This window comes from Streptomyces sp. NPDC029836, from assembly GCF_055574495.1.
In genome coordinates this window covers 1-112,288 of the sequence record NZ_JBVHZI010000001.1, presented here as the reverse complement: position 1 = coordinate 112,288, position 112,288 = coordinate 1, and the positions used below count along the sequence as shown (strand labels likewise).

Here is a 112,288-nt window from a genome sequence, read left to right as displayed (position 1 = left end):
CCACGAAATGGCCGTTGAGGACGAATCCGAGCAGGCTCGCGCGCAGTCGGGGGCAGGTGCCCTGGCGCAGGGAAGTCATGTCGTGGTTGGCCAGGCCGTTCATGTAGAGCGCGAAGACGCGCTCGACGGCCCGACGGTCGAGGGGGACGTGCGTGGGAGTGGGTGTCGGAGTGGGGCTGGGTGTGGGAGTGGGGCTGGGGAGGGGGATCGGTGGGACGGGTGTGGTGGGAGGGGGAGAGGAGGGAGACGGGGACGGCGTGGGGGACGGGGAGGCGTGAGCGGGCGCCCCGTAATCGGTCGCGCCGCTTCGACCGGCATCGTCGTCGGAAGAGCCGGAATCCGGCAACCACCACGGAATCGCCAGCACCGCGGCCACGACGACCCCCACCAGACGGACCAGGAAGTACCCCCACCGCCGTGCCGGCCGCCCGGTATCCGACACCAAGGGGGTCAGCCTTTGCGATGCGGGGCGGGCGTCCGGCAGCGCGCCCAGCCGCAGCGTGGACGCGGCCGTCCCGGCGGGCGCCGGCCGGGAACTGCCCGCTCCGTCCGCCGGTCCGCCGAGCAGGTCGTACGCCTCGTCGGCGGTGAGGCGCCGCGCCGGGTCCTTGCGGAGGAGGCCCGTGAGCACGCGGGTCAGTTCCCCGGCGCGGACGGCGGCGGCCGGCTCCTCGGTGGCGACGGCGACGAAGACCGCCCAGGAACCGGCGCCACCGAACGGAGGGTGCCCCTCCACGGCGGTGAACAGCGTCGCGCCCAGCGACCACAGATCCGATGCGGCGGTCGCCGGGAAGCCGCGCACCTGCTCGGGGGACATGTAGGCCGGGGTCCCCATGACCGCCCCGGACCGGGTCAGACCGGCCTCGCCCTCGACCGCGGCGATCCCGAAGTCGGTCAGCACCACCCGGTCGCCTTCGAGCAGCACGTTGGCGGGCTTGATGTCCCGGTGGGTGACACCCGTGGCGTGCACGGCTCGTAACGCGTCCAGGACCTGCCGGCCGATCCTGGCGACCCGGGCCGGCGGAAGCGGGCCGTCCTCCTTGACCAGATCGTCCAGGGACCGGCCGTGGACGAGTTCCATCACGATCCACGGACGGCCGTCGTCGCCGGCTATCCGGTCGTGGACGGTGATGACCCCCGGGTGTTTCAGCCGGGCGGCCGCGCGCGCCTCGCGGTCCAGGCGGTCGATCCAGGCCTTGCGCTGGGAGGCGTCGAGGTCGTCGGGGAGCCGGAGCTCCTTGAGGGCGACCTCCCGGTCGAGTTGCTCGTCATGGGCCCGCCATACGGTCCCCATGCCACCCTGGCCGAGCAGTTCGGCCAACCGGTACCGGCCGGCCAGCAGTCGTCCGCGATCGTCAGTCACGCCCGGAAACCTAGCCCAACGCGCCTGATCGCGAGGACGCGCCCCCGGCCCGACTGCCGTGCCACCGCGCCGGTTTCAGCCTGCCCGCGACCCCGTTCCGTACGCCCGGGACGGTGGGGGACGACTGCGCCGCGGCCCTGTCGCCGGTCCGTGGAACGACCCCGCCTCCGTACGGGACGACCGTACGGAGGCGGGGAGCGGGCGGTGGTGCGGGGTGATCAGGTGCCGAGCGGGGCGCCGCGCCACTGCTGGTTGGTGTGGGCCGGGGCACAGTCCCAGATGCCGAGGCGGGTGCCGTTGCCGGTGGCCCAGCCCAGCGCGTCCAGACACTTGCCGGAGTGGACGCTGCGCAGCAGGCCGTCCGGCAGGAGTTCCCACTTCTGGTTCAGGCCCTGGTGGCAGGTGTTGAGCCCGATGTGGGAACCGTTCTCCGTCTTGGCGTACTGGACGTCCATGCAGCGGCCGAGGGCGCGCACGGTGCCGTCGCTCTCCAGCCGCCAGGCCTGGGCATCGGTGCCGTTGCACTGGTACAGCTGGATCGCGGCGCCGTCCTTGAGGCTGCCGCCCTTGACGTCGACGCACTTGCCGGAGTGCACGCCGGTGATCTGACCGGAGCCCGGGGGCGGCGGCACGCTGCAGTAGATCTCGACGAGCACCTGGTAGTAGCCGTTGCCGCCGATCGGGTTGGCGGCCGGACCGGCCGAGCGGGCGCAACGGGCGGTCTGGTAGCCCTCGTTCACGGCGGCGCCGTAAGCGCTGTTCCATGCGGCGTCGACGGCGATGTTGTACGGGCCGTAGCCGGTGCCGAGGAAGTACTTGGGGGCGGTGGGCGCCAGTGCGGCCGCGGTGGCGGCGGTGCGCGCCGCGGCGACGGCGGTCCCGCTCGCGGTGCTGCTCGCCGCGGCGGGCGCGGCGAGCAGGGTGGTCGCGGCGAGGAGGGCGGTGGCCGTGGTCGACAGCCATCGAACCAGCTTCACTCCGGGCTCCTTTTCGGTTACGTGGTGACGGTGCGGGAACATGCGCCGCCGGGGCCCCGCGCGGTCGTTTCGAACCCTAGCCGCGAGCCGCTCCCGCGCAGTCTCACGCAGGTATCAACTCCGGCCACAGTTCGGCTGGTTGACCGCTGACCCGGGAGAACACCGGATGGGTATCGTCCGGGAACCGTGAAGATCCCCCCGGGCCTCGACGCCCTGTCCGCCTCCCTCGCCGCGCATCCCGTGGTCAACCTCTGCGGCCCCCTCGGCAGCGGGAAGAGCGCACTGGCCCGGCGGCTGCCCGTGGCCGCCGCCGTCGATCTGTGCGGGCTGCCGGCCCCGGTCGCCGCGGAGCGGGTACGGGCACTGCTCGCCCGGGCCGCGCCGGAGGGCGGGGTGCTGCTGATCGACAGCGTGGACGGCCCGGGCCAGGCCGAGGCCGTGGCAGCGGTGCTGGGGAAGTCCCGCCCGCCGGGGTCTCCGGGAGACTCGGGCGAGGGGCCGGGGCGGCCGTGCCGCCCGTCGGAACCGCCGACGGTCCTGGTGGTCAGCCGGCGGCCGTTGCGCGGGCTGCCCGGCTGGGCGGACCGGCGCGCGCCCTCCCTCGTACCGCTGCGGCCCTGGCCGGACGCGGACGTCGAGGACCTCGTCCGGGAGGCCGGCCTGGAGGACGAGGAGGCCGTGGCGCTCGCGGTGCGGCTCGCGGGCGGTCACCCCCTGCCGGCCGCCCTGGTCAGCGGGGAGCTCCTCGCCGGAACCCCCACCGACGCGCCCGGCGCCCTCGCCGACGCGGTGGTCGAGGAGGTGCTCGGACGCCTCGACCGCGAGCGACCCCGCGCCGGCGGCCGAGGCCGGCACGCGCTGCGTTTGCTGGCCACCGTGGGCGCCGGTGACGAACGGTTGCTCACGGCGGGGCCGGAGGTGTTCTCCGCGCTGGCGGCGCTGAGCCTGGTCCGGCGGGGGCCGCTCGGGCTGGCGGTGCGCGAACCGTACCGGTCGCTGTTCGAGCTGGCCTACGCCTGGCGCCGGCCGCAGGCCCACCGGGACGTCCGGACCCGGGCGGCCGGCTACCGACAGGCACTGCTCACCGAACGCCGGGACCCGCGCGAGCAGGCACAGATCGTCGAACAGGGCCTCTTCCTCTCCGGCGAACCCACCCTGCGGCAGTCGCTGTTCCCGCCGGTCGAGGACGGTGCGCGGATCCGGCCCGCCCGCTCCGGCGACGCCGATGACATCGGACGGCTGATGCACCGCTGGGCGGTCCGCAACGGCTTCGACCCGAGGCGTTCGGAGCGGGTCACGGAGGGCTGGCTGGCATCCGCCCCGACCGCGTTCCACCTGGCCCGGGACCGGGACGGGGAGCCCGTGGCGCTGGCCGCCCTGGTACCCGTCGGCCCGGACACCGTCGACCGCATCGAACCGCTGCTCCAGCAACACGCGCCGGACCTCCTCGTACCCCGGCCGGCGGCCGGAGCGGAGCGCGACGCCCATGGCCCCGGCGGCGGTTCGGGCGGCGCGGGCGGGCTGTTCCTGGGGGCGGCGTACGGGTCGGACGCGGGCGCGCACGCGCAGATGCTGCGCCACATCCTGGTGCGGGCGACCCTCGCCGGCCACCTCCTGGTCTCCACGGCGAGCCCGGAGTACCAGAGCCTGCTGCACGCGCTGAGTTTCCGCCGGCACGGCGGCATCCGGGACGACGTCTACCGGTGCGGGCGCCGCCCGGAGGTCTACAGCCAGGAGTTCACCGCCGCCGGCCTCGCCGGGTGGATCCGCCGCCTCGGCCCCGGTCCCGCCGCCGCAGGGACCGTACCGCCACCCGGGGCGGGGCTCGCGGCCCTGCCGGGCCAGGACCTGCCGACCCTGATCGGACGGGCCCTGGCCCGGCTCCGGGTCCCGGGCGGCCTCGCCGGGAACCCCCTGCTGGCCCTGCCCGAGCTCTCCTCGCCGCCCCGGCTGCGGGCCTGGCTGACCGACCGCGTGGCCGCCCTCGCCGCGTCCTCGATCGACGCGGACGGGGAGGCGGGCGCCATCCTCGCCGCGTACTACCTGGGCCGGTCCCGCACCCACCACCAGATCGCCCGGGGGCTGCACCTCAGCCGCGCCACCTACTTCCGCCGGCTCCGCCGCGGCCTGACCCTGCTCGCCGCCCAACTCCCACCCGGTCCGAGCCCCCACGCGGCCGGGGCCGGCGGCTGAACCTCCGTGCATCCGTGCCGAGTTCGCCGGGACCCGAGCTCACAGCAACCGCCTGACCAGGCGCAGCCCGCGGCGGGTGAACGGTGGCTGTGCCAGGCGGAGGGGGTGTCCACCACGAGGGACTTGTGCACGACGGGTTTGAGGTGGGAGAAGGCCCGCCAGGAGTGCACGCCGTGTCCCCCGCCGAATCGAGCGGGACGATCACGCGCGCCGCCGGATGCTGACCCTGGCTCTCGACGGCCTCGCCGCGGCCCGGACCGCAGTCGCCACCGTGGTCCTCACCCCCGGTTGCCGTCGGCCCCCGGACCGGCCGACCCGCACGGCGGGAGCCGGCCCCGTATCCGCGCCCGTGCTCCGGCCGAACCGCGTACCCTCCGTCATTGGAACCCGGCGGAGTCGCCCGTACGAAACGGGCGTTCGTACGCTCACCATGACGGTGGTCGTTGTGCGACCCCGCGGCTCCGAGCCCATAGTCTGGGGCGATCATGAGGGTGGAGACGGGCCCGGTACTGGGAGGACAGCGGTGGACACGGCGCGAGAAGTGGAGACCGCGAGCGTCGCCGACCTGGTCAGGGCGCTGTCGGAGGGTCAGAGCGGCGCGCTGTGGCGACTGCGGGATCCGGCCCGGCAGATGGACGCGAACCTGGTCCGCCACCTCCCCGGCGCCGGGGGAGAGGCATCCACCGAGGACGAGGTCGACGTCATGCTCGTCGTCGTCGCGGGCGACGGCGTCCTCACCCTGAACGACGGGACGATCCAGTTGCTCCCGGGACGTCTCGCCCTCCTGCCCCGCGGCACGCCCCGCGCCCTGCTGGCCGGCCCCAAGGGGCTGGTCGTCCTCACCACCCACCGCAGACGCAGCGGGATGACCATCGGACAGCCCGTTCCCGCCGCGCCACCGCACCAGTGCGCGCTACACCTGGTCTGCGAGCGGTGCCACCGCCACGCCATAGAGGTGGACGCCCGCTACTGCAGCGGATGCGGCACACGACTGCCGCAGCGTCGGCCGGGGAACTGACCCGCGTCCCAGCGGGGAACCGGCCCGCGTCCCAGGCGTGGCCGACTCGCGAACCGGTCGGGGTGCCCGAGGGCGGGGCCCCTTTCGTGACTCGGCCCGTCGACGGGTGTCGAGAACGACCCACCGGCTCCGTCCTCGGTATACCGGTGGCTCGGTATAACCGGTGGCCTCGCAGGGCACTCGCAGCGCAGAGGGAGAACCGCCATGACGCTTCAGCGGATGGACAACATCGGCATCGTCGTCGAAGACCTGGACGCCGCCGTCGCCTTCTTCACCGAACTGGGCATGGAGGTTGAGGGCCGGGCGCGGATCGAGGGCCTCTTCGCGGATCAGGCCGTCGGGCTCGACGGAGTCCGCAGCGACATCGCGATGATGCGCACCCCCGACGGCCACGGCAAGCTGGAACTCGCGCAGTACCACACCCCTGCAGCGATCGACGACGGATCGCGCACCCGCCCGCCGAACACCCTGGGCGCGCACCGGGTCATGTTCGCCGTCGACGACCTCGACGACACCCTCGCCCGCCTGCGGGCGCACGGCGCCGAGCTGATCGGCGAGGTGGCACGGTACGAGGACGTCTACCGCCTCTGCTACCTCCGCGGCCCCTCGGGGATCGTCATCGCCCTGGCCGAACGGATCGGCTGACGGTTCGCCGGGGCTGATCCGGAAGCAGTCCGACCCTCTCGTTCGAGCGCCCCGCCGCGCCGCCGGTAGGCTCCCCGGATTCTTCTTTTCGTCCTCTTGACGATATGGCGGCGCCTCGTTATCGTCTCATTGACGAAATCGAGGGGGTCCACCATGGCCGACATCACCAGGCGCTTCGGCTGGCGCCATCTGCGCTCCGCGCCCACCGCGCACATCCGCCACCACAAGCGCGGCCGACTCGTCCACGACGGACGCGGGCTCAGCTTCTGGTACCGGTCGCTGTCGGCGGCGCTCTCCGAAGTGCCGGTCGACGACCGGGAGCTGGCCATGGCGTTCCATGCCCGTACGTCCGACTTTCAGGACGTCGCCGTGCAGGCCACCGTCACCTACCGGATCAGCGACCCGGCCGAGGCCGCGGAACGCATCGACTTCTCCGTCGATCCGGACACCGGAAGCTGGCGCGGGGCGCCGTTGGAACAGATCGCCACGCTCCTCACGGAGACCGCGCAACAGCACACCCTGGACGTACTGGCCCGGACCGCGCTGGCCGTCGCCCTCGTGGACGGCGTCGCCTCCGTACGGGAGCGGGTCGCCGCCGGTCTCGCCGCCGAGCCCCGGCTCCCCGACACCGGCATCGACGTGGTGGCCGTACGGGTCGTGGCGATCCGCCCCGAGGCGGAGGTGGAGCGCGCCCTGCGCACCCCCGCCCGCGAGCAGATCCAGCAGGAGGCGGACCGGGCCACCTACGAACGGCGGGCCGTCGCCGTCGAACGCGAGCGCGCCATCGCCGAGAACGAGCTGGCCAGCCAGATCGAACTGGCCCGACGCGAGGAACAGCTGGTCGAGCAACGCGGCATCAACACCCGCCGCGCGGCCGAGGAGAACGCGGCCGCGGACGGCGTGAGGACGGAGGCCGAAGCGGCCCGCAAGGTACGCCTCGCCCGCGCGGAGGCCGAAGCGGCCCGCGAGACGGGCGCGGCGCGGGCCGAAGCCCAGACGGCCTGGCTCCGCGTGCACGACGAAGCCGCCCCGGCCACACTGCACGCCCTGGCGGCGACCCGACTGGCGGAGAACCTGCCGCGCATCGAGAGCCTCACGCTGTCCCCGGACGTCCTCACCGGGCTCCTCACCAGGCTCGGACGCCCGGAAGGCGGCACGGGAGCGTGAGCCTGGCCCCGCGGGCGGTGCTCGTGCACCGCAGGACCGAGTACGAGGAGCTGCTCGCCCGACACGGGACGCACGGGCAGGCCGCGTTCTTCCTCTCCAGCCGGGGCCGGACCATCGACGAGGTGGTCCGCCGCCACGACCGCACGCGGCAGGCGCTGCGGGAGGTGGCGGCTGCGGTGCCGCTCACCTGGCGCAACTCGCGGGTGGAGCGGGCCGACCTGGACCGCTTCCTGTTCGCCCCGGAGGACGTGGTGGTCGTGGTCGGCCAGGACGGCCTGGTCGCCAACACCGCGAAGTACCTGCGCGGGCAGCCGGTGGTGGGCATCGACAGCGATCCCGGGCGCAACCCAGGAGTCCTGGTCCGTCACCGCTGGACCGACGCGGGAGCCCTGCTGCGGGCGGCGACCACGGCCGGGAGCCGGACCGAGGAGCTGACCATGGTCGAAGCCGTCGCGGACGACACCCAGCGCCTCCTCGCGCTGAACGAGATCTACCTGGGCTCCTCCGGCCACCAGACGACGCGCTACCGTCTCGGCGCCGACGCCGAGGAGGGCCCGGGCGAGGCCCAGGCCTCCTCCGGGGTGCTGGTGGGGACCGGCACGGGCGCCACGGGCTGGTTGCGCTCCCTGTGGCTGGAGCGCGGCGCGCACGCGGGCCTCCCCGCACCCTGCGACCGGCGGCTCCTGTGGTTCGTACGCGAGGCCTGGCCCTCACCCACGACCGGAACGACGAAGGTCGCCGGCGAGTTGGAGCCGGGTCAGGGGCTGCGGTTGACCGTGGAGTCGGACCGGATCGTGGTCTTCGGCGACGGGATGGAGAGCGACGCCCTGCAGTTGACCTGGGGCCAGAGCATCCGCCTGGGCATCGCGGACACGTCACTGCACCTGGTGACGTGAGCCCCTTCGCCCGACGGCCTGTCGCGACTCGGGGGCCGAGGTGCTCCCGGCCGGCGCCGCCCCCGGATCGAGGCCGTGCCGCCTCGGCCTTCGGGCGAGGGACGGTGACGGCTCCGGGAGCGTCGGGACCCGCTGAAAGTGCCGTCCGTCGACAGCGCCGCTGCCGCGGAGATCACCCGATCAGCTCGTGCGGGTCAACGGTTGCCCGGCGAAGCCCACCCCGGCCAGCCCCTGGGCGATGAGGTTGCGAATGTTGCTGTGATCGGTGCCGTTCGGCGTGGCCAGCACACCGCGGTAGTGCTCACCGAAGGCCAGCAGCGCCTCCTCGTCGGTCAGCCCTTCCAGCAGGGCCAGGCCCAGCGTCTTGCAGGATCCCTCGTTCTCACCCGCGGCGTTGTCCAGCCCACCGTTGCGGAACGCCTGCGGCTGATACGCGTAGTGCGCGGCGACGAAGGCCAAGGTGTCGGCGAACTCGTGCTCACCCGAGGCAAGGCTCGCACGCAGCGAGTTCAGATCAGTCATGTCGGCTCCCCTGGCTTGAACGGACGATCCGATCGCCGTCCGTAACCGGACGACACTATCCCCCGTGGAAACTCCGCACGAAACCGACCTCCGAGGCACCGTCGTGCTCCGAGACCGCGCGCCCCTCCTCACCGGTGATTCCCGCGAACGTCCCGCCGAAGGCCCGGATCAGCTCGATCCGGTGGGGTTTCCGGAAGCGCCCGAGAACGGTGACCGCCACGGGCTCAGGCCCATCCGGCCCGTGGTCCCGAGGTCCACCGCGTGCTCCAGTTCCAGCGTCAACCGGGGTGCGCCCGGCTTCGGAACGACCTCCAGGACCCAGCCCTCGGCGGCCGGCCCGCCGCCGGACGTCACCAGGTTGCGCCAGAGCAGCCCCGTGGAGGCCGCCTGTCCGGGCCGCAGCACCACCTTCGGCGGCGCCGGCTCGGGGTCGTCACCGCCCGTCGCCATGACCCCGTTGCTCCCCGGCGCCACCGACACCTCGACCGGTCGCCGCTCCCGGTCCAGTAGCCGCACCTCCGGATAGCCCTCCAGCTCGTAGACGCCCGAACCGCAGTTCAGGAGCTGTACGTCGGCCACGCGCACCCCCATGGCGGCGTTCCCCTCGCCTTCCATGAGGCGCACCCCGCCCTCGGGGCAGGGGACCGGTTCCGCGGACGGGTACGCCTCCCCGAGCGCCTCGAAGGTCGCACCGCACCCCGACACCAGCCCCGCCAGAGCCAACGCCCCCACCATCAAGCCGACTTGCCTCGCCCACCCCTGTTGCCCCATCCGGCGACCCTACGTCGCTCGGCGTTGATTCGCGCGCCCTGCCCCGACCACGGGCTGGGGACACCGCCAAGGCCGACCGCCTGTCCAACCCCGCGCCGCCGGCACGGCCCGAGGCCGCTCCGGGAGGCAGGGCGACGAGCCCGTAGTCGGCCCTGAGGAGAGCTGTCACTTGCGCCAGAACAGGTGGTGCGTCACCCCGCTGGAGCTGGGAACGACATCGAGGTGGAACCGGTCGAGCAGCTCATCGGGGGACTCCCAGAGCCGCACTCCGGACCCGAATTCCACCGGTGAGACCGCCACGTGCAAGGCGTCGACGAGGTCCGCGTCGAGAAACTGCCGGATGGTGGTGGCCCCGCCGCCGAGTCGGACGTCCTTGCCCCGCGCCGCCTGCCGCGCCATCTCGAGGACCGTGACCGGGTCGTCGTCGACGAAGTGGAACGTGGTGTCGGAGAGCGTGAACGAGGGGCGCTCGTGATGGGTCATGACGAACACCGGGGTGCGGAAAGGGGGCTCGTCACCCCACCAGCCCTGCCATTCATGGTCCTGCCAGGGCCCGCGCTGGGGCCCGAACTTGTTCCGGCCCATGATCTCGGCGCCGATGTCGCGCGCGTAGTCCCGCGTGAGGTAGTCGTCCAGGCCACGGCTCCCGCCGGGGGCGGTGCGCATGGGCCAGCTCGCCGTGGCACCGGCCCAGGCGAACAGCCTTCCCGGATCGACATGACCGAACGGCCTCTCGAAGGTCTGGTCGTCCCCGGCACCGATGCCGTCACGCGAGACGTTGAAGTTCTGGACTCTCACCAGCTGAGCCATGCGTTCCTCCTGTGAGGGGGCGACGACGCTCGATTGAGCTGCCGGCCGGCCGGCGGACGGTGCGATGACGTCATCCCGTGGGAACATTCTGGCCCCCGTACCACCGCTCCGCGATGATCCCCGGTGCGCGCGCCACCGGCTCCCGCCCCCGTGCGACCGACGGAACCGCCCGCTGCCCCCCCGCCCGTAGGGGCCGCGAACGCGCCGAGGAGACGACGGTTCGGCCCGGACCCGGCCGCTGTGCCTATGGTTCCCGCATGCGGGGCGCCCTTGTCTTCACCGCCCGGCGGTGCCGGTTCGCCGCCGCAGCCTGCCTCATCGGCGTCGGAGCCGGGGCGTGCGGCGCCCTGCTGCTCCTGATCCTGCGCACCGTGCAACACCTGGCGTTCGGGTACGCGCAGGGGCCCTTCCTGGAAGGCGTCGAGGCGGCGTCGGCATGGCGGCGCGTGGTCGTCACGGCGTCGGCCGGCGTGGTGGCAGGCGCGGGGTGGTGGCTGCTCCAGCGGTACGGACGTCCCCGCGTGGAGATCCGGCAGGCCCTGCGGATGGAGCGGCCGCGGATGCCCGCCCTGACCACGGCCGTCCACGCGCTGCTCCAAGTGGTCACGGTCGGTCTGGGCTCACCCCTCGGGAGGGAGGTCGCGCCCCGTGAGGCGGCCGCGCTCCTGGCGACCGGTGTCACCCGCCGGGCCGGCCTCAGCCCGTCGCAGAGCCGGGTCCTCGTGGCGTGCGCGGCGGGGGCGGGCCTCGCGGCGGTGTACGACGTCCCGCTGGGAGGCGCCCTCTTCACGCTGGAGGTGCTCCTGGGCAGCTGGGCGATCGGCGCCGTGGCGCCGGCCGTGCTCACAGCCGCGCTGGCGACCCTGATCGTGCGCGTCGCGGTACCGGACGGGCAGGCCTACCAGCTGCCGGAACTGCCCTTCAGCGGCTCGCTGCTGCTGTGGGCGGTGCTGGCAGGACCGCTGGTGGGGGCGTGCGCGTACGGATTCTCCCGGCTGACGGCGGCGTCGAGCGCCCGGGCCCCGCGCGGCAGCGCCCTGCTGGTCACCGCCCCCGCCGCCTTCCTGTGCCTGGGGCTCCTCGCGGTGCCGTTCCCGCAACTGCTCGGGAACGGCAAGGGCCCCGCCGAGGTCGCCTTCACCGCCGAGCCCTCCCTCGCCCTGGCGGCCGTACTCCTGGTCCTGCGTACGGTGGTCGTCGCGCTGTGCCTGCGCGGAGGTGCGTACGGTGGCCTGCTGACGCCGTCGTTCGCCAACGGCGCGCTGCTCGGGATCGTGGCGGGCAGGCTCTGGGAGCTGCTCTGGCCGGGTACCGTCCTCGGTGCCTACGCCGTCGTCGCGGCGGGGGCCTTCCTGGCGGTGTCCCAGCGGATGCCCATCACGGCGATCGTGCTCGCGCTCGAATTCACCGGAGCACCCCGGGAAGCGGTCCTGCCCCTGCTGTTCGCGGTCGCGGGCGCCTCGGGGACGGCGGCGTTGCTGCGCCGTCACTGGGCCCGCCCCCGCCGCGCACGGGGTACGGGGCGGGGGTAGCCGGCGGGGTGGGCGGGTGCCCGCGCGGCCTACGCTTCGTCGCCCTTGTCGTTCCAGCGGGGGTCTTCCCGCCATTCCTTGTTGCGGTCGTCCACGGTCCGCAGGGCCGAGGAGGCCTGCTCGCGGGTGGCGTAGGGGCCGAGTCGATCCGGCCCGGGCCCGTTCACGACGCTGCGGGAGACCGTGTCGAAGTACCACTCGCCGGATTCGGGCTCACTGTTGCTGTTCATGCTGATCATGCTGCTCCGGATCGGCACGTCCAAACACAGGTCCGAAGGCGGTCCGGACGCTGCGGCTCTCCGCCGTCCCGCTCAACGCCGTTCCGCCGGGTGGGACGGGCGGCGCATCTCACTGCGGCCCTGGTCGATGAGCCGTCGTCCCGCCGTGCGGAGTCGGGGGTCCATCAGTGCCTTGCCGTCGGCTTCCTGCTTCATGCCGCGCAGTACCTTGACTCCGCTGCTGAGCTTGCCCATCGAGTCCTCCTTCGGAACGGACGCGTGCACCGGCCCTTCCCGGCACGCGGTGTGCCGTGCGCAAACCAGCACGTAGACGTTATTGCCTGCACAAACCAGACAAAACTCATATCGGATGAACGATGTGTGCTCGCGGTCGGCGGGTCGGCCACATCGTCGGCCACATCACCGACCCAGGGCGTGCGGGGCCCGCATTGCTGGGTAGGCCGTGTGCAGCACGTGGCGCGGCACCGGGCACCCGGACATCGCCCGGAAGATCATGAAGTCATGCGGAACCGTCGGGAGTCCGCCCAAGATCACAGGAGCTGACGGATGTCGAACGACCGAGCGGGACAGCCGGCGAGTGGCGTGGACCTCATCGACGTGTCCCGTGTGGTGACCGCCTACTACGCCCTGCACCCGGACCCCGCCGATCCGGCCCAGCGCGTCAGTTTCGGGACGTCCGGACACCGGGGTTCGTCCCTCGACACGGCGTTCAACGAGGACCACATCGCCGCGACGAGCCAGGCCATCTGCGAGTACCGGGACCGGCACGGCGTGGACGGACCGCTGTTCCTCGGCGCCGATACGCACGCGCTGTCCGAACCAGCCCGGGTCACCGCCATCGAGGTGTTCGCCGCCAACGACGTGAACGTCGTCATCGACACCTCCGACGGCTACACCCCCACCCCCGCCGTCTCCCACGCCATCCTCACCCACAACCGCGGTCGTACCGGCGCCCTGGCCGACGGCGTCGTCGTCACGCCTTCGCACAATCCGCCCGGCGACGGCGGGTTCAAGTACAACCCGCCCCACGGGGGGCCCGCCGGGTCCGAGGCGACCGGCTGGATCCAGGACCGGGCCAACGAGATCATCACCGGCGGCCTGAAGGACGTACGGAGAATCCCGTACGCACGAGCCCTCGCGGCCCCCACCACCGGGAGGTACGACTTCCTCGGCGCCTACGTCGCCGACCTGCCCTCCGTACTCGACCTGGACGCCGTCCGGGCGGCGGGCGTGCGCATCGGCGCCGACCCGCTGGGAGGCGCCTCCGTTGCCTACTGGGGGCGCATCGCCGAGGAACACCGCCTCGACCTGACCGTCATCAACCCGGAGACCGACCCCACCTGGCGGTTCATGACGCTGGACTGGGACGGGAAGATCCGGATGGACTGCTCCTCCCCGTACGCGATGGCCTCACTGATCGAGGCGAAGGACCGCTTCGACCTCACGACCGGCAACGACGCGGACGCCGACCGGCACGGCATCGTCACACCGGACGGCGGCCTGATGAACCCCAACCACTACCTCGCCACCGCGATCGACTACCTCTACCGCCACCGCGAGGGATGGCCGCGGGCCGCGGCCATCGGCAAGACGCTCGTGTCGTCACGGATGATCGACCGGGTGGCCGCCGACCTCGGCCGCGAACTGGTCGAAGTTCCCGTCGGGTTCAAATGGTTCGTGGACGGTCTGGCCGACGGCGCCCTCGGCTTCGGCGGCGAGGAGTCCGCGGGCGCGTCGTTCCTGCGCCGGGACGGCTCGGTGTGGACGACCGACAAGGACGGCATCCTCCTCGCCCTGCTCGCCTCGGAGATCCTCGCGGTGACGCAGCAGAGCCCCTCGGAGCGGTACGCGGCGCTCACCGCGAGGTTCGGCGCGCCCGCGTACGCGCGGATCGACGCACCGGCCACGCGGGAGGAGAAGGCGGTGCTCGCCCGGCTCTCCCCGGACCAGGTCACCGCGGACACCCTGGCCGGTGACCCGGTCACCGGAGTCCTGACGAACGCCCCGGGCAACGGAGCCCCCTTCGGTGGCCTCAAGGTGAGCACGGAACGGGCCTGGTTCGCCGCCCGGCCCTCGGGTACCGAGGACGTGTACAAGATCTACGCGGAATCCTTCGACGGTCCCGAGCACCTCGCCGAGGTCCAGCAGGCGGCCCGGTCCGTCGTGTCGGCGGCCCTCTCGTCCTGACCGTCGGCAACCGCCCGGGCGGCCGGGAGCACCGTGCCGGGCCGCCCGGTGGCGTTGTCAGTGCCGGGCCGCATGATGACCTTCATGACCGAAAACAGTGCCCTGCTCTCTCCTGCCGCCTACGTGGAGGCCGTGACCACCGCCCTGGCGGCCTCGGCCGCGTACTACGGCGACGGCACCACCCCGCTCGGCGACGACGAGTACGACGGGCTGCTGCGCGCCATCACGGCGTACGAGGAGGCCCACCCGGACCAGGCCCTGGCCGAGTCACCGACCGGGAAGGTCGCGGGCGGGGCGGTGCAAGGTGACGTACCGCATTCGGTGCCGATGCTCTCCCTCGACAACGTCTTCGACGCCGACGAGCTCGCCGAGTGGGCCGCAGGTCTGGAACGGCGCCTCGGGCACCCCGTGGCCGGATGGTGCGTGGAGCCGAAGCTCGACGGCCTCGCGGTGGCCGCCCGGTACCGGGGTGGTCGGCTCGTCCAGGTCCTCACCCGCGGTGACGGGCTGGCCGGCGAGGACATCACCCACGCCGCCGACGCCGTCCTGGGTCTGCCGCGGGTGCTGACCAAGCCGATCGACGTCGAGCTGCGCGGCGAGGTGCTGCTGACGACCGCGCAGTTCGAGGAGGCCAACCGGATCCGGCTCGCCCATGAGGCCACACCCTTCGCGCACCCGCGCAGCGGAGCGGCCGGCACCCTGCGGGCCAAGGACCGCGCCTACCGGATCGAATTGACCTTCTTCGCGTACGGCGCGATCGGTCTGGACGACCTCGGCCACGTCGCTCTTTTGGACACCCTGGCCGCGCTCGGCGCGAACACGGCCGCGGCCACGGCCGCCGCGCCGATCCGGTGCGAGACCGTGGAACAGGTGCAGGAACGCATCGACGTGATCGCCGGCCTGCGCGGGGACCTGCCGTTCGGGATCGACGGTGTCGTCGTCAAGGCCGACACGGCCGAGGACCAGCGGCAGGCCGGCAACGGCTCGCGCGCCCCCAGATGGGCCGTGGCCCGGAAACTGGCGGCCGAACACAAGGTGACGCGCCTGCTGGCGGTGGAGTGGAACGTGGGCCGGACCGGGATCATCGCCCCGCGCGCCGCCCTGGAACCCGTGGTCATCGACGGGGTGACGGTCACCTACGCCACGCTGCACAACCCGTCCGACATCACCCGTCGCGGCCTCATGATCGGCGACCAGGTGTTCGTGTACCGGGCCGGCGAGGTGATCCCCCGGGTCGAGGCACCGCTGGTCGACCAGCGCACCGGGGCCGAGAGTCCCATCGCCTTCCCCGAGTCGTGCCCGCGCTGCGGCGACGCGATCGACAGCTCCGAGCAGCGGTGGCGCTGCGTGCGTGGGCGAAGCTGCCAGGCCGTGGCCTCGGTGATCTACGCGGCCGGCCGGGACCAGCTCGACATCGAAGGTCTCGGCGGCACGCGCGCGATCCAGCTGGTGGAGGCCGGCCTGGTCAAGGACATCGCCGACCTGTTCACGCTGACACGCGAGCAGCTCCTCGGTCTGGAGCGGATGGGGGAGACCAGCGCCACCAACCTCCTGGCGGCGATCGAGACCGCCCGCGGGGCCTCGCTGAACCGCGTGTTCTGCGCCCTCGGGGTCCGTGGCACCGGGCGTACGATGTCCCGCCGCATCGCCGCGCACTTCGGCTCGATGGTGGCGATCCGAGCCGCCGACGCGGACACCCTGGCCGGGGTCGCCGGCATCGGTACCGAGAAGGCCCGCGTCGTCGCGGCCGAACTCCTCGAACTCGCCCCGCTCCTCGACAGGCTCCAGGCCCAGCGGGTCGGCACGCAGGTCACCGAGCCGCAGATGGCCGCGCCCGACGCGGGCGACGGCGACGAGGACGCGGCCGGCGGCCCGCTGGCAGGGCAGGCCGTCGTGGTGACCGGCTCCATGACCGGGCCCCTCGCGCTGTTGTCCCGGAACGAGATGAACGAGCTGATCGAGCGGGCCGGCGGAAAGGCGTCGTCGTCGGTGTCCAAGCGCACCACCCTCCTGGTGGCGGGCGAGAAGGCCGGCTCCAAGCGCGCCAAGGCCGAAGAGCTGGGCATCCGCATCCTCGGCCCCGAGGAATTCGCCGACCTCGTCGCCGACCTCCTTCCCGTCGGCTAGTGCGCACTGGTCGGCGGCTCCCGGCAGTCCCGGGCGTCGGCGCGTCGCAAGGGTGAAGCGCGCGCGGTCGGGATCGGGGACGCCCGGGCTCGAAGACCCGACGAAACCGGTTGCCGTCGCGGCGATGAGTCCGCCGTCGCCCGCAGGTCTACCTTCCGTACGGGACGACCAACGCACCGGGAGCACGCCATGGGCCTCATCCACATCGAAATGTTCGCCACGCTCGACCTCGTCGGCCAAGCACCCGGCGGCCCCGACGAGGACCCGGACGGTTTCCCGTTCGGCGGTTGGCAGGCGCCCCTGCTCGACGAGGTCGCCGGAGCGCAGGTCGGGGCCGCGTACGAGGGCACGGACGCGCTCCTGCTCGGCCGTCGGACGTACGACATCTTCGCGGGCTTCTGGCCGCATCAGAAGGGCGGCGAGGACAGCGAGATCGCCACCCTCTTCAACAGCGTTCCGAAGTACGTGGCCTCCCGCGGCCGGCCCGACCTCTCGTGGGCGGGATCCTCGCAGCTCGGTCCGGACCTGTCCGCAGCGGTGCGCGAGATCCGGGACCGGCACGAGCACATCAAGGTCGTCGGCAGCCTCGACCTGGTCCAGACCCTCCTGCGCGAGCAGCTCTTCGACCGTCTCGACCTGTGGATCCACCCGATCGTGCTCGGCGTCGGGAAGAAGGTCTTCGACCAGGGCGCTGTGCCCACGAACCTCACCCTCCTGGAGCCGCCCGCGACCGGCCCCAAGGGCGTCGTGTACCTGCGCTACGGACTGACCGACGGCACGCCCGCCACGGGGGACATGAGCGCACCCGATCGAGGTCTCGGTCGCGACGCCTGAGGCCGTTCTCAGGCGTTCAGCCGCCAGATGGCCGCGTTCAGCGCCGCGGCGTAGGCCACCCACACCAGGTACGGGAGCAGCAGGAACGCCGCCGTACGACTCGCTCGGCGGAAGAGCGCCACCGTCACCGCGATGGCGACGAGCAGCAGGACGATGTCCAGCAGGGCGAGCCCGTACCGGCCGGCGCCGAAGAACAGCGGGGTCCACAGCAGGTTGAGCAGCAGTTGGACGGACCACCGGACGAGCGCCGGGCGCACCCCTTCCCGTCCCTGATGTCGTCCCCGTCCCCGTACCCGCGCACCGTTCGGGCGCGGGGACGGGGACGACGCGCTCCGGACCACCAGCCAGGCGGCGATCGCGATCATGGCGTAGAGGACGGTCCAGACGGGGCCGAAGAGCCAGGCGGGGGGAGCCCACCCCGGACGCTCCAGTGACCGGTAAACGGAGCCGGCGTCGGAGGAGGCCATGGCGCCAACGAACGCGACGGCGTAGGTCACGACGAGGAACCCGACGAGCCACCACCCACTGCCGGCCCGGCGTCGCGAGACGTCACCACGCGGTCCCGCCACTTCCGACCTCACCTTCTGCCGATCCGACCCGCTGCGGACGCCCGGTTCGCGCCCGAACGACGTTGTACTCCGAACCGGGGCGGCGGCCGGTCCCGACACGGCGCACGGCCCCCCTCCTGGTTTCCCGGCGGGGGGTCGCCTCCTGATCGTCAGGAAGGGCGGGCGCGAAAGGAGTTGCCCGCCGACGCCCACCGCCTCGTTCCAAAGGTCGATTGTCAGTGCCGGCTGAGAGGATTGGAGTACCAAGTCGGGAAGAGCGGGGGAGCACCTTCATGTCCGGAACCCAGAATTACATCAATCACGTCGCCCTTGTGTTGGACGCCAGTTCATCGATGTCGCACCTGAGCGGCAAAGTCGTGGAAGTCGCCGACCGACAGATTTCCTATCTGGCTCGGCGTTCGCAGGAATTGGACCAGGAAACCCGTGTCACGGTGTACGTCTTCGCCAACGAGGTGAAGTGCGTCATCTACGACAAGGACGTGCTGCGCATGCCGTCCCTGAAGCAGCTCTACCGGGTCGGAGGGATGACGGCGCTGCTGGCGGCCACCCTCACTTCGCAACGGGAACTGGCCCAGACCGCCCAGCTCTACGGCGACCACAGCTTCCTGACGTTCGTCCTGACGGATGGCCAGGAGAACGCGAGCCACCGCTGCCCGGGATCGTCCGGCAGGGACCCGCGTGCGCTGGTCCGGGCCGTGTCCACGATGGTGGAGACGCAGGCGGACAACTGGACGCTCGCCGTCCTGGTGCCCGATCAGATGGGCAAGCGTGAGGCCATGCAGTGCGGATTCCCGAAGGACAACATCGCCGTCTGGGACGCCACGAGCACGCAAGGGCTGGAAGAGGCGGGGCACGTGATCCAGGAGGCCACCGAAAAATTCATGGTGGGCCGTACGAAGGGGATACGTGGATCGCGTGCGGTCTTCTCCGCCGGGGGTGACGCCGTCAACAAGAAGGCCATAGAAGCTGCCGGACTGACCCCGGTGGACCCGTCGGAGTATCAGCTGATACCCGTCGCCCGGGAAACGGCGATCCGGGAATGGGTGACGGAAAGCGGACACTCCTACCGGACCGGTTGCGCGTTCTACCAGCTGAGCAAGTCGGAGAAGATCCAGGCGCGCAAGCAGATCGCCGTGCTGGAAAAGAAGACGGACCGGGTGTACACGGGCCCGCAGGCCCGATCCATGCTCGGACTGCCGGACTCGGAGGTCCGCGTCAAGCCGGACCACAACGACGACTTCACCATCTTCGTGCAGAGCACCAGCGTGAACCGGAAGCTCGTGCCGCAGACGCGGCTGCTGGTCATGGTCTGACGTCACCTGCACCGCGGCGCCACCGCCGACTCGCTCGACCGGGACCCACAGCTGGGACGCGGTCCGCGCCCGATCTCCACGGGCCGCGTCCGCAAGGCTCCGGGCCGGGCCGGCTCACGTACGGGTTCGAGGAGAACCACTGGGTGAACACGTCCCGCCCGCGGCGGCACCCTGGTCCGGTTCTCACTCGACCGCACGGAGCAACCTCCGGCCCACGGAGGGCGATCCGTGCGTGGTCGGGGCTCCGCTTCATGAATTCCGCACGGTCGCTCGCGCAGGATGCGAACACCTCATCGCATCTCGCACTGGAGAACGTGTGCCGAAGCACTCCGCAACCCCCTTCCTGCGCCGCAAGTCGACGGCCGCCGGCGCGGCCGGCGTCGTCCTGGCCGTCGGAGCGGGTCTGACCCTCGCGCAGGCCGCCGCGGGACAGACCGCCGCCCCCCGGCTGCCGGCCGCCAACGCGGCCTTCGACTACCAGATCGGGGGCGCGTACACGCCCCCCAGGGGAGTGAAGGTCGTTTCCCGCGACCGGTCCGCCCGGCCGGCGATCGGCCTCTACAACATCTGTTACGTCAACGCCTTCCAGACCCAGCCCGACGCCCTCGGCTGGTGGCAGAAGAACCACCCCGACCTGGTGCTGCGGGACTCCGCCAAGCGTCCGGTCCTCGACGAGGACTGGGGCGAGGCGCTCCTCGACACCTCCTCGGCCGACAAGCGCACCCGACTCGCCAAGGTCGTCGGTGAGTGGATCAAGGGCTGTGCGCGCACCGGCTTCCAGGCGGTGGAGCCCGACAACCTGGACTCCTTCTCCCGCTCCGGGAACCGCCTGACCCCGTCGCACAACGTCGCCTTCGCCAAGCTCCTCGCCGACCGCGCGCACGCCGAGGGCCTGGCCATCGGCCAGAAGAACACCGCCGAGATGCTCTCCGACCGGACGAAGATCGGCTTCGACTTCGCGGTCGCCGAGCAATGCGGCCAGTACAACGAGTGCGGGGACTTCGCGAAGGCCTACGCCAACCGCGTCTTCGTCATCGAGTACGAGAACGCCGGCTACGACCGGGCCTGCTCCGCCTGGGGATCGAAGCTCGCGATCGTCCAGCGTGACCTCCACGTCTCCGCCGCCGGCGAGCGGGGCTACCGCTACCGCGCCTGCTGAACCGCGGGGCACCCACCCCTCTGGGGCCCCGCCCACCGTCACCGGAACCCGGGAGCCGACCGCCGGAGGTACGGTCCGGCACTCCGGTTCCGGTGACGGTCCCGGCGCGGCCCGCCGGCCGCGGACGACTACGAGGGGGGAATGCGACCCTCCGCTGAAGCAACCCCGTGGGCCCTCCCGGCATCCTCAACCACGTCCACTCAAGAGGTTTCGAGCAGATGAGTGATCAGGTGGGCACAGGGGCCGACGTCGTCAGGCCGCTCCCGCAACTGCTGCGGGAGCACGCCCGGAGCCGCGGGGACAAGGTCGCCTTCCAGGACCGCCGGACCCGGCTGACCTACCGGGAGCTCGAACGCAGGACCGGGCGCCTGGCCGGGCATCTGGCGGGGCTCGGCGTGGCGCGGGGGGAGCGGGTGGCGATCCTGCTCGGTAACCGCGTCGAGGCGGTCGAGAGCCTGCTCGCGATCACCCGGGCGAGCGCGGTGGGCGTTCCCCTCGATCGGGCGTGCACGGAAGCGGAGTTGGCGCACCTGCTGGACGACAGCGGCGCCCGCGTGGTCATCACCGACCCCATCTGGCCCACGCGGTTACGTACGCTGCCGGCGGCCCGCCCCCGAACCGACCGTGGTGGTGACGGGAGACCCGCAGGGGAGCGGCGGCGCCGCACCACGGCCCCAGGACGCCGACCCATGGAGGGCCCGGGCAGCCGGCAGTCCCGCACCATCCGCAGGACCCCGCCGGAGTTCCGCTGCGCTACCAGGACCTGATCGGCACCGAACCGGCGACACCCGCCCCCGACGACCGCGGGTTGGACGACGTGGCCTGGCTGCTCCACACCTCCGGCTCGTCCGGCACCCCCAAGGGCGTACTGCTCACCCAGCGCAACCGCCTCGCGCCGGTGGCGGCCGGGCTCGTCGGTGTCCTCGGGTTGTCGCCGCAGGACCGACTGCTGTGGCCCCTGCCGCTGCACCACGCCATGAGCCAGGTGGTCTGCGTGGTGGGAGTGGCCGCGACCGGGGCGAGCGCCATGATCCCACCCCGGTTCACGGTGCCGGAGGTCCTCGCCGAACTACGCCGTACCGACGACCCGTACACCCTCCTCGGCGGGGTGCCGACCACGTACTCCGCCGGCGCGATCGAGCAATGGCTGACCGGCGCGTTCGGTCGATGACCCCGCGCGTGAGGTGAGAAGCCGCCGGATCGGGGTGATCGGCCCCGGCGCGCGCGCCGGCGAACCGTGCTCACCAGGGTGTCCCCGCCCTGCGGGCCGCGTTCCGTCCACGCGTGGGGTGTGCGGCGTCATGTCCGGCATGCGGCTTTCACCGCTGGACTTCCGCTCGATACGTGGCATCTCTTTGCTTGTCGGATCTTGCTCAACTTCACCCGGTCGGGATCAAATTGAGACAGGACCTACCAGGTGCAAACGTCCTAAGAAAGCGGCCCGACATGATCCACCGCACATACCCGGACGGTCAGCGGCCACGAACCGCGCGACGCGACCAGGGCGTCAGTACGGCGCCCGCACACAACGCTCCGGGCGACGCCCTGCTGTCCCTGCAGCGGGCGTTGCTGAACGTGCCCGCCGGCCACCACTTCTCGGACGCGCGGGTCCGCCGGCACGAGCGGCGCAACGCGCTGCACACGTTACGCGGGCTCATCCAGCTCGCCCGGCACGCGTCGGATCGGCCCGAGCTGGCATCCGAGTGGCCGGGCATCCCGCTCATCGGCATCTCCGAGCTCGTCGACCGGGTCGAAGACCCGCTGGTCCGGGCCCACTTGGTGGGCAAGATGCTCGCCACCACCGAGCGCGGGGTGCGGCTCGGGATCAGCGACCGCTCCCACCTGCCCACCCGACCGGACCTGGCCGGAGCGTTGGTCACCGTACTCGGCAACCTCGTCGACAACGCCACGGACGCCGTGTTGGACGGCCCCGGTACCGATCCGTGGATCGAGGTCTCCCTCCGTCAGGAACCGGCATCCGAAAACCGGTCCGGCACCGCGGGCGCCGTCGAACTGTGCGTGGCCGACAACGGGCCGGGCGTCGCCGGCGAGCTGCGGAACCGGATATTCACCCGCGGGTTCTCCACCAAGCCCGCTTCGCCGGAGCAGCGCCGGGGCCTGGGACTCGCACTCGTGAAGACCATCGCCGAGGAGCACGGAGGCTCGGTCGCGGTCGCCGACCGCCCGGGCGGGGGCTGCCTGTTCACCGTACGCATGCCGATGCCGATGCCGATGCCGACCTCCGGACGTCCGTCCGTGTCCGGTCGGCGGGGCGGGGAGGCCCGGTGATCGACGTACTCGTCGTCGACGACGACTTCTACGTTGCCAAGATCAACGCGCATTACGTGGCCGAGGTCCCCGGCTTCCGGGTCGCGGGGATCGCGCACAGCGCGGCGCCGGCGCTCGCCGCCGTCGAGCGGGGAGGCGTCGATCTGATCCTGCTCGATCAGCACCTGCCGAACCAGACCGGGCTGGACCTCACCCGCAAACTCCGGGCGCTGGGACTCGACGTCGACGTCATCATGGTCACGGCCGACCGACGGTCCGCCTCCGTGCGCGCCGCGCTGCGAGCGGGAGTCCTGCACTACCTCGTCAAACCGTTCACGATCGAAAGCCTGCGCGGCAAGCTGGAAGCCTACGCCCAGCTGCGCGCGGCGATCGACGACGCCGACGAGCTGGACCAGGCGCGCATCGACCGGGCGCTCGGCGCCCTGCGCGCGCCCCCCGCGTCCCGCGCCCTGCCCAAGGGGTATTCGGAGCGCACCGCCGAGCTGATCACCCACATCGTGTCGGCCGAGGACCGGCAGGTGTCCGCGCAGGAGGTCTCCGAGCGGGCCCGGATCAGCCGCTCGACGGCTCAGCGCTACCTGAAGTTCCTGTCGGAGACCGGCTCGGTGCGGCTGACCCTCCGGTACGGCGACAGCGGGCGGCCCGAGCACATGTACTCCGGGGCCTGAACCGCATTCCGGCGCCCGAATCGGCCGAGCTCATCCGCGGCGGTCGTTGGATCAATGGGAATTATCCGCTTTCCGCAGTCAAAGTGGTTTGTCGTCACAATCGGAGTGCGCCCGCGGTCATGTCCTAGCCTCCAGGAACCATCAGATTCGGAACCCGGGCCGGAATTCCCGTTCGGACTTCGGCGCCATCACGCGACAGGAAGCCGATCGGTGCTGAACCGCCTCCTCCCCCCGCCCGGGCCGGCTCGGATGCTCGCCGTCATCACCATGGTGATGAGCCTGGGTCAAGGCCTGTGGATAGCCATCAGCGTGCTCTACGCCGTGACGATCGTCCGCCTCACTCCGGGTGAGCTCGGGATCAGTCTCGGCGTGGCGGCCGCGCTCGTGCTCCTGTCCAGCATTCCCCTCGGACACCTGGCCGACCGGGCCGGGCCGCGTACGGTCCAGATGTGGTCGTTCCTCGCGCTCGCCCCGCTGACCGCGGTGCTCCTGCTGGTCGAGGGCTTCTGGGCCTACCTCGTCGTCACGTCCGTGCAGGGACTCGCCTACCGGGCGGGGAACAACGCCCGCAAGGCGATGATCGCGGCCAACGTGCCGCGGATCGACCGGGTGCGCGTCACGGCGCAGATCCGTGCCGCCATCAACGCGTCGGTCGCGGTCGGCGCCTGCCTGGCCGGTCTCGTGATCGCCTGGGGCGCTCCCGTCGGATACGGGGGCGCGCTCCTCTTCACCGCGCTCTGCTTCCTCGTCACGGGCCTGCTCACCGCCAAGGAACCGCCGGTGCCGCCGGTTCCGGCCTCCGCCGGTGCCGCCTTCGCGGTGCTCCGTGACGTACCGTTCCTGCTCTTCACCGCGCTGGACGGACTGCTCCTCACCCATGCGCTGTTGATCGACATCGTGCTTCCGCTGTGGGTCATCCAGCACACCGACGCGCCGCGGTGGATGGGCGCGGTGATCCTCGTCGTCAACACCGCTGTCGTCGTCGCGTTCCAGACGAAGGCGGTCCGGGGGACCGAGGATCCCAGGTCCGCCTCCTGGGCCGGTCTGCAGGGCGCGGGGTGCGTTGCCGCCGCCTGCGGGCTCTTCGCGCTGACCGGGGGAGCGGGGGCGGTGACCGCCTGCGTGCTGCTCGTCCTGGGCGCGCTGGTCCACGCCCTGGGCGAGATCCGGCAGGCGGCGGCGAGCTGGACCATCGTGTTCGGTCTGGCCCCCGATCACGCGCAGGGCCAGTACCAGGGGACCTACAAGATGGGCGGCGACCTGGGCAGGATCATGGCGCCGGCCGCCTTCACCTGGTTGATCATCGAACAAGGGGTCATCGGCTGGATCGTCCTGGCCGTGTCGTACGTCCTGCTGGGCGCGGCCATGCCGGTAGTCGTCGCCAGGGGGGTCCGCGAGCGCGGCGGCGACCGCCTGAATGCGTAATTCCGGAAAGATAAATGAGAAAAACGCTTCTTTCGTGCGTCAAGAGGGTCTAGAGGTTCATCGGCGCAAAGGCGCCGGCGCGGAATCGCGTTGCTAGCGTGGCCGAGTCCCGTCACCGACGCATTCGGATTTCCATGACCACAGCATTGAACACGCGTTTGGGCTCCGGTCTGCTTCGCCATGCGAGTGGGCATCCCGACCGCGTAGCCCTGACCATCGGCCGCCGCGACTACACCTACGAGGAGACCGCCCTCACCGCACGACGGTGGGCCGCCCTGCTCGTCGAAGCCGTCGGCGGCCGCCCCCGCAGGGTGGGCGTGTTCGCCCACCGCAGCGAAGCCTCCTACCTGGGCGTGGCCGCCGCACTGTTCGCGGGCGCCGCTTTCGTCCCGCTCAACCGCAAGTTCCCGGCCGACCGCACGCGTTCCATGCTCGAACGCGCCGACGTCGACGCCCTGATCGTCGACTCTGCGTCGTTGGAAGGCCTCGGCGGACTGCTGCGCGGCCTGCCGCGCAAGCCGGTCGTGCTGCTGCCCGACACCCTGCGCGGCAGGGCGGGGGACCTCGGCGACGACGTTCGGGTGCTGGACGCGGTCGACCTCGCCACGGCCGCTCCGCTGGAACCGGGCGGCCTGCCGCCGGTGTCGTCCGACGACATCGCCTACCTGCTCTTCACCTCCGGCAGCACCGGCGTGCCCAAGGGGGTTCCGGTCACCCACGGCAACGTGGGCGCCTTCCTGGAAGCCAACCAGGCGCGCTACCGACTGACGCCGGACGACCGGCTGACCCAGACCTTCGACCAGACCTTCGACCTGTCCGTCTTCGACCTCTTCATGGCCTGGGAGAACGGGGCACGGCTCTGCGCGATGGACCCCCTCGAAATCCTGGCGCCGTTCAAGTACCTGGAGCGCAACGGGATCACCGTCTGGTTCTCGGTGCCCTCCGTGGCCGCCGTGCTCCGCAAGCGCGGCGTGCTGGGACCGGGGACCATGCCCACCCTGCGGTGGAGCCTGTTCTGCGGGGAGGCGCTGCCGCGGGCCTCCGCCGAGGCCTGGCAGGCCGCGGCCCCGGGGTCGGTCGTGGAGAACCTGTACGGGCCGACGGAACTCACCATCGCCTGCACCGTGCACCGTTGGGATCCGACGACCGGTCCGGACGCCTGCGTCCACGACAACGTGCCCATCGGCCGTCCCTACCCCGGCCTGAGCACGCTGGTGGTGGACGAGCGGCTCGTTCCGGTGCCGGACGGTACGAGCGGGGAACTCTGCGTGGCCGGCCCGCAGACCACTCCCGGCTACTGGCGGGACCCCGAACTCACCGCGCAACGGTACTTCGCCCACCAGGGCCGTACCTACTACCGCACCGGGGACCTCGTACGGCTCCAGGCCGGCGAGTACGTCTGCCTCGGCCGCAACGACCAGCAGATCAAGGTCGGCGGCCACCGCGTCGAACTGGGCGAGATCGAGGCCGTGCTGCGCCGAGCGGGCGCCGTGGAGGCCGCCGCGATGCTGTGGCCGGACCAGGACACCCTCACCGCCGTGGTGACCGGGGAGGTCGACCCGGGCGCGCTGACCGAGGCGTGCGACGCCGCGCTGCCCGCCTACATGGTGCCGCGCTCGGTGCGCGTCGCCGAGGAACTGCCGGTCAACGGCAACGGGAAGGTCGACCGCGCCGCGTTGCGCCGGTGGCTCGACGAGACGGCCCCCGCACGTACCTGACATGACCGATGACCGCGCAGGAAGGGAAAGGCGAGCGACGTGAGCACCAGCGACGTGAGCAGCAACGACGTGAGCAGCAATGATGTGAGCGACGACGATGTGAGCAACGACGTGGGCCACGTCGAGCGACTCATCGCCCGGACCCTCGGCATCTCCGAGGACCGCGTCACGGAAGGACTCGAATACCAGTCGATCAGGGAGTGGGACTCCCTCGGACACGTGTCGCTGATGGTCGCCGTCGAGGGGGAGTACGGCGTCGAGGTCGACGACGAACTCATCCTGACGCTCCGCTCGGTGGCGGCCATCCGCGAGTTCGTCGCCGGTCACGCCCTCGCGGGCGACGACGCCGTCACACCGGCTCCCGAACGCCCGGGGCCGGTCACCGCACCTCTCCGGGACACCCCGCACCGAGGCCTGGAGGGGGTGGTGTTCGACGACACCGCCATCACCCACATCGACGGCGCCGAAGGAGTGCTGGAGTACCGCGGCTACAGCATCCACGACCTCGCCGGGCACGCCTCGTTCGAGGAGGTGGCTCACCTCCTCGTGTACGGCGAGCTGCCGGACGTCGCGTCCCTGGAGGTCTTCCGCAAACAGTTGGCCGCCGCCCGGGCCCTGCCGGCGCCCGTCCTCGACCTGATCCGCGCACTGGCGCACGCGCACCCCATGGAAGTGCTGCGCACCTGTGTCTCGGCCCTCGGGGCCTTCGGACCCCGTCGGACGCCCGGAACCGACGAGAGCTACGTCGAGGCGCGGGCCGCCGGAATCGAGCTGATCGCGCGGATCCCGATGATCGTCGCCGCCCACCACGCCCTCCGCAGCGGGCGGGAACCGTTGCAGCCGGCCGAGGACGCCTCGCACGCCGAGGCCTTCCTCACCGTACTGCTCGGGGAACGCCCCTCCCCGGCCGCGGTCCGCTTCATCGACAAGGGCTTCATCGTCCACGCCGACCACAGCTCCAACGCGTCGGCCTTCACCGCCCGCGTCGCCATCGGCTGCCGGGCCGGCATGACGGCCGCGCTCACCGCCGCCGTCGCCGCCTTCGCGGGATCCGTGCACGGCGGCGCCGCCGAGCGCGTCGTCGGCCTCATCGACGACGTGGGTTCCGCCGAGAACGCCGAGGCGCACGTGGCCGCGCTCCAGGGCCGCGGCGAACCGGTGATGGGGTTCGGTCACCGGGTCTACCGCACGGAGGACCCGCGCGTACGGCACCTGCGGGACACGGTCGTGGAGCTGAGCGAGGAGCGCGGCGACCGCCGCGGCCTCGACATCCTCGACGCGGTGGCCCGGGCCATGCGGCCCTACGGCCGGCACGGAGTCGCCGCCAACGTGGACCTCTACGCCGGGCTCGCCTACCGGCTGCTCGGCCTGCCCGACGACCTGGCGGTGCCGCTCTTCGTCGTGGGACGTACGCCGGGATGGGTGGCCCAAGCCCTGGAGCAGCAGGCGAACAACGTGCTGATCCGTCCGCTGCTGTCCTACACGGGGCCGCACGGTCGGACGTACCGGAACGTGGAGGAACGATGACGGACAGGGCCCCCGGAACGACCGGGCCCCGGGGACCGGCCGGCGGGAACGTACCGGTGGACCTGCCGGCCTTCGCGGCGGACCACGGCTTCGACCTCGGCGCCGTCCCCTACAGCGGACGCGTACTCCTCGAATCCCTGCTGCGTTCCGGCGATCCCGAACGGGCCGCGCTGCTGGGCAAGCGGCTGGCCCGCGGCGAGGAACCCGGCCTGGAGATGTCCTTCAGGCCCGCGCGGATCCTCGTACAGGACTACACCGGCATTCCGCTCCTCGTGGACCTGGCCGTCCTGCGGGACCGGGTGGCCGAGCCCGACCGGGTCAATCCCGCCCTGCCCATCGACGTCGTCGTCGACCACTCCGTCCAGACCGACTGGGCGGGCCGCCCGGACGCGCTCGCCCTGAACGAGGCACTGGAGATGGAGCGGAACCAGGAGCGCTACGCGTTCCTGAAATGGGCGGAACGTTCCTTCGAAGGGTTGCGCGTCACGCCTCCGGGGCGCGGCATCGTCCACCAGGTCAACCTGGAGCAGCTCGCCACCATCGTCGCGCAAGGCCCGGACGGCGTCCTCCTCCCGGACACCGTCATCGGTACCGACAGCCACACGACGATGGTCAACGGCCTCGGCGTGCTGGGCTGGGGCGTCGGCGGTCTGGAGGCCGAGGCGCAGATGTTGGGCCTGGCCCAGCCGCTGCGCGTACCGGAGATCGTGGGCGTCCGGCTCACGGGAGCGGTCAGTCCCGGCACCTCCTCCACCGACGTGGTGCTGACCCTGACGCGCAGGCTCCGCGAGGAGAACGTACGCGCCCTGATGCTGGAGTTCACCGGCCCGGGCGTCGCCGAGCTCACCGCGGCCGACCGCTGCACGATCGCCAACATGGCACCCGAGTACGGGGCGATGACCGCCTTCTTCCCGGTCGACGACGAAACCCTGGACTACTTGCGCCGCACCGGCCGATCCGGGACCGCGGTGGCCCGCGTACGGGACTACTGTCGCCGCCAGCGCCTCCTGCGCGACGGCGCGGAGCCGGTGTTCGGCCGGACCATCGACTTCGACCTCGCCGCGGTCGGCCCTAGCCTCGCCGGCCCCAGCAGGCCCGACCAGCGGATCTCCCTCGGGGAACTGCCCGCGTCCTTCGCCGCGGTGCACCCCGGCGAGGTCCGCACCGAGGACGGGGTGCGCGACGGCGACCTGGTGATCGCCTCCATCACCTCGTGCACCAGCACGTCCAACCCCAAGTCGATGCTGGCAGCCGGACTGCTGGCCCGTCGCGCGGTGGAGCGCGGCCTCACCGTCCCCGCGCACGTCAAGACGAGCCTGTCGCCCGGCTCCCGCGCCGTGACCCGCTACCTCCGGGACTCCGGACTCCTCGCGGACCTGGAGACACTGGGCTTCCACGTCGCCGGATACGGCTGCATGACGTGCAACGGCGGCAGCGGCCCCCTCAACCCCGGTGTCGGGGAAGCCGTCGACCGGGCCGGGCTGACGGTGGCCGCCGTCCTCAGCGGCAACCGGAACTTCGAGGCCCGCGTACACCCCCAAGTACGCGCGGGCTACCTGGCCTCCCCGGCGCTGGTCGTCGCCCTGGCGCTCGCCGGCAGCGTGCACGCCGACCTGGAGAACGAACCGCTCGGCACCGACCCGGAGGGCAACCCCTTCCACCTGCGCGACCTGTGGCCCCACAGCAGCGAACTCCAGCAGTTGGAGGACGCGTTCGTCACCCCGGAGGTGTTCGCGCGGGACGAGGAACCCGGCTCCTCCTGGGACGCGGTCCCGGTACCGCGGGGCACGGTGTTCCCCTGGGACGAGAACTCCACCTACATCAAGCCGCCCACCTACGTGGACCCGGCCCCGGCGCTCGGCTCGCTCACCGGCGCCCGCGCCCTGCTCGCCCTCGGCGACGACGTCAGCACCGACCACATCTCCCCGGTCGGCGCCATTCCGGCCGATTCGCCCGCCGGCCGGCACCTCACGGAGCACGGGGTCCGCGACTTCAACTCCTACGGGTCCCGCCGCGGCAACCACGAGGTCATGGCCCGGGGCGCGTTCAGCAATCCGAGGCTGCGCAACCGACTCGTCGGCGAGGGCGAGGGCGGCGGCACGACGCTGCACCTGCCCGACGGGGAACGCCTGCCCGTGTTCGAGGCCGCCGAACGCTACGCCGCCACCCGAACCCCGCTGATCGTCCTCGCCGGCCGCAGCTACGGCATGGGATCCTCGCGCGACTGGGCCGCCAAGGGACCCTGGCTGCTGGGCGTACGAGCCGTGCTCGCCGAAAGCTTCGAACGCATCCACCGGGCCAACCTGTGCGCGATGGGCATCCTCCCGCTGCTGCTGCCCGACGGTCAGGGCTGGGCGGACCTCGGCCTCACCGGGCGCGAGGAGTACTCCCTGGACCTCGACCGGGTACGGGAGACCGGCGGGGTACGGGTCGGCGCCGACGAGACGTCCTTCACCGTACGCGCCGACGTGCAGTCGGCGGGGGAGTGGGAGGTCCTCCTCGCCGGCGGGACGCTCCCGTACCTGCTCGGGCGGATGCGCGCCGAGGAGGGCGCGCGGTGAGCGTGCACCTCCTCGACCGGCTCGGGCTGCGCGGCGCGCTCGACACCGACGCGCTCACCGCCGGCACGAAGACCTTCGTGCCGGTCCACGTCGGGACCCGGGACGTACCCATCGGCACCGTCCTGGACGTCCTCGACCAGGAGCCGGGCCTGTTGCCCCCGCGCACCGGACACCTGGGCAACTGGCAGGACATCGTGGCGGGCCGCTCCGGTCCCATGGACTTCAACACGGCCGTCTGCGGCGGTGGTTACGGTTACCCGATGGTCTACGGATTCACCCGCACCGAGGCGGACACCCCGGGGGGCGACGAGGCCTACCAGCCCGGTTCGGTCATCGACCGGGGCCGCCGCCAGGTGCTGCCGCTGTTCACCTGGGACGGCACGGCCTTCGTCCGCCGTGACCGCTCCGAGCCGCTGTTCTGCCCGTTGGTGCAGACGGAGGTGGACGGGCAGCTCGTCCCGCTGGCCGAACTGCAATGGCGGCGGATGCTCGCCGTCCCGGGCTACCGCTTCGTCCAGTGGGCCGCCGTCATCACCGACAACGGCCCCCGCGTCACGGACATGCTCACCCTGCTCATCGAGCAGGCGCGGACACGGGAACGCAACCAGGCGCTCGTCGAACTGATCGGTCACGCGGTACGCCTCGACGGTCGCGTCGACCGCAGCGACCTGCGGGCCGACGGCGACGGATTCGTCCTGGACGGCTTCCGCTACCCCTCGGCCGGCGCCCTCGCCGAGGCGACGATGCTGACGGTGCGCGCCCTGGTGCGACCGCGGGAGTTCTTCGACCGGATGCCCGACCTGCCACCCGTGCTGCCCGTGATGTCGTTGCAGCTCACCAACGTGCTGTTCGGACTCCTGGACACCCACCACCCCGACACCGGGGTCGGAACTCCGGAGCACCCCTTCATCACCCACCTGCACTGGGGCGCCCGGGCCATGGCCGGCTGTCCGCCCCGCAGGAGCGGCTACCTGACCCGGCGCAGCATGGTCCGCTCGCTGCGGGCCATCACCGATCCACTGGTACGCCACTTCGACGTGGTGAACCCGACCGCGTTCGTCCTGCTCCCCGCGCAGGTGTTCATGCTGTGCCCGCCGAGTACGGCCGAGGCGGACGCCGAACGCCTCGCCGGGCTGTTCCGAGCCGTGTCGGGAGCCGCGCCCGAGGACGCCCACGCGACGACACTGACCTGGCTGGACGAGCACCGCGACGACCTGTCGGCGTACCTGCGGAGCCGGTTCCGCAGCTGGGCAGGGGTGCCCGCCGACGGGGACGTCCGCGAACCCTCCGTGCCGGTGGAGCCCGAGGGCTTCCGTTCCCTCACCTTCCGCCAGGCGTGCGCCGCGGTGGCGGCGTTCGAGGAGGTGCTGGGATGAAACTCGCCCACCACGAGGTCGTCATCGCCCTCAAGGAGCCCTTCCTCAGCAACACCGGCTCGACCACCCGGGTGCGCCAGAGCATCGTGACGCTGACCTGGGAGGGGATGGTCGGGCTCGGCACCGCCCGCAGCGCCGCTCCCGCGGACCTGGACGCCTGCGCACCCGTACTGGCCGGCGCCTCCCCGTTCGCCCTGCGCGCGGTGCTGGACCGGCTGGCACACGTGGGCCCCGCGGCCCTGTCCGCCGTGGACATGGCGCTCCACGACCTGCTGGGCAAGGCCTGCGGGCAGCCCCTGTACCGCCTCCTCGGCCTGGACGGGTTGCCGGCGGAACCCACCGCGAGGTCCATCGGAGCCTGTCCGGACGCCGAACTCGTCCGCAGGGCCGAAGAGCTCGCGCACTGGCCGATCCTCAAACTCAAACTCACCCCCGAGGACACCGGCCGTCGGGTGGAGGTGCTCCGCTCGGTCTACGACGGCCGCATCCGCGTGGACGGCAACGGTTCCTGGCCCCCCGACCGGGCCCTACGGGTCGCGGAGGAGATCCACCGGCACGGCGTCGAGATCTTCGAACAACCCGTCGCCCCCGGGTCCCCGGACGGCCTGCGCCACGTCCACGAGCGCTCTCCCGTACCGGTCTTCGCGGACGAGGACTGCCAGGGCCCCGAGGACGTCCTGAGGCTGAGCGGACGGGTCGCGGGCATCAACATCAAACTCGGCCAGTGCGGTGGTCTCGCGCGCGCCCGCGACATGATCGCACTGGCCCGCGGCTGCGGGCTGCGGGTCATGCTCGGCTCCAAGGTGGAGAGCGTCCTCGGTACGACCGCCATGGCGCAGCTGGCCGGACTCGTCGATCACCTCGACCTGGACGGCCCCCTCCTGCTCCGCGACGACCCGTTCACCGGCGTACGCGTCGATCACGGCCGGCTCGCCCTGCCGACGACGCCCGGCATCGGCGTCGCACCCCGTGAAACCCCCTACCGAGAGGACCGACATGCGGCTGCGCTGCGCAGTGCTCGATGACTTCCAGGACGTCGCCACGACGGTGGCCGACTGGAGCCCCGTACTGGACCGGGTCGACGTCACGGGATTTTCGCGGCACTTCGGGACCGAGGACGAACTGGTCGCGGCCGTCGTCGACTTCGACATCATCGTGACACTGCGCGAACGGGTGGCGTTCCCGGCCTCCCTGCTGGCGCGGTTGCCGAAGCTGCGGTTGCTGATCGCCTCCGGCATGCGCAACTCCGTGATCGACTACGCGGCGGCCGAGCGGCACGGCGTCACCGTGTGCGGCACGGGCAGCGCGTCCACCCCGCCGGTGGAGCTGACCTGGGCGCTGCTGCTGGGCCTCGCCCGCGGCATCGTCACCGAGAACAACGCCCTGCGCGGGGGCGGTCCCTGGCAGTCCACCGTCGGCGCCGACCTGCACGGCCGCCGCCTGGGCCTGCTGGGGCTCGGCAAGATCGGCAGCAAGGTCGCGCAGGTCGGCCTGGCCTTCGGCATGGAGGTGACGGCCTGGAGCCAGAACCTCACCAAGGAACGCGCCGACGAGGTCGGCGTCCGGGCAGCCTCCTCCAAGGAGGAACTCCTCACCGACAGCGACTTCGTCTCCCTGCACCTGGTGCTCGGCGACCGCACCCGAGGCCTGCTCGGAGCCCCCGAGCTGGCCCTCCTGAAGCCGACGGCCTACCTCGTGAACACCTCGCGCGCCGGCCTCGTCGACCAGGACGCGCTGCTCGACGCGCTGCACACCGGGCGCATCGCCGGCGCCGGCGTCGACGTCTTCGACACCGAACCGCTGCCCGCCGACCACCCGATGCGCACCGCTCCGCGGCTGCTGGCCACACCGCACCTGGGCTACGTGTCCCGGTCCAACTACCGCACGTACTACGGCCACGCGGTCGAGAACATCGAGGCCCACCTCGCCGGCACGCCCGTCCGTCGCCTCGGCTGACGCCCTTCCCTCCTGACCAGCCCCGCCCGTCCCCTTGGAGAACCACCGGTGAGCAGCACACCCCGCCGCATGATGAAGCTCGGCGCCTTCCTGCCCGCGCCCGGCCACCACGTCGCGGCCTGGCGCCATCCCGAGGCCCGCCCCGACGGCGGCCTCGACTTCGACTACTACCGCTCGCTCGTGCGGACCGCCGAGCGCGGAAAGTTCGACATGGTCTTCCTGTCCGACGGCGCGGGCGTCCGCACCAAGTACAAGGACGCCGACGAACTCAGCCGTCAGGGCCGCATGGTCCACTTCGAACCGATGACGCTGCTCTCCGCGCTCGCCGTCCACACCACCCACATAGGTCTGACGGCCACGTCGTCGACCACCTACAACGAGCCGTTCACGGTCGCCAGGCAGTTCGCCTCCCTGGACCACCTCAGCGCGGGCCGCGCCGGCTGGAACGTCGTCACCTCCGCCACCGACGCCGAGGCCAAGAACTACAACCTGGACCGACAGCCCGAGCACGCAGCGCGCTACCACCGCGCGCGCGAGTTCATGGAGGTCGTCACCGGCCTGTGGGACAGCTGGGAGGACGACGCCTTCCTCTACGACAAGGAGTCCGGGCGCTTCTTCGACCCCGAGAAGCTGCACATCCTCGGCCACCGGGGAGAGCACTTCTCGGTCAAGGGTCCGCTCAACCTGGCCCGCCCGCCCCAGGGCTACCCCGTCATCGTCCAGGCGGGTTCCTCCCCGGACGGCCAGGACTTCGCCGCCCGCTGGGCCGAGGTGGTCTTCACGGTGCAGCAGACCCTCGAATCGGCGCAGGCGTACTACCGCGGCCTGAAGGACCGGGTCGCGGACCACGGCCGCAACCCGGACGACGTGAAGGTGCTGCCCGGCGTGTTCATCGTCGTCGGCCGCACCCTCGCCGAGGCGGAGGACAAGTACGAGACCCTGCAGGCGCTGGTCGACCCGGTCGTGGGCCTGGGCATGCTCTCGTACCAGCTCGGCATGGTCGACCTCTCCGGCTACCCGTTGGACGGACCGCTGCCGGAACTCCCCGCGATCGAGGGCAGCACCAGCAAGCAGCAGACGATCTACGAGCAGGCCAGGCGCCAGGGCCTCAGCATCCGCGAGCTGTACTTGGCGGTAGCGGCGGGACGCGGCCACCGCTTCCTGCTGGGCACGCCCGACACCATCGCCGACCAGCTGGAGGACTGGTTCGCGAACGGAGCGGCCGACGGGTTCAACATCATGCCGGACTACCACCCCGGCGGGCTCGACGCGATCGTCGACCTCCTCGTGCCGGAACTCCGGCGCCGCGGGCTGGTGCGCACCGAGTACGAGGGCACCACGCTCCGGGAGAACCTCGGACTGCCCCGCCCGTCCCTCGGAGCGGCGGCGAGGACCGGCCGGTGACCGGCCCCAGCACCGACAGGACCGGGACGAGCACCGGCAGTACCGGCACGAGCACCGGCAGGACCGCGCCACGCACCCGGACCGGCAGGGCCGCGACCCGTCACCCACTCATCCCAGTCATCCCAGCGAGGACCTGAACCATGCCGAAAGTGCTACTGCTCTCCCGCCAGCCGCTCGCCACGCGCCCGCTGCACGACTGGTTGGACCACACCGCGGACGACATCGTGCTGGTGACGATGCCCAAAGCGGTGACGGGCGCGCAGGACGTGCTGGCCGAGCACTTCCCCCAGCACCTGATCGTCGACGACTACCACTCCTGGTCCGCGGAACGGGCGGCCGAGCAAGCCGCGCGCAGCCACGGGGTGGACCTCGTCGCGAGCAGCAGCGAGAACGACGTGCTGCGGGCCGCCCGGCTGCGGGCACGCCTCGGACTGCCCGGCCAGGGCGTCGCGTCGGCGACCGCCTACCGGGACAAGGTCGTGATGAAGCAACTGGTGGCGGCGGCCGGCATCGCGGTTCCCGCGTTCGCCCCGCTCGACAGCCCCGCGGACCTGCTGGACTTCGTGGAGGCCGAGGGGTACCCGGTGGTGGTCAAGCCCCGCTTCGGTGCCGGCGCCGCCGGCGTGTCGGTGCTGCGCGGCCCGCAGGACGTCACGGACTTCCTGGCGGGGGAGCGGACCTCGGACGTGCCCTACCTGCCGGGGCAGTGGATGGCCGAGTCCTTCGTCAGCGGCGACTTCTTCCACATCGACGGCATCATGCGCGACGGGCGGGTCGTGCACGCCTGGCCCGCGCAGTACACCAGCGGCTGCGCCGAGCGCATCCACGACGAACTGCACCTCGGCAGCGTGATGCTGGCGGCCGACGACGAGCGCACCGCCGTACTGGTCCGCATGGCGGCCGAGGTCGTGGCGGCGCTGCCCGCGGCTCCCCACCCGCTCGCCTTCCACCTGGAGGCGTGGATCGACGGCGCCGACGCCCCGGTGCTGTGCGAGATCGCCAGCCGGGCGGGCGGCGCGCTGATCGCGCAGGCCTACGAGCGGGCCTTCGGGGTCCAGCTCGCCCGCGAGGGCCTGCGGGGGCAGTGCGGCGCCGAACTGATCCTGACGGAACAGCCCTCGACCCCGGCCGCCCTGGTCGGCTGGGCCATGCTCCCCCCGGGACACGGGGAGTTCGTACCCCCCGCCGGGACGTGCCCGGTCCCCGGGACCCGGTTCGAGCTGCTGATGGAGGCGGGCTCCGAGGGCAAGGGCGTGACCCATCTCCTGGACTCGGCCGCCTCCCTGTTCGTCGAGGGACCGACCGCGGACTCCGCGCGCCGGCGCCTGATGGCGGCGATCGACTGGTGGAACGAGAACACGGCCTGGAAGTAGCCGACCCGCCCCCCACCCGAGAGGAACAAGGACCACCCTCATGTCTTCGTCCGAACACGTACTGGTCGTCGGCGCGGGCCGCGACTTCCCCGCCCGCATCCGCGACGCCCGCCCGGGTGCCAGGACCACGGTCATCTGTCAGCTGGGCTCGATCGCCAAGATCCGCCGACCGGGGGACAACGCACGGGTCCTGTGCCTGCGCGGTGACGCCCCCGATCAGGAATGGATCGACGTCGCCGCCGCCGCGCACGCCCACGACCCGTTCACCCGCATCGGTACCTTCGGGGAACGCGACCAGGACCGCTACGCGGCGATCTCCGACGCCCTCGGCCTGGGCGGCCACACCGCCCGGACGGTGGCAGTGGTGCACGACAAGCACGCGATGCGGGAGCGGCTGCGCGAGGCGGGCATCGACACCACCGCGTGCGCGCGGGTGGCCGATCCGGACGAACTGCGCTCCTTCGTGGAGGTGTACGGCACCCCGTGCGTGGTCAAACCGATCTCCAGCGCGGGCAGCGCGGGCGTCACGAAGGTGACGGACGGGACCGGGCTGGACGAGGCCTTCGAGCGCGCCCTCGGCAACCACCTCGGCCTGACCAACACGGGCGTCCTGGTCGAGGAGTTCCTGGAGGGACCGCAGTTCAGCGTCGAGGCGTTCTCCGAGGCGGGCGAACACGTCCTGGTGGCCGTCACGCGCAAGTACTCGGATCCGCGGACCTTCGTCGAACTCGGCCACGTCTGCCCGGCGTCGCTGCCCCGGGACGACGTCGCGGTCATCGAGGCGTACGTGTTCTCGGTGCTGGACGCACTCGACGTGGGGTTCGGGCCGACGCACACGGAGGTCGTCCTCACCCCCAAGGGACCGCGGCTGATCGAGACGCACGTCCGCATGGGCGGCGACATGATCCCGACGCTGACCCTGGAAGCGACCGGGGTGGACACGGACGACTGCACGGCACGCCAGACGCTCGGCGAAGCGGTGCTGCCGGGGATCCGCGCGCAGCTCGCGAAACCGGTGGAGGAGGTCCGTAGTTCCGCGATCTGGTTCGCCTCGGTGGAGTCCCGCGGCACGCTGGAGGAGATCCTCGGCCTGGAGCGGGCCCGAGCGCTCCCCCACGTGACGGAGGTGGACGCGATGGTCTCGCCCGGCGCACGGGTGGGGGAACTGGAGAGCTCGCTGTCGCGGGTGGCCTACGCCCGCGCCCTGGGGGCCACCGAGGAGGAAGCGGTCAGGGCGGCCCGGGAAGCGGTCGAGGGCCTGGAGTTCCGCATCCGGTCCGGGGCGCGGAACACCGACACGGTGTAGCGACGTACTGTGCCGCCGGTGCGCGGATGAACGTTCCGGTCATGGTTCCTGCTGGCCCCGCTGGACACCCGACGGGCCTCGGGGGCTCCGTGGGACGGTCTCCCGCGGACGGTGTGACGGTCAGGATGGCGCCCCACCGCTGAACGGCGAGCCGGCGTTCCCGTGGTCCGCGCAACGGGGTCGCGCCCTCGACTTCCGCCGCACCGGATCTCCAGCGGGATCGGTGATGCTTGTTCTGCGGCGCTGCCGTTCGCGGCCACGAGGCCGGCCACACCCCATTCTGCGACCGACCCCGGTCACGCACGACGAAGGGACACCACATCGATGCGCCTCCTCCTGATCGGTCCGCCCGGTGCCGGCAAGGGCACGCAAGCGGTGCGCCTCGCCGCCCACCTGTCGATCCCGCACATCTCCACCGGTGACCTGTTCCGCGAGCACATGGACCGGGGAACCGAACTCGGGCAGCTCGTCGGCACGCACATGCGCGCGGGCCTGCTGGTACCGGACGAGGTGACGATCGAGCTGCTCGACGAGCGTCTCGCCCGCCCGGACACCGAGCGCGGGTTCCTGCTGGACGGTTTTCCGCGCAATCGCGCCCAGGCGCACGAGTTGGACGGCATCCTGGCCGCCTCGGGGTCGCGCCTGGACGCCGTGCTCGACCTGGAGATTCCCGACGCGGAGGTGGTGGGCCGGATCGCCGGACGCCGGGTGTGCCGTCAGGACCGCGGACACGTCTTCCACGTCGAACACAGCCCACCCCAGGTGGCGGGAACCTGCACCGTCTGCGGGGGCGAGCTGTACCAGCGGGAGGACGACGGCGAGGCGACTGTGCGTAGGCGGCTGGCGGTTCATCACCGCGAGACGGCGCCGGTCCTCGACCACTACCGGGACCGGGGATTGGTGACCACCCTCTCCGCCCTCGGCCCGGTCGAGGAGGTCCTCGCCCGCGGGCTGGCCGCGATCGGCCGCAGCCGGGTCGACGTCGCAGGTGTCGCGAGCCACTGACCTGCCCGGGGAACGGGCGAGGGCCCGCCACCCACGGCGGACGTCGGTCGACCTCCGACGTCCGCCGTGCGGTGGAGGAAGCCGAGGAACCGGACGGCCGGGCATGATCAGGTCATGGACATGCCAAAGCAGCTGACACAGGCCGCCGAGGACGGCGACGCGCAGGCGGTGGCACGGCTGCTGGACGCGGGTGCCGACGCGGACGATCCGCACACGGATCGGCGTACCGCGCTTGAACTGGCGGTACGGGCGGGGCACCTGGAGGTCGTGAACCTGCTCCCTGCCGCCGGGGCCGATCCGCACCGGTGGACGGGTGAGTACAACGAGCTGACTCCGCTGCTCGACGCGGTACGCCGAGGTCACCTCGCCGTGGTGCAAGCGTTGCTCGACGCCGGCGCGCCGACCTGCGGTACCGGCGGAGAGCCTCAACGGGGAGCGGGCCCGCTCGTCATCATCGCCCAGGCGCCGCCCTGCACCGCGTACACGGTGAGCCCGCGGTTGACCGTGTCGCCGTTCCCGTCGAAGGCGACGCGGCCCGTGACACCGTCGAAGGACTGTCGGGCCACGGCTTGCGGCAGTTTCGCCCGGCTGTCGGAGGGGAGGGCGCCGCCGTTGGCCGCCGCGACGGCCTTCACCGCCTCGATCAGGCTCCACGTCGCGTCGTAGGCGTAGGGGCCGTACCAGCCGGCGGCCTCCGGGTAGCCCGCGTTCCGGTATCGGGCCAGGAAGTCCTGCCCCGCCGCCGATTCCTCGGCGGGTGCGCCGATGTTGGTCGCGAGGTCGCCCTCCGCCTTCGGGTTCGCCGTCAGGTACTGCTGGTCGAAGATGCCGTCGCCGCCCATCAGGGGCACGGTCACCCCCGCCTGCTTGAGCTGCTGGGAGAGCCGTCCCGCGGTGTCGTAGTAGCCGCCGAAGTAGACGGCGTCGGCCCCCGAGGACCGCGCCCGCGCGGCAAGCCCCGCGAAGGTGAGTTCCGCGGGATGCACCTGCTCGGTACCGACGACGGTCCCGCCGAGCTTCGTGAACTCGGTGGTGAAACCCTTGGTGAGGGTGGTGCCGTGGGCGCTCGTGTCGTCCACCACGTAGACCTTGGTCTTCTTCGCCTTGCCGTGCAGGTACTGGGCGGCCATCGGCCCCTGGTCGATGTCCGTCGTGACGGTGCGGAAGTACGTGGAGTAGGGGCGGGACGTGGTACCCGCGGCCCAGTGGGGGCCCAGCGTCAGCACGGGGTTGGTGTTGGACGGGGAGACGACGGCCATGCCCGCCCGCGCCAACGGCGGCACCAGGGTCTGGGCGACGCCCGAGTTGAAGGGGCCGACGACGCCGAGCACCTTCTCGTCCGAGACGAACCGGGCCGCGTTCGCTTCGCCCCGGGCGGGGTCGGCCACATCGTCCAGGGCCTTGATCTCGAAGGTCACGCCGGGGACGTGTCGGGTTTCGTTCGCGGTCCTGACCGCGAGGTCGGCGGAGTTCTTGATGCCGACCCCCATCGCGGACATCCCGCCGCTGAGCGGTGCGTCCACGCCGATCACCACCGTGACGGAAGACTCCGCCTTGCCGTCGCCGGCCGCCCCGCCTCCGCCGGGCGCGTCCTCGTCCCCGGTGAGCGTCCAGGTCAGAACGGAACCGGCGGCGAGGGTGGCCAACGCCGCGCCCAACACCACCGAGCGCCGGGTGAGTGCGCCCCGGCGGGCGGACGTACGGCTGCCGGTGCCCAGCTTCGTGGCCGGCATTCCGAGCGTGACGGGATCGCCTGCCGGAGGTACGGGTACGCGAGGGTCGGACGGCCGGTCCGGCGCGGGTACGGGAGGCTCGGACGGCCGGTCCGGCACGGGACGCCGCGGCGCGTCCGCGGCGGAACCGGCATCCAGGACCGTGGCGGTCCGGGGCGCGGGGGTTCCCGGCGGCGCCTCCTCCGGCGCGCTCGGAACGGAGTCGGACCCCGCCGAACCGTCCGGGACCGGAGCGGAACCGGTCCCCGCCGAACCGTCCGGGGCCGGAGGGGGAGTCACCGTCGGCCCGGAGGCCCGCAGCACCGATGCCAGCATCCGCGCCGCCTCCGCCGCGCCCACGCGTTCCGCCGGATCCTTGGTGAGGAGCGCGTCCAGCAGGGGCGCCAGCGGTCCCGCGTGGACCGGCGGCTGGTGGGGGCGGGTGAAGACGGCCACCGCGAGGGCGTGCAGCCCCTCCGCGGCGAACGGCGGGTGCCCCTCGACCGCGTGGTAGAGCGTGGCGCCGAGCGCCCACAGGTCGTTGGCCGGGGTCGGACGCTTGCCCTCCAACTGCTCCGGAGGCATGTACTGGGGCGTTCCGATGACGATCCCGCTGTGGCTCAGCTTGGTCGTGGCGTCGGCGAGGTGGGCGATGCCGAAATCGGTGAGGACGACGCGGTCCTTGGCCAGGAGCACGTTGTCCGGCTTGATGTCGCGGTGGATGATCCGTGCCGCGTGCGCCTCGGTGAGCGCGTCGAGCACGGCCGCGCCGATCTCGGCCACCCGCTGCACGGGCAGTCGGCCCCGGCCGCGCAGGGCCGCGGCGAGGGATTCCCCGCGGATCAACTCCATGACGATGACGGGGGATCCGTGATGCTCCACGACATCGTGGATGGTGATGATCCCGGGGTGGCTGAGAGTGACCGCTGCCCGCGCCTCGCCGGTGAACCGCCTCAACAACGCGGCGCGGTCGCCGTCGTCCATCCCCGGGGGGAAGAGGATTTCCTTGACGGCGACCTCACGGTCGAAGAGCTGCTGGTCAAGGCCACGCCACACCCGGCCCATACCGCCCTGGCCGATGCGTTCGACGAGCTGGTACCGGCCGGCGATGAGTTCGGAATTCTGCTCGGTCACGCGCACACTCTAGGTCCTGATGAGCCGGTCGGGTGACGAAAGAAGTGGCTTGATCAGGCACCCGACGACGTGGACGCCCAGTACGGGCCCAGCGCGCCGGATGGGGGCGACCCGCGGCGTCGCCCGACGTCAGCGGTGTTCGGCGGCCATGGCGTCGAAGGTCTCCCGCATCATCCGGTCGATGGCTCCGGGCCGGCCGATCAGGGAATCGAACAGGTCGGCTAGCGTCCACAGCACGAGGCCGTGCACCAGAGCCTCCTCCGGCGGAACCGGCCCGTACCCGTCGCGCCACGCCACGGTGTCCATGCCCATCGCGGCGGCCATGAGGACACCGGTGACCATCGGCACCTGAGCCGGGTCCGCCGTCTCGAAAGCGGGAAGTCTCCGGATCACGGCGGGGATCAGATCGCTGAGAGGATCCAACCGGTTCTCGCCACCGGCTTGTTCGGCGATCAGGTACCCGGTCAGCACGCCCACCAGGAAGACCGTGCCCCGGGACACCTCCTCGCGCCCGTACGCCTCCACAGCGGCCCCGATCCGCCGCCGCGCCTCCTGACGCTCCTCGGCCGGTGTCCGCTTCTCCAGGACACGGTACGAGTCCCACGCCGCACGGATCGCCTCGTCCACGACTACGCCTTCATTGGTCATGGAGCGACGGTATGCGAGACGAGGCACCGGCCGGGACCGCGCTCCGGCGTCCCGGACGTGGCGGTCACGCCACGAACCACTCTTCCTGCGGTCGCCGGGACGGTGATGTTGCCGTTCCGGCAACTTCCGTAGGCCCCCGGCACGGTCCGACGCATCATCGACGGCGCGCCCTCCCCTCCCGGGACGGGTCGGACGGACGTTTCGTGCTTCGGCACGACACGACGAGCAACAGGAGGATTCCGGTGACGGAAAACGACGGGCACGGCCGAGACGGCGGGCACGACGAGGAGGCGGCGGACACGATGTTCGAGCCGGCGGGCTGGGACGAGCGGTACGCGGGACAGGAACGGTTCTGGAGCGGTGAGCCCAACCCGCAGCTGGTCGCCGCCGCCGCCCGTCGGACGCCGGGGACCGCGCTCGACGTCGGATGCGGTGAGGGCGGTGACGTCGTCTGGCTGGCGGGCCAAGGCTGGCGCGTGACGGGGGCCGACTTCTCCGCCGAAGGCCTCGCCCGCGCCGCCCGCCACACCGAGCAGGCCGGCGTGGCCGACCGCGTCGACTGGTGGCAGGTGGATGCCCGGACCTTCGACGCCGGTGGCCGTTCCTACGACCTGGTGACCAGCCACTACCTGCACGCCCCCGACGGAGGCATGGTCGAGGTGACCCGCCGGCTCGCGACGGCCGTCGCCCCCGGTGGCCTGCTCCTGATCGTCGGGCACGCGCCGTCCCACGTGTTCTCGCACCTCTCCGCGAGCCACCGTACGGCGATGTTCCTGGCGGCGGACCTCCTCCCCGGCCTGCCCGACGGCTTCGAGCCCGTCGTCGTGGAACAGCTCGCCCGCACCCTCAAGCGGGACAGCGGCCCGATCGAAGCCGAGGACTCGGTCCTGCTCGCCCGCCGCACCGGCCACTGACGCCGGCGGCTCCGGCAGCGTCATCCGGCTCCGGGTTCGACGGCCGTGAGGGTGGTGGTACCCGCCGACAACGCGGCCGGTCGTGGTCCTCGGTACGGCGTGGCGTCCATCGCCTCACGCCCGGCCGACACGGGCCCCGCCACACCCGGTCGCCGGCTCCGGGCGGGCGGGGGACAATGGGAAAGACGGACTCCTTCTGGGGTGAATCGGTTGCGTTGGAAGCGTCCCGGCACACCGGCAGTTCGGTGGCACACGTCGTCCCCTGTCGCAATGCGGAGCGTCCGATTCCGTCGTGACCCGCACCTCAGCCCACCACAGGCGTGAGGAAGCTGGAAATGAACAAGCGCACTGCTGTCATTCTGAGTGCACCCGTAATGGCCTGTTCGCTGGCCCTTGGTCCGGCTGTGGCCGCCGCGTCGGCGGCCACACCGTCGGCGCTGCCGGCCGCACAGTGCTTCGTCGAAGCCAAGCCGGGCGACGCGACCAAGTCGATCGTGACCGGCGAAGGCTTCAACAAGGGGACCAAGGTCACCGTCGACCAGACGGACGGTACCGGTGGAGTGCTCGTGACCGTCGGCGAGGACGGAAAGTTCTCCGTCGCCGACCAACCGAACGGGAAGTACACGGCTGCCGGCGGCGGTTTGAACGCCACCTGCCTGGGCGGCCAAGCGGCCCAGGACGCCGTCAACAAGAACGCCGTCGACGCGGCACGCAAGGCCGGGGCCACGGAAGGCTTCACCATCGGCAAGGAGCTGGCCCAGGCCGGCAACTGCGACGCGAAGCCGAAGCCCAAGCCGCTCGCCCAGGGTCTCGTCCCCGACGCGGCCTCCCAGAAGGCGGCGAAGGAAGCGCACGACGCCGCCTTCGACTCCGCCTTCAACGCGGCGATCAAGCGCTACTGCACCGACTAGATCAACACGAAGCGCCCCTCGGACGGCCCGACCCTGCGGACGAGGTCCGGGCAGGTCCGCCCCGGTTCGCAGGGTCACGGTCGGCGGTACGCAGGATCACCGACGATCACCCGACACGCTCCCGGCTCGCACAGGCGAGCGCCTTGCGGATCTCGGTGACGGGGTCGCCCTCGTGGTACGACCGCTCGCTCGTCTCGATGTGGTCCACGAGGTGGAACAGCGGTTCGACCAGCGTCAGCGACCGTTCCGGCGCCGACCCGGGCACCGACTCCCGCCATACGGACCCAGCAGGCCGAAGTACTCGCCACCGTGGGTGAGATGAACGCTGACCGTACGACCGCTGGTCTGTGGCATCCGGGCAATCTCGCGCCTTCGGCCCCGTCCACGCGACCCATTTTCCTCCGCGCCGCCGACGGGACTCGAACGCGACCGCACCGACCGAACGCACCACCACGGCGGGGCGCCGGCGGCGGAGGCGACCGGAGTGCCCCCGCCGCCTCTGCGAGGAACTGCCAAGGGCGCTGAGGAGCGAAGTTGATCATGTTTGCCCAAAGCGGCCAAAGTCTTTGACGCTCGCGCGAACGCAGTGCTCTACTCCCTGCCATGACGACTTCGACCATGCTTGCGCCGGCCCCGATCATCGACGAGACGGTCCGGCTCCTGACCGAACACTACGTCTTCCCCGAAATAGCCCAGGAGCTCGCCGACCTGCTGCGACGACGCCTCGCCGAGGGCAGTTATGACGTGGACGACGCCGAGGAACTCGCCCGGTTGGTCACCACGGATCTGCAGTCCCTCAACGGCGACAAACACCTGAGGCTGAAGCACCACGTCGACCAGGTCCCCCCGAAGCGGGGGGCGGCGAGTCTGGACGCCATGCGCCGGGACTTCGACACCTCGCTGGGCGGTGTGCCCCGGGTGGAGCTGCTCGACGGCGGGGTGGCCGTGGTGGAGCTGGCACCGATGCTGTTCCCCCTGGAGTGGGCGGCCGAACCGCTGGGCGCCGTGCTCACCCTGGCCTCCCGCGCCGCGGCGCTCATCATCGACCTGCGCGCCAACCGGGGCGGCGACCCGGACACGGTCGCCTTCGTCTGCGGCTACCTCCTCGACGAACGCACCCACCTCAACACCATGCACTGGCAGGGGGACCGGCGCAGCGAACAGTCCTGGAGCCCGCCGCACGTGCCCGGCGCGCGCTTCGGTGGCAGCAAGCCGTTGTACGTGCTGTGCAGCGAGAGCACCTTCTCCGCCGCCGAAGAGCTGGCGTACGACCTCCAGCAGTTGGGCCGCGCCGTGGTCGTCGGCGAGCGCACCCGCGGCGGCGCCCATCCGTGCCAGGGCTGGACGGTGCACCCGCACCTGGAAGCCACCGTCCCCGTCGGCCGCGCCGTCAACCCCGTCTCCCACACCAACTGGGAGGGCACGGGCGTGCAGCCGGACGTCCCCTGCGCCGCCGCTGACTCCCTCACCGAGGCCCACGCGCTGGCCCTCGCCCGCCTGGCCGGCTGACCACCGGCGCCGGGTGGCTTGAGCAGGGCCTTCGCACCTCCCTGGGCCCCCGGCGGGTCGGGCCGGCAAGGCGGTGGCGACGGGAGCGTCGCCGGTCAGGTCGCCGTCAGGTCGCGGTCAGGACGAGGACGGCCTGGTCGTCGTCGATCTCCTGGCCGCCGGTGAAGACGCGGAGGGCTCCGATGACGGTCTCGATGGTGTGCTGTGCGCTGGGGTCGCTTCGCATGTCGCTGAGTGCCCCGGCCAGGCGATCGTCCCCGAACAGCTCACCGGCGCCGTTGCGGGCCTCGGTGATGCCGTCGGTGTAGAGCAGCAGGCTTTCGCGGGGGAGCAGGCGCAGACGGTGCGCCGTCACTTCGGGATCAGCGGAGATGCCCAGGAGGGAACCCGGCGCTTCGACGGAGTGCGCCGCGCGGTCGGTGTCGAGATGTATCGGGTGGGTGTGGCCGGCGCGTACCAGTTCGATGTCGAGGCCTTCCCCGGTGGGGGTGAGCTGCCCGTAGACGAGGGTGACGAAGCCCGTGCCGTGGCTGTCGGGCCGCTTGACGAGAGCGCGGTTGATGGCGTGGACGACCGCGCCCGGGCCCGGCAGGAGGGGGGCGACGGCGCGGGCGGTGTGGCGCACCAGGGCGGTGGTGGTGGCGGCGGTGGCGCCGCGCCCGCAGACATCGCCGAGCATGAAGGCCCAGCGCCCGTCGTCGAGCGGGAAGACGTCGTAGAAGTCCCCGCCGATGTCCAGGCCCTCGCCGGCCGGGTGGTAGTAGGTGGCGACGTCGGCGCCGGGTACGGCCGGTACGTCGGGCAGGAGCAGTCCGGCCTGCAGATCCCGGGCCAGGGTGACGCGGTGGGTGTAGTCACGGGCATTGCGGGCGGCCAGGGCCGCACGCCGGGCCAGTTCCTCGGCGAGGGCGACGGTATGCCCGTGGAACGCCTGGTCCCCGCTCGACAGCAGGGTCACGGCGCCGAAGGCCGCGCCCCGGTCCATGAGCGGGACGCACAGGTAGCCGGTGACACCGAGCTCGCGCCACGGACCCGGGCCGGCGGGGGGACGGCGTACGACCTCGCTGGTGCCGGAGGCCAGGACGCGGGCCACGACGTCATCGACGGCCTCACGGGCAGGGACGAAGGCGGACAACAGCTCCTGTTGCCGCTGGGTGGGCGCGGCGCAGGCCAGCCGGCGGACCCGTCCGCCCTCCACGACGTCGACCGCGCACAAGGGAGCCAGCTGCGGTGCGCAGGAGTCGGCCAGGCGCTGCAAGGTCTGGACGGCGTCCAGGTCGGTCGTCAAAACGTTGCTGGCCCGCAGCAGGAAGGCGAGGTCGTCGCGTGCCGCCTTCTCCCGGGCTTCGGCGGCCCGGCGGGCCCGTTCGGCATGATGGCGCTCGATGGCCAGCGCCGCGGTATCGGCGAAGACCCGGGCCAGTGCCAGGTCGGCTTCCTGCGGAGCGCGGGGTTCACGGTGGTACATCGCGAACGTGCCCAGCAGTGATCCGTCGCGGGCCAGGATCGGCGTGGACCAGCAGGCGGCCACGCCCGCCTTCTCGGCGAGGGCGCGGAAGTCGTCCCAGAAGGGGTCGGTGGCGATGTCGGAGACGATCACGCTCTGCCTGCGGTGGGCCGCGGTGCCGCAGGAGCCGACGCCCTCGCCGGTGGCGATCCCGTCGATGGCCCGGTTGTAGAAGTCGGGCAGGCTGGGAGCGGCGCCGTGGCGAAGGTGCCGCCCGTCGGCATCGGCCAGGAGTACGGAAACCAGCACTTCCTCCGGCGTCAGCTCCTCGATGGCGCCGGCCATGCCTTCGAGTACGTCGGGCAGCGGGGCCTGCCGGGCGATCTGTTCCAGCAGGACGCGGTGTTCGGCGGTCAGCCGTTGGGCCTGCTTGACCTGGGTGATCTCCACGCCGATGATCCGCACGCCCATCGTGTTGCCGCCGGGATCCAGTCGCGGCTCGTAGGTGAAGTCGAAGAACGCCTCCCGCGCCTCGACCCCTTCACCCAGCATCACCCGGGCATCGCGGCCGGTGTGGGCCTGCCCGGTGCGGTACACGCGGTCCAGGAGGGCGATGAAGCCCTGGCCGACCAGCTCGGGCATCAACTGCCCCAACGGCACCCCGGTACGGGTGCGGCCGATGCCGCCGATCGCCTCGAAGAACGCGGCGTTCGCCGCCTCCAGCATGTGCGCCGGGCCGGCGAGGGAGGCGAACACGGCCAGTGACTCTCCGAAGAGCGCCCGCAGATCGCTGTCCGATCCGTGCCGACCGCTCGCCTCCGCCGGCGTCCCGGAGCCCTCGGGGAAGTACTGGCTCGCTGCGCCTGTCATGTGTTCGGTCCTCTGCTCGGCAGTGCCCGGACGTGGACGCCGGTCCTGGTGTCCCGCCTGCCCGGGCCTGCGGACAGGGCCTGGGTCACGTCGTCGTACGGAGGGAAGAGCTGGTCCAGGCCGGTCAGTGCGAAGAGCCGGACGACCCGGTCGGGGACGCGGGCGAGCCGAAACGCCCGCCCGCGCGAGGCCAGTTGCTGGTGCAGCCGTACCAATTCACCGATGCCGGAGGAGTCGCAGAACGCCAGGGCCGAACAGTCGGCCACCAGCGGACCGGCCTCCGGCCCACCGGCCAGCTCCTCGTCGCCCGCCTCGCGCAGCTGCACCACGCTGTCGAAGTCGAGGTCGCCGCGCAGCGTGAACACCACCCCCCGGGCGTGCCGCCCGACCTCCACCGTGAACACGCTCAGCTCCCTCGTCCGCAGTCCCGCCACGGATGCTCTCACGGCGCCGGCGCCGCGCCGCTCGCCACCCCAGCCGCCGGCCCGGGCACGGCCGGGCCCCGACGCACGCGCGGTGGTCGGGGCCCCACGGTATGGCGGCAAGTGAAACCCGCCCGGCCGGCTAGCGACGGAAGACGTCCTTGGCCTGCTCGGCGTGCGCCTTGCTCTTCTCCGTGCCCGACATCGCGGACCTCCTCGTGTCGTACCGGTTTGGTCGTGACGCTCTCCTGCTCCTGATCAGCGCCCGCAAACCCATCCACGGCGAGTGCCCGGCCCAGCGATCGGAACCCGGCGGCGACCGGGTGTCCGCCGCGTCCACGCCCGGAGCCGGGGAGGCGAGCGGGGCGTATCCGCTGAACGGGGTGGTCGTTGACGGAGGGGAGTGGGGTCCGGTCACGTGTTCCGGGCTCCGCGCGGACGGCGCTCGCGGAGTCGAACGCTTGCCGTGACCCCTTATCGGCGGTTATGCCAACTGGACGCGGGCACGAGAGGCGTGCCGGGGGTATCGTGCCACCGGCTGACGGACGGAGGGGCTCGGTGGGTCAAGAGGTAGAGGTGGCACCGGACGCCGATGGCGTGCGGCTCATCGTGTGCACAGGCGTGTTCGAGTACGAAACACTCGGCCTCCTCCGCGACGCGGGCGCCGCTGCCGCGGCGGATCCCACCGTCCGACAGATCGCCCTGGACCTCACCGGCGTCACGCACGCCGACTCCTCGATGCTCAGTGAACTGCTCTTCATGCAGCGCACCGGCCGCCTGTACTTGGTGGGCCACGTCCCGCAGGCGCTCGATCGACTGTTCGATCTCACTGGTGTCAGGGAACTGTTCCCCCTCATCGGTCAGGGCGTCGTCGCCCGCGCGGTGTAGTCGGCGCGCACGCCCGGGGCCGTTCCGCCCGGGGCGGGTCCCCTGCGGAACGGCCCTTGGACCGGATCGATCACTGCACGTCGTCCCTCTGTGTCGGGGGTCAGGACCAGCCCAGCTCGGTGTAGACGCGGCCGGCCCGGATGCCTTCGATGGCGGCAGCGGTGTAGGGGACCACCGGCTCAGGAAGTCGTTCCGGGTCGAACCAGCCCCAGGACGTGCAGCGGTCCGGCTCGCGGAACTCGGGCGTTCCCACCCATCGCCGGGCGCGAAGGACCAGCCCCATCCGTGGTGTGGCTCCGGGCGCGTCGACCATGTGCACCACGTGGACCAGCTCCACGTCGCCCGGGTCGATCAGCAGCCCGGCTTCCTCCTCCGCCTCCCGTACCAGGCAGCTCACCGCCGACTCCTGCTCGCAGTGACCCGCGAGGAAGTGATGGGTGGAGGCGGCGAACGCGGAGTCGGGGTGGCGGAGCCCGAGGAGGACCCTGCCGTCGTCGCGCCGCAGGTAGAGGTGCACGCCGACGATGTGCGGAACGCTGCCGCTGCCTGCCCGCGACCGGGACCGTTGCGCCGCCCCCGCCCCCGCCGCTGGATCGAGGTGGGTACCGCAGCTCGCTACGGCCGCATGCCGGCGTACGAGTTCGCGCGTGGACGGGGGCATTCTGAGGCGGGGCATCGTCTCGGGTCGGAACCACGCGACCATGACCCCTTCACGGAGGTCGAGGCCGGCCGGGTCACCGGTCCACCGACCGGAGAAGACCTGGACCGGCACGGTCATGCCGTTGGTCCCGGTGGCGTGTTCCACGGCGACGGGCTCCAGTACCGACAGGGCGAGTCCGACCTCCTCCCACAGCTCACGGCGGGCCGTTGCCTCCAGCGAGACGTCGCCGGGCTCGCGGCCACCGCCCAGCAGCGCCCAGGAGCCCGGCTCCCAGATTCCGGGAACGTCGTCGCGCAGGTGCAGGAGGTAGCGGCCCCGGCCGTCGTGGACCATCGTGACGGCGTTCACCGCCTCGATCCTGCCGTCGAGACCGGAGGCGACGAGCTTGCCGCGCAGGGCCGGCGCGGTCACGTCGCCGAAGGGGCGCCAGTGCGCCCCGGAGACTTCCTCGCGCAGCGGCAGGAGGTCGGCGGCGCCGCCGACCAGGCCGAACACGAACCGGAAGTCGTAGTGCCGACGAGCCGGCTCTCCCAGGGCCGGATCGGCGTCGCTGTCGTGGATGTGGATGTCGATGGGCTCGTGCCCGTACTCGACCGTGGCGCACAGTGCGGCGGGCGGGATCCCGGCTTCCTCGTACACCCGGCGCAACGCCGTGTCGAGGAGGGTCACGTCGTCCTGTTCGACATGTCCACCGGGTACGGGGGCTTGGCCGCCGGCCCGGTGACCGATGTGCAGGGCACGCCTGACGCGGTCGATGACGACCGCGCTGCAAGTGACGTGGACCGCCGGTGCGGTCCGGCCAACGGCCGGACCGTCAACTTCCAGCGCCCTTGTCAGCGAAGCCAGTTGATCCGCTTCTGCGGGGTGTCGCACCAGGTAGGCGCTGACCAGGTCACGGATGTGGGAAGTGGAGGGCGGCAAAGTGATCTCCCGAGGAGGCGGGTGTACGGGTTGTCAGCGGGTGGCGCCATCGCGCCCGCATCCGCGGCACGACGTCCCCTCCGCATCGGCGGGCGCCGATTCAGCGCGCGGACCCGGGAGTGTGTCGGCGAACGCTGCGGCCTGGATCCGGTAGGCGTCCCGGAACTCGCCCGTGCCGGTGTTCTCGTCCATGAGCTCGGAGAACGTCCCGGACTCGGCGAGCCGACCGTCCTTCATGACGTGGATGACGTCCGCGTGACGCACGGAGTGCAGGCGGTGGGTGATCAGCACGACGGTCTGGCCGGCTGCGGCAAGTGCCCGGATCTGGTCGAAGACCCGCTGCTCAGCCGCCGCGTCGAGGGCGCTCGTCGGCTCGTCGACCACCAGGATCCCGGCGCGTTTGTACCAGGCGCGGGCGATCCCGATCAGCTGCCATTCACCGCCCGATGCCTCCTGTCCGCCCTTGTAGCCGCGCCCGAGCAGCGTTCCGAGGTCCCGGCGCAGGCCGGCGATGAAGCGATCGGCGCCGGAGAAGACCGCGGCCTCGCGTACGGTCCGGTCGTCGATGGGGACCGTGGGACGTCCGATGCCGATGTTGACCCGCACCGTGAACGGCCAGCGGAAGAAGGCCTGTGACATCAGGCCGACTCGCGCGAAGATCTGCCGGCGGTCGGCCTTGGCGGCATCGACACCGTCCCACCAGATCGTGCCGCCGCCCCCGTCGGGCAGATGGAGGCCGGCCAAGAGCTTGACCAGCGTGGACTTGCCCGAGCCGTTCGCGCCGACCAGGGCGATGACCTTGCCCATCGGGAACGACAGGGACACCTCCCTGAGCGTCGGCTCCGGAACCTCGTCCGCGCTGCCCGGGTAGGTGAACGTGACCTTCTCGAAACGGACTTCGGTCACCCGCTCCGGAAGGTCCTCGCCGGTCTCCGGGATCGCCCGGGCCTTGGCCTCCCCGCACAGGCGCTCGAAGTCGGCGACGAAGAGCGACTCCTGATGCAGGTCGGCCATCTGCACTACGAGACTGTCCAGGCTGGAGGATCCTGTACGAATGGCGAGGACAGCGGTGCCTGCCACCGCGAGGTCCATGCGCCCGCTCCACAGGAACAGGCCCAGCACGCCGTACGTGAGGAGGGTCGCGACGCCGGATGCCCCGTCGGCGACCAGCCCGATCTTGGCGGCGCTGCGCGCCAGGCGGGTCTGTTCGCGTTCGCTGGTCTCGGCCATCTGGTGGAAGTGACCGAGGAGGAACGGGCCGACCTCGTGCACCCGGACCTCCGCGGCGGCCTCCCGCTGGGTCAGCAACTGTCCCAGCAGATGTCCGGCCCGGGCGTGCTGGACGTAGGTGTGGAAGGAGATGTAGCGCTGTTTGGAGATCGTCAGCGACCTCCAGGCACTCGGCAGGGTCATCAGGACGAGCAGGGGGAACAGCCCGGCGTGGAGCACGGTCAGGACACCTGCCGCCGCGACCAGGGAGATGGCCGAGTTCATCGTGTTCGTGCAGTAACGGATCATCCGCCGGGCGGAGTCGGCTCCGTATCGGGCGGCGTCCAGCAGCCGGTGGAACTCGTCGTCCTCTATGGCCGCGAGCTCCACCCGGTGCACCAGCCCCAGATATTGCTCGGTCGCGACCCTTTGCACCTTCGGTTCCAGCTCGCCGATCGCGGCCGTGGACGCGGAGCCGAGCAGCGACCCCAGCAGGGCCACGACCGCGACGACCGCGAGCGCCGGAAGCGCGCTGGTCAGACGCGCCTTCGTGACCCCGTCGGCCAGGATGTGGCTCAAGGCACTGTTGACCGCGACCAGCCCGGCCGCCTGCGTGATCCCCCGTCCGAGCTCGGCGGTGAGAACCACCCGAAGCGCCCGGGCGTCGGCGAGGCGAGCGAGCCTCAGCCCGGTGGCGACCATCCTGGGTAAGCCCTTGGCCATGGTCCACAGGCTGAGCTTGAGCCAGGCGCCCTCGTGCCGGTCCCATCCGATGTCGTACGCCAGTTCCCCACCGAACAGCAACCGTTCCGAATCCGACACCGTCGAGGCGCCCTCGTCGAGGCCCTCCCGCCGGCTCATGCCCCGCACTCCGGCTCCACCATGGATGAGTCGCGGCGGACCCCAAGGAGGCCGGCGCGACCTTCGAAGAACGGGTTCCGGCCGCAGCTGGCGGTACTCGAATGTTCGAATCCGGACGGTTGCTTTCCGACTGTGCCCTTGGCGTCCACGGCATCCTCCAACTGGGTGGCGAGTTGGCACTGGTGCTCTAGAAACGCTTCAGGACCGAGGCCGTAACGGCCACGAATGAGTGAATACATCGAATCGATGTGCGAACAAGGTGTGTCGGGCGGTATCGGCTGAGGACCGCGTCGGCATGACCGAAGTGACGACCGCGACCGAAGTGACGACCGCGATCAGCCCCCCGTCACCGCCGAACGGTTCTACGCGCCTACGACGCTGTCGGTCACCGCGACCTGGGTGCCGCGCAACCGGCGGCGCTTGACGAGCAGCACAGCGGTGCGGGTCAGGATCATGGCCAGGGCCATGAACACGAAGGTGTTCGAGTAGACGTCCTGTCCGCTCAGCTCGTTCTCGATGCTGAACCGGATGATGCCCTGGGGGAACCAGTGCTCGGAACCGTAGGCGAACACCACGCGGGACGCGGACATCAAGGTCCAGACGATCGCATAGGCGATACCACCCCTGGTGTAGACGTCGCCGTCGGAGCCTCGGTGGGCGGGCAGCAGCATCGCGGCGATCAGGCCGCAGACGACTCCCGCACCGATACCGGCCAGCTGGAGCCAGGGGTCGTTTCCGTTCAGGGGGAGCGTGCGGACGAAGAGCGCGATCACGATCGCGATCGCGATGATCGAGCGCAGCAGCCTCATGTTGGTGATCCGGCGCGTACCCAGGTCGGTGGACAGGATGATGATCAGGATCACCCCGCTGGCGATCAATGCGGTCAGGAACGGGCTCATGGGACAACCCCTCGTTTCGATGAGTACGGGGGCGCTTGGCGGCTCGCCCGGATCTTCCCCTCCCACGCTAGGCAGCGGGAGAGCTGGACCTGGACAACCGACCGATGGACCGACTGTCCATCAACAGGTGGACACGAGCGATCGCCGGGTCCGGCGTCGGGGAACCGCAGAGTGCCGCCGAGGGCGCTCGGGCACCCGTGTCACCCGACATCGCCGGTCCGCCGGCGGGAGACCTCCACCCGCTGCGGTCACTCGTTCGGGCCCGGGCGCCTGCGGCCGCCCGTACCAGCGGCCAGGCTGGAGCGGTCAGTGTTCCCGGTAGGGCACCCGTGTCCGTCTCGACCGGGGGTGGCGAGCGGATGAGAGGACTGTGGCATGGCGAAGGCGTATCTGGTGGGCAGCGGCATCGCATCGCTGTCGGCGGCGGCGTTCCTGATCCGTGAGGGGAACTTCACCGGGCCCGACATCCTGATCCTGGAGGAGCAGGGTCGCGACGGCGGCAGCCTGGACGCGGCCGGATCGCCGGAGACCGGGTACACGATGCGCGGCGGGCGCATGTTCGAGATCCACTTCGAGTGCACGTACGACCTGCTCACCTCGATTCCCTCGCTGGACGATCCGTCGAAGTCGGTCACCTCGGACACCTTCGCCTTTCACGAGGACTTCGCCTGGGACGACCACGCCCGGCTCGTCGACGCCACCGGCAAGGTCGTTGCCGCGCACTCCATGGGCTTCACCGAGCGGGATCGGTTGGAACTGATCAAGTGCTCGGCGACCCCGGAGAGCCGTCTGGACGGCAAACGGATCACCGACTGCTTCAGCGAGGGGTTTTTCACCACGAACTTCTGGTGGATGTGGTGCACCACCTTCGCGTTCGAGCCCTGGCACAGCGCGATCGAATTCCGCCGGTACCTGAACCGGTTCATCCACCTGTTCAAGACCTTCGACTCGATGTCGGGGATCTACCGCACCCGCTTCAACCAGTACGACTCGATCGTGCGGCCCCTGGTGAAATGGCTCACCGACCAGGGCGTCACCATCCAGCTCGACACCCGCGTCACCGACCTCGCCCTGGCCGACGGCGACGGGTTGACCGTCACCGCCCTCACCTGGGTCCGGAACGGCAAGGCCGAGACGCTTCCGGTGAGCGGGGACGACCTGGTGATGGTCACCAACGGTTCCATGACCGCCGGTTCCACACTCGGCTCCACCGACAGCGCCGCACCTCTGGACACCTCCGACTCCAGCGGTGCCTGGCAACTGTGGCAGTCCCTCGCCGACAAGCGCCCCGGCCTGGGAAATCCCCGCGTCTTCAACTCCTCCATCGCCGAATCCACTTGGGCGTCGTTCACGGTCACGACGAAGGACCCGACGTTCTTCGAGCTCATGGAGAAGTTCTCCGGCAGCGAGGCCGGCAAGGGCGGGCTGATCACGTTCAAGGACTCCAGTTGGCTGCTCACCATCGTCCTCAACCACCAGCCCCACTTCCGCGACCAGCCCGAGGACACGTACGTGTGGTGGGGCTACGCCCTCTTCCCCGACAACAGCGGCGACCACGTGACCAAGCCGATGCGTGAGTGCACCGGTAGGGAGATCCTCGACGAGGTTCTGCACCACCTGCCCTTCGACGCCGACGCCACCTCCGTGATGTTGGACCGTTCCACCGTCATTCCGGCCCTGATGCCGTACATCACCAGCCAGTTCCTGGTCCGCAAGGCCGGCGACCGGCCGCAGGTGGTTCCCGAGGGGTCCACCAACCTCGCCTTCATCGGCCAGTACGCGGAGGTCCCCGACGACGTCGTCTTCACCGTCGAGTACTCCGTACGCACCGCCTGGACCGCGGTCGCCCGGCTCCTGGACCTCGACAAGCAGCCCCCGCCCGTCTACCAGGGCCGCCACGACCCGAAGGTGCTCGTCGAAGCCCTCGCCACCATGCACCGCCACTGACCCCGCCCCCACCCGGTGACCTTCACGGCGCCGGCCAACACCGGCCGGGGGGCCACGCCACGCCCGTCCCGGACCTCGCCCCGCCGTGCTGCCCGGCCCTGGTGGTGCTTGTCACCCGTGCGGACCGGCGCCGAGGACGCTGACGGGTTCGGGCGTGTCATCCCCACCGGGCGAGGTGCGGGGCGTTGGATCAGGCAAGACCCACGCCAAGCCCCAGTTCGCCCGGAGGCTCCATGTCGAAAAGCGGTGCGCCCCGCACCGACGCTCCGCGTGACGTCCCGGCGCGGGCGTCGCTCGTTCTGGCGTCCCTGATCACCGTTGCGTCGGTGGCCAACCTGAACCTGTCCGTGGCCAACGTGGCGCTGCCCGCGATCGGGAAGGCCTTCGACTCCTCGCAGACCGCGCTGAACCTGATCGCCGTGGGGTACTCCCTCGGCCTGGCCGCATCGGTGCTCTACCTGGGTGCCGTCGGCGACCGGCACGGGCGCAAGCTGTTGCTGCTCCTCGGCACGGCCCTGTCCATCCCCGCCTGCCTGCTCGCCGCGTTCGCACCGAACGACACCGTTCTCGCCGCGGCCCGGATCCTCGGCGGGCTCTCGGCCGGCATGGCCTACCCGACCACGCTGGCGCTGATCACCGCACTCTGGACGGGACCGGCGCGAACGAAGGCGATCGCCCTGTGGTCGGCCCTGGGCGGCGGCATCTCCATGCTCGGGCCGGTGATCGCGGGCGCGCTGCTCGAACGCTTCCACTGGGGGTCGGTCTTCCTGGTCACCCTGCCACTCGCCGTGGTCGCGCTGGTCATGGCCCTGCTGTTCGTCCCCGCACACGCCAACGAGTCGGCCGAACCGGTGGACGACCTCGGTGGCATCCTGTCCGTCCTCCTGGTCGCGGGCCTGGTGCTGGCGATCAATTTCGCCGCCGTCCCCCGCCAAGGGGCGTCGGTCGTGGGCCTCGTCGTGATCGCCCTGACCGCCGGAGCGGCGTTCTTCCGGCGTCAGCGCCGGGCTCCCAACCCGTTGTACGACCTCCACATCGCCGGCCGGCGCACGTTCTGGGTCGCCGCGTGCGCGGGAATCATCGTGTACGGCTCGATGATGGGATCGGCGTTCATCAGCCAGCAGTACCTGCAGAACGTGCTCGGGTACAGCCCCGTCGAGGCCGGCGCCGCCATCCTGCCCCTCGTCGTGATGATCGTGCTCGTGGCGCCGCGGTCCGCGAAGCTGATCGAGACGCGCGGCGCCCGCACGACCCTGCTGATCGGCTACGGGTCCCTCTTCCTGGCCTTCGCCTGGATGTTGCTGTTCTGGGGCGAGCACAGCAGCTACTGGCACATCGGCCTCGCCTACGTGCTCATCGGCACCGGCTCCGGCTTCGCCGGGACGCCCGCATCCCACTCGCTCACCGGATCGGTGCCCGTACGACGGGCAGGCATGGCCTCGGGGACCGCCGACCTGCAACGGGATCTCGGCGGGGCCATCATGCAGTCCATCATGGGCGTGCTCCTCACCGCCGGCTACGCCTCGGCCTTCAGCGCCGCGGTCGCCGCCTCCCCGGAGAGCAAGCAGGTGTCGGACCAGGTCCGGAGCGAGCTGACGAAGTCGTTCGCCTCCGCCGGTGAGGTCGCCCGACAGCACCCCCAGTACGCCGACCAGATCGTCGCGGCAGCGCGCCGGTCGTTCCTCCACGGCGACGACTGGGCGTACGCCGTCGGCCTGGCGGCGATCGCGATGGGCGCGCTACTGGTCTTCCTCATGTTCCCGCACCGGGAAGCCGAGCGGGAACTCCTGCGGCGCTACGAGACCGAGGACTCCACCGCCGCCCGTGCCGAGCCGAGAGCCTGAAAGGTCGGCCGGCCGCCGGGTGTCCCCTCACAGGGGGCGCGGGCCGGGACGGAGCGGCCGCACCCAGAGGCACGTCGGCCCTCCGGATGGTTGCGACAGCGGGGGACGCGGGGAGTGACGGCCCGTTCAGCCAGCCACTTCGTGTCCTCAGTGGAGGCCCCCGGGCTCGCCTGCCCGGCGCCCCCGCTCGCCGGAGGGCGCGGGGGCGTCTCCGTAGGTGTAGGCGGAGCGGACGTGGCCGTCCTGGGCGTGGACGATGACCTGCGCGGGGGCGTGTGCGAGCGCGTGGCGCCGTGCCGAGTCGATCGCGTCCTTCTGCGTCCGGTGCGGCTCGTGCAGAAGACGACGTCCTTCCCGGCCTTCGACCTGCCACTTCACGCCGGCTGCCGCCGCCCGCTCCCCGGACGGTGAGACGTGGTAGACGGTCTGTCTCGCTGCCATGGTCCCTCTCCTCGCCTCGCCGGTCCGGCGGGCGTCGCGACCGCCTTTCGGCACACCAAGGCCGTTCGCGGTCACCCCCGTGGCCGGGGCCGGCAGCGGTCGTCCGGAGCCGTACCACCGCCGTACGCCCATTGTCCCACCGCGCCCGGTGGGACGGCCCACGTCATGGAGACGGGCGGAACAACACTCCCGAGGCGGGTGACCATGGCCAGGGCGGGCAGGCGCAAGATGCTCGGGACCCACGAACAAGGGACACCTCATGTCCAGGACACCGAAACCGTCCCAGCCGGCGCACGGCGAGGGGCCCAGCCGCCACCCGGGTACCGAACAACACGGTTGGTCACCGGATGTCGACAGCACGCACACGCAGGAAAACCCGAGCGCGCACCGCTCCTTCCACCCGGAGAAGTACGCCCCGAAGCCCGGCCCGGGCAGGACCGTCTCGAAGGAGGAGACGAAGGGCACCGGTGCGAAGACCGGCGAGAGCAGCGGCCGCCGTGGCGAGGACCTCGCCAAGAAGGGTGACGACGGCATGCACGACCTCGGGCCCAAGGGCCGCTCCGGCCGCCCCAGCGGCACCCGGGACGCCTCCGCCGTCACGGGTGTGGACCCGCAGGACGCGTCCGACGAATCCGGCTCGCACTGAACGGCCCCGTGAAGGTGCTGCACACGCGACCGGCGGGCGGCCACCCGCCGGTCGGTCGTAGACCTCAGTTGACGCCCTGTCGGACCAGTAGGCGTGCCGGCATGCTGTGGGTCATGGACACGCATGAAGGGCACAATGCCGTGGCGGTCATCACGGCCTGGGGCGAGTACGACGCGGACACGGTGGGACCGCTCGAATCCCGGTTGGCCGCGGCCGCCGCGACCCACCGCACCGTGGTCCTCGACACCGGTGCCATGACCTTCGGCGATTCCTCGTTCCTCAATCTCCTCCTCAAGATGCACCGCATCACCCAACTACGCATCGCGGCCCCCCAACCGCAGCTCCAGCGGCTCCTGCGGTTGACGGGCGCGGACCAGGTCCTCGACGTGCGGTCCACTCTGGAAGACGCGTCCAGGCCCTGAGCGCGCGCGAGCGTCCCACCCGGCGCCGCCCTCGCGCGGCCTGTCAGGTACCGGGCAGGATGTCGTCCGGGTACGGCAAAACGGGCCGGGGCGGCAACCGTACGGTTGCCGCCCCGGCCCGGACGCTCGCGTGATCCCCGCGAGATGCCCGTCAGGCGTCGTGCGGCCGGCCGTAGTAGCCGCCGACCTGGCGGTGGTAGTCCTCGTTGCCGAGGTGGATGTCCTTGTCGAACTCGGGAGCCGTCTTGATCTGCTCCTTGGTCCGGTCGACGTAGATCTTCTGCTCGTCCGTGTCGACGCGGCTGACCGTGCCGGCGGGGAGGAGGACTTCCTTGCCGAAGATCCAGGGCCCGGTGTCGACCACGATGTAGGCGGAGCCCATGTCCTCGGAGTGCTTGTCGACCTTGCCGATGGCGCCGTCCGTGGCCTCGACCTTGTAACCCGTCAGATCGGCACCGGCCAGGTGGCCGGCGGTTTCGCGGTAGCCCCACACGTTCTCAGTCATACAAATTACCCCTTCATTGATTTTCAGTGCCGATCTTCCGGGTCGACGTTCTGATGCCCTCGAAACTCGGGCACCGTCAAGACTCCGGAAGTGCGGCACCGTCAAGAACTCGACTGCCCTCGCCAGTCCTCTCCATGCTCCACGTATCGGGCTTCTGGATCGGAAGACCCTGGGGAGATACTTCTTGAACGGGAGAGCGGGTGGCTGCCGATCCGTCGGACGTAGCCGGTTCCCGACCGTGCCGTGACATGACTGTGGGCCCCTCTCGGCGAGAGGGGCCCACAACGGGCCGTTTGAGCCCGCCTACCAGCGGTACCAGCGGCCGCTACCTCCCTTGGGGCGGGCGACGAAGCCGACCAGCCACAGCACCAGGACGGCGATGGCGACCCACCAGAGGATCTTCACCGCGAATCCGGCACCGAAGAGAATCAGGGCGAGCAGAAGAACGAGAAGCAGGGGAACCATAGTTATTACCTCCGAGACGCCTTCCGTCCGGCACCTGCCAAACCATGCGCGCGAAACTTACCTGTTTCTTATCGGCGCAGGCGGGAAGCCGAGCTCCTCGCTGGCTGAGGGGCTCGGCTCACCGGATCGCTGGTTCTCCCGTTTCAAGTTCCTGTTCGGGGACAGGCGAGTGGAGGCAAGGCGAGTTCCTATGACGAGGAGTGATGGTTGTGTCGGCTGACGAGAAGACCCAGGCGAAGACCGAGCAGGCCAAGGGCAAGGTCAAGGAGACCGCGGGCCGCGTGGTCGGCAACGAGAGCCTCACCGCCGAGGGCCGTGCCGATCAGGCAAAGGGCGACGCCCGCCAGGCCAAGGAGAACGTGAAGGACGCCTTCAAGCGCTGACGCCACAGCCTGGCAACTGCCGGGCGTGGGGGGGGGGGGCCCCCCCCCCGGGGGGGGGGCCCCCCCCCCCCACGCCCGGCCTCCGGTCGTCTCCCCGGACGGCCACTACGAGGACTCCCGCTGGAGTTCAGTGGCCCAGTCCGAATCCATACGCCATCAGCTCGACAACGGGGTGCGCGGCCTGAGCCTGGACACCCACTGGTACGAGCGCAGTAAGTGGCTCTGCGTCATCAGCTTCGGCAGCGACTGCTACCCCAGTGACGTCCACCTCTGCCACGGCGAGTGCAAGACCTTCGCCGGGGTCACCTACGCTCTGCCCAGGCAGTCCTTCCAGGGCAGCATGCAAACCGTGGTGGAGTTCCTGGAGGCGAACCCCCAGGAAGTGGTGAGCATCTTCCTTGAGGACTACGTCAGCGCCCAACAATTGGGGAACTCGCTCGGCCGGGTACGCGGCCTCGATCAGCTGCTCTTCCGCCCCGACGCGTGGAACGTGCGCCAGCAGGGCTGGCCGAGGATGACCGACCTCGTTGGCTCCGGGAAGCGCCTGTTGATCTTCAGCGACGAGCCCGACCGTGAGCACCTGGGCGTCATGTACGACAAGGCCTGGACCGTCAGCAACTTTTGGAGCCTCGGCGACCTGGGCAACGACGTCTCCTGCGTCAGCCGATGGTCCGACGTACCGCTGGACCGTCAGGAACCGGGCTTCCGAAGGCTCTTCACCATGAGCCATCAAAGGAACGTGCCCACGGTGATCAACGCCGTACTCGACAACGGGACCAAACTGCGGGACCGCATCAGCGAACGATGCCGTCCGGCGGCCGGTGGACGCGACCCGAACTTCGTCTCGGTCGACTTCCACAAGCTGTCCGACGGCAGCGGCCACACGCCGGCGTCGATCGTCGCCGAACTCAACGCCCGGAACTGAGACCTGCCGGCCGTCGTCCCCAGCGGCCGGGGGCGTCGGACCGCTCGCCGCCGTAGCGCCGACGCCCGCTGTCAACGTCCTGACCGGCTCAGCCGCCCTCGCGGGCAGCACGCTGACCCGGACCGGCACCCCGGCATCGGGAGGCACCGCGACCCGATCACGGTGGCAGGCCCGACCACGGCGACGACGACGAGTACGGGGACCGGGAGGACGACGCGGCCGCCCACCACTGACGGCCCCGCGTCCGGACCCCTCCCGTGGGCCCACGGTCCACCGTGCATCAGGTCAGTCGGAAGACGGGGCCCTTCGGCGTGAAGGGGAGACCTGCGCCCTGCGGGATCAGGTAAGCGTGTTCGCGGCGGACGCGCAGGGTGTCGCACCAACCATCGGTGATCACCAGGAGGGGCGCCTCGGGAGGGAAGTCGTCGGCGCGTTGCAGCAGGTCGATGCCCGACTGTAGGACCGTGCCGCCCCGGCCGCGGACCCGGACCCGACCCGCGATCTCCGTCGGCGGCACGTAGCCCGCGTCGTACGGTGCCGCGTCGCAGAAGACGACCCGCGCCGCCGGAACGTCGCGGGCCTCGGCGTACGAGGCGATCGCTCCCAGCGCCTTGCCCAGCAGCGCGGCGTTCATCGAACCGGAGGTGTCGAGGACCACGCCGAAGGTGCAGCGGGCGATCTCCTCGGGCGGGAAGTACCGGCCCGCGCGCGGGATGTCCGGGGTGGAGGCCTGGCGGCGTGCCGGGCGGGCGTAGGACCGTACGGCCTGCGGCTTCGGCACGTGCTCGTCGAACCAGCGGGCGAGCCGGGCGTCCCACGGCACCGGCGGGTGGGCCAGGGTCCGGATCTCCTGGACGAGCCCGGCCGGCAGCAGGCCGCGCCCGCCGCGCTCGTGCAGGTCGAAACCCTGCACGAGGCCGCGCCGGTAGAACTCGTCGAGATCCGTGTACGGGCGCCCTGCGCCGTGCGCGAGGGGCTCGCCCAGGATGTCGCCGGCGCCCGTGCCGCGCAGGGTGGCCAGGCGCCGCATCCGGCGCAGGTCACCGGCGATCCGGTCGTACACCTCCTCGACGGAGAGCCCGCGCAGCGCCGGATCGTGCAGCAGTCCCTCGGGCATGCTGCCGATCCGCATCTCCACCAGCCAGTCGTTGACGACGTAGTCCGCCGCGACGTTGTGCAGGAACGGGTCGCGCGGGCCCCGGCGCTCGCCGTGGCGCAGGGCGGCGTGCAGCATCTCGTGGGCCAGGATGAACCGCCACTCGTCGTCCTCGAAGCTGCGCAGCGGGTTGATGTAGATCTCCCCGGCGCCGGCGCTGACGGCAGCGATGGAGATGTCCTGGGCGCGGGCCAACTCGGCGTCGGCGACGACGGTCAGACCGGCGGCGAGCCCGCCGAGCAGCGGGTACGAGGACACGAACCAGTTCAGGGCCCGGTCCCAGGGGCGCTGTGCGACGCGTTGGCCGGTGGTCCGGTCGAGGCGGCCCCCGGCCACGTCCATGGCGGCGGAGACGCTGCGCGTCAGCGCGGCGGCGAAAGCGGTCTGCCAGTCCGGGACGGCGGTGTTCCAGGTGCGCCAAGTGGTCAGGACCTGGTCGGGTCCGCGCCCGGCGGTGCCGCAGTGCTCGTAGGCCGGCGGTATGCCGTCGCGGCGCCAGCGGGCGGCGAGCTCGTCCTCGTCGCCGCCGGGGTACTCGGCGGGCAGATGGTCGGGGGCGCGGCCGACGGGGAAGGTCAGCAGGAAACGGTTGACGACCGTGCAGCGTGCGGCGAGGTCGAACGGGTCCGGCTGGGCGCGGTCCTCGTCCGGGGCGGCGGGGACGTGGCCGAACCCGAGGTGCAGCAGGGCGTGGGCGATCGCCCACGCCCACTCGCGGGGTTCGGCCCGTCGGGTGGGGTGGGCGTGGACGACGCCGTTGGAGGTGACGGCGGCCAGGCCCCCGGCCGGGGACTGCGGGCAGCCGGCCTCGCGGCAGACCTTGCCGTGGAGGGCGCCGAGGGCAGGGTTCTGCTTGACCAGGGCGAGGCCCTCGGCGAAGGCCTGGCCGGCCGGATCGGGCTTGGCGGCGGCCTTCGCGCGGGACTTGCCGCTCCGGCTCACCGGCGGGCCTCGACCAGGCGGGGCATGTCGCGGGCGGCCTCGATCAGGAACCATCCGGGCAGCACGGGAAGGCCGTCGGCGTCGTCGGCGATGACGGTCTGGGCGACCTCGACGGAGATCTCGGCGAGTTGCACGAGGAGCGACTTGAAGCGGTACGTGTGCTGCCGCAGGGCGGGGGAGACGTGTTCCTTCCGCGCCGGGAGTTCCTTGAGGAGGCGCCCCCGGAAGGCTTCCGCGAGGTAGTAGAGCAGGTCGCGGTCCTGGAGCCGGGTGGGCCACGAGGCGTCGCCCTTCAGGATGGCCTCGATGCCGAAGGTGTGACGGACGATCTTGGCGTAGCCGCAGAAGGAAACGGCGTGAGCGGGGGTCAGGGTGCCGTGGGCGACCACCTTCAGGGTCTGCTCCTCCAGCGCCGGGCCGAAGGAGTGCAGGGCGTCGGACAGCATGTGCCAGGAGCGCGGGGTGGAGAAGGGCTCCTCCGTCTTGGGCGGCTGCGACCAGAGGTGGTCGGGGCGGTCGGTGAGGTAGTCGATGACCCACGGGTGGATGCCGTGTTCGCCGGCCCACACCAGCCAGTCCTCTGCGGACGCCTGGAGGTGGATGTGGGTGAGGCGGTTGACCAGGGCCGAGGCCATGGGCCGCGCCAGTGCGTTGTCCGTGGCGCGGTTGCCCGCGCCGATGACGATGGAGCCCGCGGGCAGTTCGTAGGAGCCGATCCGGCGGTCGAGGATCAGCGAGTAGAAGGCCTCCTGGACGTCCGGACCCGCAGCGTTGAGCTCGTCGAGGAACAGGCAGTACGGCTCGTCGCGGGCGATGGCCTCGGGCGGGCAGAAGACGGAGCGGCCGTCGCGGATCTGCGGTACGCCGATCAGGTCCTCGGGGGCCAGCTGCGTACCGAGGAGGCTGACGCACTCCAGGCCCAACGAGTCGGCGAACTTCCTGACGAGCGAGGACTTTCCGATGCCGGGCGCCCCCCAGAGGAAGACGGGCCGCACGGTGGCGAGGCCGAGCAGCAGTTCGGGAATCTCGGCGGGGGTGACGGTGACGGCAGCCTGCACGGGCGGGGACGTCCTTCGGGGTGGGGCGGCGTCTGACGCGGCCAGTGTGGTCACACCGCACACCGCCCGGCATCCGGTTTTCCCGTGGGCGGTAGGCGGTCAAGGCGGGTTCGGATGCCCGGGTTCGTGGGCGGGTGACGTCGGACTCACCGCCGCGAGGGACGGCGGCCGAACCCCGGCCATCCCCTGATCCACCCGGACCGATGCCGGGGATCGTCGAGCATCCGAGGGGCGATCCGTACCCGTCCGCCGCAGGGCGCGGTCGCCGGCATCCATCGCTGGGGGCAACGACATCGAGCCGCTCGCAGTCCCGTGGGCAGACCCCCCGGAACGGCTTCTTCCCCGTATCCGCGGTGACTTGCTGGAACGTATCTTCGTGAGCCAGGATGAGGGCCTTCAACGGGTGGTTACCCGTCAAGAAAAAGCAAAACATCACATCAGGTCGCGGTAGCGCCCGATCATGCGGCCCCGGGCCCCGCCGACGCTTCCGATGACACGGCCCGGACCATGACATCCCTCATCGGATCGGGGTCGGACGGGCACGCGCGGAACGGAAGCGTGAGCCGCGGAACGTGGAGAACGCGTCGGGCACGGACACGAGCGAGGAGCGAACTGCGCGCGGCCGGGGAGCCCTGAGCAGTGAGGACACGCTGATGGAGCGCCGCCAAGGCAGCGCTGCGTCAGCGGAACAGGACTGGGGGCATGGTGGGGTATTCCCGCGAGATGAAGAGGCATCGCGACGAGCTGTTCAAGGGGGTCGCCCCGGTCGCACCCATGCAACCGGCCGCCTTGCTCACCTCTCTGTGTACCTATCTGACGCAGAGCAGCGGACGTGAGGTACGCCTCATCCTGCAGGCGTTCCCGCCCGACACGGTGAGCGGGCTATGGATCGACATGGGCGACCTCGATCTCGTCGCGGTGGAGGCACAGACCTCTCCCGTGCACCAACTCGTCATCCTCGGCCACGAGTTGTGGCACCGCAAGGAGGGCAGCTGCGGCCACCACGGCATGGTCACCGGGGTGGCGGCCGCCGCACGCGTGCTGGGCGAGCGCTGGGACCTCAGCGAAGCCGTGATCCGCGTCGCCGCGAGGACCGACGGGGGCCTCGAGGAGGAGCGCCGCGCCGAGCTGTTCGGACGCATGCTCGCGACCAAGTTCCGCCCCTACCTCGACGGAGCTCCCGACCGCCTCGCCAACGACGGCGTGGCCGGCCGCATCTGGGCCTCGCTGGAAGGCTGATCCATGGAAACCGGCGTCAACTACTACGTCCCCGCGGGCGTGGTGTTCCTCGTGCTGATCGCCAAGCTCCCCGCACTGCTGAGGGGCTGGCGGCTGCCCATGGTGCGCACCGTCAACATCGCACTGGCCCTGGGCTGCGCCGTGTTCACGTTCTCCGCCCCGCCCACGATCATGCTGGTCAACCGACTCACGGGCGTGAGCAACTTCTCCGCCCCGCTGGTCTACGTCATGCTGTCCGCGTTCTCCTGCAGCTTCCTGGTGCTCATCGAGAATTGGCGCGCGGACTCGCGCCACCAGGCCGTGGCACGGCGCCGGGTACGCCGCTGGAAGCTCGCCTACACCCTGGTGGGCTTGATCATCATCGCGTGTTTCGTCCTGGGTGAGGCGCCGGACGAACGACTGCGCGACTTCGACACCTACTACTCCGCCACCCCGTTCATCCGAGAGATGATCTTCACCTACCTGCTCGCCCACTGTGTGGCCGTGGGAGCGGCCACGGTGGTCACCTGGAAATGGTCGCTCGACATCAGGAAGGACGCTCGCAAGGAATCGGCGACCGCGCAGGTGAGGTGCCTGTGGGCCGGCCTGTTGACCCTCGCCGTCGGCTTCCTCCTGGAGCTGATCTTCGGAATCGTGAAACTCACCGGCGCGCTGACGCGGTCGCCGCTGCTCAACGAAGGCGTGGCGCCCCTCATCTCGCTCGCCGCGTTCGTGATCTCCGCGGGCTTCCTCATCCCGGTGTTCGGGCAGCGCGTCATCGAACGTGTTTGGCAGCCGTGGCGGACCTACCGCACGCTCAACCCCCTGCACCGCGTCGTTCGACCACCGAACCCCGACCCCGCCCATCCGGCGCTCCTCGTGCTGCCTTGGCACGCCGGACCGGAGCAGCGGCTGGTCCACCGCGAGACCAGCATCCAGGACTGGATACTCGGACTGCGCCCGTACTTCGACGACGACGTGCGCGAGCGGGCCCACCTGCGGGCGGTGGAGGACGGAGCATCCGGCGCGAACGCGGTCACCGCGGGCCTGGCCGCCATGGTGCGCAGCGCGGCCGACAGCCGCGGCCGTGGCGAGAAGGCCGAGAGCGAGGAGAACGGGCGCGCGGTCTCCGCGTACCGTGCGGCGGAAACGCAGTACCGCGACCTTCCGGAACGGCTGTCCCGCGCACTGTGATCAGGGAGCGGTAGCCGCCCGGGGCCCGGAGCTGTCAGCCGGTCGCGCCGGGCAGAGCCGCGAAGGTCGCGCAGGCCGACCGCGAGGACACCGCCCCTTCCACCGCGAGTTCACCGTCGATGGAGATCGTGCACTGGAGCCAGCCGTCGGGATGCTCGGGGTTGGACGTCGTGATCGTGAGCATGGGCATCGCGCCGATGCCCGACATCACGACGTCCTGCTTCCACGGCGTGACAACGCCCGTGACCTGCTTCTCCTCGCCCTTGAGGGGGTCGCCGACGGCATAGGTCACCTCGAAGGACCCGGTGCCGGTCACCTCATAGGTGACCTTCGTCCCGCGTTTGCGCCGGAAGGGGAGAAACTTGCTGGTCATGTGCGGCCTTTTGGAAGCGGGCAATGCGGAACTCCCCACCATCCTCGCATGAGCCGCCGAGACGCCCCGGACAACGGCCATGGGCCTGGTCAGGCGCCGGTGACAACCGCTCACCCGACGGCCACGACCTGCTCACCAACGGGATCGAGCCCTGGACGTTCCGACGGCACATCAGCGGTGCGCGATGAGGACGGCCGCGGTGTCGTCATCGAGTCCGTGACTACTGAACCGGTGCAGATCGCCCGACAACAGCGTGGGAATCTTCTCGTCCGGCTCCGTCGCCCACGCGGCAAGGCGTTCGTCGAGCGGGAAGAACGCACCATGGTCGTCCCGTGTTTCGCTCACACCGTCGGTATACAGCAGGAGACGGTCACCCGTCTGGAAAGCGACTTCCTCCACCACGTGCTCCTCGTCCACCGCGACGGGAAGGTTGATCGGCAGCGACGGCTCACGGAAGGAGATGTACTCCGTGCGCCCGTCGTGCTGGCGTACCGGCGGCGGATGACCGCAGCTGAGCAGACGCACCACGGGCAGGTCGTCGGGGATCTCGGCCAGCAGGACCGTGGCGAACCGGTCCGCCACGGCGGTGTCCCCGCGGGCGGCGTACCGCTCCATGCTGGTCTGCAGGCTGCGGGCGATCGCAGGCAGGTCGGGCGCGGAATAGGCCGATTCGCGAAACGACGCCAAGAGCACCGCCGCCGTCTCCACCGCACCCAGCCCCTTGCCCTGCACATCGCCGATCATCACGCGCACCTTGCCCGGCACCTGCAGCGCCTTGTAGAAGTCGCCCCCGACATGCGCGCCGGCCACGGACGTCTCGTACAGCAGATACAGATCCAGACGCCCCAGACGGTCGGGCAGCGGATGCTGCATCGCCCGCTGCGTCACCTCGGCCACTTCCCGCATCCGCCGCGCCTCACGCTCGTACCGCCGCCGCTCCGTACTCGTCCAGGCGGCCACGGCGCTGAACACCATCATCAGCACCAGCCCGGCCAGGCCCGCCGGGAGGAAGGGCTCCCCGCGAGCCGCGTCCAGGCCCGTGTTGACCAATGCACCGACCACCCCGAACGCCATGGTCGCGACCGCGCCCCACGCCACGGCGGCCAGCCCCGGCACGATGAACAGGAAGGCGTCATAGCGCTCCTGTGGCGGTGTGCACAGATCGGTCACGGCGGACGCGGCGATGAGCAGCAGCGGCAGAGCGCGCACGAGACGATAACGAGCGCTCGTTGAGCGGGGGGTGGTCACAATGGTCATCCTCACCCCCACTGACGTCCGCGACAGGTTGCGACTCGAAGGGGCGACATAGCACGCCTGCCGCGCCGCGGATCGAGGCTGTCCAGGACGGCTGGCCGCGGACGCCTCGTGGCGCGGGGCACGGGGCACAGGGCACGGGGCACAGGGCTCTCGCTCAACGCATCGGCTCTGCTCCGGTCTGGACGAGGAAGTCGGTCAGCACGTCGGCAAGCCGTTCGGGCTGGTCCTCAGGGATGAGAGTTGACGAGGCGGCGATCTCGACAAGTCGGCTCCACGGGTACAACTCGGCCAAGCGGGGGCCGTGCTCACGTGGCATCAGCCTGTCCTCGGTCGCCCAGACGACCAGTACCGGGCGGTCGAACGAACGCAGTCGCTCGCTCCAGGCCAACAGTGTCCTGCGGTCCGGTGCCCCGGTGGCGAACTTGGCCAGGTCCTTGCGAATGGCCCTGCTGCGGGTGGCGGGAGCGAACCAGTCGTCCAAGATCTCGTCGGGGATCCCGCGGACGCTCATACCGCCGTACCCGGCCCGGTTGTGGCGGAACGCGGGGATCCCCATGAGTCGGGTCAGGAGCCAGACGCCGCCGGGGACCCTGCACACCTGGGCCATGGCCTTGGCGGGTCCGGGGGGAAAGTTGTCGAAGGCCTCGCAGGCCACCAGCACGAGGCGAGCGATGCGCTGGTCCCGTCCTTCCGACACCAGGAATTGGCCCCCGCCCCAGTCGTTGAGCACGAGGGTCACCTGGTCGAGGCCGAGCCGTTCGATGAACTCGCCCAGGAGGAGGGTGACGCCGCGCTGGGACAGGTCGGCATCGGCGTTCATCGGCCGGCGGTGCCCACCGAGGGGCAGGGTGGGCAGGACGCAGCGGTATCCGACCAGCAGCGGCACCACCTTGCGCCACTGTGTCTCGTTCATCGGCATACCGTGGGCGAACACCAGCACGGGCCCCTCGCCGCCGGTGTCCTGATAGTCGACTGACCCGGACGACAGCTCGATCCTCGGCATGGGACCCCCACTTGATAGATTGTTCTACTGCAAGCATGAAGGCAGGGAGAGCAGAGGGCAATGGGACGATCAGACACGCGAGCCAGGATCCAGGGCTCCGCCACGATGCTGTTCCGCCGGCACGGCTACGCGGCGACCGGTCTCAAGCGGATCGCGACAGAGGCGGAAGCGCCGTTCGGCTCGATCTATCACTTCTTCCCCGGTGGCAAACAACAGTTGGCCGAGGACATGATCCGCACGTCCGGACCCGAGTACGGCCGCATGGTCATGGCCCTGCTGGACAGCGTGCCGGATCCTGCGGAATCCCTCGTGCACGCCTTCGAGGCGGCGGCGCACGACCTCGCCGCGGCCGACTACGCCGACGCATGCCCCATCGGGACGATGGCATTGGAGGTCGCCAGCAGCAACGAGGTGCTGCGCGCGGCGACGGCAGAGGTCTTCGCGGCATGGGTCGACACCGCGGCGCACTGGTTCGGCCGTTGGGTCGACGATCCCGAGACGGCACGATCGCTTGCCCAGTCGATGGTCATGATGTTGGAGGGCGCCTTCATGCTCAGCCGGGCCGCGCGCGATCCGGAACCGCTACGGGTCGCCGGTCGATCGATGGCCGACCTGCTGCGCACAGCTGTCGCGCGGACCACGGGCGGCGCGTCTTCGGGCTCATGAGCCGCTGACACTCCGGGCGGCGCGGGCCCGGGGCCGACACGGACGGGATCGGCGCCACGGGCGAGGGAGCAACCTCGCACCAACCGGCGCCGGGCGACGGCACCCTCACCAGCCGCCGGAGCCGGGCCCCCCTTTGAACGGGCCGACGACTTCATCCGTGATCCAGCCCCCGTAGAAGTCCCCCGGCTGCGCCCTCACCGGTTCGCCATCGACCCAGCAGCCGCCGACCCGGGACGGGTAGAACGCGAAATGGCCGGTGATCGAGGCAAATCCAGGGGTGGGGGACTCGTAGCTCCACGCCGCGTCGGGCGAGACTCCCGCGTCCGCCACGGCCAGACTCCAATGGGTGGCCACGCCCTTCCACTCGCAGAACGTCGTCGAACCGGAACGAACAAGGAGCCTCAACAGGGTGTCGTCCGCCGGGATGTAAAAGACCGGCGGATGACTCGTCTCCAGGACGCGCAGGGCACGACGGGTATCGGCAACCCGCACTCCGGCGTGTACGACGACCACATGGCGTTCGTCCGTCTCCACCCGGGGCGGACGGGGATGGTCCCACACCGACTCGGTCCGGCGGTCCGCGCCCTCAGATCCGGTTCGCACGCCCGTCCCCTCCCCGGCCGTGACGCGGCAGAGCCTCGCGCGAGGATTCCGCGCCGGAGAGCCGGTCCACCAGCGCCCCGACGACCACTGCGGGGTCTGCTCCCGGCGGCAGGGCAGGCGGCCTTCCGATGGCGGGGCGCTCGGCGAATCCCGTGTCCAGGTGCGGTGGGCGAAAGTCGTACACCCTGAGCCGCTGCCCCCTCACCTCGCGCCTCAGCACCTCCAACCAGCAACCCAGTGCCGCCTTGGCGGCGGCATAATCGGCTGTGCCACGCATCGGAGCGTCCACGATCGCCCCCGTGACCGCGGCCAGGAATCCGCCCTCCGCCACGCACGAGACCGCTGACCGCAGGACCGCCGCCGGGCACAGCGCGTTGACCTGGAAGATGTGTTCGGCTACCGCGTCCGACACCTCCCGCGCCGAACCGAAACCCGCCACACCGACCGTGACCAGGACGCCGTCCAGACCCCCCAGCCGCTCCCGTGCCCACGGGGCGAGCGCGGCGCAGCCATCCGTGTCGTACGCGTCCACCCGGCGTGCCGGACGCCCGCCCAGCCGGCCGGCCCGATCGTCCAGCCGCCGGGAATCGCGTCCCGCCAGGGCCACGTGGGCGCCGCGCGCGGAGAGTTCCTCGACGGCAAGACCACCGAGAACCCCCGTGGCGCCGACCACGAGAATCCGGACGCCTTCCATGCTCCGGCCGGTCATCGGCGACCACCGGAGCCGAGTTCGCTCCGCAGGCCTGCAAGGTCCCAAGGTTCCATCGCAGCGCTCCTGCCCGTACGAGACCAGGTGCCATCAGTATGGGAACCCCGTCCACTGCGAGCATCTTGCGGCGTTTGTGCAGCGATTCGGCGCACGGCGGGCATTCCGAGGCCCGTTGGGATTCCAGCTTCTTCCTGCCGCGAGGTCCAGACGCCAACGAGTCGCTGACTGCCCTTCGGGCAACCGTGGCCGTGGTTGGTCACACGACCCGGTGTCGTCTCATCTGCCGCGGCCACCACGGCCTACTGGACGGTGAGGGCGTAGCTGTCGCGCTCGGGTGCGCCGACGCGGTCGTGAACGGTCGAGGAACACGTCAGCCCACCCCGAGACCGACCGCCAGCGTCAGTTCGAGGACCCGGTGCGGCGATCCGAGATCGGGGAACAGCTCCCGCAGCTGCGACATCCGGTACCGGACGGTCTGGGGATGGACGAACAGCGCCGCCGCCACCTCGTCCCGCCTGCCCTGGTGCAGCAGCCACGCCCGCAACGTCTCCTCGAGCCGCCGCGAGGTCCCGTCGGGCAAGGTCCGCAACGGTGCGAGGGCTCGGGTACGCAGGTCTGCGAACGCGTCCGCGTCGGCGCTCAGTACCAACTCGGGCAGGTGGTCCTCGGTGTCGCGGATGCCGGGGGAGAGGGAGCGTGCGCGTACGGCTCGTGCGTACGAGGCGGACGCCCGCGTCCACGGCCGGGCCGGGCCGACCACGGCGGCACGGTCGGGCAGCTGCCTCAGGAGGTGTGCTCGGTCGGCGTCGGGGACGAGCAGCACGCCGGAGGCGTCCGGCAGATCGTCGAGGACCAGGGTGCCCGGGTCGAGCGTGCGGAAGGCGGGCCGAGCCTGGGCGGCGGGCAGCAGGACCGCGGTCAGCGAGGTCGGCGGCTGCCAACCGGCCCGCCCGGCAGCGGCTAGGAGTACGTCCGGGCCCGCGCCGGCGAGGAGGTCGCGGGCCAGCTGTTCCAGGTGGCGCTCGTGGGCCCGGCCCCGGGCGGCCAGTTCGTCGGCGTGACCCGCGGCGCTCGCGGCGGAGAGCTCGTCGATGTAGGCGAAGGTCAACTCGGCGAACTTGGCCACCTCGGCGGCGGGCAGACCTGCGGGTACGGCGCGTGCGGCCAGGCCGCGCCAGGCCACGCGGGCGCCGACCCGGTAGGCGCTGAGCAGGGCGTCCATCGAACGTCCGTCGCGGACCTCGCCGCGGCCCAGCTCGTAGGCCGCGTCGCCCGCGGTGCCGCCCGTGGCGTTCCCGCTCGCCAGGTCCAGGTAGAGGCCCAGGGCGGTGCGGACGGCCCGCCGGATGGTGGCGCCCATGCGGCCGGACAGGGCGTTGGCGTAGGGAGGGACCTCGTCGATGATCGCTTGGACGATTTCTTCGGCGGTGGTCCTCAGCGCGGCCCGAAGCGCTGTGATCGTCGTCTCATCAAGGACCAGTTCACTGGCCCTCCGGATTGCATGGCTCACTTTTTGTTCCCTGCGAACAATTCCACTGATCAGATTCACGTCCTACGGACAGGACTTTACCCCCCGAAGCGGATCAAGCTGGAGTCATGACGAGTACAGCCCTCCGCAGTAGGGCGTGGAAACTGCTGGAGATGGTCACGACGCCCTTGCTGCCGTCGGACTACCTCGACCTGGTCGTCCCACTGCGCGCGGGTGCCGACCTGCGGGGGCGCATCGAGGCCGTGCACCCCGAGACGGGTGACGCCGCGACCATCGTGATCAGACCCGGACGGGGATGGCGCGGCCACACGGCCGGTCAGTACGTGCGGATCGGGGTCGACGTCGACGGGGTGCGCCTGTGGCGTGCCTACTCGGTCACCTCGCCGACGAACCGTCGGGACGGCCTGATCACGATCGCCGTGAAGGCCATCCCGGACGGCAAGGTCAGCAACCACCTCGTACGCAGGGCGAAACCGGGCACGCTGATCCAGCTCGACCAGGCGACCGGTGACTTCGTACTGCCCGGGACCAAGCCCGCCAAGGTGCTCTACCTGACGGCCGGCAGCGGCATCACGCCGGTGATGGGCATGCTGCGCGACATCGATCTCGACGACGTCGTCATGATCCACTCCGCGCCACGGCCGCACGACGTGCTCTTCCGCAAAGACCTGCACGACCTGGTCGCGGACAAGAAGCTGCGGCTCACCGAGGTGCACACCGACACGGACGGCATGCTCGACATCGCCCGTCTCGGCGAACTCGTGCCCGACTGGGCCGAACGCGAGACCTGGGCGTGCGGGCCCGCGGGCCTGCTCGACGCCGCCGAAGCGCACTGGAGCGCACACGGCGTCGAAGAGCGCCTGCACACCGAACGCTTCCGCGCCGGCACCGTCGTCGCCGGCGACGGTGGCGAGGTGACCTTCGCCGCCACCGGCAAGACCGTCGACGCGGACGGTGCCACTCCGTTGCTGGACGTCGGTGAGGAGGCCGGGGTGCTCATGCCGTCCGGGTGCCGCATGGGCATCTGCTTCGGCTGCGTCACGCCGCTCACGGCGGGTGCCGTCCGCGACCTGCGCACCGGCGAGGTCACCGAAGCCGGGCCGGGCGTCCTCATCCAGACCTGCGTGTCCGCCGCTGCGGGCCCCTGCGACATCGAACGGTAGGAGCACCTTGACCGCCATCGACCCCACCGCCCATCTGACCGCGGAGCAGATCGAAGAGCTCGGCCGCGAGCTGGACGCGATCCGCGACCAGGTGATCGCCGGCCGCGGCGAGAGCGACGCCGCCTACATCCGCAAGGTCATCTCGGCGCAGCGCAAGCTCGAGCTGGTCAGCAGGGGCGTGCTGCTGTTCTCGATCTTCCCGCCCGCATGGGTGATCGGCACCGCCGGACTGTCCGTGGCGAAGATCATGGAGAACATGGAGATCGGCCACAACGTCCTGCACGGCCAATGGGACTGGATGCGGGACCCGAAGATCCACTCCACCACCTGGGACTGGGATCACGTCTCGCCGGCCGAGCAGTGGAAGCACTCCCACAACGAGCTCCACCACACGTACACCAACGTGATCGGCAAGGACAACGACCTCGGCTACGGCATCATGCGTGTCGACGAGGACCAGAAGTGGCACCCGTTGCACCTCGGCCAGCCGCTGTGGAACTTCATCAACGCCTGTTTCTTCGAGTACGGCATCGCCGCCTACGACCTGGAACTCGGCAAGAACCTGCACAAGCGTCGCCGCAAGAGCCCGGAGTTCCGCGCGCGGGCCAGGGCCGTCGGCCGCAAGATCCGCAAGCAGGTGCTCAAGGACTACGTGATCCACCCCCTCCTTTCGGGCCCGTCCTTCCTCCCCACGCTCGCCGCCACGTTCACCGCGAACCTGGTCCGCAACATCTGGACCCACTCGGTGATCATGTGCGGGCACTTCCCCGAAGGCGTACAGGTCTTCGAGCGCCGGTCGATCACGAACGAGACGCGCGGCCAGTGGTACCTGCGCCAGATGATGGGCTCGGCGAACATCAGCGGCAGCAAGGCCATGCACTTCATGACCGGCAACCTGTCGCACCAGATCGAGCACCACCTGTTCCCTGACCTGCCGAGCAACCGGTACGCCGAGGTCGCGGTCAAGGTGCGCGCGCTGTTCGAGAAGTACGAGCTGCAGTACGTCACCGGGCCCCTGCCCAAGCAGGTGTACTCCGCGTGGCACAAGGTCTTCCGGCTCTCGCTGCCGAACAAGAAGCCCAGGACCACGACGCCGGACCGCGAGCAGGAACTCGTCGCGGCCTGACCTTCCCCGGTTCCGGGGGGATCGGTGTACGTGCCCGTTCGCCGATGTCGCCGGCAGCGGGGCGGCCCCTGCCCCTGAGCAACGAGCATGCTCTGTCGACGGCTGCGTCGCCATGGTCCGACATGCACACGGTTGGCCGTCGACTGGCGATCCAGCTCACGTCGAGCCACTGAACCGTCCGGAAAGCATCAAGTCGCGGATTCGGCGCCGGAACCCGGCATGGGGCAGCCACTTGCACCGTGCGTCAACGACCGCTCGCCGACCTGGGAACGCCAGGGTCGCCGACAGCGCGTGGAACCGCGCCGGTCGGGCAGGCGCTCCCCATGAGGACCCGGTCCCAGCGGCACCACGACGACGCACACCCGCTGGAAGGGCGCGTCGCCATGGTGACCGGCGCCGTCCAGGGGCATCCGCGCGAGCACGGCCCAGCCACTGGCCCGACGCGGCGCCGAGGCGGTCCTGCTCGGGCTGGAGGGGAGCGGCTGCGACGGCCGGCAGCCGACCTTCCGAGACCGGCGGTCCCTAGGACGGTCACGTCACCGACGTGAACGTCCCTGCACACGAAGGGCCGAACCAGCACCTTCACCCAGGAGGACGAGCATGGCCGTACGACACCAACTGATCCATGCCACACCACACCAGGTATGGGCCGTGCTCGCCGACCCGTCGCGCTACGCGCAATGGGTGGTGGGCACCAGCGACTCGCGCCCCACCCGCGGCCGGTGGCCCGAACTCGGATCCGCGCTCGAGTACACCGTCCGGATCGGACCATGGACCGTGGCAGGCACCACTGTCGTACGCCACGTCGACGCCCCCAAGGAACTGGAACTGGAAGTCGACAGCGGCCCCATCGGCACCGCCCGAGTAGCCATCGAAGTCCGCCCCTGGGGAGACGAAGCCCTGGTCAAAGTCGATGAACACCCCTAGCGGGGCATCGGCGGCACGCTCCACAACGCCGCGGTCGACACACTGATCCAGCTACGCCACCGAAGCATGCTCACCCGACTCGCGAACGTCGTCGAGAAGTCCGCCGGACGGGACCGCGCACGAGCCTGACCCCGACCGAACGCCACCACCTTGCCGCCATCGAGACCGGGCTGCGCCACGACCAACTCCTGGAACACCGGCTGCGGACCATGCGCCGCCGGCTGCCGGCGGCAAGCCTTCTGGCTCGTGTCGCTCCATGCCTCGCGGTGCTCGCCGGCATCACGGTGCTCGTCGCCGCGATCGCGGCTGCCTCGTGCGCCCGGACTGTGGCGTTCGCCGTCGGCTGGTGGCGCACGCTCATGCCGGCTGCGGGACTGCTCCGTCAATGGAGCCGCCACCTTTCCGGAACAGGCTGACGCCCGACGGGTGAGCTTGGTGGACATGTCGGGCCTGCGTCATGCCCAAAGCGGCCGCGGCCGAGGCAATGGCCCGACGGCCGGGGACCCGAGTTCGCTCACCGGCGGTCGATTCCCGGAATGGGGGTAGGCGCCAGGTACGCGGGGTTCCGGCGCGCCGGTTCGGCGCTGCCATCGGATCCTTCCATCACCGCCGGGTGGTGGACGACGGAAAGTGACCTCTCACCATGGATCCCGTACAACAGGTGCTTCCCCCGCCCACTCCAGCGGGGGCGGGGAGCGACTTCGCCCGGCTCTCCAAGAGAATCCAGGCGGCAGGACTCATGGCTCGCCGCCCTGGCTACTACACGATCCGCATCACCACCGTGACCTTCCTCTACGCGGTGGGCTGGGCGGCGTTCGTACTGATCGGCGACAGTTGGTGGACGCTGCTCGTCGCCGGATTCCTCGCCTTCGTGTTCGGGCAGGTGGCGCTCCTGGCGCACGATGTCGCGCACCGACAGGTCTTCCGCCTGCGCAGGGCCAGCGAGCTGTCCGGCCGCATCGCCGGGAACCTCGGCATCGGCATGGGCTACGGCTGGTGGCAGGACAAGCACACCCGCCACCACGCCAACCCCAACCACGAGGACCTCGACCCCGACCTCGATCCGGACATCCTCGTCTGGACCCAGGACCAGGCGCGCACCTCCAAGGGACTGCCGCGACTGATCGGCCGCTCCCAGGCGTACCTGTTCTTCCCGTTGCTCACGCTGGAAGGATTCAACCTCCACGTGTCCGGGATCCGGTCGCTGGCGGACAAGTCCCTCAAGAACCGCGCATGGGAGGCAGGCCTCCTCTTCGCGCACCTCTCGGTCTACCTCGGCGTACTGTTCCTCGTGCTTCCGCCTGGCAAGGCGATCGCGTTCCTGTTCGTGCACCAATGCCTGTTCGGCATCTACCTGGGTTCCATCTTCGCCCCGAACCACAAGGGGATGCCGACCCTACGAGGGACGGAGCGGCCCGACTTCCTGCGGCGCCAGGTGCTGACCTCGCGCGACGTGCGGGGCGGCTGGTTCACCGACGTCATGCTCGGGGGCCTGAACTACCAGATCGAGCACCACCTCTTCCCGAGCATGCCCAGCCCGCACCTGCGCCGGGCCCAGGCCATCGTCCGCAGCCACTGCCAGGAACTCGGAGTCAGCTACCTGGAGACCAGCCTGATCGACTCCTACCGGCAGACCCTCGCCAGCCTCCACCACGCCGGCGCCCCCCTTCGACACGCCGGCGCCACCTGACCGTGGCGAGGCTCCGTATTTCCGGCCGCTGCCGTGCCCGCAGCTGTCCCGGCCACCGGCCACCATGTCGTCGATGCCGTCGCCGGAGCCGGCGAGCAATTCGTTCAGGGCATCGAGCCGAGCCGCTTGCCGACCCTCTGCTCCGCTTCGACCGGACGAGCGAGTGTTCGGACCATGGGTGACGCACATCGCCGCGCCGGGCAGGCCGGCCGGGTTGTAATTCCGTTCTTTCGCGGGAAGGAGAGCCCGCAACCCCTGGAGGCTGATGTGGCTCGCGATCGGATCGGACTGGCCGAGGTACTGGCGGCGGCGGAAGACGCCGCGCCGGTGGACTCCCTCGACGTCGTTGCGCGTAACCTACGTGACCGGTTCGCCGCACGGTACGTGTCGTTCCTGTTCGTCGACATCGTGGGACGGCGCATGCTGAGGGTCCACGACACCGCGGGCGTACCTCCGGAGGAACGCGCCGAACGGATCCCCCTCGCCGAGAGCGGCGTCTACGACGAGGTCCTGCGCAGCCAGCGCCTCGTACTGGCCGGGGACCGCGGGCGGGGGCAGCGGGTTCTCGCCCCGGTGACCAACCGCGGCGACACCATCGGTGTCCTGGAGCTGTTCCTCACCGAGGTCACCGCGGACGTGCTCGCCCAGATCGAGGAGGCCGCGCACGCGCTGGCGTACATCATCGTCACCGATCGCCGGTTCACCGACCTCTACCACTGGGGCAACCGCAGCACCACCGTCAGTCTGGCCGCGGAGATCCAGCGCCAGCTCCTGCCTGCCGCCGCCGCGTGCGAGGCCCCCCAGTTCACCCTCGCGGGCGCTCTGGTCCCGGCCGCCACCATCGCCGGCGACACCTACGACTACAGCCTCGACACCCACACCCTGCACTTGTCCATCACCGACGCCATGGGCCACGACACGAGCGCCTCCCTCATGGCCACCCTCCTCGTCAACGCCTCTCGCGGCGCCCGCCGCGCCGGCGAAGACCTCGCCGAACAAGCCCGCCGGACCCACCAAGCCCTCCTCGACCACGGCAACCGCACCTTCGCCACCGGCCAGCTCCTGCGCATAGCCCTGGACGGGAGCGGCGCCCAACTCGTCAACGCGGGCCACCCCTGGCCCCTGCGGGTGCGCGATGGGGCGGTCTGCGAACTCCGCCTCGCCGTGGACATGCCCTTCGGTGTGCGCATCCAGGGTCCCTACCGGGTCCAGGACCTCGACCTGCGACCCGGTGACCGCCTCCTGCTCCACACCGACGGCATGCAGGAACGCGAGGCCGAAGGGGTCGACCTTCCCGCCCTCCTGCGCAAAACCGCCGCCGAGCATCCACGCGAGGTCGTGCGCACCCTGGTCGGCGCCGTCACCGACGCCTACGACGGGAAACCGCCCAGAGACGACGCCACCGTCCTGTGCCTGGACTGGCACGGCCCTGAATCCGGGGCCCTCCGCACGAATGCCTCGGCCCGGCCCTGACCGGCTGCGACCGGATTTGGTACGGCTGCACACCGATGTCCGCAACGCCCGCTCCCGCACCGCGATCGAGAAGCTCGTGGCGGTCTTCGAGGGTGTGCGGCGGCCCGTGGCGAAGTGAGGGTGGGCGAGCAGTCACCGATTGCCGGATGCCGGGCAAGCGCGGGCCACCCGGCGACAGCGGACGGTAAGGAGCACAGTCGCGGATGAACGCCATTCCCGCAGCAGGTGAAGGCGGTGAAGGCCGCGCGGTTCCGAGGTCGCAGGCGGCTGCGGCTCCGGGCCGTCGTCGGTCGGGTGTCAGGAGTCGTAGTGGTCGCGGCTGCCGGACTTGGCGAGGCCTCGGCTGATCATGTAGCCGAAGGTGAGGATCACGATGTATAGCCAGGCCATGTCTGCGCGGAAGTAGTCGCGGTGCCCATCGTCGGTGCCCACCACCATGGAAGCGATCAGGACCGCGATCACGCAGGCGATGTAGACGAAGAACTCGGTCGTCTTCAGGGCCGACTTCGTTTCCGTCGACAGGCGCCGTGTTGTCCCGTGTCCGTGTCCTGACACGTCGGTACTGGCGGGCCGGTGACCTCCAGGGGTCCCGCCCGGGTTCGCTGTAGTCATGGCAGCAGTCCAATCCGTCGTGCGAAGCACGCGGTGCGCTCCGCGGATCGGGATCACGTCAAGATCGACGTCGTCCCACTCCGCGACTACCCGAAAAGGGAGGCATGAACGTCACATAAGGAATAAATAGACTCATTCGTGGCAGCTGACGGAGGTGCTCGGGGACCCGCTTCGGGTGGGGCGTCCGTTGGCGGGCCGGATGGTCGGTGACCTGGTCGAGGCGGGGCTACCGGTGTGGCTGATTCCCTGTGGACCCCGCATGTCCCCCGGGAACAGGCCGCGACGCACACCCGGCGCCGGGACCTGCCCGCCCTGCTCGACCGGCGCACCCGCCTCGGCCTGCACCAGGCCGCGCCGTCCAGGCGCGCGGCGGACGGAGGCGGACCACCACGTCCGGCTGAGAGCGGCCCAAGGTGAAACGCCCAAATGCTCGCCGCGTCGGGTGTCTTCGGTGCAGCCGGTGCCTGCACGAGACGGACGCCCCGGCCGCCCGTGGGGCCGTCAGGAGCCGGACCGCTGCGCGGCGGCAGGCCAAGGGGGCCACGACCATCCACCGAAGCCGGGCCGTCCCGCTGCCTTTCCACGCTACGCCCGGTCACGGTGGAGACCGGACCGTGCGCAGCATGCGCGCGGGCGGTAGGCCGTGTGCCGGTTCCCCTCCGCATGACGGGGCATGCGCCATACACAAGCCCGTAGGGCGGAAGGAGGAACAGGTGAGCGCGGCCGTACTGGATCAGCCCCTGCCCCGCATGAACCGACCGGTCGTGGCAGCGCGGGATGCCACTCGTGCCTTTCTGTCCCGTGCAGCCCGCCTGCGGGCCCCGGCCGAGGATGAGAGCACGGACAATATCCTCCTGGTGGTGGCCGAGCTCGTCGCCAACGCGATCCGGCACACCGTCGGCCCCTGCGCCCTGCACCTGGAACTCCTCGACGACACCATCGACATCTGTGTTACCGACCAAAGCCCGCAACCCCCCCGGCCGCGGACCCCCGGCACGGACGGGAGCGGAGGATGGGGCTGGTTCTTGATCAAGCGACTCGCCACCCACATCCGCGTGAAGCCGGTCCCGGGCGGCGGCAAGACCGTCTGCGCGGACCTTCCCTGGTAGCAGCCGAACCCGCCCTGCCGTCGGTCCCGGCATACCGGGGCGGGTCCCGGCCTGCGGAGCCCCGGCGCCTCGGCTTTAAGCAAGGGACGGTGAGGTTCCCGTCCTATTTTCAACGTCAGCCCGGGGCAGGGTCGTGGGTCGGACTCCGCCCTGTGTCGGTTCCGGAGGGGGAGGTGCACGAACTGAGGCCGACCCACCCGGCCCCTGCCAGATGCCGATGTGTCCATGCAAACTGCCGGAGCGGTGTGACGGTCTCCGTCGGGCGCCGACGGTTGGTGGCTGTGCGGTGGGGGCAGCCAAATGGGGTGGGGCGGTCGATGTGGTGCATCCGGTGAGGCGTCGTCGTCCGAAGGGGAGACCTGGGAAACTTGCCGCCCGGCTTGTTGAGCGTGGATCTTGTGGAGGCTGTTGTGGCGGTTGATCGGTTCGGGCTGGCTGACGTGCTGGCCGCGGCGGAGGCTGCCGCGCCGGTGGACTCCCTCAATGTCGTCGCGCGGAATTTGCGGGACCGGTTCGGTGCCCGGTATGTGTCGTTTCTGTTCATCGATATCGTGGGCCGGCGCATGCTGCGGGTCCACGACACCGCGGGCGTACCCCCGGAGGAACGCGCCGAGCGGATCCCGCTCGCCGACAGCGGCATCTATGACGAGGTCCTGCGCACCCAGCGGCTGGTGCGGGAGCCGGACGGGTCGGGGCAGCGGGTCCTGGCCCCGGTGACGAACCGCGGTGACACCGTCGGCGTCCTGGAACTGTTCCTCACCACCGATGTCACGGACGAACTTCTGGCGCAGGTGGAGGACGCCGCCCACGCGCTGGCCTACATCATCGTCACGGACCGCCGGTTCACCGATCTCTACCACTGGGGCAACCGCACCACCACGGTCAGCGTCGCCGCGGAGATCCAGCGCCAGCTCCTGCCCTCCGCCGCCGCGTGCGAGGCCCCCCAGTTCACCCTCGCGGGCGCTCTGGTCCCGGCCGCCACCATCGCCGGCGACACCTACGACTACAGCCTCGACACCGACACCCTGCACCTGTCGATCACCGACGCCATGGGCCCCGACGTCCACGCCTCCCTCATGGCCACCCTCTTGGTCAACGCCTCCCGGGGTGCCCGCCGCGCCGGCCAGGACCTCGCCGAGCAGGCCCGCCGGACTCACCAGATCCTCCTCGATCACGGTCACCGCACCTTCGCCACCGGGCAGATGCTGCGGATCGCCCTCGACGGAGGCGGCGCCCAGCTCGTCAACGCCGGCCACCCCCGACCCTTCCTCCTGCGCGACAGCACGGTCACCGAAGTCGACCTGGCGGTGAACTTGCCCTTCGGCTTCGGCGATCACGAGGGCGTCTACCAGGTCCAGGACCTCGACCTGCGACCTGGTGACCGTCTTCTGCTGCACACCGACGGCATGCAGGAACGCGAAGCGGCAGCGGTCGACCTGCCCGGGCTCCTGCGCAAGACCGCTGCCGAGCATCCCCGTGAGGTCGTGCGCGCCATGGTCGGCGCGCTCAAGGACACCTACGACGGCCGGCCGCCGCGGGACGACGCGACCGTGCTGTGCCTGGACTGGCACGGCCCCCGTCCGGAAGGGGCTGCGGTCCTAGAGGGGTGGTCTTTCGGCTCGCAAGCCGCTACCGCAAGGCGATTCGGTCTTGAGCGATGACATCCTGATCATCAGACTGTAGCCGCACGCGCCGGTACGGCATGACATCCGCGGTTGAGGGCAGGTGAGCACGGATGGACACGCCAACAGCAGGCCGGAGCGCTACCGGATCGGATGATCACGGGAGCGGCAGCCTGCTGGCCGTCACCACCTCGGCCGCTGCCCGCCGGTACGTCAGCAAGTTTCTGGAGCGGATCGGCGTCAGCCTTGACAGCGTGATCGCCGCGGACGCCCTCATGGTCACCACGGAGCTGGTCACCAACGCGATCCGGCACGGTGGCGGCCTCACCCTCTTCCACGCCGACCTCAGCGGTGACGCCCTCCAGCTGTCGGTCGGCGATGCGAGTACGCGCACCCCGACCTCCCGACGAGGCGATCCGGGCCGGCCCGGCGGATACGGATGGCCGCTCATCCAGCGCCTGACCGAACACATCGACATCACCCTTCGTTCCGATGGCAAGACCATCACAGCCGTACTGCGTCTGAGCTGATCCCGCTTCCGGTGTCGGGAAGGCTGCGGGTGGCGAGCGGCGGCCCGGCAGGCTGGGGGCATCATCCGTACCTGTGCACAAGGAGGCGTTGTGGAATCGACGACAGTGACCGTTCTGCCCGATCGCGACGGGCAGCGCGTGGTGCGGTGCGCGGGGGAGTTCGACTTCAGCACCCTCGACCCGCTCCAGGCCGTCTGCGATACAGCCGTCACAGCGGCCGGCGTCGAGCGGCTGGCCCTGGACGTCCGCGGCATCACCTTCGGAGACTCCACCTTCCTGAACCTGCTCCTCACCCTCAACCGCGCCCACGATCTGCGCCTGGTGGGCCCTCTACCGCGTCAGCTTGCCCGTCTGCTGGCCGTTACAGGCACCGACCGGGTGCTCACCATCGAGGACGTGACCGATGGGACGACCGAGTAGCGGGCGCCTGCCCCGGTAACCTCTCGGGCGTCGACGGGATAGCACCGCCGGCCCGCTACAGGCTGCGGCCGTGTTGTACCCAGCGGCCCAGCCGCGACGTCGTCGCCTGGCGAGGGATGCGCGACGTCGCGGAACCAGCTGGGGCGCGTCCAGGACGTTCTCCTCGGGAAGCTCGGGGATGTGTCCGCGCATATGGTCGGTTGCGGGCAGGAGCGGTTGTGAAACCCACGCAGACCCGTCCCCGGCCGTTCCCCCGACGGCCGGGCGTGACACCGCAGAAGGGTGGAAGCCCAGTCGCCCGTGGTGAACGACGCCACTTGCACCTGCGTCGGGTCGACCAGGTCGCACCGAATGCTGAGTGTGCGTAGTGCGGGGGGTCAGATGCGGAGGGCGCGTACGCCTTCGTCGTTCGCGAAGTACAGCAGCCCGCCGGCGGCGAGTGGCGGCGGGCCCGAGGTACCCTCTCCCGCACTCAAGCGCCAGAGCGCCTTGCCGGTGCGGGCGTCATGGCAGTACCAGTCCCGCAAGTAGCAGATGAACAAACGATTCCCCGGGGCCACGTCCGCCGCATAGGAGGCGTCAGGGCGCTCACTTCGCCAGCGTTCCCGCCCGGTGAGTGCGTCATGGGCACGCAGCGTCGTGCGATCGTCGTCCACGAGGGAGTCCTCGCTCCAGCGCAGATACGCGCAGTCCCTGTCAGAGGCGATGGCGGGGCTTTCGTTGAGCGTGGTCGAGAAAGCGGGCGCGGTCCAGCGACGCTTGCCCGACGCGGCGTCGAAGGCATGTAGCTCCTGTGCGTCGCGCCGGCTTGGGCCGGGCGCGCTGATGTAGACGGTGTCGCCGTGCGCCACCGGCACCGAGGCGTGCGCCGCTGGTGCGGTCCAGCGGACGCCACCGGTGCCCGGGTCGTACGCCACCAGCTTCGAGCCGATGCCGATGTTGCCGTTGCGCCCGAAGAGCAGTCCCGCGGCGAAGGCGTCCAGGGTGCACTTGCCCCCAGACTTCTCCGGCGGTGCCGACCAGCGGACAACGCCGGTGCGTGGATCGAGCGCGGTCAGGCTCGCGTCCGGCGGGTTGACGTACGCGAGGCCGTCCCGCACCTCCAGGAGCGAGGCTTCGGTGTGCCACAGCAGGTCCCCGTTCCGCGTGTCGAGTGCGTACAGGACACTGGGCGGCGGTGCAGGATCATCGTCGTAGGTGAACGGCAGAAAGCTGACCAGGGCGACGGATCCACTGGTCCACACGTCCCCCGCGCTGGGGTTGCGCAGGCGACTCCCCGGAACCTGGCGCCACAGCGGCTCACCGTCTGCGATGCGCAGCGCGTGCACGGCGCCGCCGTCCGTGGCGATGAACACCGCATGCGACGTCACCGCCGGTGCGCCGGGAAGGGCGCCGAACAACGGCGCGCACCAACGCTCGCGTCCGGTGACCGCGTCGATCGCGTACAGCCCGTCCACCTTCGACCTGACGTAGAGCGCGCCGTCCTGATGCACCACCGGAGCGCGGTCGAAGCCCTTACCGCTGCCGTCCTTGTCCAGGAGAGCCCAGGTCCACAGCGGCTTCAGAGCCGGCGGCTTGGCCTCCTCCGGTGCACCGCCGAGAACGTCGCACGCGGAGGTCGTGAGGGCGAGCCCGCCCACCGCACCGGTCGCCAACTTCAGGACCTGACGGCGGCCGACGTTCTGCTGGTGTTCCGCCGCTGTACGCATTGGGGCAGGCTAAGGGCTTCTGGTTCATCGGTGCGCGACGATTTCCAGACTGATGTTGAGGTGGCGTCCGGTCATGCCCTTGGCCTTGGTGACGCCGAACGCGTACCGGTCGATCGTGGCAACGCCGCCGGCGGTGATGCATCCGTGAGGGGCCAGCTTCTCGTGCTTGCAACCAGGGACGCCAGACGCCCGCACGCGGTCTTTCAGACACGCTCCAGGTTTCGTGTGGTGGTTCCGCCACGTCTCGCATCAGCTATGCCGCCGTCCCCTTACGGCCGCGGCGGGACGTTATGCGGTGGCCGTGTCCTGGCTGGGGGTGTGTGCGGTGAGGGCGTGGGCGGCGGTGGGGTGGGCGGCCAGCAGGGTGTCGAGGCCGGTGAGGTGCAGCAGCCGCTGAAGGCGGTCGGGGACGGCGGCGAGGACCAGGGTGCCGTCGGCGGTCTTGGCGCAGCGGTAGATGCCGACCAGGGCGTTGAAGCCGGAGGAGTCGCAGAAGGTGACGGCCTGGAGGTCGAGGATCAGGTGGCGGTGGCCTTGTTCGATCAGGGCGAGTGCCTGGGTGCGCAGGAGGGGGGCGGTGTCGATGTCGAGTTCCCCGGCGACGTGGGCGAGGGCGAGGTCGCCGTCGGTGTGCTTTGCGGTGAGGCGGAAGTCGTTCACGGTCGGCTTTCCGTCTCGTCGGCGGGGGCGATGGTGTGGGCGGTGATGGTGGCGGTGAGGTCGCCTGCGGTGTCGGCGTGGGGGACGGACAGGGCCAGCAGGGCGACGTCGTCTCCCGCACCGTGGGGCATGGCGTCGAGGAGGTCGACGATGTCTTGTATGACGGCCGTGGCGCTGACGGTTGCCGTGCGGTCGCCGAGGAAGCGGGTCAGGCCCTCTTCCCCGATCATTTCTCCACCCAGGGTGCGGGCCTCGGTCAGCCCGTCGGTGTACAGGAGCAGTCCTTCACCCGGGGCGAGGTGGATGCTGCGGGAGGCGAAGTGCGCCTCAGCGATCGCACCGATGAGCATGCCTCCCTTGGGCTGCACCGCTTCCACCGCCCGGGAGCCGCGCAGGTGGTAGGCCGGGGGGTGGCCGCCGGTGGCCACCGTCACGGTGAACCCGTCCTTCTCATGCGGTTCGAGGACGCCGAAGACGGCGGTGCAGAACCGGGTGCCGACAGCCGGGTCGAGCAGCAGCGCCGTGTTCAGCGAGGTGAGGACCACGTCGGGGTCCGGGTCGATCAGGGCTGCGGCGCGCAGGGTGTAGCGGGTCAGGGAGGTCAGCGCGGCGGCTTCGGGGCCCTTGCCGCACACGTCTCCGAGGAAGAACGCCCACCTGTTGCCGCCGAGGGGAAAGACGTCGTAGAAGTCGCCGCCCACATTCTGCGCAGAGGCGGTGGCGTAGTGACAGGCCAGCTCCAGCCCCGGCACCACCGGCAACGCCGGCGGCAGCAGGGTCCGCTGAAGCGTGGAGGCGAACGCCTCCAGGGCTGCCTTGTCCCGCTCCGCCCGCTGCCGCGCCTCCTCCTGTTCCTGGCGCCTTTCCTGCTCGGCGCGCAGGGCGTCCAGAGCCGACAGGCGCACCTCCAGCTCGTCGAGCACGATCGCGGCCAGGTCCGCGAGGGTGGCGGTGTCGTCCTCGGTGATCAGGCGGGGCTTGGTGTCGAGGATGTTGACGGTGCCCAGCCGGTGCCCGTCACGAGTGGTGATCGGCGCTGCGGCGTAGAAGCGGACCCCCATCGGCCCGGTGACCAGCGCGTTGGAGCACGCCACCGGGTCGGTGAGCGTGTCCGGGATCACCAGAGTCTCATCGGAGAGGACCGCCGAGCCGCACAGGCCCGGCTCCCGGCCGATCTCACTGACACCTTCCAAACCGTGGGCGGCCTTGAACCAGATCCGGTCCTCGTCCACGATCGTGACGCTCGCCACCGGCACCCTGAACAGCCGGGCCGCCATCGCCGCGACACGGTCGAACGCGCCGTCCGGCGGGGTGTCCAGGATGTCGTAGCGGCGCACCGCGTCCATCCGGGCCGCTTCTTCCACGGCACTGAGCGTCCGCCGGCCCGGCCTGCCCGTCGGGCCGGTCGCATGTTCCGCTTGGGGCATCGGCTACCTCTCCCGCATCGGCTTCGATGCCGATGACTGCGGCAGCCTAGACCAGTTTCCACTGGGCAGGACACAAAGCGGAACGATCAGTGCGCGCAAAGCGCCTCGGTGGCCTCGTCGGCAGGACGAGGCGTGAGCCGAGGCGGAACCGCATCTCACCCGCAGCCCCGCGGACTCCTTCAGTGGGTCGCTTCTGCGAGCGCGCGGAGCAGCATCAGGACCGCCATGGCTTCCTCGCCGGTGACGGGTTTGAAGCGGGTATCGGTGGCGGCGTCCAGGAGTACACCGAGCAAGTCTTCGCCGCCCACTTCCATGCCCGGACAGCGGTGTGCCGCCGCCACCGGTCACCACTGCGGCGCCGGCCTGCTACCGAGATCCTTCCGCTGCCGGCCCAGTCCGCGGACCGGGCGTTGCTCGGGTTCTCCCGTGCGGATCTTCAGGAACAGGCGGCAGCGATCAGCAGGGGCGAGCTGTACGTGCTGCGCGTCAGCGTGACCTGACCGGCGAGACCCCCGGACTACGGGTGCGCGGCCCGGCCGCGGGTAGCCGGACCGTGAGGGCGCCGTGTACCGCCCTCCCGTGCCGATGCGGAGATCCCTGAATCTGTCCGTTGGAGGAAGCCATGGCCGCACCCCACGCCGCGTACGCCGTCACAGCCGTTGCGATATCGACCGGCGTTCTGGTGGCCCGCTGGTGGGCAACCAGAACGATCAGGGGCAGAAGCAACGGGCCCAGCGCGGCCCGGGCTCCGTGGCGTCGGACCATGCCCGTTTCCGATGCCGGTGACCGCGTCACCGGTCCGCACCCTCGGCTGCGCGGCCTGACGGCCGACCCCGCGCTGCGCGAAGCCGACGCCGAGATGGACCGCCACTGGAAGAACCTCAGTGCGTTCTACCCGAACCACGTCTCAAGCCGTAGCGACGAACAGCCCTGACGGCGGAGGCCGGCAAAGATCAAAAGTTTCGGACGTTTGAAACCTCCGGCGCGGTGAAGACGGTTGTTAACACCGGCTTTATTCATCGAGGTAGGAGAAGCGCATGGGCATCATCGCCTGGATCTTGATCGGACTGCTCGCGGGCTTCATCGCCAAGGCCCTCATGCCGGGCAAGGACCCGGGCGGAGTCATCATCACCATGCTCATCGGCATCGCGGGCGGTCTGCTCGGCGGCTTCCTCGGCAAGGTCATCTTCGGCGTCGACTCCATCGACGGTTTCTTCGACCTGTCGACGTGGATCGCCGCCATCATCGGCTCGGTCATCCTCCTCGCCATCTACCGACTGGTCACCGGCAACAAGCGACACCACCGCCACGCCTGACCGACCCAGCCCCACCTTCGGATGGGAACGGCCCCCCTCCTCGCGAGGCGGGGCCGTTTGGCTGCCTCCGACAGAACCAGGCCGCTGTCTCCTCAGAATGCGGCCGAGCGGACAGCCAGGCGGCCTGCCTTACGGGGTGTGCGGGCCCGGAGTCGGCAGCCGGCCGGCCTCGGTGGTGTCCACCCTGGCCAAGAGGTGTTCGCGTACGGCCTCGGGACCGGGCACGCCGAGCGGTTCCCCGTCGCGGAGGTGTAGGCGGCGTCGAGGGGGTGCGTACGTCGTAGGCGGAGCCGAAGACCTCCGGGATGCCGCGTTCGATTCCGAGGAGTTGGTAGGCGGCTTCGATGCAGGTACGGACCCATCCTGGCGCGGCCCTCCCCGGGGGCGATGTGCGGCTTGCTGAAGGAAACAGACGATTACTTGATCCGCGCGCGGGCGGTTGAGAAGGGTGAGTGCCCTTAACGGCTGAGGGCCGGGGGCACCCTGGTCCGTGGCCGTGGCCGTGGTCGCTCAGCGGACCTGGCCGACACCCGTGCAGGCGGGACGACCCCGCCACTGTGAAGCGCAGGGCGAAGCCGTCACCATCGGCGCCGACGACGACGCCGGCGAAATCCTGCGCACCATGGACGCCCACCAGGTCCGCCGGCTGCCCGCCATCGACGGCCACACTCCGGTCGGCATCGTCGCCCTGGCCGACGTCGCCCGCGCCCTGCCGGAGGCGAAGGTCGGCGACCTACTCGGGGCGATTTCGCAGAACTGGTAGACCGGCCGCCTCAGGAGCACTGCGGCGAACGCCAGGGCCCACCCGAGGCTCGGCCGATCGTGATGGGCTTCCATTCCGATTCGCTCGGTCGGCGCGCCCCGCGCTTGGGCGCGGCGCGCTCAGCGATCGCCGGGAGGGCGCGGGGGTGTGGAGGCGTGGCCCGCCGGCAGTGGATCTGCCCGACGACCTTGCGGACACGGACACGGACACGGACACGAAGCAGACACCGTGTCCGACGCTGACCCGACTCCCTCACGGGGAATGTTGGAGGCGGGAATGTCGATGCTGCGGTGGGCGCGGATTCTGCGACGCAGCTGTGTGTCGAAACCTGACCGGCGTCCCCACCCGGCAGAGGGCGCAGCCGTCGCGGTTGCGGGGGTGGTCCGTGCGAACGGGCTCTTGGTCGTGCGTGGACTCCGGACATGGGCCTCCACCGCCCGCAAGATAACGTTTGTGGGTTTTTAGGCATGTTTATGTCGTTCTTATGGGTAGACGCGGTGCGGGTAACCGCTCCTTCTCTGGAGGTCATCATGGCGTCAACCCACCGCGCGCCCATCGAAGAACACCCGGACCTGATGGAACTGCGCGCCCGACACGACCGCGCGGCCGCGACCCCGCGAGCCCAGGCGGTCGAGGCCATGGCCCTGCTGACCGGGCTCTACCTGGCCGCGTCGCCCTGGATCGTCGGCTTCAACGGCTTCACCACCCTGGCCGTCACCAACCTCATCGCCGGCATCGCCTACATGCTCCTGCTCGGCGGCCTCGGCAATTCCTACGAGCGCACCCACTCGATGGCCTGGGCCGCGGCCGCCATCGGCATCTGGACCTGCGTCGCTCCCTGGGTTGTCGCCGGCGACGTCGCCCACACCCGCTCCATCACCAGCAACCTCATCACCGGCGTCATCGCCACCCTCCTCGCCCTCGCCGCCGCCTCGGCCGCCCGCGACAACGACACCAACCGCCACGGCCCCGGCACACGCCGACCCACGCCCGGCAACCACTGAATACCGGCGCGGCTCATCCGGGCCGCATGGACGGGCACCCGCAGCCGTCGAACGCCGACGGACGCGGGCGCCCCTCCACCAGCGCACTCTGACCGGGTGGTTCTCTGCACGAGCGCAGCGCGTCAGCCAGCCGCGCACGGAACCCGCCACGGTGTGCCGTGGCAATGCAGGCAGGGGACCCCGCGTTTCCTCCCAGCTCCGTGGCGCTGTCGGCTGCGGGCGGATTCGGCGGGGCTGGCGGCACGTCGGCGCTTTCCTGCCTCAGCCGACAGCATCCCCGACCGAATCGCGCCCCGACCATTACCGCACTCGGCTTAGCGGCCGTTCGGCCCAGCCGACATGGCAGAACGCGTGGTCGCGGGTGACGGTGATCGTGGTGCCGACACTCACGTCGGCATGCGCGCCGCGTCCTGTTGAGGAGCCCTTGTCATGTCCGAACGCAACACCGTCCTGCGCAGCATGCACGATGTGGGACTGGCCGCATGGTTCGGCGGATCCCTCATGGGCGCGGTCGGCCTCAACGGGGCCGCCCAGGGCCACAGCGACAGCTGGCGCGACAACGCCCGAATCGCCAGCGACGGCTGGGCGAAGTGGACGCCCGTGAACGCAGCGGCGATCGGCGCGCACCTGATCGGCTCCAGCGGACTGCTCGCCGTGAACGCGTCCCGCGTCGCCACCCAGAAGGGGGTGGCCGCCTCCACTGTGGCCAAGACCGTCCTGACCGGCGCCGCTCTGGCCGCGACTGCCTACGCCCGGATGCTCGGAAAGAAGATCGACCTCGCCTCCTCGGAGGACGCCCAGGACGCCCAGGAGGCCGCCGACTCCTTCGACACCGGCAAGGCGGAGCGGCACCTGTCCTACGCGCAGTGGCTCGTCCCCGCGCTCACCGGCGGCCTACTCATCCTGAACGCCCTGCACGGAGAACAGCAGCGCCCGGCGGAACAGGCACGGGGCATGTGGGAACGTGCGCGCGACTTGTCGCCGCACATGCCGTCCCGTGATCGCTGGTCCCATCACGGCTGCTGAGGCCCCCGACCGGCCGGCAGGAGCCGGTCGAACGCTGGTACGACGACGGGACGGGGCGCATGACCTCGCCGTCCCGCGGCTCCCCCCCAACCTACGCACGCCGACCTCGGGATAGCGCGGAGCCGTTGATCGCAACGACGGTCTCTGAGCTGACGCGGTCCTCACGCACGCAGCGCCCGGCAGGGCCTTGGCCGGGCTCTGTTGCGGCATGTCGTGGGCCCCCCGCAGATTCCCCGCGCGGTCGGGTGATGTCGCGTAGACCCGGTGTGTTTGTGCATTCGGGGGCGCAGGGTGGCCCACGGGCAGGACAACCCGAGGGCCACGCTCAGCGGGCCAGCGGCTCGGGTGCCGAGAAGGCGCGCCCCGAATGCCATCGGCCATCCGGCCGATGCGGGAGGCGCCGTACGGCACCGCCCGCTGAACGCGCGGCGGTACCGCCGCGCACAAAGCCCGTCCCGGTTACCCGGCCGGGCTGTCGCGCTTCTACTGGGCGGATTCACGCCCGGATCGCAGTGGAGTGCCGGCTCGGTCAGCCGGTCACATGGTGTGGCAGGTACCTCCGCGCACCATGTCGAGGTGCATGGCCACGATCGGCCGTGCCTTCTGGGCCGCCTGAATGGTGGCGGCGTCCTTGCCCTGGCTGATCTGCTGGTCGATCAGGGCGAGGGTTTTCGTGTGTGCGCCCTCCTGAGCCGTGAGCCACGCCTTGTCGTATGCGTCGCTGCCGGCCTTGGCCTTGACGTCGGCCAAGACGGCCTGCTGCTCCGCCGTCGGGGCGTTCGGCAGGGTCACTTTGCCCTTCGCGGCGAGTGCCGAAAGATCGGCGTCCAGCTTGGTGTGGTCGCGTACCAGGGTGTCACCCGCGTCCTTGACGCAGGTGTCCTTGGCGTTCTTCTGCGCGTCCTGGCCCGCGATGATCTCGGCCAGATTGCCCTGATGCGCCATTTGGACGTACTCGGCGTCCGAACTGCCGGGCGCGGGGGCGGCCGCGACCGGGGACAGGCCCACGCCGCCCAGCGCCGCCGCGAGCACCACTGTGGTCATCCACCTGCTACGCATGGGTACCTCCAGGATCCTGTGGGGCCGCCCGCGGTGGGGAGCTCGGCGACCTCGCTGTTGCCCGGCGCCTGTCCACCCGTCGCCACCCGAAACGCGTCGCCTCGACGGCCCGTACCTCTTGCTCCGCCTCCCCGATCCGATGCGGCGCGGCCGCGGGTGTGCCGATTTGCACGGCACCGGCCGCTCGGCCTTTGGGCACCCAATAACCCGGAGGCCGAAAATAAGCCCGGCGTGTGCAGGTCGGTGTCCGCAAAGACACTCCTCCGCCGGGCCCGCGGACGGCACCCCGTTCGGTTGCTTCGCATGGCGGAACCGAGTCGACCGAGGTACCGCATCGTGCCGTGGAGTAGCAGTTCCTCACGTGCCGCGCTCGCGTCGAGTCTGAAAACGCGCGGTTCGGGCAAATCGCCCTCCTGGCACACCGCTTCCCCCTCATCGCATGCCGGACCGGAGCGTGCCCCACGAAGCCGAATTGTTCCGTGTCCCCGCTCCGGCGGTCCTGTTGCAGCTTTTCTCCCCCGCCCGGGGGAGGCGGATCATTCCAGGGTGTGAAGACCGGACAAGGATGTCGGCGTGATCATGAACGCATGACGAACTCTCCTGACCTGCGCCAGGTGCCGGGCTCATGAACGCCAAGGCGAGAGAGATCGCTCGGCGGTGGCGGCCGGCGCGACGCCCGACCGCGGTGGTCCTCGCATGGGCTTGGCCCGCGTACTTGTCCGTTCTCAGCCAACTGATCTACGTGGTTCAGAAGGGCTACTACGCGACCCAGGGACGTCTGGGCATTCCCGGCGGACCGCTGGTGCCCGCCTCGCAGTACGCCAACACATCCGATGTCGCCCTCACGCAGTGGACGCTGGCCCTACTCGGCCTGCTCTCCGCCACCATCGCGCTCGCCGCCGTACGGCCGTGGGGCGGCCTGATACCGCGCCCGCTGCTCATCACCGCGCTGTGGGCAACGGGCGCGTTGGCAGCGGTCAGTCACATCCACGTGATCCGGGAAGTCCTCTTGCCCTCCGGCCCCGGTGGATGGTCGCCGTGGGCCGCGATTCAGGGCGCCGTCGGCCTCTGCCTCTGGCTGGCCATGGCCTGGATCTTCACTCGCGGCCTGGGACAGACCGCCACAGCAGCGGCGAACACGGCGCGGGACACGGTATGAAGGAGGTGGTGGACACCAGGCCCATGACGCCTCGTGCTGTGTCGGTGCGGCGGTGGGCTGCCTACGCGACCTGCGCCTGGACCTTCGCCGGCTACGGAACCCTCAAACTCCACTGGGCGCTGGGCGGCACGGCGCTCACCTCCAGTGCCCCTCTGCCGCGTTCGGCCCGGGAGGAGCTCGTCGCGCAGAGCCCCGCCGCGATCGTCGGTCACTGGATATCGGTCGGCCTGGTCGTCCTTGGCGCCTTGGCGGCGCTCGCCACCGTGCGGCCCTGGGGACGCGTGCTGCCACGTCGGCTCTTGACCGTGCCGATGTGGTTCACCAGCGTCCTGATGGTCCTGCGAGCGTGCGGGGCGTTCGGTTTCGGCGTCGTGGGCGACGCCCTTGTGCTGTCGGGCGTTCAGCGGGTGGGGCCACCCAACACCGAGATCGCGCTCCATCTCTCCCGCGTGGATCTGCTGCTGTGGTCGCCCTACTTCCTGATCTGGGGCCTGCTGTGGGGCGCGACCGCCTGGGCCACACCGCGCCGACAAGCCCCCCTGAACCGGCCGAGCGCAAGTCGACCGACCGGATACTCACCGACCGGGATCGACGTGGCGCCGAACCCTCGAAGGCGCTCCTTGCCCCGATTGACGTCTCGATCGTGGGCTCGATCGGGGGAGTCGAGCGTCGCGCTGTAGAGGGTGGAGGCCCGCCCTCCGGGTTCGGAGGCTGGAGAAAGAACGCGGCCACCGCTGCCACGGCCGCGATCGGGGTGATCATCACCAGCCATGTGCCAGGGCGGACGCCGTCGTTGGCGAAGGACGTGATGAACAGCAACAGGGCCGCCGGGATGAACAGGAACACGCCGAGGACGGTCGGGCAAGGCCGCGAAGTAGCCGGCCCTGCTGGTATGTGCGGTCCTCTCCGTCGTCATCTCCATGAGGAGTATGTCTTCTGCCCCGCAAGACGTAGCCGTCGCCAGGGAGCAACCTGCTCACCACGCGGCGACGGCCTCGCCGACCGAACGTCATCGGTACCTGCAACGTGGCACGACCCCGGCACGGGAGCCCACGGAGGCCCCATGCTTCACCGATTCGGTTTGATCGCGTGGAGAACCCGCATGCCTCGGGGGCCCGCGGCAGCGTGCTGGACCTGCAGCCCGGCGCGCCGGGCTTCACCGCTCACCCAGTCCGAGGCCAGCCGCAGTTTGGGGTAGCTGCCGACCTGGAGAAGCCACTTTCCCTCCGAGCGGGTGTGGAGCAGGTCGTGGACCATGACCGTGTCGTCGTCCACGCACTCCAGGAAGCAGGTGAGTAGTTGGTCCTCGGTGGAACGTACGGGGAAGAACCGATCATCGCCGCGGAGCTCCCCGGTGAGGTCGCGAAAGGTCACCACGATGTGTCCACCGGGACGTAGGACACACGCCACGCTGTCCAGGAGGGAGCGGACGTCGGCACGGCTGGGCAGGTGGGTCAAAGTGTCGCCCATGCATACGATCGCGGCGGCGGTGTCCGGTCCGGCCACGTGGGGGAGGGCATCCAGGAGGTTCGCGCGCACGGTGCGTACGGTGCCCGCGAAGCCGGCGGTATCGGCATGCCCAACGAGTTCGTCGAGCAGGACCTGGCTGAGGTCCACTGCGGTGACGGTGGAGAAGCCCAGGTGTGCCAGAGCCAGGGTCTGTGGGCCGGGCCCGGACCCGAGGTCGATGGCTGCGTCCCCGACCGTCTCGGGCCCTACTCCCAGCCCCCGAAAAAGTTCGGCCTGGTCGCGGGCGACCGCGTGAATGTCGCTGCCGAGCATCCAGGTGTAGTGCGCGGCGAGCATCCGGTCGTAGTGCTCGGAGACGGTGGTCACGGGGATGACGTCCTTTGGTCGGTGGTCCGCGGCGGCTCGGTGCAAGGAGCTACAGGGAGTCCAGGTTCACGGCATCGGCCATCGCTTTGTAGCCGGCGTCGTTGGGGTGGAGTCCGTCCTTGCTGGCGTAGGCGGGGAGCAGCTGTTCGGGGTTCAGCGGATCGGCGAGGACGCGGTCGAAGTCCACGACTGCTTCGTACGCACCGCTGGTGCGGATCCACTGGTTGAGTGCGGCGCGGGTCCCGGCGGGAGTTCCGCTCTCCAGGCCCTTGCCGGGCGGAAGCGTCGCGCCGATGACGGAAATCCCCCGGGCGTGGGCAGCGCGGATCAGCGCGCGGTGACCCTCGATCAGCTCGGCGGCAGTCACATGCCTGTTCGTGGTGGTACAGGCGTTCGCGGCGGTTTCACCCATGAGGATGTCGTTGGTTCCCTCCAGCACGATCACGGTACCCACTCGGGTCTGCTCGAGGACATCGTGCTGGAATCGGGTCGTGGCCTTCTCGCCGAAGCACGCCGAGTCGCTCAGCACCCGGTTGCCGCCGATGCCGGCGTTGAGGACCGGGCGAGAACGTCCCTCGGCCGACAGGCGGCGGGAGAGCTGGTCGGGATAGCGGTTGTCGGCACCGGGTGTAGAGGCCGCGCCGTCGGTGAGGGAGTCGCCGAAGGCGACGATCGCGTCCCGCCGACCTCCCGCCGGTTTCGCGGCGACGTCGACGCCCTCGAGGAAGTACCAGGACGAGCTTTGCTGCGTGAAGGCGTCCCCGCTGACGTCTGCGCGGCGGTCGCCGTCGGCCCGGTACGCGGTCTCCATCGCCACGTTGTGGAAGGTGGCAGGGCCCGAGGGACCGTTGAAGAACAGGGTGATGCTGAGCCGGTCACCCGCCTTCACCGGCAGCCGTACCGGGTCGCTGGCCGGCCGCGCTCCGGGCCGGATCGAAGGGGAGGCGGATCCGTCGAAGGTCAGGGTGCGGAGGGTCCCGGGGCGGACAGCGGCGCCCTCGGCGGAGATACCGACTGTCGCACCGGTCAGTCGCAGCGGGGTCGCCCCGAACGCGTGGGACAGGCGTATGCGCAGGTCGGAACCGTCGGTGCCCACCCTCACGGTCTGACGTACGGACTGGTTGTCAAAGCCGGCCTCCGCCCAGGTCGGGTACCAGCTCTGGGAGGGGCGTTGGACGGCCGTGCTCCAGCCGGCGATCCACTGGTGCGCTCGCGGGGAGGCAGTGGGCGTGTGCGCGGACGCCGGGGCGGCGATCAGCAGAGTAGCCAAGGCAGCGACGGCCAGAGGCAGGCGGGAGAAGGCGCGCATCGTGTGCTCTTTCGTATGTGGTCGACAGGGGGCGGCCCGAGCCGCGTCGCGCGGGTGTTAGGCAGTGAGACCCAGGGCGAGAGTGGCCGTGACCGGAGCCAGGTAGAGCAGGGGGAAGGCGACCGTCTTGTACGAACGGGCCCGCAGCACGGTGATGACAGCGCCGAGGAAGTAGAGGGCCAGGCCCGCCCCGGCGAGCAACCCGACCACCGGTATGGCCAACCCGATCAGCAGGCCGGCCGAGCCGGCGAGCTTGGCCAGGGCAAGAGGGGTCCACCAGGATCGGGGCACCTCGTACTGGACGAGCGGCTCCACGACGAATGGGGCTCTGCGCATCAAGGACAAGCCGGAGAAGCCGACCCAAAGAGCGGTCAGAATGGTGACGACATCGGTGATGGACATGCGGATGCTCCAAAGTCAGCTGGGTGCGAGACGTGTGGTGGGTGTGTGAGAGTGCAGGCCGAGAGCGGGGTGTATCACCGGGCGAGTGCCGTCCAGGGGGCATGCCTGCTCATCCCCACGGTGCCGACACGTTGCTTCGACGGCTTGATTAGACATCGTGGGGCAGCGGGCGCAGTGTGCATACGGTGCGGAGCGCCTTCGCATTCTGTGCAGCCGGCTTGACTCCGGCCCATGGATCCGGCATCGGTCCGTATCGGGTGCTTCCCGACGGGCAGACCCCTTGGGCGCCGCGAGGTGCACCGCCGGCGGCTCCTCCAACGGCGTGTCGACCGACCGCCCATCCCGCCGTCACTTCAATGCTCCCGGCAACCCTTCGGCCCGACGGTCACGGGCACCCTCAACCCACTGGACGGGCGCCGCCATCAGCGACGTGCAAGAGCCCACTTGAGTTTCAAAGCGCCAGATTGGATCATGAGGTAATCGGATCAACTGCTTCTGTGGCATGACACGTACGCAGTGGGGGACTTGTGGGTGGGGCAAGGGCGGCGACTTCTGTCGCACCCCCAGCAGACAGATTCGAATGGTTCCTCGAAACCGTCTCCAACGAGGTCATGCCCCTGTCGCTGAGCAGTGACCGAAGGGACGACTTCCACGCAGACATTCAGGACATGCCACTTGGCCCTGTCGCGTTGTCGGCGTTCGAATTCTCCCCCATGCGGGCATGGAGATCCGCGAGGCACATCCGACAGGGTGATCCCGAGGGCTACCAACTCGTACTCGTGACCCAGGGCAACTTCCGGGTCTCCCAGGGCGGTCGCGAAACACTGGTGGCGGGCGACTTCGTACTGACCGACACCTCCAGCCCCATGCTGACCGAGTGCCTGTCCGCGGGCGGCCCAATCCACGCCCTGACGCTGCAGATACCACGGACCACCCTGCCGCTGCACCCTCGCCGACTCGAACCGCTCCTGGTGCATCGCCTCCCTGCCCGAAACGGAGCGACCGCCATTCTCGCGGCGTTCCTGCGCACCCTCCACGCTCAAGCAGCGCACTGCGGAACGGAGGCATTGCTCTCCATGGGGTCCGCCACGGTCGACCTGGTCACCGCGTGCCTCGCACAGCACCTGCATTCGCTGGGCGAGGCGCCGGTCGAAGCGCGATCCCAGCTGATGCTGCAGCGGATCCTGCATTTCATCGAACACAACCTCGGTGACCACGACCTCTCGCCCCGCACGATCGCCGAACGACACAACATCTCTCTGCGCACGCTCTACACACTCTTCGACGGGGAGCCCGACAGCATCGCAAGGGTGATCCGGCGCCGGCGCCTTGATCGCTGCCGCAACGACCTCGCTAGCCCCGACATGGACCACCGAACCGTTCAGATGATCGCAGCCCGCTGGGGCTTCACCAACGCCGCCACCTTCAGCCGCAGCTTCCGCGACACCTACGACACCACCCCCTCCGAGTACCGTGCCCACGCGCGACAGCACCGCCAAACAGATACCACCCAGCAAGGGCGGCACTGACCCGGGCTTGGACCACGTCGCATCAGTGATCGCCCGACTGCCGTTCGGTCCATGGGTGAGAAACAGGTCGGGAGGTTCTTCGCCATGTGGATGGGGCGATGGGTGCCGTGGGACGGCAGGGCGACGAGGACGACCGGAGGACGCACCTGATCGACATCAGCGGCGTCGGCGCCTTCCTCGGCCTGGACGTCGGCAAGGGCGAACACCGCGCCACCGCCGTCACCCCGGCCGGGAAGAAGGCCTTCGACAAACGGCTGCCCTACGCTGAGGGGGCCTTGACCCTGGGCTTTGGACACCGGAGACACTCGGATCTCGATGGTCCAGGAGAACGGAGTCTCGGCGGGATGAGGCATCATCCCGCCGAGTTCAAGGCGGACGCGGTCGCGTTGTACCGCTTGAGGCCGGGAGCGACGATCAAGTCGGTCGCCGGTGATCTCCGGGTGAACACCAAGACGCTGCGGAACTGGATCCGAGCCGCCGACGGCCGCCGACCCGACGCCCGCTCCGAGCCGCCGGCCACCTCGCGGTCCGGGCGGTGACAACGTGGAGGCGGAGCCGGCCACCACCCGCAAGAGGATCCGCGAGCGCGAGGAAGAACGGAACACCCTCCGCAAAGCGGCCCCGATACGCAAGGTCCACCAGGACCCGACGGCACCTACGGAGCCCCCAGGATCACCGCGGAACTCCGCGGAACTCCGCAACGAGGGCGGCCCGGCGGTCAACCACAAGCGCGTCGCCAGGATCATGCGGACCATCGAGCTCGCGGGTGTTCGTCTGCGCCGCCGGCACCGCACCAGCGTCGCGGACCAGGCCGCCGCGAAGGGCGCTGCCCGGCGGTGTCGCAGTCCTGCCTGCGCTCGCCGGCCAGGGCTTCAGGCGGCGAATGGGTTGGTGTGGCCGGGCAACTGCTGCCCCGGACGCAGGAACCGCCGGCCGCCCTGTTCGTCGCGCACCGCGAGGAACCCGGCGTCCGTCAGCCGCCGTGTGATCTTGCCACGGCGGATCGTGCCCACCTCGAACGCCACTGTGCAGAGCAGCGCGGCCGCCCCGCCGGAGGCGACCGCTTCGACCGGCGACCTGTCGATGAGCATGAGGACGGCCAGGAGCGCGCAGGCGAGGTAGACCATCACCTTCTGGCGCCGGTCGGCGACGTACAGGGCCATGACGTCGAAGGTGACGAGGTCTTTCAGCACGGCCACGGAACCGACCGCTTCGGGGAGCGGCTTCAGCGAGCCCTGCTGCAGCCCCGGCACTGTTCCGCCGTTGCCCGCCTGCGGATGGGAGGTGATGGTGGCCGCCTCGCGGACGCGCGCGTCGGGCTGCGGGTCCCGGTACATCCGGACCTGGACGAGCGAGTTCTTGAACCCGGTCCTGTGCGCCGTGCCGTACGTGTAGCCGTACTGCTCCGCCACGTGCGCCAGGGCGGCCGCCTTCGGCGCGGAGCCCTGGGGGGCGATCTCGACGATGTCCTGCTGACGCGCGATCTGCTGGAGCATTTCCGCTATGTGACGTTCTACGGACATCCTGTTCCCCGACCTCTGGGACCCCGCGCCCGGGGCCGACCGGCGCACAGCCTAGGGGGTGCGCCGCCCATGACGACGCGCTGGACCTGGTTCGTGCGACCCCGTGCCCGCAGGGATGTTCGATGGTGCCGTTCGCGATATGCCCGGCAGGGAGTTCGCGTGCGCGCAGACGAACTATCGCAACTATGATAGTTGGGGTAGGTTGGAGGGATGGAGCCGAAAACCTACTCGACGATCGAGCTTCGCAAGCGGATGGGTGAGATCCTCGATCGCACCCGGATCGCGGGGGAGCCCGCCGCGATCACCCGCAAGGGGAAGACCTTGGCCTACCTCGTGCCGGCCGAGTGGTTCGAGCAGTACGTGGCACAGCGTCCGTCGACCCCCGCGGTCGACCAGAGCGCCCCCTGAAAGGGCCGGACCGTCGGGTTCGGCCTGGCGGCCGCCCGGGCCTGCGGCCCGGTCGACACCGCCGACCCGACACCACCGCGCTGCCAGCGACGGAAGAACCTATAGACCGTCTGCCACGGACCGTGCTCCATCGGCAGATCCCGCCACGGCGCCCCGGTCCGCACCCGCCAGCGGAACCGTCGATCAACCGCCGACGGCACACCGACGGCCTGCTCAACACTGCGACCGGCAACCACGGACCCAGCACCACCCATTGCCCATCTGAAAGATCTCCTCGCCCCACACCGAGATCCTCACGGAATGAGGTGAGACACGGACCCCAGTTCTAAAACACGCCCTAGCCCCACCGCCCGGTGTGCCAGCGCCTCCACCTGGACAGTGGTCGTAGCCGGCTCGGCTCACGCCTCGGATACGGTGTTCCTCTACGGGTGCCACAACGGATGTGACGCCCCCCACCGGAGGTAGTCAGCGTATGAGTTCGAAGCGCAGCAAGAATCCAGCCCTGCCCGTACTTGACGACGCATTCCGACTCGCGTCGGTCAAGGACGCCGAAGAGTCCACCCGGGACTTGGCCGCGCGGCTGGCCACCACCGAGCTGCGCCGCGCTTCCCACCCGGGCCGGGTCACCTGGGAGCCCACCGATCAGGCCGAGCCCGTACCGGTCCCGCCGACTGTGGTCGACGGTGACGGGGACCTGTGGCTGCGGGACAGGGGCACTGGCACCTGGACCATGCCCGAGTTCAACCCGAAGGAGTTCCCGGCCCGCTGCGGCGAGGTTCTGACGTGGAACGAGCTTGCCCGCGAGTTCGGCCCGCTGACCGCACTGGCCGACGACCGCCGCATCGGCGGTGGCCGGCGCTGACCGCGCAGCCTTCTGGCATGACCGCGCCCCTGAAGCGCCCGTTAGGGGTAGCTGGGAGCTCTCCAGCTCACCGCCGAGCTCGACGATGGCGGCGAGCAGGGGAGCGTGGCGGTGGCGTGCGACGGCCTCGAGCAGCGTGGTGCGGGCCTGGCGCCACCTGATGTCCTCGGTGCGGCTGGGGTCGGTGGAGCAGCCGGGTAGCGGTCGGCCTTCAGTTGCCGTGGTGAGCGCGCGGTCCAGCTCGCCGATCGACTGCTGCCGGTCGGTCGAGGAATGCTTCCAGAGCGCGTCCTGCACTGGTCACACTGGCGACGGCGACGACAGTTCCAAGCCCGCATCAGCCACTACGAACGACGCGGTCACACCCCACCAGAGGCCAACAAACCCTCACGGCAAACACCGTTGCAGTACTGAGTGGCTGTTGTTGCTCCGAAGCTGAGGAGTGCTGGTCGAACGGGAGTCACCTGAACTCCCGAGCCGACCGGTCCTCACCCGGCGTCGTGACCTCCGCGTCCATCACATCGAGCGGCAGCGACCGCGCGCACCGGGTGGACGTCACGTCGCCGAGGTGCCCGGCCGCAGGGGCGAGGCCAGAGCACCCACAGGCATGACGCCTGGCGTACCGCCACCACCAGCGTCCTCGCAGCAGTGCGCAGCTTGTCACCGGAGCGGTGGGAGGCGAGGACGTCCGCAATGGCCAACCGGCGGCGACTGTGAAAATCGCTGTCCGATCACCGAAGTACGGTGATAGACATCCGGCGTGGAGAAGAATCTTGAGTTCCCTGACCTGTTGCGACTGATCGATGAACGGTCGACCGCCTTCCGCGCCGTGGTCGCCGCCGCTCCCGGTCTCGACGCGCAGGTGCCGAGCTGCCCCGGGTGGACGCTGTTCGATCTGGTGAAGCACCTGGGTGGGGGAGACCGTTTCTGGGCCGCCATCGTCGGCGCGGGGTCTGCCGACGCTCCCCCGGCCGAGGCCGTCGCCGCGCGCGCCGCGCTGGAAGTGCCGCAGGAGCGTGAGGCCCTGCTGGCCTGGCTGGACGCGTCGACGCAGCTTCTGCTGGGCGCCCTGCGCGCGGCGGGCCCGGAGAGCGGGTGCTGGACGTGGTGGCCCGCGTCGCAGTCACCGCAGACCGCCGGCGGCACCGCCCGGCACCGGGTCCAGGAGACCGCGGTGCACACCTACGACGCCCAGCTCGCCGGGGGCTCCCCGCAGCCGCTGCCGGTCGAGCTGGCGCTCGACGGTGTGGAGGAGTTCCTGTACACCGTCTGCGCAACGCCGAGTGCCTGGCCGCACAAGCCCACGGCCTTCGACTTCCACGCCGCCGAGGGCCGCTCATGGCGCCTCACCGTCGACGGCGACGGCGCACGCTCCACCCGCATCCCCGCGCCCACTGACGCGACCGGCGAGGACTCGGACGCAGCCGGCGCCGCCGTCCACGGCACGGCCAGTGAGCTGGTCCTCTACCTGTACGACCGGATCCAGGCCGACTCCTTGCACGTTGACGGAGACGCAGGGCTGCTCGACCTGCTCCGCTCCTGGGAGCCGGAGGAGAAGTAGGACGTAGCGGGGGCGGTTGGCCGCGCCTCGAGCCGGTAGGACACGACTCTTCGCCAGGTTCGTCAGTCGCGGCACCGGGCTCAAACCCGCGAGGCGGCCTCGGGGCGTCACCAAGCCGCCCGCCGCGTTGCCCGGCCACGTCCTTCGCGAGCGTGGATCGGCCAGGTGTCGGCTCGATCAGCCAGCCGCGCGCCGTCAGCCGCTTGGTCTTCGATCGCAGTGCCTCCACCTTTTCCGGTACGGGGTCCAGGCCGATGCAGGCGGCCATCTCCTGGCACGTCAAAGCTCCTTGACCGAGTCGGTTACGGTCGCTGAGGGCTTGCAGGATGCGCTGGTTGTCCACCGACAGCGCCGACCAGGCCAGCCCCGCGCACCACACCGGCACCACTGTTTTCGGTTTCGCCGCCTCCGTCGGTTCGGGCCGCGCCGGTTGCACACCGGGTGCCGGCAGACCCTCGGAGGCGGCGGGGCCGACGACGGCGTATGCCGAGGGGTTTTCTACGACTGCCTGATCGGGCGCTGCGACGCGCTGTTCGAGCTGACGGATGTGGCGCTGTGCAGCGACGGACGGGTGAGGACGCTGGTGGACCTGGCGCCGGCGCCCGAGCATCGGCGCGGGCACGGGGCCCTGTACGGAGCACTCAACCGCGGTCGGCCTTCCCGGCGCGCGGAAGTTGATCTGCTCCTGGCGCCGGCCTGAGATGACCACCGAGCGGCGGCATTGTCCGGCGGGTGGGCAGGACAGCATCATGAGGGTCCAGGCACACGGGGGAGAGCCGATGAGTCGCTTAGAACTGCCGTACCTTGTGGTGGACAGGACGTTGCTGTCCTTGCAGGACGGCGCCGAACTGGTCGAACCCGAGGACGGCAAGGTTTACGTTTCGGAATACCGGCCTCCATGGCTGCTGGGTGGATGGCGGACAAACCCGGATCGCTTCTTTCCGGTTCGGACCCCCCGGCCGAATGACGCACCCCGAGGGTTTCGGTTCAGCACGACGGGCCGCCCCCTCCTGGTCGACACCGACGGAGACAGCTGTCTCGTACCGTGCACGGCGCAAGCCTGCCGTCGCTGGGTCGAAGCTGCCGTCGCCTATGCCACCGCCGTGGACGGCGTCAGCGCCGAGCTGGTTGCGGCCAACCATCGCGCCAGGTCCGTCCCGCGGTGGAGGCGCTTCGCCGCACCCCTCGCCTTACGCAACTGGCAGAAGGCCCGGCAGCGCTACGAGCGTGTCATGCAGGAGGCCGGGGAGGCCTACAAGCCGATCCGGCAAGAGATCGCGGGAGCGATGTGGATCGAGAAGGAAAAAGCAGGGGAACGTGCACGGCAGGCTCATCGCCGTAAGGCCGCGCTCGCCGAACGGCTCGTCTGGGGCTGGTCGATGGCAACCAACGGCCGACCGACCGCGTACGTCTTCCGGCACGACGTACCCGCCGGGGACGGCATCGCACCGACTTCGCCGCAGATGAATCCGCCCGTCGACCTGCCGGGTCTGCGCCAGGCACTCAACGATCTGAAGCCGGTCCAACTGCAGTGGGACAGAACGGCGATCACCCAGACGGAGCGCGAGCTCGGAAGCGTGAGCTTCGAGACTTGGTGGCGGGAACTGTTCTACGAGGACTACCGGACCTTCACGTTGCCCCCGTCGGGCCGCAGCTCATCCAGCCGTGAGATCGGGGGCACCGGCACCAGCGGGACAGGAGGCTTTGGAGGGTACTGACTCTCCGCTGTCGCCCACATCTTCGACGGGTCCGGGGTGACCGGTGAGTACGAGGAGGACCGCGCAACTGTGCAGTAACCGGGTGAACCGGGCCGGGTGCCTGGGCTTTGGGGCGGGCGTGATCGAGCGGGCGCGGTGCCGGCGCGGTGGCCGGGACCGGCCCCGCCCGGCGCCCTCCGGCCGGTGCCGCCCGGCCCCGCCCCGCCCCGGCCGCCCGGGGCCCGCCCGGTGCCATGGGCGTCGAGGGGTTCACGCGGCTCACCGGGTAGGGCGTGACTCCTTCGCTGCCCGCGCGGTGAAGTAGTCCGCGTCCTTCGGCCGGTCGGCCGGGTGGGCGGCGCGGGGGCCCGGCACCAGGTGCGGTATGTACTTGGAGCAGTGGATGTAAGCCTCTTCGACGGTGAGGCGGACCCACATCTCGGGGGCGCGGCCCGGCGCGATGTCCTGGGGCAGGCGGGGGTGCACCGAACGAAGCTCGGCGTCGAGCTGGAGCTGGGCGACGCCGTTGACGTGCAGGCCGACGTGGTCGTGCGTGAAGTCGACGAAGAGCATGCCGAGGTGCGGGTTCTCCGTCATGTTGCCGGCGCTGGCGAGCACGCCGTTCCCCCGGAACTCCGGATAGGCGAGGGTGTGTTCGTCCAGCACGCGCACGAAGCCGGGCGGACCCGCCCGGAAACTGGCGTCGCATTCCCCGCGGGAGTCCGCGGTGGCCAGGAAGACCATGCTCTGGCGGCCTATGAACTCCTGCATCTCGGCCGTGAGGCGGGAGCGCACCTGCTGGTCGTAGAACCGTGCGGCGCGGTCGGCGCTGCCCATGTGCTGCTGCAGCCGGTGTTCACCTGCTGATCCGAAAGCGGGCGGTGGGAAAGTCACGGGGGCGTTCTCCTGGCAGGTTCGGCACGGGTGTGTCTCAGGAAGCGGACAGGACGGGGGTCTCGAAGGGGTCGTGGTGGATGCGGTCGGGCGCAGTGCCGTGCTGCGTGAGCGTCTTGCTCGCGGAGACCACCATCGGGGCCGGCCCGCTGAGAAAGACGTCGTGCTGGTACCACGGGCCGTACTCGGCGAGAACCTGCGGCAGGGATCCCCGGATGCCGGGGATGTGCTCGTGAGACACAGCGCCCCTGATGGACAGCCAATGGTGCTGCTGCGCCATCCGGAGCATGTCGTCGACCCCGTACAGCTCGGCGCCGGTACGGGCTCCGAGGAACAGATCGACCTGGTGCCGTCCGCCGCGACGGGCCACTTCCTCGACGATCGCGCGGATCGGTGCGAGACCGGTGCCGCCCGCCACGCAGAGCAGGTCGCTGTGGACGGCGGCGTCCAGCACCATGTCCCCCATGGGTGCCCCGAGTTGGACCACGTCTCCGACGGCAGAGCGGTGTACGAGCGCGTCGCTGACCGAACCGCCGCTCACCGCGCGCACGTGGAAGGTGAGGGTGCCGTCCCGGCGGGGTGCGTTGGCCGGCGAGTAGTAGCGCCACTGCTTGGGCCACCAGGGAGTTTCGAGGCTGGCGTACTGCCCGGCCGCGTACGGGTACGGCATATGGGGCCGCACGGTCACCTCGGCGATGCCGTGTCCGCGCAGGACCTTGTGCACCACCGTGGCGGGCCACACCGCGGGCCGCTGCGTCTCGTCCTGCTCGGCAGCGCTGATCATGACGTCGGCGACCACCCCGTACGCCTTGGTCCAGGCCGCGGCGATGTCCGCGGTCCAGGCCGGGCCGGCGTAGCGGGCCAGAGCAGCGAGGAGGCATTCGCCCACGGCCGGGAAGTGCGCGCTGAGGGTGCCGAACTTGCGGTGGTCGCGACCGAGGTGGCCGCAGAAGCCGACCAGGCGCTCCGGGTCGTCGACCAAGTCCACGATGCGCAGCAGCGCGCGCAGCAGGCGCCCGCGCTGGGCGTCCATTCCCGGCGGGAACATGGGACGGACCTCGGGGTAGCGGGCGAAGAGGATCGCATAGAAATAGACCGTCATGTCCGCGGCGAACGGCTCCACGACGGAGACGGAAGCCCGTATGAGGGCGATTTCGTGGGCCGAGAGTGGCGGCTCGGCGCCGGCCGACTCGCCCACGGCGCCGGCCTGGGCGGGAACTGCGCGGGGGCCGGAGCCCTCCGGGCCCGGGTGTGCGTGTGCGTGTGCGTGTGCGCGGGCGGGCGGGTGTGTGGACGGGTGTGTCGGGCGTCCGATCCGGAACTTCAAGAGACCGGCGCTCCTCCCGTCGATATGTGAGTCGGCCGCAGGCGTCCGACGCTGTGGCACGCGCGGTCACCGCCTCGTAGCTTGCGGCGGGAGGCGTCCTCGCCCGATCTGCCTTCTGGGAGGGTGGCGGTCGTGGCGGCGACGGGGGCAGGCATGAGTCCTCCTGTTGGGGGGGGCATCGGAGAGCGGACCAAGCGGTTCCGGAGGCTACCCGATCATGGGTGTGACTCAGAAGTAGCAACGGCCCGCGGCAACCGGCACGGTTGATTCCGCGTGCTACCGGTACCCCGCCCAGGGGATTTCATCTGCCGGCTGTTCAGGAGATCTGATGAGTGGCCGATGGTCCGGCCCTGTGATCAGGGTCGGTCGTCGCTGACGTCCATGGCCACCTCGTAGGAGAGCTCGTAGTCCGCGCCGCTCTTCACGAATCGCGCGGTCTGGATGCCTGCCCCCAGATCCGCCTCGCTCAGCACCATCGAGCCGATGACGTCCCACACGCTGCCCTCCGCCGCCGGCCTCACGGCCAGCGCGAGGGTGCCCGACCCCAGCAGGGGTCTGGTCACCTCAGGCGTATTGGTCTCACCGGTCCCGGCTTCACCCTGCCAGATCTCTTCCCCGTCCCAGAGGATCTTGACCCTGTCGACGCCCTGGATCCCGGGCGCCTGCGGCGACGAGCAGAAGAGGAAGGGGATTCTGACCTCGTTGGCGTGCGACATCATCATCTCCGCGAGGGTGGGTGGCGGCAGTTCTGGGCCCTGCGTACGGGTCGGGCCCTGGAAGGCTTTCGCCCGTACCCCACCAGCCTCACCCGGAGGTCCGCGGTCGGCCACAGCTCGCCGCCAGCCAGGTGAACGGGCAAGGGATGCCTCCCGTTCTTGCGACATCGGCTATTCGCGCGAGCGTGCGACTCTCAATATCGTGTCGAAACGACGCCGCAACTCGGTTCTGGCACGAATTTGGGGACAGTCGCGGAGCGTGATGTATGCGTCGCCACGCCTGCCGCGATGGGCTCCGACCAGCTGGCCGAAAGGCCCTGTCTCTCCCGGCCCACGGAGTCAGCCAGTCATCCCGCCCACCGGGCCCGCCATCGCGTCGTCGCGGACACGAACCGCACCCTGTCCACCGCGTCTACCCCGCAAAGACGTTCGGGCTCGCACCGGACGACCTTGGTCCCGGTGGTGGCCTCGCGGTGAATCCGGTGGAGATTTCGTGAAACGTCGGATGTGCGGTCCGTGGGGAGCGGAGCGTAATAGGCACGGCCTGGGCAGACCGGGTCAACGGCATCTGATCAGCAGGAGATGCGAATGCTGAAGAAGCGGTTACGTACACCACAGGTGCTGAGCGTCGGCGTCATGGCGCTGCTGCTCGGTCTTGTTGCCTCCCCCACAGCGCAGGCGGCCCCCGCCGCCGAGCAGTGCAGCGGAAGTTGGGACGGCAAAACGTACTGGGCCAAGAATCCGGCGGGGCGCGACGGGGGCGGCTACGCGCGCACCTACTGGAACGGTTCGACCAAGAAGAACTGCGTGAAGTTCTGGTCCAGTCCCTACGACGGCCTCGCCTCGCACGTCACCGTGGCGATCTTCGACGAGGGCGGCGACTACTCCGTCGACCCGCCCAAGGAGCATCCGGCCAACCTGCGCTACTACGCCGGACCGCTGTACACCTGGTTCAACTCGACGGGGCAGTGCATCTCGGTGAGCGGCTCGCTGGTCCGGGGAGGAGTGAAATACAACCTCGACACCGGACCGATCCGGTGCGGCTGATCCGTCGCCTCCGGCCGTAGGGGCCGAGCGCCGCCGATGCCGGCCGCGCTGTACCGGCGGCCGGCCCGGCGGAGATCGCTTCACCGTCCACCCCGGTCACAGACCGCAAGCTCAAGCCGCGCTGTACCGGCGGCGGGTATCGAGTACTGCCGGCGCATCGGGCTGGAGCCCGCGCCGCGGATCCTGATCGGGTTCCTGCGAGCCAGTTCGTATGAAGACCTGCCGCCACTCCTCGCGGGCGCCGTGGGACGCATCGACGAGCCGTTCCCGATCGAGTTCGACCCCGCGTCCCTAGTCCGCAGCTAGGACCGACCGGTACTACGGGGCCCCTGGTCAGCCGGAACGGTTCCGGTTGAACAGGGGCCCTTTGCGTTCCGGGCGTCGCCTGCTCCGGCCAGAAATTCCGTGGCCCGGGCTGCGCACCGGGCTCGCCAGGCGGAGCCGGAACCAAGATTGATGCCCGCCAAACGGGAGCGGACGAGGTTGCCCGCCCTACGGCCGCCCGGGCCTTACGCCGGGGGAGGCTGCGTGATCACACGCCACCACTTGACGGCCGATTCCCACAGCAGTCTCCACTTCGACATCGACCCCGGATTCGCCGTCGCCACCCTCGCCCGCGCAGCGCGAGCCGATCGACACCTACGCCGTTCTGGGTGAGCCCGACAGCAGACGACCTTGGCCACATCAACCGTCGTGACGCTCGCCGTCGGCGCGGACGGCACCCGCATCGAAGTGGCTGCCCCACCCGCCGTCGACACGGTGAGCATCGAGGCAACCCCTGCGAGGTGCTGCTGGCCGCAGAGATCATCCGTCCACGCACGTGCTTGGTGATGGACCTCTGGCGTCACGAGAACCAGGCCGCCCGCAGAACTGGCACGGGTTCGTGCCAGTTGTGCGCGGCAAGGGCGTCGCGCTGGCGACTGGCGACCCCGGTGTCGTCGGCCAAGGGAGTGCCCCTGGTTGCGCCGAGTAATGTCAAGGCCGCGCTCAAGCTCGCCCGGAAATTCACCGGGTGACACGCCGTCGCCTACTTCGAACGCGGCCTCCAGGGCAGGACGCTCGGGTCGCTGGCGGTCACCTCCAACCGATGAAACGCACCTCCAACCCGATGAAACGCGCCGGGGCGGGCATCCCGCTGCCGCACACCATGCCAAACGCCCTTCGATGACCCTCCGGACAACCGCGACCAGGCGATCGCCCGGCCTCCAAGCGGGCCGCGATCCTCCCCGACATCGTCTGCTTGGCCAAGTCCAACAGCGGGTACGCGATGCCCATGGCCCTGACGCTGCTCCGCCTCGAGTGCGACGCGTGTGAGCCGGGGGAGCACAGCGCCACCTTCTGCGGCTACAAGCCGGCGTTCGTCGCCGCCGCCCAGGCGCTGGAGTTGTGCTGGTCCGACAGAACGCCGGAAGCAAGGACCACCGCGCTGGGCGGCCAGGTGGGACACGCTTTCGCCGAGAAGGCCTGCCGGCACGGGCTGCCCGCACCTCGCGGGTGCGGCCTGGCCCGGGGTCTGCCCTTCATCCGTCCAGGCACGGCCCGCGAGGTGTGTGACGCCGCCTTCCGCAACGGTCTGCTGCTGGAAACGGCCGGAGCCCACGACCAGGTGGTCAAGCTCCGGCCGCCACTGACAGCCGCGGCAGGACAACTGGAGCGGGGCCTCAAGTTAATCGACCGGGCGGTCGCCCCGGTGATCCGTGCGGACCTTCGTGACCTGACATCGGACCCGACGTCCCAGCCCCAGGTGCACCGGCCCATGGACGAACCAATCCCGTTGGCGGACCGGCCACGGGGCTGACGAACGGAGAGCGAATGTCGGTTGATCTCGTCGGGTTCCTTGGTGTGGTGCTGGCGGCGTACCTCGTGCCGGGGCCGGACTTCCTCGTGGTATTCCGGTCAGCAGCCGAACACCCCTCAAAGGGCCGGGCCGCGGCGCTGGGCGCCCAGGCCGGCTTGTGTGTGCACATGCTCGCCGCCGCCACCGGACTGTCGCTGATCGCCGCTCGCTCCCCTATGGTCTACGACGCCATCAAGCTGCTCGGCGCGGCCTACCTCGTCTACCTCGGGGTACGGGCCGTGCTGGCAGCTCGGCGGGCCGCCCGTGAGCGGTCGGCCGGCCGAGAGGCGACAGGCGGCCCCGAGAACAGCCCGGCGCAGGTGGACCCCGCGGAGGCCGGACCCACCAGAGGCCGGTGGCGGTCCGGCTTCATCCAGGGCTTCCTCACCAATGTACTCAACCCCAAGGCGGCCCTGTTCTTCATCAGCATCCTGCCGCAGTTCGTCAACGGCGGCGGATCGATGACCCGGCAGATCTTCTTCCTCGGCACCTTGGACGTCCTTATCGGCATCGTCTACTGGTTCGCCCTGGTCGCCGTCGCCACGCACCTACGGGCGCTCCTCGCCCGACCGAGATTCCGTCACCGCTGGGAACTGACGACCGGATGGCTGTTCATCGGCATCGGCATCGGCGTCGCAGCAATCGCTTGACCCCCCTCGCGGATGGGAAAGCCACGACGGTTGCCCCAAGCGAGCAGGACCCGGCCTGGGACCGTAATCACTCCGGCCGGGTCCTGCTCGCGTCTGTGGGCAGCCTCGTCGCTCTGGTGGGGCAGGAAGCATGCGGCGGACACGGGCGGTGATCGTTTCCGTTCCTCTGCCTACCTTCGTATGGCAGACCCGCCAACGGCGAAGCCGGTTCCGCCGTGCCCCGTGCCACCCCATCGAGTGCCACCGAGAGCGAGATCGCCGCCGGGCGCCGTGACCGCTTACGAGTACAACGGGGTTGGCACGGTGAGCGTCGTCGGGCACGGTCCGGACCGGGCTGCCGCGGTCACCGGCCGATCTCCAAGTCCGCCGGCGCCCAAATCCGCTACCTCGTCGAAGGGCTCTACCAAAGCCGTCGCCACCCCGCTGACCACTTCCCAGCCCACCGTCGAGCGGTACGTGAAGGGCCAGATCGAGTATTCGCGCCCCGAACTCGTCGAGCGCATGGAGGCCGAGCAGCGCACTGGCCTGGTCATCAAAGCTCCCGCCCGAGTACGCGGGTCGTCTGTTCGCCGCGCAGGAGGCCAGAGCGACGAAGGCGGAACTCCAGCAGATCGCCGCCTAGAGCCTGTCTGATAATTGATCTTGTGACAGGTCGAGGTGAGTTGACGGAGGCGGCGTGGGAGCGGATGGAGCCCTTGTTGCCGCAGGTGGAC

The 112,288-nt window shown here is 70.6% G+C and carries 103 protein-coding genes and 8 pseudogenes (1 of these 111 cut by a window edge); 68 read left to right on the top strand and 43 right to left on the bottom strand.

What is annotated here, in order from left to right; translation table 11 throughout:
• On the bottom strand, positions 1-1,363 hold the 5' portion of the coding sequence (locus ACZ4XJ_RS00555; protein ID WP_468494782.1) for a serine/threonine-protein kinase. The gene continues 182 nt to the left of window position 1, outside the view; only the first 1,363 of its 1,545 coding nucleotides appear in the window; it begins with the start codon at positions 1,361-1,363; its stop codon lies off the left edge, out of view.
• 218 nt (positions 1,364-1,581) lie between these two features.
• A complete protein-coding gene (locus tag ACZ4XJ_RS00550; protein ID WP_468494781.1) occupies positions 1,582-2,340 on the bottom strand; it encodes a ricin-type beta-trefoil lectin domain protein in 759 nt (252 codons plus the stop codon).
• Between the two features lie 186 nt (positions 2,341-2,526).
• Between ACZ4XJ_RS00550 and ACZ4XJ_RS00545 the strand changes: the two genes are divergently transcribed.
• The 5 genes from ACZ4XJ_RS00545 (at position 2,527) to ACZ4XJ_RS00525 (ending at position 8,259) form a co-directional block, all read left to right on the top strand.
• Positions 2,527-4,533 (top strand): hypothetical protein, encoded by a 2,007-nt coding sequence (locus tag ACZ4XJ_RS00545; protein ID WP_468494780.1) that lies wholly within the window; start codon positions 2,527-2,529, stop codon positions 4,531-4,533.
• A gap of 523 nt (positions 4,534-5,056) precedes the next feature.
• Entirely contained in the window at positions 5,057-5,551 is a 495-nt protein-coding gene (locus tag ACZ4XJ_RS00540) for a hypothetical protein (protein ID WP_468494779.1), read from the top strand.
• 204 nt (positions 5,552-5,755) lie between these two features.
• Positions 5,756-6,196, top strand: a complete 441-nt coding sequence (locus tag ACZ4XJ_RS00535) for a VOC family protein (RefSeq protein WP_362881309.1) — start codon at positions 5,756-5,758, stop codon at positions 6,194-6,196.
• A gap of 153 nt (positions 6,197-6,349) precedes the next feature.
• Positions 6,350-7,363, top strand: a complete 1,014-nt coding sequence (locus ACZ4XJ_RS00530; RefSeq protein ID WP_362881308.1) for an SPFH domain-containing protein — start codon at positions 6,350-6,352, stop codon at positions 7,361-7,363.
• Positions 7,360-8,259, top strand: coding sequence for a hypothetical protein (locus tag ACZ4XJ_RS00525; protein WP_362881306.1), 900 nt, complete (start codon positions 7,360-7,362; stop codon positions 8,257-8,259). The genes ACZ4XJ_RS00530 and ACZ4XJ_RS00525 overlap by 4 nt, the downstream gene beginning before the upstream one ends.
• A gap of 180 nt (positions 8,260-8,439) precedes the next feature.
• Here the strand turns inward: ACZ4XJ_RS00525 and ACZ4XJ_RS00520 are convergent, their stop codons facing one another.
• The 3 genes from ACZ4XJ_RS00520 to ACZ4XJ_RS00510 all read right to left on the bottom strand — a co-directional run bounded on the left by ACZ4XJ_RS00520 (position 8,440) and on the right by ACZ4XJ_RS00510 (position 10,362).
• Positions 8,440-8,781, bottom strand: a complete 342-nt coding sequence (locus tag ACZ4XJ_RS00520; protein ID WP_468494778.1) for a HopJ type III effector protein — start codon at positions 8,779-8,781, stop codon at positions 8,440-8,442.
• A 168-nt stretch (positions 8,782-8,949) separates the two neighbouring features.
• Positions 8,950-9,552 (bottom strand): DUF4232 domain-containing protein, encoded by a 603-nt coding sequence (locus ACZ4XJ_RS00515; RefSeq protein WP_468494777.1) that lies wholly within the window; start codon positions 9,550-9,552, stop codon positions 8,950-8,952.
• A gap of 165 nt (positions 9,553-9,717) precedes the next feature.
• The gene (locus ACZ4XJ_RS00510; protein ID WP_468494776.1) at positions 9,718-10,362 is read right to left on the bottom strand and encodes a dihydrofolate reductase family protein; all 645 of its coding nucleotides are present in this window, start codon (positions 10,360-10,362) and stop codon (positions 9,718-9,720) included.
• Positions 10,363-10,619: 257 nt separating this feature from the next.
• Between ACZ4XJ_RS00510 and ACZ4XJ_RS00505 the strand changes: the two genes are divergently transcribed.
• Positions 10,620-11,894, top strand: coding sequence for a chloride channel protein (locus tag ACZ4XJ_RS00505; RefSeq protein WP_468494775.1), 1,275 nt, complete (start codon positions 10,620-10,622; stop codon positions 11,892-11,894).
• 29 nt (positions 11,895-11,923) lie between these two features.
• Here ACZ4XJ_RS00505 and ACZ4XJ_RS00500 read toward each other — a convergent pair whose 3' ends face one another.
• Both ACZ4XJ_RS00500 and ACZ4XJ_RS00495 read right to left on the bottom strand, forming a co-directional pair.
• A complete protein-coding gene (locus ACZ4XJ_RS00500) occupies positions 11,924-12,124 on the bottom strand; it encodes a hypothetical protein (RefSeq protein ID WP_468494774.1) in 201 nt (66 codons plus the stop codon).
• 81 nt (positions 12,125-12,205) lie between these two features.
• A complete protein-coding gene (locus tag ACZ4XJ_RS00495; protein ID WP_362881296.1) occupies positions 12,206-12,367 on the bottom strand; it encodes a hypothetical protein in 162 nt (53 codons plus the stop codon).
• 312 nt (positions 12,368-12,679) lie between these two features.
• Between ACZ4XJ_RS00495 and pgm the strand changes: the two genes are divergently transcribed.
• The 3 genes from pgm (at position 12,680) to ACZ4XJ_RS00480 (ending at position 17,281) form a co-directional block, all read left to right on the top strand.
• The gene (pgm, locus tag ACZ4XJ_RS00490; protein WP_468494773.1) at positions 12,680-14,320 is read left to right on the top strand and encodes a phosphoglucomutase (alpha-D-glucose-1,6-bisphosphate-dependent); all 1,641 of its coding nucleotides are present in this window, start codon (positions 12,680-12,682) and stop codon (positions 14,318-14,320) included.
• Positions 14,321-14,395: 75 nt separating this feature from the next.
• Complete coding sequence (ligA, locus tag ACZ4XJ_RS00485; RefSeq protein WP_468495428.1) at positions 14,396-16,447, top strand: NAD-dependent DNA ligase LigA; 2,052 nt, start codon at positions 14,396-14,398, stop codon at positions 16,445-16,447.
• Positions 16,448-16,636: 189 nt separating this feature from the next.
• Complete coding sequence (locus tag ACZ4XJ_RS00480) at positions 16,637-17,281, top strand: dihydrofolate reductase family protein (RefSeq protein WP_362881292.1); 645 nt, start codon at positions 16,637-16,639, stop codon at positions 17,279-17,281.
• A gap of 8 nt (positions 17,282-17,289) precedes the next feature.
• Here ACZ4XJ_RS00480 and ACZ4XJ_RS00475 read toward each other — a convergent pair whose 3' ends face one another.
• The gene (locus tag ACZ4XJ_RS00475; RefSeq protein WP_468494772.1) at positions 17,290-17,850 is read right to left on the bottom strand and encodes a TspO/MBR family protein; all 561 of its coding nucleotides are present in this window, start codon (positions 17,848-17,850) and stop codon (positions 17,290-17,292) included.
• Positions 17,851-18,122: 272 nt separating this feature from the next.
• Here ACZ4XJ_RS00475 and ACZ4XJ_RS00470 point away from each other — a divergent pair, with 272 nt between their 5' ends.
• Positions 18,123-19,163 (top strand): vWA domain-containing protein, encoded by a 1,041-nt coding sequence (locus ACZ4XJ_RS00470; protein WP_468494771.1) that lies wholly within the window; start codon positions 18,123-18,125, stop codon positions 19,161-19,163.
• An 18-nt stretch (positions 19,164-19,181) separates the two neighbouring features.
• Here the strand turns inward: ACZ4XJ_RS00470 and ACZ4XJ_RS00465 are convergent.
• Positions 19,182-19,320: pseudogene (locus ACZ4XJ_RS00465) on the bottom strand (AraC family transcriptional regulator); the annotation flags it as partial.
• Between the two features lie 159 nt (positions 19,321-19,479).
• Here ACZ4XJ_RS00465 and ACZ4XJ_RS00460 point away from each other — a divergent pair.
• The 17 genes and pseudogenes from ACZ4XJ_RS00460 to ACZ4XJ_RS00380 form a co-directional block, all read left to right on the top strand.
• A complete protein-coding gene (locus tag ACZ4XJ_RS00460; protein ID WP_468494770.1) occupies positions 19,480-20,322 on the top strand; it encodes an endo alpha-1,4 polygalactosaminidase in 843 nt (280 codons plus the stop codon).
• A 218-nt stretch (positions 20,323-20,540) separates the two neighbouring features.
• Positions 20,541-21,089 (top strand): AMP-binding protein, encoded by a 549-nt coding sequence (locus ACZ4XJ_RS00455; protein WP_468494769.1) that lies wholly within the window; start codon positions 20,541-20,543, stop codon positions 21,087-21,089.
• Positions 21,071-21,493, top strand: coding sequence for an AMP-binding protein (locus ACZ4XJ_RS00450; protein ID WP_468495427.1), 423 nt, complete (start codon positions 21,071-21,073; stop codon positions 21,491-21,493). The genes ACZ4XJ_RS00455 and ACZ4XJ_RS00450 overlap by 19 nt, the downstream gene beginning before the upstream one ends.
• A gap of 275 nt (positions 21,494-21,768) precedes the next feature.
• A complete protein-coding gene (locus ACZ4XJ_RS00445; RefSeq protein ID WP_468494768.1) occupies positions 21,769-22,611 on the top strand; it encodes a sensor histidine kinase in 843 nt (280 codons plus the stop codon).
• The gene (locus ACZ4XJ_RS00440) at positions 22,608-23,279 is read left to right on the top strand and encodes a response regulator (protein ID WP_362881286.1); all 672 of its coding nucleotides are present in this window, start codon (positions 22,608-22,610) and stop codon (positions 23,277-23,279) included. The genes ACZ4XJ_RS00445 and ACZ4XJ_RS00440 overlap by 4 nt, the downstream gene beginning before the upstream one ends.
• Before the next feature lie 210 nt (positions 23,280-23,489).
• A complete protein-coding gene (locus tag ACZ4XJ_RS00435) occupies positions 23,490-24,704 on the top strand; it encodes an MFS transporter (RefSeq protein ID WP_468494767.1) in 1,215 nt (404 codons plus the stop codon).
• Between the two features lie 134 nt (positions 24,705-24,838).
• Positions 24,839-26,422: an amino acid adenylation domain-containing protein gene (locus ACZ4XJ_RS00430; RefSeq protein WP_468494766.1), complete on the top strand. Its 1,584-nt coding sequence runs from the start codon at positions 24,839-24,841 to the stop codon at positions 26,420-26,422.
• Between the two features lie 39 nt (positions 26,423-26,461).
• Entirely contained in the window at positions 26,462-27,949 is a 1,488-nt protein-coding gene (locus ACZ4XJ_RS00425) for a citrate/2-methylcitrate synthase (RefSeq protein WP_362881280.1), read from the top strand.
• Positions 27,946-30,510, top strand: a complete 2,565-nt coding sequence (gene acnA, locus ACZ4XJ_RS00420; protein WP_468494765.1) for an aconitate hydratase AcnA — start codon at positions 27,946-27,948, stop codon at positions 30,508-30,510. The genes ACZ4XJ_RS00425 and acnA overlap by 4 nt, the downstream gene beginning before the upstream one ends.
• Complete coding sequence (locus ACZ4XJ_RS00415; RefSeq protein WP_468494764.1) at positions 30,507-31,886, top strand: DUF6025 family protein; 1,380 nt, start codon at positions 30,507-30,509, stop codon at positions 31,884-31,886. Before acnA ends, ACZ4XJ_RS00415 begins: the two co-directional genes overlap by 4 nt.
• The gene (locus ACZ4XJ_RS00410; protein WP_468494763.1) at positions 31,883-32,911 is read left to right on the top strand and encodes a mandelate racemase/muconate lactonizing enzyme family protein; all 1,029 of its coding nucleotides are present in this window, start codon (positions 31,883-31,885) and stop codon (positions 32,909-32,911) included. Before ACZ4XJ_RS00415 ends, ACZ4XJ_RS00410 begins: the two co-directional genes overlap by 4 nt.
• Positions 32,883-33,842 carry a D-2-hydroxyacid dehydrogenase family protein gene (locus tag ACZ4XJ_RS00405; protein WP_468494762.1) on the top strand — a complete coding sequence of 320 codons (960 nt, stop codon included), beginning with the start codon at positions 32,883-32,885 and terminating at the stop codon, positions 33,840-33,842. Before ACZ4XJ_RS00410 ends, ACZ4XJ_RS00405 begins: the two co-directional genes overlap by 29 nt.
• A 48-nt stretch (positions 33,843-33,890) precedes the next feature.
• Positions 33,891-35,246 (top strand): LLM class flavin-dependent oxidoreductase, encoded by a 1,356-nt coding sequence (locus ACZ4XJ_RS00400; RefSeq protein ID WP_362881271.1) that lies wholly within the window; start codon positions 33,891-33,893, stop codon positions 35,244-35,246.
• 140 nt (positions 35,247-35,386) lie between these two features.
• Positions 35,387-36,619, top strand: coding sequence for an ATP-grasp domain-containing protein (locus tag ACZ4XJ_RS00395; RefSeq protein ID WP_468494761.1), 1,233 nt, complete (start codon positions 35,387-35,389; stop codon positions 36,617-36,619).
• 40 nt (positions 36,620-36,659) lie between these two features.
• Positions 36,660-37,925, top strand: a complete 1,266-nt coding sequence (locus ACZ4XJ_RS00390) for an ATP-grasp domain-containing protein (RefSeq protein WP_468494760.1) — start codon at positions 36,660-36,662, stop codon at positions 37,923-37,925.
• A 324-nt stretch (positions 37,926-38,249) separates the two neighbouring features.
• On the top strand, positions 38,250-38,930 hold the full coding sequence (locus tag ACZ4XJ_RS00385) for an adenylate kinase (protein WP_468494759.1): 681 nt from the start codon (positions 38,250-38,252) through the stop codon (positions 38,928-38,930).
• A 114-nt stretch (positions 38,931-39,044) separates the two neighbouring features.
• Positions 39,045-39,320, top strand: a pseudogene (locus ACZ4XJ_RS00380) (ankyrin repeat domain-containing protein); the annotation flags it as partial.
• A 35-nt stretch (positions 39,321-39,355) separates the two neighbouring features.
• Here ACZ4XJ_RS00380 and ACZ4XJ_RS00375 read toward each other — a convergent pair.
• Positions 39,356-41,776, bottom strand: a complete 2,421-nt coding sequence (locus ACZ4XJ_RS00375) for a bifunctional serine/threonine-protein kinase/ABC transporter substrate-binding protein (RefSeq protein WP_468494758.1) — start codon at positions 41,774-41,776, stop codon at positions 39,356-39,358.
• Positions 41,777-41,905: 129 nt separating this feature from the next.
• Complete coding sequence (locus ACZ4XJ_RS00370) at positions 41,906-42,424, bottom strand: hypothetical protein (RefSeq protein WP_468494757.1); 519 nt, start codon at positions 42,422-42,424, stop codon at positions 41,906-41,908.
• A 242-nt stretch (positions 42,425-42,666) separates the two neighbouring features.
• Here ACZ4XJ_RS00370 and ACZ4XJ_RS00365 point away from each other — a divergent pair, with 242 nt between their 5' ends.
• Positions 42,667-43,338 (top strand): class I SAM-dependent methyltransferase, encoded by a 672-nt coding sequence (locus ACZ4XJ_RS00365; protein ID WP_468494756.1) that lies wholly within the window; start codon positions 42,667-42,669, stop codon positions 43,336-43,338.
• A gap of 335 nt (positions 43,339-43,673) precedes the next feature.
• A complete protein-coding gene (locus ACZ4XJ_RS00360; protein WP_362881259.1) occupies positions 43,674-44,249 on the top strand; it encodes a hypothetical protein in 576 nt (191 codons plus the stop codon).
• Positions 44,250-44,355: 106 nt separating this feature from the next.
• Here the strand turns inward: ACZ4XJ_RS00360 and ACZ4XJ_RS00355 are convergent, their stop codons facing one another.
• Positions 44,356-44,514, bottom strand: a complete 159-nt coding sequence (locus ACZ4XJ_RS00355) for a hypothetical protein (protein ID WP_468494755.1) — start codon at positions 44,512-44,514, stop codon at positions 44,356-44,358.
• A 338-nt stretch (positions 44,515-44,852) separates the two neighbouring features.
• On the opposite strand from ACZ4XJ_RS00355, the gene ACZ4XJ_RS00350 reads away from it, so the two are divergent.
• Entirely contained in the window at positions 44,853-45,758 is a 906-nt protein-coding gene (locus ACZ4XJ_RS00350; protein ID WP_362881256.1) for a S41 family peptidase, read from the top strand.
• Between the two features lie 106 nt (positions 45,759-45,864).
• Here ACZ4XJ_RS00350 and ACZ4XJ_RS00345 read toward each other — a convergent pair whose 3' ends face one another.
• Both ACZ4XJ_RS00345 and ACZ4XJ_RS00340 read right to left on the bottom strand, forming a co-directional pair.
• A complete protein-coding gene (locus tag ACZ4XJ_RS00345; RefSeq protein ID WP_468494754.1) occupies positions 45,865-48,075 on the bottom strand; it encodes a GAF domain-containing SpoIIE family protein phosphatase in 2,211 nt (736 codons plus the stop codon).
• Positions 48,072-48,479, bottom strand: a complete 408-nt coding sequence (locus ACZ4XJ_RS00340) for an STAS domain-containing protein (protein ID WP_468494753.1) — start codon at positions 48,477-48,479, stop codon at positions 48,072-48,074. The genes ACZ4XJ_RS00345 and ACZ4XJ_RS00340 overlap by 4 nt, the downstream gene beginning before the upstream one ends.
• A 576-nt stretch (positions 48,480-49,055) precedes the next feature.
• On the opposite strand from ACZ4XJ_RS00340, the gene ACZ4XJ_RS00335 reads away from it, so the two are divergent.
• The gene (locus ACZ4XJ_RS00335; protein ID WP_468494752.1) at positions 49,056-49,385 is read left to right on the top strand and encodes an STAS domain-containing protein; all 330 of its coding nucleotides are present in this window, start codon (positions 49,056-49,058) and stop codon (positions 49,383-49,385) included.
• A 100-nt stretch (positions 49,386-49,485) separates the two neighbouring features.
• Here ACZ4XJ_RS00335 and ACZ4XJ_RS00330 read toward each other — a convergent pair whose 3' ends face one another.
• The 3 genes from ACZ4XJ_RS00330 to ACZ4XJ_RS00320 all read right to left on the bottom strand — a co-directional run bounded on the left by ACZ4XJ_RS00330 (position 49,486) and on the right by ACZ4XJ_RS00320 (position 53,936).
• A complete protein-coding gene (locus ACZ4XJ_RS00330; protein ID WP_468495426.1) occupies positions 49,486-50,919 on the bottom strand; it encodes an NUDIX hydrolase in 1,434 nt (477 codons plus the stop codon).
• An 81-nt stretch (positions 50,920-51,000) separates the two neighbouring features.
• The gene (locus tag ACZ4XJ_RS00325) at positions 51,001-53,037 is read right to left on the bottom strand and encodes an ABC transporter ATP-binding protein (RefSeq protein WP_468494751.1); all 2,037 of its coding nucleotides are present in this window, start codon (positions 53,035-53,037) and stop codon (positions 51,001-51,003) included.
• A 362-nt stretch (positions 53,038-53,399) separates the two neighbouring features.
• Positions 53,400-53,936, bottom strand: coding sequence for a hypothetical protein (locus tag ACZ4XJ_RS00320; protein ID WP_362881247.1), 537 nt, complete (start codon positions 53,934-53,936; stop codon positions 53,400-53,402).
• Between the two features lie 375 nt (positions 53,937-54,311).
• Here ACZ4XJ_RS00320 and ACZ4XJ_RS00315 point away from each other — a divergent pair, with 375 nt between their 5' ends.
• Both ACZ4XJ_RS00315 and ACZ4XJ_RS00310 read left to right on the top strand, forming a co-directional pair.
• Positions 54,312-55,883, top strand: a complete 1,572-nt coding sequence (locus tag ACZ4XJ_RS00315) for an oleate hydratase (RefSeq protein WP_468494750.1) — start codon at positions 54,312-54,314, stop codon at positions 55,881-55,883.
• 233 nt (positions 55,884-56,116) lie between these two features.
• Positions 56,117-57,727 carry an MFS transporter gene (locus tag ACZ4XJ_RS00310; RefSeq protein ID WP_468494749.1) on the top strand — a complete coding sequence of 537 codons (1,611 nt, stop codon included), beginning with the start codon at positions 56,117-56,119 and terminating at the stop codon, positions 57,725-57,727.
• A 147-nt stretch (positions 57,728-57,874) separates the two neighbouring features.
• Here ACZ4XJ_RS00310 and ACZ4XJ_RS00305 read toward each other — a convergent pair whose 3' ends face one another.
• A complete protein-coding gene (locus ACZ4XJ_RS00305; protein WP_362881240.1) occupies positions 57,875-58,168 on the bottom strand; it encodes a DUF2188 domain-containing protein in 294 nt (97 codons plus the stop codon).
• Positions 58,169-58,427: 259 nt separating this feature from the next.
• Between ACZ4XJ_RS00305 and ACZ4XJ_RS00300 the strand changes: the two genes are divergently transcribed.
• Together ACZ4XJ_RS00300 and ACZ4XJ_RS00295 are read left to right on the top strand one after the other, a co-directional pair.
• Positions 58,428-58,814, top strand: coding sequence for a hypothetical protein (locus ACZ4XJ_RS00300; protein ID WP_362881238.1), 387 nt, complete (start codon positions 58,428-58,430; stop codon positions 58,812-58,814).
• A 113-nt stretch (positions 58,815-58,927) separates the two neighbouring features.
• On the top strand, positions 58,928-59,236 hold the full coding sequence (locus ACZ4XJ_RS00295) for an STAS domain-containing protein (protein ID WP_362881237.1): 309 nt from the start codon (positions 58,928-58,930) through the stop codon (positions 59,234-59,236).
• Between the two features lie 151 nt (positions 59,237-59,387).
• Here the strand turns inward: ACZ4XJ_RS00295 and ACZ4XJ_RS00290 are convergent, their stop codons facing one another.
• Both ACZ4XJ_RS00290 and ACZ4XJ_RS00285 read right to left on the bottom strand, forming a co-directional pair.
• The gene (locus ACZ4XJ_RS00290) at positions 59,388-59,741 is read right to left on the bottom strand and encodes a PRC-barrel domain-containing protein (protein ID WP_468494748.1); all 354 of its coding nucleotides are present in this window, start codon (positions 59,739-59,741) and stop codon (positions 59,388-59,390) included.
• Between the two features lie 303 nt (positions 59,742-60,044).
• Positions 60,045-60,206, bottom strand: a complete 162-nt coding sequence (locus ACZ4XJ_RS00285; RefSeq protein ID WP_053676175.1) for a hypothetical protein — start codon at positions 60,204-60,206, stop codon at positions 60,045-60,047.
• 209 nt (positions 60,207-60,415) lie between these two features.
• On the opposite strand from ACZ4XJ_RS00285, the gene ACZ4XJ_RS00280 reads away from it, so the two are divergent.
• Both ACZ4XJ_RS00280 and ACZ4XJ_RS00275 read left to right on the top strand, forming a co-directional pair.
• Entirely contained in the window at positions 60,416-60,589 is a 174-nt protein-coding gene (locus tag ACZ4XJ_RS00280; protein WP_362884759.1) for a CsbD family protein, read from the top strand.
• A gap of 130 nt (positions 60,590-60,719) precedes the next feature.
• Entirely contained in the window at positions 60,720-61,514 is a 795-nt protein-coding gene (locus ACZ4XJ_RS00275; RefSeq protein ID WP_468494747.1) for a PI-PLC domain-containing protein, read from the top strand.
• A gap of 280 nt (positions 61,515-61,794) precedes the next feature.
• Here the strand turns inward: ACZ4XJ_RS00275 and ACZ4XJ_RS00270 are convergent, their stop codons facing one another.
• Entirely contained in the window at positions 61,795-63,612 is a 1,818-nt protein-coding gene (locus ACZ4XJ_RS00270; RefSeq protein ID WP_362877520.1) for a vWA domain-containing protein, read from the bottom strand.
• Positions 63,609-64,670: an ATP-binding protein gene (locus ACZ4XJ_RS00265; protein ID WP_468494746.1), complete on the bottom strand. Its 1,062-nt coding sequence runs from the start codon at positions 64,668-64,670 to the stop codon at positions 63,609-63,611. Before ACZ4XJ_RS00265 ends, ACZ4XJ_RS00270 begins: the two co-directional genes overlap by 4 nt.
• 723 nt (positions 64,671-65,393) lie before the next feature.
• On the opposite strand from ACZ4XJ_RS00265, the gene ACZ4XJ_RS00260 reads away from it, so the two are divergent.
• Together ACZ4XJ_RS00260 and ACZ4XJ_RS00255 are read left to right on the top strand one after the other, a co-directional pair.
• On the top strand, positions 65,394-65,909 hold the full coding sequence (locus tag ACZ4XJ_RS00260) for a toxin-antitoxin system, toxin component (RefSeq protein WP_468494745.1): 516 nt from the start codon (positions 65,394-65,396) through the stop codon (positions 65,907-65,909).
• Between the two features lie 3 nt (positions 65,910-65,912).
• Complete coding sequence (locus tag ACZ4XJ_RS00255) at positions 65,913-67,082, top strand: DUF6545 domain-containing protein (protein WP_362877523.1); 1,170 nt, start codon at positions 65,913-65,915, stop codon at positions 67,080-67,082.
• Positions 67,083-67,116: 34 nt separating this feature from the next.
• Here the strand turns inward: ACZ4XJ_RS00255 and ACZ4XJ_RS00250 are convergent, their stop codons facing one another.
• From ACZ4XJ_RS00250 to ACZ4XJ_RS00240, 3 genes are all read right to left on the bottom strand, one after another.
• Positions 67,117-67,455 (bottom strand): hypothetical protein, encoded by a 339-nt coding sequence (locus ACZ4XJ_RS00250; protein ID WP_468494744.1) that lies wholly within the window; start codon positions 67,453-67,455, stop codon positions 67,117-67,119.
• 171 nt (positions 67,456-67,626) lie between these two features.
• Entirely contained in the window at positions 67,627-68,712 is a 1,086-nt protein-coding gene (locus ACZ4XJ_RS00245; protein WP_468494743.1) for a PP2C family protein-serine/threonine phosphatase, read from the bottom strand.
• 154 nt (positions 68,713-68,866) lie between these two features.
• Complete coding sequence (locus ACZ4XJ_RS00240) at positions 68,867-69,715, bottom strand: alpha/beta fold hydrolase (RefSeq protein ID WP_468494742.1); 849 nt, start codon at positions 69,713-69,715, stop codon at positions 68,867-68,869.
• Between the two features lie 105 nt (positions 69,716-69,820).
• Here ACZ4XJ_RS00240 and ACZ4XJ_RS00235 point away from each other — a divergent pair, with 105 nt between their 5' ends.
• On the top strand, positions 69,821-70,381 hold the full coding sequence (locus tag ACZ4XJ_RS00235; RefSeq protein ID WP_468494741.1) for a TetR/AcrR family transcriptional regulator: 561 nt from the start codon (positions 69,821-69,823) through the stop codon (positions 70,379-70,381).
• 105 nt (positions 70,382-70,486) lie between these two features.
• On the opposite strand, the gene ACZ4XJ_RS00230 is transcribed toward ACZ4XJ_RS00235, so the two are convergent.
• From ACZ4XJ_RS00230 to ACZ4XJ_RS00220, 3 genes are all read right to left on the bottom strand, one after another.
• Positions 70,487-70,915 (bottom strand): DUF427 domain-containing protein, encoded by a 429-nt coding sequence (locus tag ACZ4XJ_RS00230; RefSeq protein ID WP_468494740.1) that lies wholly within the window; start codon positions 70,913-70,915, stop codon positions 70,487-70,489.
• Between the two features lie 52 nt (positions 70,916-70,967).
• Complete coding sequence (locus tag ACZ4XJ_RS00225; protein WP_468494739.1) at positions 70,968-71,693, bottom strand: SDR family NAD(P)-dependent oxidoreductase; 726 nt, start codon at positions 71,691-71,693, stop codon at positions 70,968-70,970.
• Positions 71,694-72,063: 370 nt separating this feature from the next.
• Positions 72,064-73,203 carry a PucR family transcriptional regulator gene (locus ACZ4XJ_RS00220; protein WP_468494738.1) on the bottom strand — a complete coding sequence of 380 codons (1,140 nt, stop codon included), beginning with the start codon at positions 73,201-73,203 and terminating at the stop codon, positions 72,064-72,066.
• A gap of 86 nt (positions 73,204-73,289) precedes the next feature.
• Here ACZ4XJ_RS00220 and ACZ4XJ_RS00215 point away from each other — a divergent pair, with 86 nt between their 5' ends.
• The 5 genes and pseudogenes from ACZ4XJ_RS00215 to ACZ4XJ_RS00195 all read left to right on the top strand — a co-directional run bounded on the left by ACZ4XJ_RS00215 (position 73,290) and on the right by ACZ4XJ_RS00195 (position 79,561).
• Positions 73,290-74,345: a ferredoxin reductase gene (locus ACZ4XJ_RS00215; RefSeq protein WP_384002499.1), complete on the top strand. Its 1,056-nt coding sequence runs from the start codon at positions 73,290-73,292 to the stop codon at positions 74,343-74,345.
• A gap of 7 nt (positions 74,346-74,352) precedes the next feature.
• Complete coding sequence (locus tag ACZ4XJ_RS00210; protein WP_468494737.1) at positions 74,353-75,471, top strand: fatty acid desaturase family protein; 1,119 nt, start codon at positions 74,353-74,355, stop codon at positions 75,469-75,471.
• A gap of 600 nt (positions 75,472-76,071) precedes the next feature.
• Positions 76,072-76,527, top strand: a pseudogene (locus ACZ4XJ_RS00205) (SRPBCC family protein).
• Positions 76,528-77,041: 514 nt separating this feature from the next.
• On the top strand, positions 77,042-78,088 hold the full coding sequence (locus ACZ4XJ_RS00200; protein WP_362877534.1) for a fatty acid desaturase family protein: 1,047 nt from the start codon (positions 77,042-77,044) through the stop codon (positions 78,086-78,088).
• A gap of 267 nt (positions 78,089-78,355) precedes the next feature.
• Entirely contained in the window at positions 78,356-79,561 is a 1,206-nt protein-coding gene (locus tag ACZ4XJ_RS00195; RefSeq protein WP_468494736.1) for a PP2C family protein-serine/threonine phosphatase, read from the top strand.
• Between the two features lie 297 nt (positions 79,562-79,858).
• On the opposite strand, the gene ACZ4XJ_RS00190 is transcribed toward ACZ4XJ_RS00195, so the two are convergent.
• Positions 79,859-80,116, bottom strand: a complete 258-nt coding sequence (locus ACZ4XJ_RS00190; RefSeq protein WP_362877536.1) for a hypothetical protein — start codon at positions 80,114-80,116, stop codon at positions 79,859-79,861.
• A gap of 680 nt (positions 80,117-80,796) precedes the next feature.
• On the opposite strand from ACZ4XJ_RS00190, the gene ACZ4XJ_RS00185 reads away from it, so the two are divergent.
• The 4 genes from ACZ4XJ_RS00185 to ACZ4XJ_RS00170 all read left to right on the top strand — a co-directional run bounded on the left by ACZ4XJ_RS00185 (position 80,797) and on the right by ACZ4XJ_RS00170 (position 83,854).
• Positions 80,797-81,282 carry an ATP-binding protein gene (locus ACZ4XJ_RS00185; protein ID WP_468495425.1) on the top strand — a complete coding sequence of 162 codons (486 nt, stop codon included), beginning with the start codon at positions 80,797-80,799 and terminating at the stop codon, positions 81,280-81,282.
• A gap of 410 nt (positions 81,283-81,692) precedes the next feature.
• The gene (locus ACZ4XJ_RS00180) at positions 81,693-82,943 is read left to right on the top strand and encodes a PP2C family protein-serine/threonine phosphatase (protein ID WP_468494735.1); all 1,251 of its coding nucleotides are present in this window, start codon (positions 81,693-81,695) and stop codon (positions 82,941-82,943) included.
• Positions 82,944-83,017: 74 nt separating this feature from the next.
• Entirely contained in the window at positions 83,018-83,434 is a 417-nt protein-coding gene (locus ACZ4XJ_RS00175) for an ATP-binding protein (RefSeq protein WP_362877538.1), read from the top strand.
• Positions 83,435-83,524: 90 nt separating this feature from the next.
• Positions 83,525-83,854 (top strand): STAS domain-containing protein, encoded by a 330-nt coding sequence (locus ACZ4XJ_RS00170; protein ID WP_468494734.1) that lies wholly within the window; start codon positions 83,525-83,527, stop codon positions 83,852-83,854.
• Positions 83,855-84,231: 377 nt separating this feature from the next.
• On the opposite strand, the gene ACZ4XJ_RS00165 is transcribed toward ACZ4XJ_RS00170, so the two are convergent.
• The 4 genes from ACZ4XJ_RS00165 to ACZ4XJ_RS00150 form a co-directional block, all read right to left on the bottom strand.
• Positions 84,232-85,563, bottom strand: coding sequence for a PQQ-like beta-propeller repeat protein (locus ACZ4XJ_RS00165; protein ID WP_468494733.1), 1,332 nt, complete (start codon positions 85,561-85,563; stop codon positions 84,232-84,234).
• A 24-nt stretch (positions 85,564-85,587) separates the two neighbouring features.
• On the bottom strand, positions 85,588-85,758 hold the full coding sequence (locus ACZ4XJ_RS00160; protein ID WP_468494732.1) for a hypothetical protein: 171 nt from the start codon (positions 85,756-85,758) through the stop codon (positions 85,588-85,590).
• Positions 85,759-85,851: 93 nt separating this feature from the next.
• Complete coding sequence (locus ACZ4XJ_RS00155; protein ID WP_362877542.1) at positions 85,852-86,223, bottom strand: STAS domain-containing protein; 372 nt, start codon at positions 86,221-86,223, stop codon at positions 85,852-85,854.
• On the bottom strand, positions 86,220-87,587 hold the full coding sequence (locus ACZ4XJ_RS00150) for a PP2C family protein-serine/threonine phosphatase (RefSeq protein WP_468494731.1): 1,368 nt from the start codon (positions 87,585-87,587) through the stop codon (positions 86,220-86,222). Before ACZ4XJ_RS00150 ends, ACZ4XJ_RS00155 begins: the two co-directional genes overlap by 4 nt.
• Positions 87,588-88,413: 826 nt before the next feature.
• Between ACZ4XJ_RS00150 and ACZ4XJ_RS00145 the strand changes: the two genes are divergently transcribed.
• The 5 genes from ACZ4XJ_RS00145 to ACZ4XJ_RS00125 all read left to right on the top strand — a co-directional run bounded on the left by ACZ4XJ_RS00145 (position 88,414) and on the right by ACZ4XJ_RS00125 (position 91,759).
• Positions 88,414-88,584: a hypothetical protein gene (locus tag ACZ4XJ_RS00145; protein WP_468494730.1), complete on the top strand. Its 171-nt coding sequence runs from the start codon at positions 88,414-88,416 to the stop codon at positions 88,582-88,584.
• Positions 88,585-88,687: 103 nt separating this feature from the next.
• On the top strand, positions 88,688-88,966 hold the full coding sequence (locus ACZ4XJ_RS00140) for a GlsB/YeaQ/YmgE family stress response membrane protein (protein WP_362877546.1): 279 nt from the start codon (positions 88,688-88,690) through the stop codon (positions 88,964-88,966).
• A 496-nt stretch (positions 88,967-89,462) separates the two neighbouring features.
• Entirely contained in the window at positions 89,463-89,729 is a 267-nt protein-coding gene (locus tag ACZ4XJ_RS00135) for a CBS domain-containing protein (protein WP_468494729.1), read from the top strand.
• A gap of 530 nt (positions 89,730-90,259) precedes the next feature.
• The gene (locus ACZ4XJ_RS00130) at positions 90,260-90,733 is read left to right on the top strand and encodes an SPW repeat protein (protein ID WP_362877547.1); all 474 of its coding nucleotides are present in this window, start codon (positions 90,260-90,262) and stop codon (positions 90,731-90,733) included.
• A 429-nt stretch (positions 90,734-91,162) separates the two neighbouring features.
• Complete coding sequence (locus ACZ4XJ_RS00125) at positions 91,163-91,759, top strand: hypothetical protein (RefSeq protein WP_468494728.1); 597 nt, start codon at positions 91,163-91,165, stop codon at positions 91,757-91,759.
• Between the two features lie 537 nt (positions 91,760-92,296).
• Here ACZ4XJ_RS00125 and ACZ4XJ_RS00120 read toward each other — a convergent pair.
• Positions 92,297-92,818 carry a DUF4142 domain-containing protein gene (locus tag ACZ4XJ_RS00120; protein ID WP_468494727.1) on the bottom strand — a complete coding sequence of 174 codons (522 nt, stop codon included), beginning with the start codon at positions 92,816-92,818 and terminating at the stop codon, positions 92,297-92,299.
• A gap of 715 nt (positions 92,819-93,533) precedes the next feature.
• Here ACZ4XJ_RS00120 and ACZ4XJ_RS00115 point away from each other — a divergent pair.
• A complete protein-coding gene (locus ACZ4XJ_RS00115; RefSeq protein ID WP_468494726.1) occupies positions 93,534-93,977 on the top strand; it encodes a hypothetical protein in 444 nt (147 codons plus the stop codon).
• The gene (locus ACZ4XJ_RS00110; protein WP_468494725.1) at positions 93,974-94,657 is read left to right on the top strand and encodes a DUF3995 domain-containing protein; all 684 of its coding nucleotides are present in this window, start codon (positions 93,974-93,976) and stop codon (positions 94,655-94,657) included. Before ACZ4XJ_RS00115 ends, ACZ4XJ_RS00110 begins: the two co-directional genes overlap by 4 nt.
• A gap of 388 nt (positions 94,658-95,045) precedes the next feature.
• Here ACZ4XJ_RS00110 and ACZ4XJ_RS00105 read toward each other — a convergent pair whose 3' ends face one another.
• Genes ACZ4XJ_RS00105 through ACZ4XJ_RS00095 form a run of 3 tightly spaced genes read right to left on the bottom strand, consistent with a single transcriptional unit; the run spans position 95,046 to position 97,524 of the window.
• Positions 95,046-95,813 carry a class I SAM-dependent methyltransferase gene (locus ACZ4XJ_RS00105; protein ID WP_468494724.1) on the bottom strand — a complete coding sequence of 256 codons (768 nt, stop codon included), beginning with the start codon at positions 95,811-95,813 and terminating at the stop codon, positions 95,046-95,048.
• A gap of 49 nt (positions 95,814-95,862) precedes the next feature.
• Positions 95,863-97,122, bottom strand: a complete 1,260-nt coding sequence (locus tag ACZ4XJ_RS00100) for an SGNH/GDSL hydrolase family protein (protein WP_468494723.1) — start codon at positions 97,120-97,122, stop codon at positions 95,863-95,865.
• Between the two features lie 57 nt (positions 97,123-97,179).
• Entirely contained in the window at positions 97,180-97,524 is a 345-nt protein-coding gene (locus tag ACZ4XJ_RS00095) for a DoxX family protein (RefSeq protein ID WP_468494722.1), read from the bottom strand.
• A 527-nt stretch (positions 97,525-98,051) separates the two neighbouring features.
• Between ACZ4XJ_RS00095 and ACZ4XJ_RS00090 the strand changes: the two genes are divergently transcribed.
• The 4 genes and pseudogenes from ACZ4XJ_RS00090 to ACZ4XJ_RS00075 form a co-directional block, all read left to right on the top strand.
• Positions 98,052-99,053 (top strand): AraC-like ligand-binding domain-containing protein, encoded by a 1,002-nt coding sequence (locus ACZ4XJ_RS00090; RefSeq protein WP_468494721.1) that lies wholly within the window; start codon positions 98,052-98,054, stop codon positions 99,051-99,053.
• Positions 99,054-99,199: 146 nt separating this feature from the next.
• Positions 99,200-99,331, top strand: a pseudogene (locus ACZ4XJ_RS00085) (IS110 family transposase); the annotation flags it as partial.
• Between the two features lie 66 nt (positions 99,332-99,397).
• Entirely contained in the window at positions 99,398-99,592 is a 195-nt protein-coding gene (locus ACZ4XJ_RS00080) for a transposase (protein ID WP_468495424.1), read from the top strand.
• Positions 99,593-99,596: 4 nt separating this feature from the next.
• Positions 99,597-99,827, top strand: a pseudogene (locus ACZ4XJ_RS00075) (transposase); the annotation flags it as partial.
• Positions 99,828-99,925: 98 nt separating this feature from the next.
• Here the strand turns inward: ACZ4XJ_RS00075 and ACZ4XJ_RS00070 are convergent.
• A complete protein-coding gene (locus tag ACZ4XJ_RS00070) occupies positions 99,926-100,576 on the bottom strand; it encodes a hypothetical protein (RefSeq protein WP_468495467.1) in 651 nt (216 codons plus the stop codon).
• A 210-nt stretch (positions 100,577-100,786) separates the two neighbouring features.
• Between ACZ4XJ_RS00070 and ACZ4XJ_RS00065 the strand changes: the two genes are divergently transcribed.
• The gene (locus ACZ4XJ_RS00065; RefSeq protein ID WP_468494720.1) at positions 100,787-100,984 is read left to right on the top strand and encodes a type II toxin-antitoxin system prevent-host-death family antitoxin; all 198 of its coding nucleotides are present in this window, start codon (positions 100,787-100,789) and stop codon (positions 100,982-100,984) included.
• A gap of 68 nt (positions 100,985-101,052) precedes the next feature.
• On the opposite strand, the pseudogene ACZ4XJ_RS00060 reads toward ACZ4XJ_RS00065, so the two are convergent.
• Positions 101,053-101,154, bottom strand: a pseudogene (locus ACZ4XJ_RS00060) (transposase); the annotation flags it as partial.
• A gap of 302 nt (positions 101,155-101,456) precedes the next feature.
• On the opposite strand from ACZ4XJ_RS00060, the gene ACZ4XJ_RS00055 reads away from it, so the two are divergent.
• Together ACZ4XJ_RS00055 and ACZ4XJ_RS00050 are read left to right on the top strand one after the other, a co-directional pair.
• Positions 101,457-101,846 carry a hypothetical protein gene (locus ACZ4XJ_RS00055; protein WP_468494719.1) on the top strand — a complete coding sequence of 130 codons (390 nt, stop codon included), beginning with the start codon at positions 101,457-101,459 and terminating at the stop codon, positions 101,844-101,846.
• A gap of 760 nt (positions 101,847-102,606) precedes the next feature.
• Positions 102,607-103,407, top strand: coding sequence for a maleylpyruvate isomerase family mycothiol-dependent enzyme (locus ACZ4XJ_RS00050; protein WP_468494718.1), 801 nt, complete (start codon positions 102,607-102,609; stop codon positions 103,405-103,407).
• A 118-nt stretch (positions 103,408-103,525) separates the two neighbouring features.
• On the opposite strand, the pseudogene ACZ4XJ_RS00045 reads toward ACZ4XJ_RS00050, so the two are convergent.
• Positions 103,526-103,843: pseudogene (locus tag ACZ4XJ_RS00045) on the bottom strand (hypothetical protein); the annotation flags it as partial.
• 72 nt (positions 103,844-103,915) lie between these two features.
• Here ACZ4XJ_RS00045 and ACZ4XJ_RS00040 point away from each other — a divergent pair.
• A pseudogene (locus ACZ4XJ_RS00040) lies at positions 103,916-104,062 on the top strand (NF041680 family putative transposase); the annotation flags it as partial.
• A gap of 124 nt (positions 104,063-104,186) precedes the next feature.
• Entirely contained in the window at positions 104,187-105,125 is a 939-nt protein-coding gene (locus ACZ4XJ_RS00035) for a hypothetical protein (RefSeq protein ID WP_468494717.1), read from the top strand.
• Between the two features lie 258 nt (positions 105,126-105,383).
• Here ACZ4XJ_RS00035 and ACZ4XJ_RS00030 read toward each other — a convergent pair whose 3' ends face one another.
• The 3 genes from ACZ4XJ_RS00030 to ACZ4XJ_RS00020 all read right to left on the bottom strand — a co-directional run bounded on the left by ACZ4XJ_RS00030 (position 105,384) and on the right by ACZ4XJ_RS00020 (position 108,047).
• Entirely contained in the window at positions 105,384-105,941 is a 558-nt protein-coding gene (locus ACZ4XJ_RS00030) for a pyridoxamine 5'-phosphate oxidase family protein (RefSeq protein WP_468495423.1), read from the bottom strand.
• Positions 105,942-106,035: 94 nt separating this feature from the next.
• Positions 106,036-107,196 (bottom strand): globin domain-containing protein, encoded by a 1,161-nt coding sequence (locus tag ACZ4XJ_RS00025; protein ID WP_468494716.1) that lies wholly within the window; start codon positions 107,194-107,196, stop codon positions 106,036-106,038.
• A gap of 485 nt (positions 107,197-107,681) precedes the next feature.
• A complete protein-coding gene (locus ACZ4XJ_RS00020; RefSeq protein ID WP_362877563.1) occupies positions 107,682-108,047 on the bottom strand; it encodes a hypothetical protein in 366 nt (121 codons plus the stop codon).
• Between the two features lie 582 nt (positions 108,048-108,629).
• Between ACZ4XJ_RS00020 and ACZ4XJ_RS00015 the strand changes: the two genes are divergently transcribed.
• The 3 genes from ACZ4XJ_RS00015 to ACZ4XJ_RS00005 all read left to right on the top strand — a co-directional run bounded on the left by ACZ4XJ_RS00015 (position 108,630) and on the right by ACZ4XJ_RS00005 (position 111,575).
• On the top strand, positions 108,630-109,088 hold the full coding sequence (locus tag ACZ4XJ_RS00015) for a hypothetical protein (RefSeq protein ID WP_468494715.1): 459 nt from the start codon (positions 108,630-108,632) through the stop codon (positions 109,086-109,088).
• Positions 109,089-110,307: 1,219 nt separating this feature from the next.
• The gene (locus ACZ4XJ_RS00010; protein WP_468495422.1) at positions 110,308-110,886 is read left to right on the top strand and encodes an aminotransferase class III-fold pyridoxal phosphate-dependent enzyme; all 579 of its coding nucleotides are present in this window, start codon (positions 110,308-110,310) and stop codon (positions 110,884-110,886) included.
• A gap of 14 nt (positions 110,887-110,900) precedes the next feature.
• The gene (locus ACZ4XJ_RS00005; protein WP_468494714.1) at positions 110,901-111,575 is read left to right on the top strand and encodes a LysE family translocator; all 675 of its coding nucleotides are present in this window, start codon (positions 110,901-110,903) and stop codon (positions 111,573-111,575) included.
• Positions 111,576-112,288 lie beyond the last annotated feature (713 nt).

Excerpts from the sequence above, each read along its gene's own strand:
- ACZ4XJ_RS00535 (WP_362881309.1), top strand. The coding sequence starts at position 5,756 with ATGACGCTTCAGCGGATGGACAACATCGGCATCGTCGTCGAAGACCTG.
- ACZ4XJ_RS00530 (WP_362881308.1), top strand. The coding sequence starts at position 6,350 with ATGGCCGACATCACCAGGCGCTTCGGCTGGCGCCATCTGCGCTCCGCG.
- ACZ4XJ_RS00520 (WP_468494778.1), bottom strand. The coding sequence starts at position 8,781 with ATGACTGATCTGAACTCGCTGCGTGCGAGCCTTGCCTCGGGTGAGCAC.
- ACZ4XJ_RS00515 (WP_468494777.1), bottom strand. The coding sequence starts at position 9,552 with ATGGGGCAACAGGGGTGGGCGAGGCAAGTCGGCTTGATGGTGGGGGCG.
- ACZ4XJ_RS00510 (WP_468494776.1), bottom strand. The coding sequence starts at position 10,362 with ATGGCTCAGCTGGTGAGAGTCCAGAACTTCAACGTCTCGCGTGACGGC.
- ACZ4XJ_RS00505 (WP_468494775.1), top strand. The coding sequence starts at position 10,620 with ATGCGGGGCGCCCTTGTCTTCACCGCCCGGCGGTGCCGGTTCGCCGCC.
- ACZ4XJ_RS00500 (WP_468494774.1), bottom strand. The coding sequence starts at position 12,124 with ATGAACAGCAACAGTGAGCCCGAATCCGGCGAGTGGTACTTCGACACG.
- ACZ4XJ_RS00495 (WP_362881296.1), bottom strand. The coding sequence starts at position 12,367 with ATGGGCAAGCTCAGCAGCGGAGTCAAGGTACTGCGCGGCATGAAGCAG.
- pgm (WP_468494773.1), top strand. The coding sequence starts at position 12,680 with ATGTCGAACGACCGAGCGGGACAGCCGGCGAGTGGCGTGGACCTCATC.
- ligA (WP_468495428.1), top strand. The coding sequence starts at position 14,396 with ATGACCTTCATGACCGAAAACAGTGCCCTGCTCTCTCCTGCCGCCTAC.
- ACZ4XJ_RS00480 (WP_362881292.1), top strand. The coding sequence starts at position 16,637 with ATGGGCCTCATCCACATCGAAATGTTCGCCACGCTCGACCTCGTCGGC.
- ACZ4XJ_RS00470 (WP_468494771.1), top strand. The coding sequence starts at position 18,123 with ATGTCCGGAACCCAGAATTACATCAATCACGTCGCCCTTGTGTTGGAC.
- ACZ4XJ_RS00455 (WP_468494769.1), top strand. The coding sequence starts at position 20,541 with ATGAGTGATCAGGTGGGCACAGGGGCCGACGTCGTCAGGCCGCTCCCG.
- ACZ4XJ_RS00445 (WP_468494768.1), top strand. The coding sequence starts at position 21,769 with ATGATCCACCGCACATACCCGGACGGTCAGCGGCCACGAACCGCGCGA.
- ACZ4XJ_RS00430 (WP_468494766.1), top strand. The coding sequence starts at position 24,839 with ATGACCACAGCATTGAACACGCGTTTGGGCTCCGGTCTGCTTCGCCAT.
- acnA (WP_468494765.1), top strand. The coding sequence starts at position 27,946 with ATGACGGACAGGGCCCCCGGAACGACCGGGCCCCGGGGACCGGCCGGC.
- ACZ4XJ_RS00410 (WP_468494763.1), top strand. The coding sequence starts at position 31,883 with ATGAAACTCGCCCACCACGAGGTCGTCATCGCCCTCAAGGAGCCCTTC.
- ACZ4XJ_RS00405 (WP_468494762.1), top strand. The coding sequence starts at position 32,883 with ATGCGGCTGCGCTGCGCAGTGCTCGATGACTTCCAGGACGTCGCCACG.
- ACZ4XJ_RS00395 (WP_468494761.1), top strand. The coding sequence starts at position 35,387 with ATGCCGAAAGTGCTACTGCTCTCCCGCCAGCCGCTCGCCACGCGCCCG.
- ACZ4XJ_RS00390 (WP_468494760.1), top strand. The coding sequence starts at position 36,660 with ATGTCTTCGTCCGAACACGTACTGGTCGTCGGCGCGGGCCGCGACTTC.
- ACZ4XJ_RS00385 (WP_468494759.1), top strand. The coding sequence starts at position 38,250 with ATGCGCCTCCTCCTGATCGGTCCGCCCGGTGCCGGCAAGGGCACGCAA.
- ACZ4XJ_RS00370 (WP_468494757.1), bottom strand. The coding sequence starts at position 42,424 with ATGACCAATGAAGGCGTAGTCGTGGACGAGGCGATCCGTGCGGCGTGG.
- ACZ4XJ_RS00360 (WP_362881259.1), top strand. The coding sequence starts at position 43,674 with ATGAACAAGCGCACTGCTGTCATTCTGAGTGCACCCGTAATGGCCTGT.
- ACZ4XJ_RS00350 (WP_362881256.1), top strand. The coding sequence starts at position 44,853 with ATGACGACTTCGACCATGCTTGCGCCGGCCCCGATCATCGACGAGACG.
- ACZ4XJ_RS00345 (WP_468494754.1), bottom strand. The coding sequence starts at position 48,075 with ATGACAGGCGCAGCGAGCCAGTACTTCCCCGAGGGCTCCGGGACGCCG.
- ACZ4XJ_RS00325 (WP_468494751.1), bottom strand. The coding sequence starts at position 53,037 with ATGAGCCGGCGGGAGGGCCTCGACGAGGGCGCCTCGACGGTGTCGGAT.
- ACZ4XJ_RS00320 (WP_362881247.1), bottom strand. The coding sequence starts at position 53,936 with ATGAGCCCGTTCCTGACCGCATTGATCGCCAGCGGGGTGATCCTGATC.
- ACZ4XJ_RS00315 (WP_468494750.1), top strand. The coding sequence starts at position 54,312 with ATGGCGAAGGCGTATCTGGTGGGCAGCGGCATCGCATCGCTGTCGGCG.
- ACZ4XJ_RS00310 (WP_468494749.1), top strand. The coding sequence starts at position 56,117 with ATGTCGAAAAGCGGTGCGCCCCGCACCGACGCTCCGCGTGACGTCCCG.
- ACZ4XJ_RS00305 (WP_362881240.1), bottom strand. The coding sequence starts at position 58,168 with ATGGCAGCGAGACAGACCGTCTACCACGTCTCACCGTCCGGGGAGCGG.
- ACZ4XJ_RS00300 (WP_362881238.1), top strand. The coding sequence starts at position 58,428 with ATGTCCAGGACACCGAAACCGTCCCAGCCGGCGCACGGCGAGGGGCCC.
- ACZ4XJ_RS00295 (WP_362881237.1), top strand. The coding sequence starts at position 58,928 with ATGGACACGCATGAAGGGCACAATGCCGTGGCGGTCATCACGGCCTGG.
- ACZ4XJ_RS00290 (WP_468494748.1), bottom strand. The coding sequence starts at position 59,741 with ATGACTGAGAACGTGTGGGGCTACCGCGAAACCGCCGGCCACCTGGCC.
- ACZ4XJ_RS00285 (WP_053676175.1), bottom strand. The coding sequence starts at position 60,206 with ATGGTTCCCCTGCTTCTCGTTCTTCTGCTCGCCCTGATTCTCTTCGGT.
- ACZ4XJ_RS00260 (WP_468494745.1), top strand. The coding sequence starts at position 65,394 with ATGAAGAGGCATCGCGACGAGCTGTTCAAGGGGGTCGCCCCGGTCGCA.
- ACZ4XJ_RS00255 (WP_362877523.1), top strand. The coding sequence starts at position 65,913 with ATGGAAACCGGCGTCAACTACTACGTCCCCGCGGGCGTGGTGTTCCTC.
- ACZ4XJ_RS00250 (WP_468494744.1), bottom strand. The coding sequence starts at position 67,455 with ATGACCAGCAAGTTTCTCCCCTTCCGGCGCAAACGCGGGACGAAGGTC.
- ACZ4XJ_RS00245 (WP_468494743.1), bottom strand. The coding sequence starts at position 68,712 with ATGACCATTGTGACCACCCCCCGCTCAACGAGCGCTCGTTATCGTCTC.
- ACZ4XJ_RS00240 (WP_468494742.1), bottom strand. The coding sequence starts at position 69,715 with ATGCCGAGGATCGAGCTGTCGTCCGGGTCAGTCGACTATCAGGACACC.
- ACZ4XJ_RS00235 (WP_468494741.1), top strand. The coding sequence starts at position 69,821 with ATGCTGTTCCGCCGGCACGGCTACGCGGCGACCGGTCTCAAGCGGATC.
- ACZ4XJ_RS00225 (WP_468494739.1), bottom strand. The coding sequence starts at position 71,693 with ATGACCGGCCGGAGCATGGAAGGCGTCCGGATTCTCGTGGTCGGCGCC.
- ACZ4XJ_RS00215 (WP_384002499.1), top strand. The coding sequence starts at position 73,290 with ATGACGAGTACAGCCCTCCGCAGTAGGGCGTGGAAACTGCTGGAGATG.
- ACZ4XJ_RS00200 (WP_362877534.1), top strand. The coding sequence starts at position 77,042 with ATGGATCCCGTACAACAGGTGCTTCCCCCGCCCACTCCAGCGGGGGCG.
- ACZ4XJ_RS00185 (WP_468495425.1), top strand. The coding sequence starts at position 80,797 with ATGCGCGCGGGCGGTAGGCCGTGTGCCGGTTCCCCTCCGCATGACGGG.
- ACZ4XJ_RS00175 (WP_362877538.1), top strand. The coding sequence starts at position 83,018 with ATGGACACGCCAACAGCAGGCCGGAGCGCTACCGGATCGGATGATCAC.
- ACZ4XJ_RS00165 (WP_468494733.1), bottom strand. The coding sequence starts at position 85,563 with ATGCGTACAGCGGCGGAACACCAGCAGAACGTCGGCCGCCGTCAGGTC.
- ACZ4XJ_RS00145 (WP_468494730.1), top strand. The coding sequence starts at position 88,414 with ATGCCCGTTTCCGATGCCGGTGACCGCGTCACCGGTCCGCACCCTCGG.
- ACZ4XJ_RS00140 (WP_362877546.1), top strand. The coding sequence starts at position 88,688 with ATGGGCATCATCGCCTGGATCTTGATCGGACTGCTCGCGGGCTTCATC.
- ACZ4XJ_RS00130 (WP_362877547.1), top strand. The coding sequence starts at position 90,260 with ATGGCGTCAACCCACCGCGCGCCCATCGAAGAACACCCGGACCTGATG.
- ACZ4XJ_RS00125 (WP_468494728.1), top strand. The coding sequence starts at position 91,163 with ATGTCCGAACGCAACACCGTCCTGCGCAGCATGCACGATGTGGGACTG.
- ACZ4XJ_RS00120 (WP_468494727.1), bottom strand. The coding sequence starts at position 92,818 with ATGCGTAGCAGGTGGATGACCACAGTGGTGCTCGCGGCGGCGCTGGGC.
- ACZ4XJ_RS00110 (WP_468494725.1), top strand. The coding sequence starts at position 93,974 with ATGAAGGAGGTGGTGGACACCAGGCCCATGACGCCTCGTGCTGTGTCG.
- ACZ4XJ_RS00100 (WP_468494723.1), bottom strand. The coding sequence starts at position 97,122 with ATGCGCGCCTTCTCCCGCCTGCCTCTGGCCGTCGCTGCCTTGGCTACT.
- ACZ4XJ_RS00095 (WP_468494722.1), bottom strand. The coding sequence starts at position 97,524 with ATGTCCATCACCGATGTCGTCACCATTCTGACCGCTCTTTGGGTCGGC.
- ACZ4XJ_RS00080 (WP_468495424.1), top strand. The coding sequence starts at position 99,398 with ATGAGGCATCATCCCGCCGAGTTCAAGGCGGACGCGGTCGCGTTGTAC.
- ACZ4XJ_RS00070 (WP_468495467.1), bottom strand. The coding sequence starts at position 100,576 with ATGTCCGTAGAACGTCACATAGCGGAAATGCTCCAGCAGATCGCGCGT.
- ACZ4XJ_RS00065 (WP_468494720.1), top strand. The coding sequence starts at position 100,787 with ATGGAGCCGAAAACCTACTCGACGATCGAGCTTCGCAAGCGGATGGGT.
- ACZ4XJ_RS00055 (WP_468494719.1), top strand. The coding sequence starts at position 101,457 with ATGAGTTCGAAGCGCAGCAAGAATCCAGCCCTGCCCGTACTTGACGAC.
- ACZ4XJ_RS00035 (WP_468494717.1), top strand. The coding sequence starts at position 104,187 with ATGAGTCGCTTAGAACTGCCGTACCTTGTGGTGGACAGGACGTTGCTG.
- ACZ4XJ_RS00030 (WP_468495423.1), bottom strand. The coding sequence starts at position 105,941 with ATGGGCAGCGCCGACCGCGCCGCACGGTTCTACGACCAGCAGGTGCGC.
- ACZ4XJ_RS00020 (WP_362877563.1), bottom strand. The coding sequence starts at position 108,047 with ATGATGATGTCGCACGCCAACGAGGTCAGAATCCCCTTCCTCTTCTGC.
- ACZ4XJ_RS00015 (WP_468494715.1), top strand. The coding sequence starts at position 108,630 with ATGCTGAAGAAGCGGTTACGTACACCACAGGTGCTGAGCGTCGGCGTC.
- ACZ4XJ_RS00005 (WP_468494714.1), top strand. The coding sequence starts at position 110,901 with ATGTCGGTTGATCTCGTCGGGTTCCTTGGTGTGGTGCTGGCGGCGTAC.